The organism is Variovorax pasteuri (assembly GCF_051216435.1).
GTDB lineage: Bacteria > Pseudomonadota > Gammaproteobacteria > Burkholderiales > Burkholderiaceae_C > Variovorax.
The window spans coordinates 223,864-338,037 of sequence record NZ_JBPJZS010000008.1 but is presented as its reverse complement, the minus strand read 5'-3'; the positions used below and the strand labels follow the sequence as shown (position 1 = coordinate 338,037).

The window sequence follows — 114,174 nt, the reverse complement described above, 5'->3', positions numbered from 1 at the left end:
TCTCGGAGCAGCCGAAGCGGCGCGCCACCTCGGGCAGGTACCACACGGGTTCGATGGCGGCCTTGGTCACCATCGCGGCGCCGCCGGCGGTGAGGAAGTGGCCGTCGGCCTTCAGGCGCCCGCTCTGCAGCGCTTCGATCACCTCGGGCAGGATCACGTGGGCCTTGGTGATTGCGATGGTGGGGCGGATGTCGTAGCCGGCCGCCAGCTCGGTGGAGAACACGTCGGCCACCAGCGCGCCCCAGGGGTCGAGCGAGACGATGCGTCCGGGCTCGCTCCACTGCGGGTACGGGCCGATCACGTCGGTGGGCGCGGTGTTGGTGAGGTCGGCCTTGTGCTCGCGCTTGAGCGCCCCGGCCGCCACGGCCAGCGCGCGGTACACGCTGTAGGAGCCGCTGTGCGTGCCGATCACGTTGCGGTGCGCCCGCTTGGTGGTGGTGCCGACCACCGGTCCGCGCTCGGTGGGCGTGGCCGCGCCCCAGCGGATGGGCAGCGCGCCGAAGCCGCCGGCGTGCGAGGTCAGCCGGATGTGCCCGGTCGAGGACGAGGCATGCAGGGGAGGGGCCGAGGGGAGGGAGGTGGCACCGGCCGGTGGCGTGAGCGGCACCGACGGCGTCGTCGAAGGGATCGTTGTGCTGTCTGCAGACATTGGTGGCCCTCAAAAAACACAATGTACCGATGGCGTGTAGTGCTTGCAAGCGGACGGCTTCGGCACAATGGCCCGAAATCTTTTTTCGACGAGGCTGTAACCGGCCGACCGGATGGCACGAAACACCGTAGGCAGCAGGACGAACTTGAGCGACGTGGAAGCGGCGCTGCGCAGCCTGTTCCTTCGCGGCCTCGACGGCGACGCCAAGGCCTACCGCGACTTCCTGCAGCAACTCGCCGCGCACCTGCGCGCCTTTCTGGGCAAGCGCCTCTTTGGCTGGCCCGATGAAGTGGAAGACCTCGTCCAGGAATGTTTGCTCGCCATGCACAACCAGCGCCACACCTACCAGAGCGACCAGCCGCTGACGGCCTGGGTGCACGCGATTGCGCGCTACAAGATGATCGACCTGCTGCGCGCCAAGTCTGTTCGCGACGACCTGCATGACCCGCTGGACGACGATCTCGCGGTGTTCGCCGCGTCGGCCGAGGACGCCAGCGACGCGAAGCGCGACCTGAGCGGACTGCTCGACACCCTGCCCGAGCGCCAGCGCCTGCCGATCGTGCACGTGAAGATCCAGGGGCTGTCGGTGGCCGAGACCGCGAGCCTGACGGGCATGTCCGAGTCGGCGGTGAAGGTGGGCATCCACCGGGGCCTGAAGGCCTTGGCCGCGCGCTTCGGCCACAGCTGGGGAGGCGCCGCATGAAGACCGACGACCTCGTGGCGATGCTCGCCACCGGCGATGTGGCGGTGCCGCGCCGCAGCGCGAGCCGGCGCATCGGCTGGGCCGTGCTGGCGGGGTTGCCGGTCTCGTTGTTCATCCTGTTTGCCGAATACGGAATGCGGCGCGACATCGTCCAAGCCATGTTCTGGCCGATGTTCTGGGTCAAGGTGCTGTTCCCGCTGTGCATTGCCGCCGCCGGCTTCGTGGCGGTGCAGCGGCTCGCGCGGCCGGGCGTCGAGGCCCACCGGGCATGGCTGGGGGCCGCGCTGCCGGTGCTCGGTGTGTGGGCACTGGCGGTGATCGCGTGGTTCACCGTGCCGATGGAAGAGCGCATGCCCTCGCTGATGGGGCAATCATGGCGCATCTGCGCGCTGAGCATCGGGCTGATGGCGCTGCCGGTGTTCGCTGCCACGATGGTGGCGCTCAAGGGGCTGGCACCCACGCGGCCCGCGCTGGCGGGGGCCGCGGCGGGGGCGTTGGCCGGTGGCATGGGGGCCTCGGTCTACGCGCTGCATTGCATGGAGCTCACCGCGCCGTTCCTCGCGGTCTGGTACGTGAGCGGGATTGCCGTGCCGGTGCTGGCGGGGGCCTTGCTGGGACCGCGGTTGCTGCGCTGGTAGCGGTCCGCCGGTTCTTCCTTCAGCGCTTCTTGCTGCCGAAGATCCCGCCCAGCACGCCGCGCAGGATTTCCTTGCCCACCGATGTGCCCATGGTGCGCACCGCCGACTTGGCCATGGTCTGCACCAGTCCGTCGTGCTTCGCGCCGCGCGGCCCGGTGGTGCCGAACAGCATGTCATTGAGCATGCCGCCCATGCCGGAGCCCGACGATTCCGCTGCGGGCTTGCCGCCGGGGAGGGCGGCTGGCGGTGCGTCGGGCGCGCTGTCGGCGCGGCCCTTGAGCTTTTCGTAGGCCGATTCGCGGTCGACCGTCTTTTCGTACACGCCGGCCACCAGCGAATTGGCGATCAGCGCCTTGCGCTGGTCGGGCGTGATGGGGCCGAGCTGGCTCGCCGGCGGCACCACGAACACCCGTTCGGTCACGCTCGGGCGGCCCTTGTCGTCCAAAAAGCTCACCAGCGCCTCGCCCACCGCGAGTTCAGTGATGGCCGTCTCGATGTCTAGGCCCGGCTTCTGCCGCATGGTGCTGGCCGCCGCCTTCACGGCCTTCTGGTCGCGCGGGGTGAAGGCGCGCAGCGCGTGCTGCACGCGGTTGCCCAGCTGGGCCAGCACCGAGTCGGGAATGTCCAGCGGGTTCTGCGTGACGAAATAGACGCCCACGCCCTTGGAGCGCACCAGCCGCACCACGAGCTCGATGCGTTCCACCAGCGCCTTGGGCGCCTCGTTGAACAGCAGGTGGGCCTCGTCGAAGAAGAAAGCCAGCTTGGGCTGCTCGGGGTCGCCGATTTCAGGCAGCTGCTCGAACAGCTCCGACAGCATCCACAGCAGGAAGGTGGCGTACAGGCGCGGCGAGTTCATGAGCTTGTCGGCCGCGAGGATGTTGATGACCCCCTTGCCGCCCACGGTCTGCATGAAATCGGCGATGTTGAGCATCGGCTCGCCGAAGAACTTGTCGCCGCCCTGGGTTTCGATCTGCAGCAGGCCGCGCTGGATGGCGCCCACGCTGGCCGCGCTGATGTTGCCGTACTGGGTGGTGAACTGGCTCGCGTTTTCGCCCACGTACTGCAGCATGGCGCGCAGGTCCTTCAGGTCCAGCAGCAGCAGGCCGTTGTCGTCGGCGATCTTGAACACCAGGTTCAGCACGCCGGCCTGCGTTTCGTTCACGTCGAGCATGCGGCCCAGCAGCAGCGGGCCCATGTCGGAAACCGTCGCCCGGACCGGATGGCCCTGCTCGCCGAACACGTCCCACAGCGTGACGGGGCAGGCCGAAGGCTCGGGCAGTTCGATGCCGCGTTCCTTCAGCGTGGCGGCCAGCTTGGCGCCGATGGCCCCCTTCTGGCTGATGCCGGTGAGGTCTCCCTTGACGTCGGCCATGAACACCGGAACGCCGATGCCGGATAGCTTTTCGGCCATGGTCTGCAGGGTGACGGTCTTGCCCGTGCCAGTGGCGCCCGTGATCAGGCCGTGGCGGTTGGCCAGCGCGGGAAGAAGTGCACACTCGATGCTGTCGTGCCGTGCGATCAGAAGAGGGTCGGCCATGGGGCGCTCCGGGTCGTATCGAAACGGGCAGTCTAATCAAGCCGCACTCCTATAATCCACGCCGCACGGTAGTTCAGGAAAAAGTTTTCAGGAGGTTTTTTTGTCATCGACTGCACAGCCCCCCATTCCCGCCACCGGCGATGCCTCCGAACAGTCGCCCATTGAAAAAGAGCTGGCCGTGTTGCTCGTGAACGCGCTGAACCTCGAAGTTGCACCCGAGGCCATCGTGCCGACCGACCCGCTGTACGGCGAAGGACTGGGACTCGACTCGATCGACATCCTCGAAGTGGCGCTCGAAGTCTCGCGCCGCTACGGCTTCCAGCTGCGTTCGGACGACGAACGCAACCAGCAGATTTTTCAGTCGCTGCGCACGCTCGCGACCCACGTCGCCGAGCACCGCGTCGCCTCCTGAACCCCATGTCGCGATGGCGAATAGCGCTCCTGCTGGTCGCAGGGGTGGCTTATGCCGGCCTCTCTCACTGGATGACGCTGTTCCACCCCACGGCACCGTGGGCGGTGGTGGTGTTGCTCGGCCCGCTCTGGCTGGCCGCCATGGGGTTTGCCGCCAGCTGGTTCGGCCGCTGGGGCTTTGTCGCCGCGGCCGCGCTGGGCGCGGGCGGCTTCACACTCGTTTTCCTGGGTGAGGCCGGTGACCCCAACCGCCTGTATGTGCTGCAGCACGTGGCCATCAACAGCGTGCTGTGCGGCTGGTTCGGCTCCACGCTGCGTGGCCGGGGCCTGCCCCTGATCACCCAGTTCGCGCAGCGCGTGCACCCGCTCAAGGGGCACATGCTGGCCTACACGACGCAGCTCACGCGCATCTGGACCGCGTTCTTCGCGCTGGTGGTGGCTGTGTCTGTCGTGCTTTATCTCACCCGGCCGTTTTCCGACTGGTCGCTGTTCTCGAATGTGTTGTGCCCCTTGATGGTGGGCCTGCTGTTCGTGGGCGAGCATCTGGTGCGCTACCGGCTTCATCCCGAATTCGAACGCACGCGCCTGGTCGATGCCGTGCGCGCGTTCTACGGCAGATCGTCGGTGGACTCCAGCGCCGGCGGCCAATGACACAGGCGTGGCCCGCGTGACGACCGACAACCCCGACAACCCAGATACCGCCGAACCCGGCTTTCTGCCGCTGCTCGCGCCCCGCGACCTCGACGCCCCCCTGGCCTGGCGCGCCGGCGTGCCCGTGAGCGCGCGGCAGTTCCTGGCCGACGTGGCCCGTTTCGCTCCCACGCTCCCCGACGAGGGGCCGGCTGTCAATGTGTGCGGCGACCGCTACGCTTTCGCCGTGAGCCTGTGCGCCGCGCTCGTGCGCGGCCATGCCAGCCTTCTGCCGCCCGACGCACGGCCCGACACGCTCGCGCGGCTGCGCGAATCCGGCGGCCCTCGGCTCTTTGCGCTGGCCGACGACCCCACGCTGCAAACACCCGGCATGCACCGCGTGCTGATCGAAGACCGCTCCAGCCCCGAAGGCGGTGCCGGCGATGCGGTTCCGTCCATCGACGGCGCGATGCATGCGGTCAGCCTGCTCACCTCCGGTTCCACCGGCGTGCCGCAGCCGCATGCCAAGACCTGGCGCACGCTGGTGGGCGACGTCGCCGTGGCCGTCCGGCGCCTGTGCCGCGTGCTCGAGCGGCCCACGCTGGAAGGCGTGACGCTGGTGGCCACGGTGCCGGTGCAACACAGCTACGGGCTGGAATCGTCCGCGCTGCTGGCCCTGCTCGGCGGCGCCGCCTTCGAAAGCGCCCGGCCGTTCTTTCCCGCCGACGTGGCGCAGACATTGGCTTCGGTGCCGCGCCCCCGCGCGCTGGTGACCACGCCGTTCCACCTGAAGACGCTGCTGCTGTCGGGCATCGACCTGCCGCCGGTCGACCTGATCCTGTCGGCCACCGCGCCGCTGTCGCCGCAGCTCGCGCTGCAGGCCGAGCAGGCCATGGGCGGCGTGCTGCTCGAAATCTACGGCAGCACCGAGTCGGGCCAGGTGGCCACCCGTCGCACGACCGACAGCGAAATCTGGGAAACCTTCGGCGAGATCAAGGTGCATGCGGAGCCCTCCGCGGATGGCGGGCCCGAGCGCTTCGTCTTCTCCGGCGATTTCATGCCCGAGCCCACGCCGATTGCGGACGTGCTCGAACTGCTCGACGACCGCCGCTTCCGGCTCTTCGGACGGGCCAACGACCTGATCCATGTGGCCGGCCGCCGCAGCTCGCTGGCGCACCTGAACTTTCACCTCAACAGCATTCCCGGGGTGGACGACGGTGCCTTCTGGCTGCCCGACGAGGTGGCCGACGGCGTGGTGCGACCGGTGGCCTTCGTGGTCGCGCCGACGCTGTCGGCCGGTGAAATCATCGCCGCGCTGCGCCAGCGCCTGGAGGCCGTGTTCGTGCCGCGCCGGGTGGTGCAGGTCAAGTCGTTCCCGCGCGAAGGCACGGGCAAGCTCACGGTGCGGGCACTGCGCGAGTTCGCGCTGGCCCAGCTCGCAGAAGACGACACGCCCGTGCAGATGGCCCTCGCGGTGCCGGCCGACCACCCCGTCTTTGCCGGGCATTTCCCGGGGCAGCCGCTGCTGCCGGGCGCGCTGATCTTGGCCGAGGTGATGGAAGCCGTGCGGCGCGTACCGGCCCTGACGGCGCGGCTGGGCGTCAACCCCACGCTGGCCGCGGCCAAGTTCCTTTCGCCGGTGCGACCCGGCAGCACGCTCTCCATCGAGCTGCATCCGGAAGCCGGCGCCGGTCGCGGGGTGCGCTTCGACGTGCGTTGCGACGGCGTGGTGGCTGTCACCGGCCGATGGACGGCTGTGCAAGGCTGTGCGTGATGAAGCACACCGACGTCGAGTCGCGCGCCGTGAACGAGGCGGCCCGCACGGGGCAGGGCGCACACAAGAACGACAAGCCGGACACCGGCGACTGGGCCCGCGCGCCCGAACGCAGCAACATGGTCGCGCTGCGCTTCATCGTGTTCATGGCGCTGGTGTGCGGGCGCCGCGTCACGCGCCTGCTGCTGCCCCCGATCGCGCTCTATTTCCTGCTGTTCGCGCCCACGCAGCGCCGGCACATCAAGCGCTATCTGTTTCGGGCCATCGGCCCGCACGCCGGCTGGACGGACGGTTTTCGCCTGCTTCACGCCTTCGCCTCGACCGTGCTCGACCGCGTGTACTTCCTGCGCGGACGCATGGACCTGTTCGACCTGACGGTCGAAGGCAACGTGCCGCTCGAGGCCGAAGCCGTGGCGGGGCGGGGCGCCTTCATGCTCGGTGCGCACGTGGGCAGCTTCGAGGTGCTGGGGGCGTGCAAGCAGCAGACGCAGCAGCACCACCTGCGCCTGGCGATGCTGATGTTTCCGGACAACGCGCAGCGCATCACCGCCATCCTCAACGCGATTGCGCTGCCGGAGCTGCGCCCGCACGTCATCGCGCTGGGCCGGCCGCACTCGATGCTCGCGCTGCGCGACTGGCTTGACGGCGGTGGCCTGGGCGGCATGCTGGCCGACCGCACGCTGCCGGGCAGCGAAGACCAGCCCGCCTCGCAGCGCGGCAACAGCATCGTGCTGCCGTTCCTCGGGCAGCCCGCCAGCTTCAACGACGGGCCGTTCCGGCTGGCGGCCCTGCTGCGCCGCAAGGTGTTCTTCATGGCCGGGCTCTACCGCGGAGGCGCGCGCTACGATATTCGGTTCGACCTGCTGGCCGACTTCACGGAGCGGGTGCCGGACGCCGCGGAGCGGGAACGCCGCATCCGTTCGGCGGTCGAAGCCTATGTCGCGCGCCTGGAAGCGATCTGCCGCGCCTACCCCTACAACTGGTTCAACTTTCATGATTTCTGGCTTGAAGATGCGGCTTGAGCGGCTTTGCAAGGCATGCGTGCTGGGGCTGGCCTTGGTCCTGTGCGCCGCGCCGGCCTGGGCGGCCTTCGACCTGCCCGAACTGATGGGCCTGCTGGCCAAGCAGAAGAGCGGGGAGGCCCGCTTCACCGAGCAACGCTTCGTGCACGGCCTGGAAGGCCCGCTGGACGCCAGCGGCACGCTGAGCTTCGACGCGCCCGACAAGCTGGTGCGCCGCACGCTGTCCCCGCGCATCGAGACCATGGCGGTCGAGGGCAACACGCTGACCCTGTCGCGCGGCGGGCGCAACCGCACGCTGGCGCTCGACAGCATGCCCGAGCTGCTCGGCCTGGTCGAAGCCATGCGCGGCACGCTCACCGGTGACGGCGCCACGCTGCAGCGCTACTTCAAGAACACGGTGACGGGTTCGCCTGCCAAGTGGACGCTCGACCTCGTGCCGATGGACAGCCGGCTGGCCGCGCAGGTGCGCAGCATCCGCATCAGCGGCCGCGCGAGCGACGTGCTCGGGCTGGATATGGAATTCGTCGGCGGCGACCGCTCGTCGATGAACATCACGCCGGGCGCCGCACCGGCCGCCGCAGCCCCGTCCGGCGCACCCGGACGCACCACGCCGTGACACCGCTTCGCACCGACGGCCCGCCGAGCTGGTCGCGCCGGGCGGTCGTGCTGCTGGCATGGCTGCTGGTGCTGCTGTGCGGCGCGATGGTCATCGCCCGCACGCACATCGGTGCCGACCTGTCGGCCTTCCTGCCCAAGAGCCCCGACGTGCGCCAGCGCGTGCTCATCGAGCAGCTGCAGAGCGGCGTGGCCTCGCGCACGCTGATGCTGGGCATCGAAGGCGGCAGCGCCGAGCAGCGCGCCGCCGTGTCGCGCGCGGTGGGCAAGGACATGCGCGAGAGCAAGCTGTTCGACCTGGTGCAGAACGGCGACGTGAGCGACTGGAGCGAGGCGGGCGCCTGGGTCCTGCAGCACCGCTACCAGCTGTCGCCCGGCGTCACGCCCGGCCAGTTCACCGCCGAAGGGCTGCGCGACGCGATCAACGAGACCCTGTCGATGCTCGGAACGCCGGCCGGCAACGCGATCAAGCCCTTGCTCGACCGCGATCCGACGGGCGAGACCCAGCGCATTGCCATGGAACTGGTGCCCGCCAGCGCGCCGCGCAGCGAAGACGGGGTGTGGATGTCGCGCACCGCGCCCCGCGCGCTCATGATTTCCACCACGCGCGCGGCCGGCAGCGACCTCGACGCCCAGGCCGTGGCCATCGCGCGCGTGCAGTCGGCGTACCAAGCCGCCACGCGCGAAATGGGCGCTTCAGCGCCCAAGCTGCTGCTGAGCGGGCCGCCCGTGTTCTCGGTGATGAGCCGCGACAAGATCAAGACCGAAGCCATCCACCTCGCCGTGGTGGGCGGCATCGTGATGGGCGGGCTGCTGCTGCTGGCGTTCGCCTCGCCGCGCGCGCTGGTCATCGCCTTCCTGCCGGTGGCCACGGGCGTGGTGATCGGCACCGCCAGCGTGAGCCTGGTGTTCGGCTCGGTGCACGGGCTCACGCTGGGCTTCGGCAGCACGCTGATCGGCGAGACGGTGGACTACGCCATCTACTACCTCATCCAGGCCCGCCAGGTCGGGGCGGGCGCCGTGGCCGGCACCGGCTGGCAGCGCTGGCGCGACCTGAACTGGCCGACCGTGCGGCTCGGCCTGCTGACCTCGGTGTGCGGCTTCGCGGCGCTGGTGTTCTCGGGCTTCCCGGGGCTGGCGCAGCTGGGGGTGTTCTCCATCGCCGGGCTGGTGTCCGCCGCGCTGGCCACCCGCTATGTGCTGCCGGTGCTGGCGCCCGACGGTGCCACCGGCATGGGCATGCGCAAGTACATGGCGCAGATGGCCGGCGCGCTGGTGCGCGGACTGCCGCGCCTGCGCTGGCCGCTGGCCGCGTTGGGCGTGGCCGCGCTGGGGCTGGTGCTGTGGCAGGGCGGTCATTTGTGGCGCGCCGACCTGGGCGCCATGAGCCCGGTGCCCAAGGCCGCCCAGCAGCTCGACGAAACGCTGCGCAACGACATCGGCGCGAGCGACGGCGGCGTGCTGGTGGTGGCCTACGGCGACGACGAGCAGTCCGCGCTGCGCCACACCGAAGCGGCCGCCGCGCGGCTCGACGCGCTGGTCGACAAGGGCGAGCTCATCGGCTACGAAACCGTCACGCGCGTACTGCCGAGCGTGGAAACACAAACGGCGCGCATCGCGAGCCTGCCGAGCAGCGAGATCCTGCGCGCCAACCTGGCCGAAGCGACCAAGGGCATGCCGCTGCCGGCATCGCGCCTGGGGCCGTTCGTGGACGACATCGAGGCGGCGCGCAAGCTGCTGCCGGTGCAGCGCGCCGACCTGTCCAGCGGGCCGCTGGCTTCGGTCGTGAACACGCTGATGTACGAGCGCCCGGGCGGCGGCTGGGGCACGCTGGTGGTGCTGCACCCCGGCAAGACCTTCGACCAGGGCCGGCTCGAGGCCGCGCTGACCGGGCTGCCCGAGGTGCAGGTGGTCGACGTCGGCCGCGAACTGGCGGGGCTGTACCAGCGCTACCTGCACGAGGCTTTCGTGCAAGTGCTGCTGGGCGCGCTGGCGGTGGTGGTGCTGCTGGGCATCTACCTGCGTTCGTGGCGCCGTCTGCTGGCCGTGTGCCAGCCGCTGCTGTTCGCGGTGGTGCTGGTGCTCGGCGGCATGGCCGTGCTGCAGTCGGCGCTCGGCATCCTGCACCTGGTGGGGCTGCTGCTGATCGTGGCGGTCGGCTCCAACTACGCGCTGTTCTTCGACCAGCTGCGCACCACCGGGCGGGCCGACGAGGACACGCTGGCGTCGCTGATGCTGGCCAACCTGACGACCGTGGTGTCGTTCGGGCTGATCGCCATCTCCGACATTCCGGCGCTCTCGTCCATCGGCCGCGTGGTGGCGCCGGGGGCGCTGCTGGCGCTGCTGCTGTCGGCCGCGTTCGCGCGCAGCGTCGCGCCGTCGGCGAAGTCGCCCGACGTGCGTGGCTGATGGGAAAATCCGTGCCCATGCATCCCGCCTCCGCCCCGACCACCGATTCCTGGCCATGGCCGCCCGCCATCCGTGCCAGCGCGGCGTGGCACGTGGCGGCCATCGGTGCGGGTGTGCTGGTGCCGGGCGCGTTGCCGTGGGCGGTCGGCGCCATCGTGCTGAACCATGCGCTGATCACCGGCGCCGGCCTGACGCCGCGCAGCAGCCTGCTGGGGCCCAATGTCACGCGGTTGCCCGAAGCGGCCGCGGCCCGTCGCGAGGTGGCGATCACCATCGACGATGGCCCGGAGCCCGAGGTCACGCCGCGCGTGCTCGACCTGCTGGACGCGCACGGCCAGCGCGCCACCTTCTTCTGCATTGCCGAGCGCGTGCTGGCGCAGCCCGGACTGGCGCGCGAGATCGTGGCGCGCGGCCACAGCATCCAGAACCACACGGCGCGGCACCGGCACAACTTTTCATTTCTCGGGCCGCGCGGTTTCGCCGCCGAGATCGCGCGCGCACAGGACATCCTGAGCGACGTCACCGGCCAGCGCCCGACCTGTTTCCGCGCGCCGGCCGGCCTGCGCAATCCGTTTCTCGAGCCGGTGCTGCACCGCCTGGGCCTGTCGCTCGTGAGCTGGACGCGCCGTGGTTTCGACACGCGCGAAGGCGACGCCGACAAGGTGATGGCGCGCCTCGCCCGCAATCTGCAGGCCCGCGACATCCTGTTGCTGCACGACGGCAATGCCGCCCGCACGGCCGAAGGACAACCCGTTTTGCTGGAGGTACTGCCCTTGTTGCTCGAACGCCTGCGCGCCGATGGACTGCGCGCCGTGACCCTGACAGAGGGAATGAAGCCATGAGTGCCGTGATGCCGTCGTCCACCGACAGCGCCTGGCGTGAGCTGCATGAAGCCGCAACCGTCCCCTACAAGAAGGGCGGCAGCTTCGCCTGGCACTTCGCGCGCGGCAAGCTGGGGCGTGACCCGGTGTTTCGCGGCCTGCTCGAACGCGGCCTGATCGGTGCGCAGCACCGGCGTGTGGTCGACATCGGCTGCGGCCAAGGCCTGTTCGCCAGCCTGCTGGCCTCGATGAGCGCGATGCAGAAGCAGGGCCGCTGGCCGTCGTCCTGGCCCAGGACACCCGCTGCCGCCGACTACACGGGCATCGAGCTGATGCCCAAGGACGTGGCGCGCGCCGAAGCGTCCATCGGCCATCTGCAGCCTCCGCCGCAGCTGCTCTGTGCCGACATGTGCTCCGCCGCGTTGCCGGCGTGCGACCTGGTCGTCATTCTCGATGTGCTGCACTACGTCGACCTCGAGGCTCAGGAAGGCGTGCTTCTGCGCGTGCGCGATGCGCTGCAGCGCGGCGGCAACGCGCAGGCTCGCTTGCTGCTGCGCGTGGGCGATGCGTCGAGCCGCCGTGGCTTCACCGTCAGCCAGTGGGTCGACCGCACGGTCACGCGCGTCCGCGGGCACAAGGTCTCGCCGACCTGGGGCCGTCCGCTGGCCGAATGGACGGCGCTGCTGCAGCGCCTGGGCTTTCATGTGCAGAGCATTCCGATGAGCGCAGGCACGCCGTTTGCCAATGTTCTGCTGGTGGCCGACCTGGCGCCCGCGGCATGACCGCACCGCAGACGCTTGACCGCGCGGGCATCGCGCAGCGCATTCCGCACAGCGGCAGCATGTGCCTGCTGGAGCGGCTCGAAAGCTGGGACGCCGAGGCGATCCACTGCAGCACCACGACGCATGCGCAGGCCGGCAACCCGTTGCGCACCGAGAGCGGCTTGCTCGCGCCCAACGCCATCGAGTACGCGGCGCAAGCCATGGCGCTGCACGGCGGGCTGCTGGCTGCCGAGGGCAGTGCGCCGTCGGCCGGCTTCCTGGCGAGCGCGCGCAACGTCAGGCTCGCGGTGGCGCGGCTCGACGATGTGCCTGGGGCGATGCAGGTGCGCGCGCAGCGCCTGTCGGGCGACGACCGCCAGATTCTTTATGCGTTCACGGTGACGGCTGACGACGGCCGCATGCTGGCCGAAGGCCGCACCGTGGTCGTTCTCAACACGCCGCTGGCCACAGAAAGCACCCCCACGCCATGAGTCTCGAAGGAAAACGCGCACTGATCACCGGCGCGAGCGGTGCGCTCGGTGCCGCCATGGCCGAACGCCTGGCGCGCGACGGCGCCACGGTGCTGCTGCACGCCAATTCGCGGCCGGAGTCGGTCGAGCAACTCGCCGCGTCGATCATTGCGGCGGGCGGCAAGGCGGAATGCCATGTGTTCGACCTGCGCAGCGACGAGGCCTGCGCGGCCGCGTGCGCACGCATCCTCGAAGGCGGGCCGGTGCAGGTGCTCGTGAACAACGCGGGCGTGCACGACGACGCGGTGCTGCCGGGCATGCGCGCCGAGCAATGGCACAAGGTGATCGACGTGTCGCTCAACGGCTTCTTCCGCGTCACGCAACCCTTGCTGCTGCCGATGATGCGCACGCGGTGGGGGCGCATTTTGAACATTTCTTCGGTGGCCGCGATTGCCGGCAACCGGGGGCAGGTGAACTATGCGGCCGCCAAGGGGGCGTTGAACAGCGCAACCAAGGCGCTGTCGCTCGAAGTGGCCTCCCGCGGTGTGACGGTGAATGCGATTGCGCCGGGGATCATCGCGTCGCCGATGGCCGATGCCGTGTTCGATCCGGCGGTCATCAACCAGATGGTGCCGGTGAAGCGGGCAGGGACGCCGCAGGAGGTGGCGGCGCTGGCTGCTTTCCTGGCCAGTGACGAGGCGGCCTACATCACGGGGCAGGTCATTTCCATCAACGGCGGAATGATCTGACTTGCCCCCTCTCCCCTTGGGGAGAGGGTGGGGCTGAGGGCCGACGGCGATGCGTCGGCCTCGAGAACCTACAGCGGCAAGGTATCGAACGCCGCGTAGGCCGTCGCCAGCCACGACTTCACGCGCTGACGTTCCAGCAGCCCCAGGGCATGCACCCCTTCGCGGTCGTTCACAGCCTTCCAGAAGCTCGTGTTCTGCGCATCGATCTTGCGCATGCTCGCGTCGTGCAGCCGGGGCAGCGCAATCACCCGCGCGCCGTTCGCCGTCGCCTTGGAGAGCGATTGCGACGCCAGCAGCATCCCGAAGTCGCTGCCGCGCCCGTAGTTCTGCACCACGATGTAGTTGGGCCGGTTGCCGAAGGTGTCGATCAGCGAGCCGAGCAGGTCGGTGGAGTCCTTGCCGTCGTCCAGCACATGCCAGAAATTGACCGTGACGCCGATGTCGGCGAACACGTCGAACAGGTCCGACTCCTTGATCCAGCGCGACAGCGGCGCCAGCGTTTGCGCGGCCAGATCGACGATCACGCTCTGCTGCGGATTGCTCTCGAAGCCGTTCACCACGGTGTCGAGTCCTTCGAAGCTGTCGACCACCACGGGGGAGGCGAAGCCTTCGTAGAAGCGGGTGAACGAGCTGTGCGAGCGGTCGGTATCGAAGCCCACGAACGGCCGGCTGTGGTCGATGAAGTACTGCGCCAGCACGCGCGCAGTGACCGACTTGCCGACTCCGCCTTTTTCGCCGCCGATAAAGTTGATGGAACTCATGGGTTGTCCGTAAAAGTGTGGAAAAGAGCGGAAAGTTTTGCTTTTGCTGCGACATCGATAACCGGGGTCGATTGTATCTTTGGCGGTTTAGTCGCATGCCGCTGCCCACCCAGTTCACGCACCCCAGCTGTCGCGTGCATCCACCGCAGCGCGTCGGACCTTGGCGAACGCCGAGCGGCTCGGCTGGCTCGCATGCATCGGCGAACCTCACAGATCGAATCTCAGCTCGGCCGTGTAGGTGCGCTGCGGGTACGGGTGGAAGTTCCAGTACTGGTAGTTGTTGGCGTTGTCGATGCCGAAGGCGGCCGACCACTGTTTGTCGATCTGGTAGCGCACGCGGAAGTCGACCGTGAAGTACTTGCTGGCGCCGAAGTAGGCGAAAGCGTTGACGTCGCTGTTGTCCAGGTTCGAGTACTGCTTGCCGCTGTATCGCGCGGCGACCGTGAAGGCCCAGCGTGCGTCGGGCTTGTACGTTGCGTAGGCGGTCGAACGCCAACGCGGCACGCGCGGCTGCCACTTGCCCACGGCGGCCGGGAAGGCGGCGTCGGCGACGGTCTTCGAGTCGGCATAGGTCAGGCTGCCGCCCAGGTCGAGTCCCTTGATGAAGACGTTCTGCCCGGTGTAGGCGACCTCCAGGCCGGTGGTGCGGACCTTGTCGATGTTCTGCACGCGCGAGACGGTGGCGTTGGGAATGAGCTGGTTGTACAGCGCGTTCTTCGTGGTCTCGTGGAACAGCGTGGCGCGCAGCAGGCCGTTGCCCAGGTCCTTCTCGGCCGAGAGTTCGCCGGTCCACGACTTCTCGGGCTTCAGCGTGGGGTCGTTGATGAACGAGAGCGCGCCGCCCGAGGTCGCGCCGTACAGCTCGCCGACCGTGGGGTAGCGCACGGCCCGGCCGACGGAGGCCTTCAGCACGGTGTCGCTCGTGAGCTGGTAGGCCAGCGCGGCCTTGGGCGACACGTCGGATTCGCTGCGCGAGGCGTACCCCTGCGAGCTGGCAGCCGTGGCCGTGAAACCGTCGTTGGCCTGCCAGTGCTCGTAGCGAAGCCCGAGCACGGCCTTCCATTTCGGCGCGAACGACCAGGCGTCCTGCGCCCACGCGCTGTAGGTCTCGGTGCGCCCGCCGACGTTGCTCACCGGCGTGAACGAGGCGCCGTCCTGCCAGTTGCCCAGCACATTGGTCTTCACGATGCCGAGCTTGTAGGCATCGCGCCCCACGCCGAAGTCGACGATGTGCGCGCCGCCCAGGCCCTGCGGGCGCCACGTGCCCTTGGCCGCGAGCGTGTTCCAGCCGGTGCCGCCCTGGTCCTGCAGCGTGCCCGCGCCACCGTAGGCCGCCAGCGGCAGCGCGGTGGTGGGCGCGCGCTGCGTGTCCTTCGAGTAGTCGTACAGGCTGGCCGCCAGCTCCCAGTCGAACACGCCCTGTGTGTTGCTCTTCACCGAGAGGCCGTGCATGTAGTGCGTGGCCCTGTCCTCGGTGAGCGGGAAGGCGGTGGGCGACAGGTTGAAGCTGCGCCCGGCGATGTTGACGAGACCGCTGTACACCGGCTGCCCCTGCGCATTGGTGAGATAGCTGGCGGACTGGCCGCTCGAGGTGTTCTGCCACCAGCCCAGCGTGTAGGTCGCGCGCACCGTCGGCGAGATGTCGTAGGCGAGCTTGAGCTTGGCATGGTCCTGCAGCGTGTGGTACTGCGTGCCCGTGCCCAGGATGTACCAGGGGGTGTTGGTGGTGTTGAGCCCGCCCAGCGCGCCGTAGACCGGCGTGCCCGCGCGGCTGGCCACGCCCGAGGCCAGGGTGGCGGTGGTGAAGGTCAGCGGCTGGCCTTCGCTGTCGGTGCGGTTGATGTCGATCCACCACGACCAGTCGCCGCTCTTGCTGCCCAGCGATGCGCTGGTCTGCCAGCTGTTGAAGGTCTGGCGGGTGCTGTAGAGGTCGTTGGGCTGCGACGAGTAGCCGACCTTCACGTGCGCCTCCAGTTGCGTCGGCATGCGCGTGACGTAGTCGACCACCGCACCGGCGGAGTTGCCGGGGTAGGCGGCAGAGAAGGGGCCGTACATCACGTCGACGCGCTCTATTTCCTCGGGCGTGACCAGGCCCCAGCGTGGCGCGAAGTTGGTGCCGTTGGCAATGCCGTTGCCCAGGTAGTTCGACAGCAGGATGCCGTCGGCATACACCGCCGAGCGCGCGCTGTTGCCGGTGCCCGAGGCACGGGTGGACAGGATGGCGTGGTTGTAGTCGCCGATGTAGCGCTTGCGCACCAACAGGCTGGGCAGGTACTTGAGCGCGTCCTCGCTGTCGGTGGCGTTGATGCGCGTCTCGATTTCCTCGCGCGTCACGCCCTCGATGGTGGTCGGAATCTGCGTGGGCAGAGAAGTCGGCTGGCCGCCGGTGACGGTGACCACGCCGAGCGACTTGGTGCGCTCGGGGGCGCTCTCGGACGTTGCACTGGAGGCCGCGTCGGCAGGTGCGTTGGCTGCGGGCACGGTGCCCTGCGCGAAGGCGGGCACGGCCAGCCAGGGGAATGCCGCGCCGAGCGCGAGCGACAGGAGGGTCTTGTTCATGTGAAAGCTCTCTTCGGCGCCCACAGGGGCGCCGACTCATTGCAGGGAAGCGCGTGGCAGCGTGCGACGGATGGCCATGGCCATGAGCGACGTCAGCTGCGACGAAACCGAAAACGAGTCAGGAGAGCGAGGGAGGTCCGCGCGCAGGCAATGGCGCGGCGGTGGCCGCAGCGATGCGCGCGGCCGGAATCGGCTGGACGGCATGGCCGAGCGGCAGGACGTTCGGGAGATCGACGGGTTGCGCCGCCGGCGGCGGTGCACCGGTCAGCATGCACATCGGGCAGTCCAGATGACTGGCGCCGAGTTCGCGCGCGCCGTCGTCGGTCTGCACGACCACCTTGATGGCGCCGGCCGCCGAGCACACGAGCTGCATCGACTGCGGTTGGACCACCGGCGATGCAATTGCCACCCCCAGCGACAACACGAACCACGCCAGCACGAAGCGGACGAGATGGCGGGCGTGGCGCAGGGCGGGCATGGGGGCGATTATGTGTGAGGCATCTGGCCGATGGCGCCTTGTCGTGAACCAACGTTGTATTCCGGCCTCTAGAATTCGGCCATGCGCGTCGGCCAACGCTTCAGAAAACTCATCTCGTGGATCGCCTGCCTGGCGCTCCTGATGGGCTCTGTCGCGCCGGTGCTGTCGCATGCATTCCAGCCGTCGCAAGGCGGCGCGGGCTGGGTCGAGGTTTGCACGGCCCTGGGCCAGCAACTGGTGCACGTCGATGGCGCTGCGGCCGAGCCTTCGAAGGGCAAGCAGACAGACGATCACGCGCGGGCGCACTGCCCCTGCTGCTCGTCGCATGCGGTGCAGCTCGGCCTGCCACCCGCAACTTCGCCGGTGCTGTTCGTGCCCACCTTGCACTACGGCCTGCCCGAACTCTTTCTCGCAGCCCCGCGCGCCGTGTTCGCGTGGTCGACTGCGCAGCCTCGCGCGCCTCCGCGCATCTCCTGAAGTCCCAAGCCTTCCGCTGCCGGCGTTGACGCCTGCCAGCGGGCCATTTGCATTTTTCCGGACCGGTGCGTCCGGCTTCAGGAGTTCCATGTCCTGGCTTCGGCCCAGGCGTCGGGAGCTCCTTCTTGACACAGAAGAATCGATGACAAAAACAAACCTGGCTGCGGCCATCGCGGTCGTCTTCGCTGCGCCCGTCGCCGCGCAAACCGACAAGAACACAGACAGTTCCGCACTGACGCTGGGCACCGTCAACATCCAGGCCACGGCCAGCGGACCGTTGTCCGCACGGCAGGTGTTCAGTTCGGTCGACATCCTGGGCGCCAGCGTGCTCGAGGACCAGCACGTCGACTACAGCTGGGAGCTGCTGTCGCGCGCGCCGGGCGTGCAGGTCACGCAGTTCAAGCAAGGCACCGATGCAGGACGTTTCTCGTTTCGCGGCTTCAACGGCGAAGGCCGTGTCAATGCGGTCAAGCTGCTGATCGACGGCATCCCGAGCAACGACAACGCGGGCGGCATGCCGTTTCTCGACGCTGTGTTCCCGCAGGACATCGAGGCCATCGAGATCGTGCGCGGCACCAACGACCCGCGCTATGGCCTGAACAACATCGCCGGCAACGCGAACGTCATCACGCGAACCGGCGGCAACCAGGGGCGCGCGAGCCTCACCGTCGGCAGCTTCGGCACCAAGGAGGTCGAGATCGCCAAGGGCATCGAGAGCGGCAACTGGAGCCAGAACTATTCGCTGGCCTACCGCGACTCGGACGGCTACCGCGACCATGCCGATGCGAGGAAGCTGGCCTTCTCGGGCAAGTGGTTCTACACCAGCGACGACGGTCGCTGGCGCGCGGGTGTCATCGCGCGCTCCTACCGCAACAAGGCGCTGGAGTCCGGCTACCTGAGCTACGACCAGGCCATGAGGGCGCCGCGCAACTCGCCCGCATACGCGTCGGCCGACCGCGGCGAGCGCGAGACGGCGCAGCTCAGTGCGCACCTCGACGGTGAACTGACGAACACCCTGTCGTGGTCGACCAAGGTCTATGCCAACCAATACGAGAACCGGCGCTGGGTGCGCTTCTCTGCGGCGAGCGCCCAGCAGGAGCGCTACAACGACGAGAAGCAGCAGGGCGCGATCACCTCGCTGACCTGGCGGCCCCAGGTCAGCTGGGCGCACGAGTTCACGCTGGAAGGCGGGCTCGACGCGCAGTGGCAGCACAACCTCGGCCAACGCTACCGCACCACCGAGCGCGTGCGCACCTCGCAATTTCGCGACTGGGATTTCGATCTCGACACGCAGGGGGCCTATGTGCAGGCGGTGATCCGTCCGGTCGAGGCCTTGAAGATCGTGCCGGCCTTCCGGGTCGACCATGTGGGCGGCCAGTTCACCGACCGGCTCGGCCGCACCACCTCGCCGGTGCATGACTACGGGCTCATCCAGCAGCCCAAGATCAGCGTGGCCTATGCGCTGAATCCGCAGGCGAGCCTCTACGCCAACTGGGGCCGCACCTTCCAGATCAGCACCGGCATCGACGCCTACCGCACGCAGGCGCGCAACCTCCAACCGTCGATCAACGACGGCTGGGAGGCCGGCGTCAAGTTCAATCCGCTGCGATGGCTCGACGGGCGTGTCGCCTACTGGGAGCAGCGCGCCTCCGGCGAAGTCGCGCGCGTGCTGGGCGTCGACGGGCTGCCAGACCCGGGTGGCCTGGGCAATGTCGGCAAGACGCTCAGAAAGGGCTTCGACATCCAGCTCAATGCCAGGCCGAACGCACGCACCACGGCCTGGGTCGCCTATTCGCACCAGGTGGCCCGCATCACGGCGCCGGACCCGAGCGCACCCGCCACCCGCGGCAAGGAGATCGAGAACGTGCCGCACTACCTGGTGTCGGCCGGCGTGGACTACCAGGCGAGCGAGAAGCTCAAGCTGTCCGCCTGGGCCAACGCGCAGGGCGACTACTACGTGGAGCGCACCAACACGCTGGGCCGCTTCGGCCGCTATGCGCTGCTGAACCTGGGCGCCACGTACCGCGTTTCTCCCACGATGGACGTGAGCCTGCAGGTGAAGAACGTGACCAACCGCAAGTACGTCTATGCCTGGTACGACAGCGGCTCCTCCGGCTACTCGCCCGGCGACGGCCGCGGTGTGTACGCCAGCCTGAACCTGAGGTTTTGATGACTGCACAAGCCTTGCCGCGCCAGACGGCGCCCTTCGTTGCCGGCAGCCTCTACCGCGCCGTGTGGCGCTGGCATTTCTATGCCGGCCTGCTCGTGCTGCCGTTCCTGGTCTGGCTGGCGCTGACCGGCGGCCTGTTCGTCTTCAAGCAGCAGATCGACGGGTACTTTCACCACGATCTGAAGTTCGTGCAGGCAGGGCAGGGGCCTGCGTTGGCGCACAGCGAGCTGGTCGCGGCCGCGCTGGCGGTTCACCCCGGCACGCTGCGCAAGTACACGCCGGCGGCCTCGCCGGGTGACTCGGCGGAAGTGGGCGTCTCCAGCGCGAGCGGTGAACAGGTCGTCGTGTTCGTCGACCCGTACCGCGCGAAGGTGCTGGGCACGCTGCCCGAAGGCGGGAGCGTGGCCTGGACCATCCGCAAGCTGCACAGCCTGAAGTACTTCGGCTCGGTGGCGCGCGGCGCCATCGAGATCGCGGCCGGGTGGGCGATCCTGCTGGTGGCCACCGGCATCTACCTTTGGTGGCCGCGCGGGCGGCAGGGCGGCGTGGTCACGGTGCGCGGGCGGCCTCGGCAACGCATGTTCTGGCGCGACCTGCATGCGGTGACGGGCATCTTCGTCGGTGCCGCGCTGGTGTTCCTGGCGTTCACCGGCATGCCGTGGTCGGTGTTCTGGGGCGCCAAGGTCAACCAGTGGGCCAATGGGCAGAACTTCGGATACCCGGCGGGTGTGCGGGTGCAGGTGCCGATGTCGCAGCAGCGCCTGGCAGACGGGGCACCGACCGCGTGGTCGCTAGAACAGGCGAAGGTTCCGCGTTCGAGCAGCGAGGGTCATGAGGGTCATGAGGGTCATGAGGGTCATGAGGGGCACGCAGAGCCGGGCGCGGCCCTTCGACCCGTGGCTGCCGACGGTGGCCTCGGTCTCGATGCCGCGATCGGGATCTTCGAGCGGCTCGGCATCGCCCGGGGCTACACCGTCAACACGCCCAAGGGGCCGAGCGGCGTCTACACGGCATCGGCCTATCCGAGCGACCTGGCGCAGCAACGCGTGATCCACATCGACCAGTACAGCGGCAAGACGCTGATCGACATGCGCTACGCAGACTACGGCCCGCTCGCGCGGTGGCTCGAATGGGGCATCAACGTTCACCTCGGCCAGGAGTTCGGCGTGCCCAACCAGGCCCTGCTGGTCGTGGTCTGCCTCGGCATCGTGCTGCTGTGCGTGAGTGCCGCGGCCATGTGGTGGAAGCGACGGCCCGCAGGTGGGCTCGGCGTGCCGCCGCTGCCCTCGGACCGGCGCACGCTGCGCGCGGTGTTGGCGCTGCTGGCGCTGGGGGGTCTCGCCTTTCCGCTGGTGGGCGCCTCGCTGCTGGTCATGCTGGCGCTGGATGGGTTGATGACCGGTCGCACTGCTCGATGGAGACAGGCCGGCTCAGCGACGTCGACTACCCCAAAGTGACCCCAGGTCGGCCGGAAACCCGAGTGGATGGAGGCGTGGAGGGCTGCTTCGTTCCAGAAGCGCACCCGGCTCACTTCGGCAGCAGCGTAAAGAAGGGCATGACCACGCCCATCACCCAGTTCTGCCCGAAGTCGAGTGCGGCGCGGCGGTACTTTTCGTCGGCCTGTGCGGCCAGCAGGTCGAGCCGCGCCACCACCTTCGACAGTTCGCGGTCGGCCACGAGGTTGCGGCCGCGCTCGCTGATCTCGGTCGCCAGCAGCAGCGGCTGGCCGTCGGGACCGGTCTTGGAGGAAATGAGCCACAGCGAAATCTCGAAGTTGCGTGCGGCCCGGAAGCTGTTCTCGGCATTCACGCCGTCGATCATGGTCTGGTCCCAGGTGTCGCCGTTGGCCTGCTTGAGCATGGTGGCCCAGCCGTACACCAGCGCCGCGACCCGGTCGCCCTGGTAGCCCTGTGGTCCGGTTTCGAAGGCCAGGCGGATCGCGTCGATGCCGCTGGCGCCCTTGAGCTCGGGCAGGGGCGGGCCCTTGAGCACGGCGTCCCAGGCGCGCTGGGCGGCTTCGTCCATGCTGGGCGCCGACTTGCGCCATTCGCGGGGGTTGCGCTTGTACAGCGTGCTTTGCACGCGCCGCACCGACTGCAGGTTGTCGCGCAACGACAGATTGGCGATGCGGTTGGCGCCGGACTGCATCCATTCCTGGTTGGTGTAGGGCTCGGCGCGCTCGGTGTCGCGCGTCGCCGAGCAGCCTGCAAGACCGAGCAGGGCGGCCGCGCCGGCCACCATGCCTGCGAGGATTGCGGGACGGCAGCTTCGTCTTGCGGCCAGGGGGGAAACAAGGGAATCGCTCATGCCCTGACGTTATCATCCACGGCTGGGGCGGCGGCCTGCTGCAAGCTGCAGGCCCGTGCAATTTTCCTTACAAATCAATACCTTGGCGCTACAGCCAAGCCAGGCCGACAAGTCGTGCGTCTTAATTCCATCAAGCTCTCGGGCTTCAAGTCGTTCGCCGAACCCACCAACTTCCTGCTACCGGGCCAACTGGTCGGCGTGGTCGGGCCCAACGGTTGCGGCAAGTCGAACATCATGGATGCGGTGCGCTGGGTGCTCGGCGAGTCGCGCGCATCGGAGCTGCGTGGCGAGTCGATGCAGGACGTGATCTTCAACGGCACGACCACCCGCAAGCAGGCCAGCCGTTCGAGCGTGGAGCTGGTGTTCGACAACGCCGGCCACCGCGCCGGCGGCCAGTGGAACCAGTTCAGCGAAATCGCGGTGCGCCGCGTGCTCACGCGCGACGGCACGAGCAGCTACTACATCAACAACCAGCCGGTGCGCCGCCGCGACGTGCAGGACGTGTTCCTGGGTACCGGCCTGGGCCCGCGCGCCTACGCCATCATCGGCCAGGGCACGATCAGCCGGATCATCGAGTCCAAGCCCGAAGAGTTGCGCCTGTTCCTGGAGGAAGCCGCGGGCGTCTCCAAGTACAAGGAGCGCCGCCGCGAAACCGAGAACCGCCTGGGCGACACGCGCGAGAACCTCGTGCGGGTCGAAGACATTCTTCGCGAACTGAACGCGAACCTCGAGAAGCTCGAGAAGCAGGCCGAGGTGGCCGCGCGCTACAACACGCTGCAGGGCGATGCCACGAAGAAGCAGCACCAGCTGTGGTTCCTGAAGCGCAGCGAAAGCGACGCCGACCAGGCCAAGATCAAAACCGATTCAGAGAAGGCCATCAACGACCTCGAGTCGCGCACGGCCGATCTGCGCCGCATCGAGGCCGAACTCGAAACCGTGCGCCAGGCCCACTACGGCGCGGGCGACAGCGTCAACCAGGCGCAGGGCAAGCTCTACGAGGCCAGCGCCGAAGTCGGCCGGCTCGAGGGCGAGATCCGCTTCGTGGTCGAAGGCCGCCAGCGCGTCGAGCAGCGCCTGGTGCAACTGCGCGAGCAGATGGGCCAATGGGGCCGCCGCCGCGACGAGGCCGAAGCCGAGATCGAGACACTGGCCGGTGCCGGCGTGGACGCCGAAGAGCAGGCCATCCTGCTGGCCGCGCAGCTCGAAGAGCACGACGCCCGCCTGCCCGAGCTCGAAGAGGCCGTGCAGCGTGCCCAGGACCAGGCCAACGCCCAGCGCACGACCGTGTCGCAGGTGCAGCAGCAGATCCAGGTGCTGGCCGCCGACCAGCGCAACATCGAGGAACAAAGCCGCCAGCTCACGCAGCGCAGCGAACGCCTGCGCGCCGACCAGAACGCCCTGGCCGCGCCCGACGAGGCCCGCCTGCTCGACATGCAGGAGCAGCACGCCGCCGCGCAGGAGGCCGCCAGCGAAGCCGACGGACGCCTTCAGGAGCTGCAGGAAACCGTGCCGCAGCTCGACGACGACCGCCGCACGAAGCAGCAGGCCGTCAACACCGAAGGCGCCCGCCATGCCGAGTTCTCGGCCCGCCTGGAAGCGCTGCGCGCATTGCAGGAAAAGGTCAAGACCGACGGCAAGCTGGCGCCCTGGCTTGCCAAGCACGGCCTCGAGGGCCTGCAGGGCCTGTGGAGCCGCATCCACATCGAGCAGGGCTGGGAGAACGCGCTCGAATCCGCGCTGCGCGAACGCCTGGGTGCGCTGGAGGTCAGCCGCCTGGAGATGGTGCGCGCCTTCGGCAACGACGCGCCGCCCGCCAAGCTCGCGTTCTACAGCCCGCCGGCTGCCGGTGCACCGCAGGGCCCGGCCACGCTGCCGCGGCTGTCGAGCCTGCTGCGGCTGAACGACGCGGGCCAGCAGGCGCTGCTGACCGACTGGCTGCACGGCTGCTTCACGGCCGCGAGCTTCGAGGAAGCGCTGGCCCAGCGCGCCACGCTGCAGCCCGGCGAAGTCATCTATGTGCAGAGCGGCCATGCCGTGTCCGCGCACAGCGTCAACTTCTACGCGCCCGATTCGGAGCAGGCCGGCCTGCTGGCCCGCCAGCAGGAAATGGAAAACCTGGAGCGCCAGCTGCGCGCCCAGACGCTCATCAACGAAGAGGCGCGCACTGCGCTGGTCCGCGCCGAAGCCGCCTACGGCGACGCCGCCTCGCGCCTGGTGACCGCGCGGCGCGAAGCCGCTGAAACCCAGTCGCGCGCGCACGAGCTGCAGGTCGAGACGCTGCGCATGACGCAGCTTGCCGAGCAGACCCGCGCGCGCAGCGCACAGCTGGCCAACGACCTCGGCGAGGTCGACGCGCAGCTCGAGGAACTGCAGGAACGGCGCATCGCCGCCGAAGGCCGTTTCGAAGAACTCGACATGCAGCTGGCCGACAGCCAGGAGCGCCATGCCGAGCTGGACGAGCGCGTCATCGAGGCAGGCCGTGCGCTGAACGCCAGCCGCGAGCAGCACCGCAGCCTGGAACGCCAGGCGCAGGAAGCAACCTTCTCGCAGCGCACGCTCGAAGCCCGCCGCGGGGAGCTCAACCGCTCCATCGAAACCGCGGCGCAGCAGGTGGTGTCGCTCACCGACGAAGACGAGCGCGCCCGCGCCGAGCTGGGCCGACTGTCCGACGCCGCCGCGCAAGCCGGCCTGCAGGACGCGCTGTCGCTCAAGCTCGAACGCGAAACCGCGCTGGGTGCCGCGCGCAGCCAATACGACGACCTCACGCTCAAGCTGCGCGCCAGCGACGAGCGCCGCCTGCAGCTCGAACGCGAACTCGATCCGCTGCGCCAGCGCATCACCGAGTTCCAGCTGAAGGAACAGGCCGCGCGCCTGGGTGTAGAGCAGTACCAGCAGCTGCTGGACGATGCCGGCGCCGACCTCGAAGCCGTCGCGCTCTCCATCGAAACCGACAAGGTCCGCCTGACCGGCCTGCAAGGCGAAATCGACCGCCTCAACCGTGAAGTGGTCGCGCTCGGCGCGGTGAACCTGGCCGCGCTCGACGAACTGGCCATTGCCAGCGAGCGCAAGACCTTCCTGGACGCGCAGTCGGCCGACCTGAACGAAGCCATCGGCACGCTCGAAGACGCCATCCGCAAGATCGACGCCGAAACGCGCGACCTGCTCGGCGGCACCTTCAAGATCGTCAACGAGCACTTCAGCCGGATGTTCCCCGAGCTGTTCGGCGGCGGCAACGCGCGCCTCGTGATGACGGGCGACGAAATCCTCGATGCCGGCGTGCAGGTGCTCGCGCAGCCGCCCGGCAAGAAGAACCAGACCATCCACCTGCTCTCGGGCGGCGAGAAGGCGCTCACGGCCATTGCGCTGGTGTTCGCGATCTTCCAGCTCAATCCGGCGCCTTTCTGCCTGCTCGACGAAGTGGACGCGCCGCTGGACGACGCGAACACCGAGCGCTATGCCAAACTCGTGACAGCCATGAGCCGCGAAACCCAGTTCCTCTTCATCAGCCACAACAAGATCGCCATGGAAATGGCCGAGCAACTGATCGGGGTCACGATGCAGGAGCAGGGCGTGTCACGCATCGTGGCGGTCGACATGGAGTCGGCGGTCTCGATGGTCGACGCCGCCTGAGCAGAGCGGCAACCATGAGCAATCTCACTCTCGCCCTGGCCATCCTCGGCGGTCTCGTTCTCGCGGCCGTCGTGGCCTACAACACCCTGATGTCGCGCCGCAATGCGCCGCGCCAGCCCGACGCGGTCGACATCGCGCTGGACGAGGCCGAGCGGGCCGCGTCTGCCTCGGCCGGCGGCATCGAGCCGATGCTGCACGTCGACCCCAGCCAGGTAGCGGGCAGCGACCGCCACGAGCCCTTGTTCGACCCCGACCTGCCCGCGCCCAGCGGCGTGCCCGTGCCCACCGGCGAGCGCCGCGGCGGGCTGGACCCGCTCATCGACGTGATCGCGCCGGTGTCGCTCGAAGGCCTGGCCTCGGGCGACGCCGCCATCGCCGCCATGCCGCCGACGCGGCGCGCGGGCAGCAAGCCGGTGGCCATCGAAGGCCTGAACGAACACAACGGCCAGTGGGAGCCGCCCGTGGCCGGGCAGCGCTACAGCGCCTTCCAGGTCGGCGTGCAACTGGCCAACCGCACCGGTGCGCTCAACGAGATCGAGTACTCCGAGTTCGTGGTCAAGGCGCAGGCCTTTGCCGACGCCGTCAACGGCGCGCCCGAATTTCCCGAGATGCTCGACGAAGTGGCGCGGGCCCGCGAGCTCGACCAGTTCGCCAGCGCGCACGACGCGCAGCTGGGTTTCGTGCTGCGCGCGCTGCATGCGGCCTGGAGCCCCGGCTATGTGCAGCAGAACGCGGCGCGCCTGGGCTTCGTGGCCGGCATCATCCCGGGGCGCATGGTGCTGCCGACCGGCGAGGCCGGCCTGCCGCCCGTGCTCGGCCTGGCGTTCGACACGCAGGCCGCGCTGGCCGACGACCCGGCCCAGTCGGCCATCCGCGAACTCAGCCTGAGCCTGGACGTACCTCAGGTCGACCGCGGCGAGGAGCCGTTTCGCCGCATGCGCGAAGCCGCGGCCACGCTCGCGCGCGAGATGGACGGCGTCGTGACCGACAGCGACGGCCAGCTGCTGCGGGACGAGACCATGGACGTGATCGGCAACGACCTCGAGCAGCTCTACGACACGCTCGATGCGCGCGACCTGGCGGCGGGATCGCCGCTGGCGCGCCGACTCTTCAGCTAACTCCGACCTTCGGGAGACACCCCATGACGACGCGCGACGAAGCGGCACGCGAAGCCGCCGCACTGAGCGAACAGCTTCACCGGCACGGCCATCTCTACTACGTGCTGGACGCGCCCGAGCTGCCGGACGCCGAGTACGACAAGCTGTTCCAGCGGCTGCAGGCCATCGAGGCCGAATACCCCGACCTGCGCACGCCCGATTCGCCGACGCAGCGCGTGGGCGGCAAGGTGCTCGACGGCTTCACAAAGGTGCGCCACCGGGTGCCGATGCTGTCGATCCGCACCGAGACCGACATCACGGCCGGCGGCGCGAGCGCCTTCGATGCGCGTGTGCGCAAGGAACTGGGCCTGGCCGAAGACGGGCCGCAGGTGTCTTACGTCTGCGAGCTGAAGTTCGACGGGCTGGCCATGAACCTGCGCTACGAGCACGGCGTGCTGGTGCAGGCCGCCACGCGCGGTGACGGCGAGGTGGGCGAAGAGGTCACGCAGAACATCCGCACCGTGCGCGAGATCCCGCTGCGCCTGAACGGCAAGGCGCCGCCGGTGGTCGAGGTGCGCGGCGAGGTCTACATGAAGCGCGCCGATTTCGATGCGCTCAACGAGCGCCAGCGCCAGAAGATCGCGGCCGGGCAGAAGAACGAGAAAGTGTTCGTCAATCCGCGCAATGCGGCGGCCGGCGCGGTGCGTCAGCTGGATCCGGCCATCGCCGCGGAAAGGCCCTTGAGCTTCTTCGCCTACGGCCTCGGCGAGGTCACCCCCGCGGCCGAGGGCGGGCCCGACCATCCGACCCAGTTCGACTGGCTCAAGCAGTTCGGGGCATGGGGCTTTCCCGTCGCCACGCAGACCGCACGTGCGAATGGTGCTATTGAATTGATAGCATTCCACGAAAACATCGGCCGCCAGCGCGATGCCTTGCCCTACGACATCGACGGCGTGGTCTACAAGGTCGACAGCATCGAGCTGCAGCGGCAACTGGGCTTCGTTTCGCGCGAGCCGCGCTGGGCCGTGGCCCACAAGTACCCCGCGCAAGAGCAACTGACCGAGGTGCTGGGCATCGAGATCCAGGTCGGGCGCACCGGCAAGCTCACGCCGGTGGCCAAGCTCGCGCCGGTGTTCGTCGGCGGCGTGACCGTGACCAACGCCACGCTGCACAACGAGGACGAGGCACGCCGCAAGGACGTGCGCGTGGGCGACACCGTCATCGTGCGGCGGGCCGGCGACGTGATTCCCGAAGTGGTCGGCGTCGTGCCCGAGAGCCTGGCCAAACCCGATGGCGAGCGCGGCGCGCAGTTCACCATGCCGCACCGGTGCCCCGTGTGCGATTCGGAGGCCGTGCGCGAGGAGGGCGAGGTCGACTACCGCTGCACCGGCGGCCTGTTCTGCGCGGCGCAGCGCAAGGAAGCGATCCTGCATTTCGCGGCGCGGCGCGCGGTCGATGTCGACGGGCTCGGCGACAAGCTCGTCGAGCAACTGGTCGATGCCAACCTGATCCGCACCTTGCCCGACCTGTACAAGCTGGGCTTCACCACGCTGGCCGGTCTGGAGCGCATGGCGGACAAGTCGGCGAAAAACCTGGTCGACGCGCTCGAAGCGTCGAAGAGGACCACGCTGCCGCGCTTTCTGTTCGGCTTGGGCATCCGTCATGTGGGCGAGACGACCGCAAAGGATCTGGCCAAGCACTTCGGCAAGCTCGACGCGATCATGGACGCGACCGAAGAGCAACTGCTGGAGGTGAACGACGTCGGGCCGGTGGTGGCGCAAAGCCTGCGCACCTTCTTCGACCAGCCGCACAACCGCGAGGTGGTCGAGCAGTTGCGCGCCTGCGGCCTGACCTGGGAAGAGGGCGAGCCTGCGGTCCGCGCGCCGAAGCCGTTGGCGGGCCTGACCTTCGTCATCACCGGTACCCTTCCTACGCTGAGCCGCGACGAGGCGAAGGATAAATTGGAGGCGGCTGGCGCGAAGGTGTCCGGCTCCGTCAGCAAGAAAACCCATTACCTCGTGGCCGGTGAAGAGGCCGGGAGCAAGCTGGACAAGGCCCGGGACAACGGGGTCGAGATCATCGACGAGGCGCGTATGCTGGAGATTCTTGCCAACGGATTGCCAGCGGCAGCACCCGAAGGATGAGGCAGCGGCAGGCCCTCTTTACCGGCCGTTACGCCGCTTCATCGCAGCGCAGTCAACAGGGTCTACAACCTGACGTTGAAAGATAACTGAAGGCCACAAGGAGAGTTCCTCATGAAAAAAATCCGAGTTCTTGGTGCCAGCGTTGCACTTGGCGGCGTTGCGCTGCTGAGCGGTTGCGTGGGGGTTCCCGGCGATCCGTATTACGGCGGCGGCTACAACGCGGGCTATGGCGGCGGTTATTCGTCGGGCCCCTATTACAGCGAGCCTGCGCCAGTGGTGGTTGCACCCGCGCCGGTCTACATCAATGGAGGCGGCTACTACGAGCGTGATCGCCGTCCTTATTACGATGGTGGGCGCCCGTACTACGGCCGCCCGGGCTATCCGGCGGTGCGACCGGGTCCTCCGGTGGCGCGCCCGCCGAACTTTGGGGGTGGACGCCCGGGCGTCGCGCCGCAGCCGCGGCCCCCGGTGGCCGGCGCAGTTCCCCAGCAGCCGCGCGGCAACGCGCGCCTGTGGACGTCGCCGGACTCCAAGGGCCAAACCCCTCCCTGATCCGTTGGTTCACGAGGGGTTGAGGCTGTCGCGATAATTCCGCCATGGCCATCCACGACATCCTGAAAATGGGCGATCCCCGGCTGCTGCGCATTGCGCAGCCGGTCACCGCCTTCGACACCGACGAACTGCACCTGCTGGTGCGCGACATGTTCGAAACCATGCATGCAGTCAACGGCGCCGGCCTTGCGGCGCCACAGATCGGCGTGGACCTGCAGCTCGTGATCTTCGGCACCGACATCGTCAACCCCCGCTATCCCGATGCGCCGCCGGTGCCCCGCACCGTGCTGCTGAACCCCGTCATCACCGCGCTGGACGACGAGGAGGAAGAGGGCTGGGAAGGGTGTCTTTCGGTGCCGGGCCTGCGCGGCGTGGTGCCGCGCTTCGCCAACATCCGCTACACCGGGTTCGATCCGTACGGCGACCCGATCGAGCGCATTGCCACGGGCTTCCATGCGCGCGTGGTGCAGCATGAAGTCGACCACCTGCTGGGCAAGCTGTACCCGATGCGGGTGCGCGATTTCTCGCGCTTCGGCTACACCGAGGTCCTGTTTCCAGGCCTCGATGCGGCCGACGACGATTGACGCTGCTCAGTTGTACTTGCTGCTGAGGGCGAAGCGGCCGCCGCCCATGAACGCCAGGGCCAGTGCCGCGAACAGGAACATGCCTTGCAGTTCCAGCGCCCAGCCGCCTTGCTTGCCGAGTGCGGTCAGGTCCTTCGTGTGGACCAGCGCGAACGCCACCAGCATGTTGATGGCCACGATCCAGGCGGCCGGCCGCGTGTAGAGGCCGATGATCAGCAGCACGGGCGCCACGATCTCACCGATGTAGACCAGGTAGGCCAGCGCGCCCGGCAGCCCATGCTGTGCCAGCATGCCGGAGATGAAGCCGACGCCGCCCTGCAGCTTGGCAATGCCATGCAGCAGGATCAGCACGCCTAGCGAAACGCGCAGGATGAACTTGCCGGTGTCGTCGGATTTGACCATTTGAGTAGGTTCCAGTGAGAGTGTTGAGAGGGCCGTATGGTAGTGAACATCCGGCACTTCCAGTCAGCCTCTTGCCGTGCATATGCATCCAACCTTGAGTTCTTTGGCAGAGTCCGGTGTCGGCCCGTACACTGCCTTTCGCTTACTGTTGAGGAGAACACACCAATGAACAATCGATTCCGCCCGGCATTGCTCGCAGCCGCCTGCGTCCTCTCGCTGGCCGCTGCCGCACCGGCCTTCGCAGGCAAGACACTCGACGCCGTCAAGCAGCGCGGCACCGTCAAGTGCGGCGTAACCAACGGCGTGGCGGGCTTCTCCGCACCGGACACGCAGGGCAACTGGTCGGGCCTCGACGTCGACACCTGCCGCGCCATCGCGGCGGCCGTGCTCGGTGATGCGAAGAAGGTCGACTTCGTGCCGCTCAATTCGCAGCAGCGCTTCTCGGCCCTGCAGGCGGGCGAAATCGACATCCTCGCGCGCAACACCACCTGGACGCTCACGCGCGACGCGTCGCTGGGCTTCAACTTCACCACCATCACCTACTACGACGGCCAGGGCTTCCTGGTGCCGAAGAAGCTCAAGGTGACGAGCGCCAAGCAGCTGAAGAACGCGACCATCTGCACGCAGTCGGGCACCACCAACGAGAAGAACGTTTCCGATTACTTTCGCGGCCTGAACATCCCGGTGAAGACCGTCGTGTTCGAGAGCTTCGAGGCCTCGTTCAAGGCCTTCTTCTCGGGCCGCTGCCAGGCCTTCACGACCGACGCGTCGGCGCTGGCCGGCCTGCGCAACAAGGAAGCGCCCAACCCCGACGACTACCTCATCCTGCCCGAGCTGATCTCCAAGGAGCCGCTCGCACCGCTGGTGCGCCGCGGCGACGACGAGTGGTTCGCCATTGCCAAGTGGGTGCCCAACGCATTGATCGAGGCCGAGGAATTCGGCGTCACGCAGGCCAACGCCGATGAACTCAAGGCCAACAGCAAGGACCCCGCGCAGCAGCGCCTGGTCGGCACCGGTGAAGACCTGGGCAAGCTGCTGGGCCTGGACAAGGACTGGTCGTTCCGCGCCATCAAGGCCGTGGGCAACTACGGCGAAATGTTCGAGCGCAACGTCGGACCGAAGTCGGTGCTGAAGCTGCCGCGCGGCTCCAACAACCTGTGGAGCAAGGGCGGCCTCATCTACGCACCCCCGGTTCGATGAGTCCTGAGGCCTCGCGCCGCGGCGCCTGGCTGGCCTGGGTCGTCCAGGCGCTGCTGGTGCTGGCCGTCGTGGCCGGCGCGGTCTGGGTGGTCCACCATGCGCTCGAGGTGCTTCGCGCGCGTGGCGTTCGCTCCGGCTTCGACTTTCTGACCGAGCCTGCGGGCTTTTCCATCAGCGAGGGCTGGCTCGACTTCGATGCGGGCCAGCCGTCCTGGCGCGCCTTCCTGGCGGGCCTGATCAACACCGTGCGCGCGGCGGTGCCCGCAGCCATTTTCTCGGTCGTGCTCGGCACGCTGATCGGCATCGGCCGGCTGGCGCCTCACGTGCTGCTGCGCGGCATCTGCACCGCGTATGTCGAGCTGCTGCGCAACGTGCCGCTGCTGGTGCAGCTGCTGATGCTGGCCTTCGCCATGGCCAACCTGCTGCCCGACCCGACCGAGCCCGTTCGGCTGCTGCCGGGCGTGTGGCTCAGCAAAGGCGGCCTCGCCGTGCCCTGGCCGGTGGCGGGCGAGGGCGGCTGGTGGCCCACGCATTTCGAATGGCCCGAGCGCGGCGACTTCGGCGTGAGCGGCGGCGCGGCGCTGAGCCCGGAGTACGTGACCATCGTTGCCGGCCTGAGCTTCTATTCGGCCGCGTTCGTGGCGGAGATCGTGCGCGCGGGCATCCTGTCGGTGTCGCAGGGGCAGGTGCTGGCGGGGCAGGCGCTGGGGCTGTCGTCGGGGCAGCAGTTGCGCATCGTCGTGCTGCCGCAGGCGCTGCGGGTGATCGTGCCGTCGCTCACCAACCAGTTGCTCAGCCTGACCAAGAATTCGTCGCTGGCGGTGGCCGTGGGCTATCCGGAGCTGGTGTCGGTGACCAACACCACCATCGGCTCCAACGGCCGTGCCTTCGAGTGCATCGCCATCATCATGGCCGTCTACCTGATGCTGTCGCTGCTGATTTCCTTCGGCATGAACCGCTACAACGCGCGCGTCGCCTTGCGAGGCTGGCAATGAGGAACGTCGCGCAAGGGCCGATCGCATGGCGCAGCGAACTGTGGGGTTCGCCGCTGCGTGCGCTGGCCACGGTGCTGCTGCTGGCGGTGCTGGCGTGGGTCGGCTTTCATGTCATTGAATGGGGTGTGGTGCACGCCGTGTTCCGGCCCGACGCCGAGGCCTGCCGCGCGGTGCAGCACGGCGCCTGCTGGGGCGTGGTGGCGGAGAAGTGGCGCCCGATGCTGTTCGGACGCTTTCCCTACGAAGAGCAATGGCGTCCGGCCATCGCGGTGGTCGTGCTGTCGGCGGTGACGGTGCTGAGCGCCTGGCCCCGCAGCTGGCGCTGGTGGCTGCTGCCGCTGTGGGTTGTCGCGCTGCTGCTGTTCGTGGGGCTGATGCGTGGCGGCGTGCTCGGCCTGGCCCCTGTGCCCACCAGTCGCTGGGGTGGCCTGCCGCTGACCATCGGGCTGGCGGTGGTCGGGCTGGCGCTGGCGTTTCCGCTGGCTTTGCTGCTGGCGCTGGGGCGCCGTTCGGGCTGGCCGGTGGTGCGCACCTTGAGCGCGAGCTACATCGAGCTGGTGCGCGGCGTGCCGCTGATCTCGGTGCTGTTCATGGCGTCGTTCCTGCTCCCGCTGCTGTGGCCTGCCGGCTGGCAGCCCGACGTGCTGGTGCGCGTGCTCGCCGGACTCACGCTTTTCGTGGCGGCCTACCTCGCCGAGATCATCCGTGGCGGGCTGCAGGCCGTGCCGCGCGGGCAGACCGACGTGGCGATGGCGCTGGGCTTCGGCCGCTGGCCGGTGCAGCGCGACATCGTGCTGCCGCAGGCGCTGCGCCTCGTGGTACCCGCCTTGACCAACAGCGTGGTCGGCACGCTGAAGGACACCTCGCTCGTCACCGTGGTCGGCTTGTTCGAGCTGACCGGCGCGCTGGGCCTGGCGCTGGGCGGCGACCCCACATGGCGGCCGTTCTACCTCGAGGGCTACGTCTTCGTCGCGGCGGTGTACTGGGTGCTGTGCTTCGGCCTCTCGCGCTACAGCGTGTGGCTCGAAAGGCGGCTGTCGGCCGCGCCCTGAGCCGGGCGGCCCCAAAAGCCTGTTGTACACTCCGGGCCTTCATGACGAGCCACAACTTCAACCCCGCATCTGCCGCAGCCTCCATGGCTCGCATGATGCCGCCTGCCTCTGCGCAGGCGATGGTTGTTGCTCGAATGATTACCACCATTACCTCCGCGGTCACCTGACACGCGCAGGTGGCCGTTCCGGCAGCCACCTGGTGTATCGCTCTCCCCCCGAACGAATGAACCCAGCTCTGGCAGCTGGGTTTTGTTTTTTCGTCTGGAGATGTCCATGTACCGCGATCCCGTTGAATCCCTCGAGCCTCTGCCCGGCAGCCTGAAAACCGATCGGGCGGCCACCCGTGCCCTGCGCGTGGGGATGATCGGCATCGGCACCGTGGGCTCCGGCACGTTTCGCGTGCTGGCGCGCAACCGGGCCGACATCGCGGCCCGCGCCGGCCGGCCGATCGAACTGGTGATCGTCGCGGCGCGCGACCTGGCGCGGGCGACGGGCATCGTGGGCGACAGCGTGGCGCTGACGGCCGACCCGATGCAGGTCGCCACGCACCCCGATGTCGACGTCGTCGTGGAAGTGGCCGGCGGCACCGGTGCCGCACGCGACTGGGTGCTGGCCGCCATTGCGCAAGGCAAGCACGTGGTCACGGCCAACAAGGCGCTGCTGGCTGTCCACGGCACGGAAATATTCGCTGCCGCGCGCGAGCACGGCGTGGTCGTGGCCTACGAAGGCGCCGTGGCGGTGAGCATCCCCATCATCAAGGCGCTGCGCGAAGGACTGGCCGCCAACCGCATCGAGTGGGTGGCCGGCATCATCAACGGCACCACCAACTTCATTCTCAGCAAGATGCGCGACGAAGGACTGGACTTCGCCGCCGCGCTCTCCCAGGCACAGGCGCTGGGCTACGCCGAAGCCGACCCCAGCTTCGACATCGAGGGCATCGACGCCGCCCACAAGCTGACCCTGCTCGCCGCCAATGCCTTCGGCATGCCGCTGCGCTTCGATGACGCACAGGTGGAAGGCATCACGTCCCTGCAGGGCGCGGACGTGGCCTGCGCCGAGCAACTCGGCTACCGCATCAAGCTGCTGGGCGTGGCGCGCCGGCAGGCGAATGGCGTGGAGTTGCGCGTGCAGCCTGCACTGGTGCCGGCCGAGCACCTGATGGCGCATGTGAACGGCTCGATGAACGCCGTCATGGTCAAGAGCGATGCGGCAGGCCTCACGATGTACTACGGCGCGGGCGCAGGCTCGGAGCAGACCGCGTCCGCCGTGATCGCCGACCTGGTCGACGTGGCGCGGCTCGACGGCGTTCACGCCACGCAGCACGTGCCGCACCTGGGTGTTCATGCGCACGCGACGAACGCGCTGGCCGTACTGCCTCGTGCAGCGGTGCACACCTCGCACTACCTGCGCGTGCCGGTCACGGCCGTCAGCCACATCCAGGCGGTGACGGCCTGCCTCGCGGAGCAGCGCGTGCCGGTGCGGCAGGTCGCAGTGGCCACCGAGAAACCGGGCGTGGACCCGCAGGTGCTGGTGCTGACCGGCCCCGTGGCGCAGGGCACGCTCGACCTGGCGGTGCATGCGCTGCAGGCACGGACCGAAGTGGCCGGCCCGGTGGTGACGCTGCGAGTGGAGGCGCTGGAAGGCTGAAAGCCCGAGCGCTTCAGGGTTTGTGGCGCGGCATCAGTTCGGCGTACCCGGTGAGCGGGTCGTGCGTGCGCGCGAACTGCCAGTCGTGCAGCACGGCGACAAGGATTTCGGCCGTGGTGCGTACCACGCACCCTGGCGCCGCATGCCCGCCGAAGACCCGGCCTTCGCCATCCGACACGCTCATGTGAATGTGCGAGCCGTCGGGCGACAGGCTGCCTGCCAGCGTGAGGATTTCCAGGTCGCCCTCGATGCGTGCCGGCGTTTCGGCACCCGCGAAGCGCACGCTGGCCCCGCGCAGGCTGCCGATTCCAGAGACCACGAACGCAGCCTGTGCATTGGCTTGCTTCAAGGCCGCATCGAGCGACGCCCGCAGGTCGTCACCCGGGTTCAGCCGCAGCACCAGCGTGTGCATGGCATCAAGACCCCGAGAGTGCCCCGTCCACCACCTGCTGCGCCTCTTCGAGGATGCGTGCCAGGTGCTCCGTGCCCTTGAAGCTCTCGCCGTAGATCTTGTAGATGTTCTCCGTGCCCGAAGGCCGCGCCGCGAACCAGCCGTTCTCGGTCACCACCTTCACGCCACCGATGGCCGCGCCGTTGCCCGGCGCATGGCTCAGCACGTTCACAATCTTGTCGCCCGCCAGTTCGGTGGAGCGGATCTGTTCCGGCGACAGGCTCGACAGCCGCTTCTTCTGCTCGACGGTGGCGGCCGCGTCCACGCGGTCGGACACCGGCTGGCCCAGGGCCTGCGTCAGCTCGGCGTAGCGCTCGCCCGGGTCGCGCCCGGTGCGCGCGGCGATCTCGGCCGAGAGCAGGGCGGGCACCATGCCGTCCTTGTCGGTGGTCCACACCGAGCCGTCATGGCGCAGGAAGGTCGCGCCGGCGCTTTCTTCGCCGCCGAATGCCAGCGAGGCATCGACCAGCCCGTCGACGAACCACTTGAAGCCCACCGGCACCTCGTACAGCTTGCGCGCGAGCCGCGCGGTGACGCGGTCGATCATCTGGCTGCTCACCACCGTCTTGCCCACGGCCGCATGGGCGGGCCATTGCGGGCGGTGCGTGTAGAGGTAATCGATCATCACGGCGAGGTAGCTGTTGGGCTGCATCAGCCCCGTGCTGCCCGCCACGATGCCGTGGCGGTCGTGGTCGGTGTCGCAGGCGAAGGCGATGCCGAAGCGGTCTTTCAGGGCAATCAGCTTGTGCATGGCGTCGGGCGACGAGGGGTCCATGCGGATGCGGCCGTCCCAGTCGAGCGACATGAAGCGGAAGGTCGGGTCGACCTCCTGGCTCAGCACGCTGAGCCGCGAGAGCTTGTAGCGCGCCGCGATCGCCGGCCAGTAGTGCACGCCGGCACCGCCCAGCGGGTCGACGCCCAGGTCGATGTCCACGCCGCGGATCGCGTCCATGTCCAGCACCTGCTCCAGGTCCTCGACGTAGGTGTTCAGGTAGTCGTGCCGGTGCGTGGTCGAGGCGCGCAGGGCCTGCGCGAGCGGCATGCGCTTCACGCCTTCGAGGTTGTTGGCCAGCATCCTGTTGGCCGCCGCTTCGACGGCCGAGGTGATGTCGGTGCCCGCCGGGCCGCCGTTGGGCGGGTTGTACTTGAAGCCGCCGCTCTCGGGCGGGTTGTGCGAGGGCGTGATGACGATGCCGTCGGCCAGGCCTGTGGTTCGGCCGCGGTTGTAGACCAGGATCGCGTGCGACACGGCCGGCGTGGGCGTGTATTCGTCGTCCTTCGAGATCATCAGCTCGACCCCGTTGGCCACGAGCACCTCCACCGCGCTGTTGAAGGCCGGCGTCGACAGCGCATGCGTGTCGATGCCCAGGAACAGCGGACCGTCGATGCCTTTCTGCTTGCGGTAGTCGCAGATGGCCTGGCTGATGGCCAGCACGTGCCATTCGTTGAAGGCGTCGTCGAACGAAGAGCCGCGGTGCCCCGAGGTGCCGAAGGCCACGCGCTGGCTGGCCACGGACGGGTCGGGCCGCCCGGTGTAGTAGGCCGAGATCAGTCGCGGCACGTTGACCAGCAGGTCGAGCGGGGCGGGCTGGCCCGCGAGTGGGTTGGTGGCTTGGCTCATGTCGATGGAAAGTCGAAGTTGATCAGGTCGCCGATGCGTTCGATGGTGATGTCGGCGGGGGCGTAGGCGGCGATGGCCTGCGCGTCCAGCGCATAGTGCCCTTGCCTCACGAAGACCGTCGTCAGACGCGGCCCCCAGATGGCCTTCATGGCCGACAGGATGCGCAGCTTGTCGTCGATCATCACGTAGTGCTTCGCCGGGTGGCATTGCTCGATGGCATCGAGCATCTGCTCCTTGTGCACGTAGATCAGCACGCGGCCCTCGGTGGCGTCCCACAGGCCAGAGCGCTGCACCTTGCGCGGCTGGAACACCACGTCGCCGTCGGACAGGATCACCGTGGGCCCATGGCGGCGCAGGTGCTTCAGGGCCTCCAGCGCGCCGGGGTAGAGCCGCTCGGCGAAGGGGTAGTCGATGAGAAAGCTCGACATCAGCAGCAGCCGGGAGTCGCTCATGCCGTGGCGGCTTTCCTCGGCGCGGTAGCGCTGCAGGGCGCCCAGGTAGTCGACGTAGCCCAGTTCGCCGCGCAACTGCTCGAAGGCCGTCCAGTAGCGGCTGGCGCTGTCGGCGCCGAAGGCGTCCTCGAGGTGCGCGCGAAGGTCGGCAATGACCCGGTCGTTGTCGAGCAGGGTGTTGTCGACGTCGATCAGGAAAACAGTGGGGGCAGGCTGCTGCTGTGTCATGGAAGGGGCGGCCGGTGGGCCTGGGTGCGGGCGTCGGTTTCAGCATACGCCTCGAACGCGAGACCGGCCTGCGGCGGCGTGAATTAGTTGATGCTTTGCCCGGGCGCGCGCGTCACCTGTGCCGCGGGGCCGTCGCCGGGTCCCCTAAGCTCTCGCCCAGTTTCAAGGAGCAAGAACACATGCGCATGACGACGAATGGTCCAGGCCGGGTCCGGCTTGCACTGAGTACCCTGGGCCTGGCGATGGGAACGGGCTTGCTGCTCGCGGGCTGCCAGTCGCCCCCGAAGGACCGGCCGCTCACCTCCGAGGTGCCCGAGCCGCCGAGCTTCGCCGCGCCGCCCGAGGCCTGCCGGGCCGCTGCCGCGCGTTTCGGGCTGGGCCTGCGTGCGACCCCGCAGCTGCTGGAAGAAATGCGCCAGCGCGCGGGCGCCAGGCTGGCCCGCGTCGTGCTGGCCGCGGACACCGACTATCCGGCCCCGGACATCACGCGGCTCAGCGTGCAGGTCGAATCCACCGGCCGGGTGGTGGGTGCGTTCTGTGGCTAGCCCGGCAGGCGCCGGCCGCGGGATGCATGCATGAGTGTTGTGCGCACACTGCGCGTGTAACATTTCTGGGCGCCTGACCGCAGAATGCCCCGAATTGGGAGAACAATAGTCCGCGACTTTCCGGAGCCACAGTCTTTTGTCGAACACCCAACCTCCCGTCTCATTGCCTTCGTACTACGACGGTTCGGCACGCCTTCCGCCGGATGAGGTGCTGCGCCCGCTGATGGCCGATTGGGCCCGGGCAGGCAAGCGCCTGGCGGCCGTCTGCTACATCGACGTCGACCGCTTTGCCGAGCTGAACGACCGCCTGGGCATGGTCGCGGGCAATGCCGCGCTCGAAGAGGTGGCCCGCCGCGTGCAGGCGCAGTTGCCCCGCGAAAGCGTGATGGCCCGGGTGGGCGGCGACGAGTTCGCGGCCGTGTTCGCCGGCCTGGGCACCTCGCAATGCGCGCAGGTGCTCGAACGCATCCAGACCGCGCTGGCCGAGCCCTGGGCCTGGCGCGACCAGCCCGCCAGCATCGACGCCAGCATCGGCGCCATGATGCTCGACAGCAACGGCCCGCCGCCCGAAACCGCCCTGCGCCAGGCGCAGCACGCGGCCTTCTTCGCCAAGCGCGCGGCCGACGGCAAGGTGCACTACTTCGACGCCCCGCAGGCGCGCGCCGACGAGCAGATCGTGCGCGAACGCCAGCGCATCCAGGAAGGGCTGCTGCAGGGCGAGTTCTTCCTGGTCTACCAGCCCAAGGTCGACATGCAGCGCGGCGTGGTGGTCGGCGTGGAGGCACTGATCCGCTGGCAGCACCCCGAGCGCGGCCTGCTGCCGCCCGTGCAGTTCGTGCCGCTCATCGAAGACGACGCGCTGGTCGAGCAGGTGGGCGACTGGGCCATTGCCACCGCGCTCTGGCAGGCGCACCAGTGGCGCCTGGCGGGCCTGCAGATTTCGGTGAGCGTGAACGTCGCGCCGCGCCACATGATGCGCTGGGACTTCGTCGACCGGCTGGCGCGCCACCTGGCGCAGTTTCCGAAGCTGGGCGCCGGCATGCTCGAGCTGGAAATCCTCGAGACCACGGCCATCAGCCAGTTCGCGAACGTCGCCCTGTTCGTGGAGGCCTGCAAGGCGCTGGGCGTGGGCGTCACCATCGACGACTTCGGCACCGGCTATTCGTCGCTGACCTACCTGCGCCAGTTGCCGGTGTCGGCCGTGAAGATCGACCAGTCCTTCGTGCGCGGCATGGCCGAGAACGAGCAGGACCGCGCCATCGTGCAGGGCATCCTGGCGCTGCTGAATGCGCTCGGCCTCACGGCGGTGGCCGAGGGCGTGGAAACCGCGAAGCTGGGCGAGGCGCTGCTCGCCATGGGCTGCACGCTGGCCCAGGGCTACGGCATTGCCAGGCCGATGGCCGCCAAGGACATCGTGCAATGGGTGGCGCAGTACGAGCAGGCGCCCCTGTGGGGCACCGACGCGCCGACCGGCACGATCGTGCTGCCCGCCGTGGCTCGCAGCTGAAAAGGGCGCCGAACCGGGGCCCGGCGCCCCGGCTTGCGCGTCAGAGCAGCGGCGTGTAGGGCGAGGTCATCGGGTTCAGCGTGGTGCCGCTCCCGCTGCCGTAGCCCGGCGCACCCAGCGTGCTGGAGCCGCCGAACATGTAGCGCAGGTACACGCTGCCGGTGAACTGGCGGTAGTTCTGCGCGTTGTTGAAGCCGAGCGCACCCCCCAGGAACATCTTCGGCGCCAGCTGGTACTCGAGCACCGCGGCCAGGTTGTAGGCCAGGCCGGTCTTCGACGTGCTGGCGTACGTGTTGTTGTAGACCGCACTGCTCAGGCCCAGCGCCAGCGCTTCGCTGGCCGCGCTCGATGCGCCGGCGTTGCGCGTCGGGTCCGTCGGGAAGTAGGGCGACGACTTCTGGGTGAACGACTGCACGCCCAGCGAGGCGTTCACACGCCACGCGAGCCGGTCGGCGCGGCCGGTCCAGTCGACCGGGAACGCCACGCTCACGAAGCTCTGCGGGCTGAAGTAGCCGCCTTGCCCGAAGGTGTAGTAGCTGAGGTTCTTCTCGTAGCCCATCAGCCCGATGTTCATGCCCAGCGTGAGCTTGGAGCTGGCGCTGTTCAGCAGGTGCAGGTAGGCGCCGCCGCCCGTTTCGAAGCGCGAGTTGCTGGCCACGTTCTTGCCCGTGATGCCGTGCGCCGCGAGGTAGCCGTACACACCGTAGGTGCCGTCGTCGTAGCCGATGTCGCCGCGCGCGCCGGTGGCGACCACGCCGCCCCAGCGCTCGTTGGTGCGCTCGTCCTTCGCGCCGGCGAACGACAGCACGCTGTCGGTCACCGCGCGGCGCGAGAGGTCGGCCTTGTAGGTCCACGAGTCGCCGAAGCCACCCTTGAAGGTGACGTTGCCCACCACGTTCGTGGTCGGGAAACCCAATGGCGTGGTGCCGATGCCGGCCTCGAGGTTCTTGCCTTCGTAGCCCACGTTCAGGCCGACGCCGCTGGCGTTCTGCTGGTTGGTCGTCGTGCCGCTGCGCAGCGCATTGAGCGCCGCCGCCGGGCCGCCGCCGAAGCGGCTGCCGGTGGGGTAGTCGCTGGCGGGCGTGCCGGCGTCGAGCACCGTGGGCGTCACGCCCACGACGATCTTGCCTTCGCCGACCGGAAAGCGTGCCTGCACCGGCAGCTGGAAGTCCGACAGCCGGCTCAGGCCCGCTTCGCCCGCACGGTTGCGAAAGACGGTGCCCGCGGTGAGGCTGACGGCACGCTGGGCCTCGAGGTCCTGCAGCTCCGAGGTCAGCGTGTTCGCCGGCGCGGGGCGCAGCGGCGCATTCCAGCTGGGTTCGCTGCGCGGGGCGTTGGCCTGCGCATAGGCCGCATTGGCTTGCGGATACGCCGGATAGCCGCCCGGTTGCGCCTGCGGAATGTAGACGGGCGCCACCTGCTGCGTGCCGGGCACCGGGTACTGCTGCATCGGCTGCATGGACGGTGCCACATAGGCCGAGGCCTGCGGCACGTTGCCGTTGTTCGCGTTGTTGCGCGCGGTGCGCGTCGCGCCCTTGGCGGCGCGGCCCTTGGCCGTCGACGCCGGTGCGGTGGTACCCCAGGGCAGGGCCCCCGGTGGGTAGGCATTTGGCGTCGCCCCGCCCGGGTAGGCAGGGTAGGCCTGCTGCTGCGGGTTCACGGGGTAACCCGCCGCAGGGTAGGCCTGCGCGTAGACCGGCGCCGCGGCCGCCGCACCGGGATAGGACACCGGCTGCATGCGCGCCTGCTGCGCGAACGGGTTGCCGTTGGCCGGCGGATAGCCCGTGGGCACGGCCGCGCCCGGCGCGCCGCTGCCGGTCATGCCGGCGAACGGATTGCCGCCCCCCATCTGCGACGGCACGCCGCCCGGCGCACCGCCCGAGGCGACCTGCCGTTCGGCGTCCACCGCGGCGCGCAGGTACTGCTCGGCCTTGCGGCTTTCGCCCGCATTGCGGTACACGCGGCCGGCGGCAGCCAGCACGCGCGACTGGTCGGGCGCCTGCTTCAGCGCGGCCATGACGTAGTTCTCGGCCTCGCCGTGTTCGCGCTGCGCACTGGCGCTGGCGGCGGCGGCCAGCAGGGTGTCCAGGTCGGTCGGGTTGCGCTGAAGAATGCGCTGGTACAGGGCCAGGGCCTGGCTCTCGTCGCGGGCGGCCGAGTACATGCGCGCCAGCGCGCCCATGGCCTGCGGGTCGTTCGGGCGCTCGGCCAGCACCGGCGCCATCGCGTTGTACGCGGCTTCCAGGTTGCCGGCTTCGCGCAGCGCGTCGGCCTGGCGCAGCGCGAAGGCCACGCGCAGGCTGTCGAAGTCGTTGCGCTGGCTGGCCGTCATGTTCACGCTGGCAAGCTGACGCAGCACGGCGGACAGCTCGATGTCCTGCTTGGTCTTGAGCAGCACCGACGCGTACAGCAGGCGGTCGCCGATGCTCGGGGTGGGCGAGCGCGCGAGCAGCTGGCGGCTCATGGCCAGCGCGCGCGGCGCGTCGCCGATCTCCGCGTAGGCGCCTGCAAGCTGGCCCCACAGTTCGGCCGGCATGTCGGTGCTCAGCGCCGACTCGGCCTGGGCGAGCACGCCGCGGGCCGCGTCGACCTGGCCCTGGCGTGCCAATGCGAGTGCGCGCGCGGCCTGCGACTGCGCCCACAGGCGGCGTTGCAGCCCGGCCATGTCGCGCGTTCGCGACGCGGCAGGAATGCGTTCGAGGTACTGGATGCCGGCGGCCGAGTCGCCCGTTTCGGAGGCGAGCAGGGCGCTGGCGTACAGCGCGTCGGGCATGTCGGGTTGCGACATCAGCAGCCCTTCCATCACGCCGCGCGCCTCGGACACCATGCCTTGCTTGCGGTAGATGTTCGCCAGGTCCAGGCGCACCCACGGGCTGTCGGGCGCCGCGAGCATCGCGTCTTCGAGCGTGCGCTGCGCGCCGGCCGCGTCGCCGGCATCGGCCTGCTGGCGGGCACGGGTGCGCGCCTGCTCGACCTGGATGTCGCGCAGCCCGCCGAGCTGCGTGGCCTGCTCGGGCGTGAGGCGGCGCGCGAGCGCCAGGGCCTCGTCGGGGCGGCCGGTCTGGCCGTACACCGAGATCAGCCCGCGCAGCGCTTGCGTGTTCTGCGGCTTGCTTTCGAGCACGCGCTTGTAGCCCTGTTCGGCCTGCGCGTAGTCGCCGGCGGCGGCGCGCAGGTCGGCCAGCGCGTTCTGGCCCACGGGTTCGCGTGCGTCGATGCGCACGGCGCGTTCATACAGCGACTGCGCACCGCGCAGGTCGTTCTTGCCTTGCGCGGCGCGGGCCTGCCCGACCAGCGTCCAGTAGGTGGCGCTTTGCAGCGCCGAATTCCATTTGCTGCCGCCGCCGCGCACCGCGCGCTCCAGCAGTTCCTGCGCTTCGGCGAAGCGCTCCTGGCGCAACCGCACCAGGCCCAGGCCGCCCAGGGCCTCGGTGTCGTCGGCCTTGGCACGCAGCGCCAGCTGGAAGCGCTGCTCGGCGGTGGCCGCGTCGCCGCGGTCCAGCGCCTTGAAGCCTTCGCCCACGGGCACGTCGGGCGTGTTCGCCGCGGCGGTCTTGGCGGTGGTGAGCGTTTCCAGCCGGGCGGCGACGGCCGCATCGGTCTGGTTGCTGCTCAGGTAGTCCTGGTAGAGCGGCACGTCGGGCTGGCGCGCATCGAGCCAGATCAGCGCCTGGCGCCAGGCCGCGCGCGCGGCGCCGGCCACGGCGGGCTGCTTGCTCAGCTCGACCAGTTCGCGGATGCCGGCGCGGCGCGTCGGTTCGCTGTAGGTCTTCTGCTGCGCCAGCGCGAGCCGGTAGTTGGCGTTGTCGGGATGGTCCTTCACCAGCTGCTCGAGACCCTTGCGGCCTTCGTCGGCGCCTTGGGGCGTGCTGGCGAGCACCTGGTAGTACTCCAGCGCCAGCGCCTCGGGCGGCGCCTGGTTGTCGAACTGGCTGCGGTACAGCTCCACGGCCTCGGCGGCGCGGCCGCTGCGCGCGGCGGCACGGGCGCGCTGCAGCGTGCTGCCGGCCTGGCCGGGCTGCTGGGCCTGCTGCTGCAGGCGTGCAAGGCGCGGGTCGTTCGGGGCGGCGGCGCGCAGCCGGGCGATCCAGCTGCGGGCGGGCTCCGCGTTGTTGCGCGACAGCTCGACCTGCGCCATGCCGTACATCGCGTCGGCCGAGCGCGGGTTGACGGTCAGCAGCTTCTTCCAGCTCTCCTCGGCCAGGTCGGCACGGCCCTGGGCCTGCCAGTAGGTGCCTTGCTCGACGAGCGCCGCGGCGGCGTCGGCCTGCGCGTGGGCAGGGTTGGCGGTGCACAGCGCTGCGAGCATGCCGAGGCAGGCCATCCATTGCTGCGACTGGGACGACAGGCGCCCCGGCGTGCGCGGCGACGCAAGTGGGGCGACGCGAGAGGGACGCTGCGGCTTCAAGCCGGTCGATTGGGACGGCATAGCGTTCTCCATGAGGTTTGCAGCTGGCCGTTTCGGCCGAATTCATAGCGGCCGTCGAGCCAGGCCTGACCGAAAAGCAACAGGCACTGTTCGTAGTAAGGCAAAGGCGCCACCGGCGGGGTGGTGTCGTTCGGCGCACGAGGGGGCACGCGGCCGCCCGGCACGCGCGCGACCTGCACGGCCAGCGCGTCGTTGTCGTTCAGCGCCTTCAGGTAGGGCAGCATCGCGCCCGAGAAACCCAGCGGCGCCATGCCGCGCACGGCACCCGTCACGGTGTCGACGTATTCGGGCACCGGATGGCCGTCGGCCAACTCCTGGCGCGGGCCGCGCAGGTTCAGCAGCAGCATCTTGCGCGCCGGGTCCTTGTCGGACAGCATGCCCGCCCAGAGGTACGTGCGAATGGCGTCGTAGCTGCCGGTGGCACCCTTCACCGGGTCGGGCACGAAGGCGCGATCGCTCTGCGACCAGGCGCACCAGTCGGGCGCGAAACCCTTGGGCGTGACGCCGCCGAACATGCGCAGCGTGTTGTCAGTGACCTCGTTCCACGGCCCTGCCGGGTCGGCCTGCTGGAAGTAGCGCAGCAACTGCAGCGGCATGTAGCTCGGGTTGAGGCGCCACAGCGGCCCGCTGGCCACCGACTTGGGCCAGGGCAGCAGCATGCGGCCGAGTCCGGGCAGCGAGATCACTTCGTCGCGCACCACCATCGCCAGCACGGCGCGCCCGAGGGTGCGGTAGTTGGCTTCGTTCCAGAGCCGGCCGCCTTCCATCAGCGCGTAGGCGATCCACAGGTCCGAGTCGGACGCCGAGTTGGCATCGAGCACGCCCCAGCCGCCTTCGGGCTTGCGGCCCCACTGCCAGGCCGGCAACTGCTTGGCCAGGCTGCCGCCCGCGAGGTTGGCCTCGGTCCAGGACAGCACGCGCGCGAAGGTGGCGCGGTCGTTGTGGACCAGCGCGAAGAACAGGCCGTACGACTGCCCCTCGGAGGTCGACTGCTGCTGTGCCGTGCTGAAGTCGATCACCCGGCCGTCGGGCTGGATGTGGCGCCCCGCGAAGGCCGCCCAGTCGGTGGCCGGATGGCAGGCCGCGGCGACCGGGGCGGGAGCCGGCGCAGCCGCGGACGAAGAAGGAGAAGGAGAAGGCGCGGGCGCGCTGGCCCGTGCAGCTGCGGAAGCCGGCGCCGCCGCAGGGGCGGCAGCGGGTCCGGCGGCGGCAGGCGCAGTGCCCGGCGCTGCGGCCGCCAGCTTCGGCAGCGTCAGCGCAAGGCCGGCCGCCGCCAGCAGGGCGCGTCGGCCTGCGAGCGGTTTTGGGGAGGGCGTGATGATCTGCAAACGTCGCATGAAGAGATTATTTGGCCTTATTGACCGACAGGCGACGGCGCGCCCGCAGTTGGAGGCCCGCATACGACACGGCCGCGCCCAGCAGGGCCAGCACGATCACCAGCGCACCCAGCATCAGCGGGCTGCGCGACAGGTTCCATTGCACCCAGGCGATGGGAGGCAGGCGGCCGACGTAGTAGGTGTCGCCGCCCAGCACGCTGTTGACCTGCGTGTCGCGCACGATGGTCATGCTGCCCTGCACGCTCTTGAGCAGGTCGGGCGTCATGAGCGCGTTGAGCAGCGCTTCCTTCGAGCCCGCCGTGGTGATGGCGGCGATCACGCTGCGCCCGCTGCGCAGCGGCGACTCGAAGCCGGCCAGCACCGCATCGCGGCCGTCGTCGCTCACCGCGATCTGCATCGCGCCGGGCAAGTCCTCGCGGGTGCGCGCGCCGATCACGAAGTCGACGGCGTTGTCGATCCAGCTGTTGAGCTTGAGCTCCGGCGAATTGCCGTTGCGCTTGAGCGGCATCTTGTCCGCCCACTGCGTGAACAGCGGCTGGCTCTGCAGGTTGCCGATGACCAGCAGGTCCTTGTCGGCCCATTGCGCCGCCTCGCCCGAGCGGCCCACTTTCACGCGCAGCGCGGGATAGCCGGTGGAGCGGCCGATCTGGCCGAGCAGGCCCAGGTAGGTCTCGGTGTCGTTGCTGTCGGGCTGGTCCGGCAGGATCACGGCGGTGTCCGACAGGTCGGCCATGCGCGAGAACGGGAAGCCGCCGTTGGCATAGGCCGCCAGCTCGGGCATTGCGATGAAGTGCGGGAAGCCCGACACGTCGATCTTGGAGGTCGGGTCGATCGAGCCGCGCACGTTGTCCAGCTGCGGCACGCAGCGCCCGCCCACCGGTTCGAAGTAGTAGTGCAGGCGCAGCTGGCTGCGCGCGCCCATGGCCAGCGGCGGCAGGATGATTTCCTTGTGCTCTGCCAGCGTGCCGTCGGGCATCAGCTTCACGGCCAGCGGGTTCCACCAGCGGTCGCCGGCCGGGTTGGCCGAGCGCAGCGGCAGTCCGCCGATGAAGTTGTCGTTGACGTTGACGTTCAGGGTCGACTGGTCGGGTCGCACGCGCGGCGTGTAGCGGTATTGCAGGTCGAGCGGAATGCCGCGGCTGCGCCAGGTGAACAGGTCGGGCGGCAACTGCAGGTTGACGCGCACCACGTCGGGGTTGTAGCCGGTCACCGACAGGTCGGCGGCGGTGGTCAGCTCGCCCAGCTGCAACGCGCGGTCGCTCGGGATCCAGCGTGGCGCGTCATAGGGCTTGCGCGCAGCCGGTTCCTGGAACGCGGTGACGGCAGCCTGCGCGCCGGCAAAGGCCTTGCTGTTGAGCGCCAGCGCGGCGGCGGCCGTGCGCAGGTCGGCCGGGTTGCGCCCCATCACCAGCAGCAGCTTGCCCGAGACGTCCTGCGGGTTGTCGACCACGGCCAGCGCCGGGCCCTGGATGGCGGGCAGCGTGAGGCCGGGAATGTTCGACTCCGGCGTGACGAACACCACGGCGTGGCCGTTCGGCAGCTCGCCGTTGGACACCGGAAAGGTCGCGCCGCGGTAATCGGCCAGCGAGCCGAACCACGACGACAGCACGCCGGCCGCTTCGAGCACCGGGCCCGCCGCGGGCGCGCCGAAGACGAAGGGAATGCGCGCGCGTCGCACGTCGCGGCGGTCGAAGAAGGGCTGCGGCAGCGTGGCCAGGTCGTTCGTGAGCTTCAGCGGCGCCACGGTCAGCTTCAGCGTGCTGGTGGCGTCGATGCGCGCCCACAGGCTGGTGTGGGCCGGGTCTTCGCACTCGCGCGTGTAGTGGCCGATCAACTCGACGTTGATGCGGTTGAACTCGGTGATCAGGCGCCGGTCGATCGGAATGTCGGCCGTCTGCGGCTTGCCCGCGTCGGCGCGGTTCACCGCCAGCGTGGCCACCAGCACGTCGTTCACCGTGACCTTCAGGTGCGACAGCTCGGGAATCAGCGAGGGCGAATAGGCGTAGTTCAGCTTGAACGAGGCGGCCGTGACCAGTTCGTCGGCGCGCACGTTGAACGGAATGCCCACCGTGCCGCTGATGCCGCGCAGCTGCACCGCGTAGTCGATGCCCAGCTGCGTGAGGTTGAATTCGCGCACAGCGCCGGCGGCCGGGCTGGCGGCAGGCGCACCGGCGGCGACGGTGGCGGGGGCCGGCGACGCAGCCGATGCGCGCGATGCGGCCGCGGTCGGCGTCACCGGCGCGGCGGCCGCAACGGCCGGGGCCTGCGCACTGGTCGAGGGCGGCGGCGCCAGCGGGCGCGGTTGGGCGCGGGCACTGCCGGAGAAGGCAGCGAACGCCCCGAAAGCACCCAGAAGAGCCACCGTCAGCAGCGTGGCGCCGGCGGGCGATTGCGAAAGCGAGCGGGAAGCCACGCGAGCAGGGGTCACGGCGCGACGGTGCGCGCGCTGGGTGGTCGTCACGTGGATTCCTTGGCTTTGACGGGACGCAGCCGCGAGGCGGCCGCACGGTAGTAATGGCTGAACATGTCGCGAAAACCTGTGCCGCTGATGCTGATGATGTGGCCGAGCACCCGGTGAATGGGCACGCGTGGATGGTTGCCCCAGCGGGCCGCCCAGATGTCGGCGCGCGCGGTCGTGCACTGCACCAGCGCGCGCTCCTGCGCGAAGCTCATCGGTGCGAAGCGCAGGCCCAGGCGCTTGCCGGCGCTGAAGCGCACGGTGGAGTCGAAGCGCGACTCCTGGTCGTTGCGGTAGAGCGCCACCTGCACCGGTGTTTCCAGGTCGAGCTTCAGGTCTTCGGGCAGTTCCACGCCCAGGCCGCCGCTGGAGAAGTCGAAGGTGTTGCAGCGCAGCGAGCGGCCGTCGGCGAAGTACAGCGTGGCCGGCAGCACCAGGTCCACGCGGTGCGCGCCGCGCAGCTGGCGCGACTCGTTGGCCGCGGCCACGCAGGCGCCCAGGATCATCAGGTTGTAGATCGTCCAGGCCAGGTTCAGCCACACGGTGGCGATGTTCTGCGGGTCGACCCAGGTCAGGCGCCACACGCCCAGGCACACGCCCACGAAATTCAGCGCCAGCAGCACCAGGCTCGCCTTGGCGATGGTGCTGTCGAAATACTCTTTCTGAATCAGGCCGCCCTTGGCCGTCACGTTGAAGCTGCCGAGCTTGGGGTTGATCAGCGCCACCAGCGTGGGGCGGAAGATGTACCAGGCCAGCACCGCCTCGTACACCTCGTTCCACAGCAGGTATCTGAAGCGCCCCTGGATGCGGCTGTTGGTCAGGTTGGCGTGCAGGATGTGCGGCAGCGCGAAGGCGAAGATCATCGACGCCGAGGCATGGATCACGCTCGCGCCGAAGTACAGGTAGGCCAGTGGCGCGGTCAGGTAGATGAGCCGCGGCAGGCCGTACAGAAAGTGAAGCATCGCGTTCACGTAGCACAGGCGCTGCGCCCAGTGCAGGCCGCGCCCGAACAGCGGGTTGTCGATGCGGAAGATCTGCGCCATGCCGCGCGCCCAGCGAATCCGCTGGCCCACGTGGCCCGACAGGCTTTCGGTGGCCAGGCCGGCGGCCTGCGGCAGTGCCAGGTAGGCCGTGCTGTAGCCGCGGCGGTGCATCTTCAGCGCGGTGTGGGCGTCCTCGGTCACGGTTTCCACCGCGATGCCGCCCACTTCTTCCACGATGGTGCGGCGCAGCACCGCGCAGGAGCCGCAGAAGAAGGTGGCGTTCCACAGGTCGTTGCCGTCCTGGATCAGGCCGTAGAAAAGCTCGCCTTCGTTGGGGACCGTGCCGAAGGTGTCGAGGTTGCGCTCGAACGGGTCGGCCGAGAAGAAATAGTGGGGCAGCTGGACCATGCCCAGCTTGGGGTCGCGCCCGAACCAGCCCATGGCGATCTGCATGAACGAGCGCGTGGGGATGTGGTCGCAGTCGAAGATCGCGACGAACTCGCCCGTGGTGTTCTTCAGCGCGGCATTGATGTTGCCGGCCTTGGCGTGGCGGTTGTTGTCGCGCGTGACATGGGTCACGCCCACGTCTTCGCAGAACACGCGGAACTCGTCGCGCCGGCCGTCGTCCAGCACGAAGATCTTGATCTTGTCGCGCGGCCAGTCGATCGACTGCGCCGCCAGCACGGTCGAGCGCACCACCGACAGCGCCTCGTTGTAGGTGGGAATGAACAGGTCGATGGTGGGCCACTCGGCCGGGTCTTCCGGCAGCGGCACCGGCTTGCGCTCCAGCGGCCAGGCGGTCTGGATGTAACCCAGCAGCAGCACCACGAACGCGTACACCTCGGCCATCAGCAGGCCCAGGCCGAGCATCAGGTCGACCGGGTTGTCCATGAACATGGTCTCGGTCACGCGCCAGTAGGTGTAGCGCGAGGACACGACCACCGACAGGAAGATCAGCACCAGGCCTGCGAAACGACCGCGAATCCGGTTGGTGATGAGCGCCGCCGCGAAGATGCCCACCGACAGCACGATCTGCTGCTCGAAGGTCATGGGCGCGATGATCAGCGCAGGCAGCAGCACGAGCGCCACGAGCCAGCCGGCGATGCGCACCGGCAGCAGGCGCAGCAAGGCGGGGGCAGGGCGCGGGGCGGGTTGCTCCTGCGGGCCGGACGAGGCGCTTTTCATCGTGTCTGTTCCATGTTCCGCGAAGGAAACGGGTCTTGGGCTTGTTCTTGTTCGTGCGCCAGCCGTTGCCGGTGCCGCCCGGCATCGACGCGCTCGAGCAGCCGCTCGGTGCACGAGGCAATGTCCTGCGTGGCCTGGCTCATGGGCGCGTAGCGCTGCACCGGCACCGCCGAGGCCAGCGCTTCCGGCACGGCCTGGTCCAGGTGCAGCACGCCGAGCAGGTCGGGGCGCAGTTTCTGGCGCAGCATTTCGAAGACGTCGTGGTTCAGGCGCTTGCCGGGGTCGACCTGGTTCACCACGTAGCCGGTGCCGAAGTAGTCGGCGCGCGGGCGGGCGTACTTGTCGAGCATGCGTTCGATGATCGGCAGCGTGGCGAACGAACCGGCATCGGCCAGCACCGCGACCACGCTGAAATGGGCCGCGCGCAGGGCCTGCTGCAGGTAGACCGACGGGCCGGGCGGGGTGTCGAGCACCACCAGCATGTCGGGCGGCAGGCCGAAACGTGCCAGCGTCTCGGCCAGCCAGCCGGGGCTGCGGGCCAGTTGCTGTTCGAACGCGATCTGCCGCTCGTCGTCGACGTCGCCGAAGGGCAGCAGCATGATGCCGCCATGCGCCGGGCGGATGGCGCGGGCCCAGGGCATCAGGCCGGTGGCGGCCTCGACCAGTCCGGTGTCGCAGGCCTGCGGCTCGCTGGCAATGTGAAAGCGCAGGGCGTTCTGCGGATCGAGGTCGATCGCGAGCACCTGGCGGCCGCGCTGCGCGAACTCGGTGCACAGGTTGGCCGTGACCGTGGTCTTGCCTACGCCGCCTTTGGATGAAATGACAGGGATGACGACCATGTCACGTCGGCCTTCGCCAGCGGGACATGGGGCCGGGCGGCGCGGCTGGCGGCTGCGGGGAGACCAGGCGCTCGAACAGCTGTTCGAGCGGAGTGCTTGCAGCGGCGGGCGCGGCGGCCAAGGCAGCGGTGGGTGCGGCGGCGGTTCGGGCCGGCGGCGCGCTCAGCGGCTGCGGTGCGTGCAACGGCGCCAGCACGGGTTCGATGCGGGCCGGCGGTGCGGCGAACAGGGGCGCAGGCGCCGCGACCGGTGCCCGGAGAGGCGCTGCCGCCCAGGCGGGGGGAGCTGCAGGTGCGGGTGCTACGGGTGCCGGTGCCGGTGCAGGCGCGGGGGCAGGCACAGGCGCCGCCGGGAAGGCCGCTTGCACCGGGGGGTGCGAGATCTTCTCGCCCGACAGCAAGGCCCAGGCGCGGGGCGCCTCACCCTCGGCCTCGGGCGGCGCGAATTCCCTGTAGCCATGGGCATCGCCGCCGAACTTGCGGAACAGCCCGGCAATGTCTTCGGGGGTCGGTTCGTCGGGGTTGCTCATGCGACGGCCTTGGACAGTCGCAGGTCGATGCGGGGGCCGGCTTGCACGTCGGGGGGCAGCGCCTGCACCCTCAGCTCGGGAGGCATGTGCTGCGAATCGAACCATGCCTGGTACACGCCTTCGAAGAAGCCGGTGCTCCAGTCGGTGGCGTCGGGCCCGAACGCCACGGCGATGGGGCTGCAGGCGTGGGTGATGGCGACGCCGTCCGCGTCTTCGCTCAGCACGGTGAAGCCCCAGTCGATGCCGTCCCAGCGCGCATTGAAGTGGTCTTGCAGCTCATCGAGCGTGGCGCAATGAGGCACTGGCAGGGCATGCGCCAGACGCTGGCCGATACGGAAGAACAGTTGCCGAAGGTCCTCGGGCGGCAAACCGGCGCTCAGCTCCGCAGCCAGACCGCGGTTGAATTCCAGCCATTGCGCACTGCAGGAGTTCCTCTCGTAATACTGAATAAACGTCGCGCCAGTGTCCATGTCGGTGCATTCTCTGAGATCGATTAACTGTTGGCAACAAATGCGAACTTTTCGTCGCATTTTGAGCGGCGGACTGTCTGAATTGCGGGACGGCTGGACAGGCTACCCCGCTTTTTGTCAACGAATGCACAAATCCTACGCCTCCGATACGGCGTTACACCTCTTGCGGATTCGAATTCAGTCGTCGGCGCCTTTTCCGATGCTGTCCTCGATGGGCTGCGCCGCGACGGGCGCGCGCGGCGCGAGGCCCGCGCGCACCACGCCGCGGCCCGCCGCCTTGGCGGCATAGCAGGCGGCATCGGCCGCCGAGATCCAGTCTTCCACCGAATCGATCTCTGCCGACAGACTGGCCACCCCGATGCTGGCGCCGACGTGCAGGCTGCCCGACATCCACGGCAGCGCAATGGCGGAGATCGAGGCCACGATGTCCTCGGCCACGCGCACCGCCGCCTCGTGCGTGCATTGCTCCAGCAGCAGCGCGAACTCGTCGCCGCCGATGCGCGCGGCCAGGTCGTTCGAGCGCACCCGCGACATGATGGCCGCGGCCGCCGCGCGCAGCATGGCGTCGCCCGAGAGGTGGCCGCCGGTGTCGTTCACCTGCTTGAAGTGGTCCAGGTCGATGAACACCATGGCGGCCGGCAGCGACAGCGGCCGCGCATCGATCAGGCGCTGGGCGTGCTGGTCGAAGCGCTGGCGGTTGGCCAGCCCGGTCAGCCCGTCGTGGGCGGCCGACCATTCGAGCGCCTTGCGGGCGCTGCGCTGCTCGTCGATGTTCAGCACCGTCCAGATCGAGCCGAAGTCGGTGTGCTCCGAATCCACCGGCCGGCTGCGCAGCCGGGCCCAGAACCGGGTGCCGTCGCCGCGCTGCATGCGGCATTCGCCCACGTACGAATTGCTGCTGGCAAACGCCTCTTTCTCTAGCGCCGCCAGCGCGGGCTGGTCGTCTTCCGGCGGCACCACGATCAGGTCGACCGGCTGGCCCAGCAGGTCCTGGTCGGCGTAGGCGAGCAGGCGGCACAACTCGTCGCTCACCAGCTCGAAGCGCCGGTCGCGGATGAATGCGATGCCGATGGGCGCCGAGCGCATCACCGAGCGCAGCTTGCTGATCATTTCGCCGTTCAGGCGCTCCAGCTCGGCGCGCTGCACGCCGACGTCGCGCAGCACCTTGCCGAGATGCCCGATCTCGCCGTCGGCCTTGGGCCAGCCGTCTTCCGGGCGCATGGCGCCGTCGAACATGTGCTGTGCGCGCCGCTCCAGCAGCATCAGCGGCTGCAGCAGCCACCACAGGGTCAGGAACATGCCGGCGGACACCACGGCGACCAGGCTGGCCGCCCATGCCATGGCCTGCTGCCGGGCCGCCTTGACCGGGGCGAGCACCTCGGTTTCGGCGCGCGCGCGCCACACCATCCAGTCGGGGCCGGGCACACCGGCCACGCTGGCGATCTGGTGCGGCTGGGCCAGCAAAAGCCCTTGCGACTCGACCGGGCTGCCCGCCGCCTGCCATTCCTTGAAAGCCTGCGCGAGCCGGGGTTCTTCGGTGATCGGCCGCATGAGCCGCCGCCAGTCGGGGTGCGTCAGCATCTTGCCTTGCGCATCGGTGACGACCATCAGCGCGCCGCTGTCGCTTTCCTGGGCGTCGGTCACGCCGGCGAGCAGGTCGCGGCTGGACAGCCGCAGCGTGCCGGCGAGCACGCCGAAGACACCCTTGCGATTGCGCAACGGCTGGGTGAACACGACGATCGGCTCACCGGTGATCGGGCCCACCAGCGGCTCGCCGACGAGCGGGCGTCCTTCGGCCATCGCGCGGCGGAAGTTGAGGCCGTCGCGCACGTTCAGCTCGGGCCGGTAGACCCCCTTTTCGTCGACCATCACGCGCACCTGGCCGTCCGCGCCGGCAACGTAGATGGTGGCGAAGAAGTTCTGCAGCATCGGCTTGTCGCGCATGAAGGCGTTCAGCGCAGCCTGGTCGTCGAGCATGGTCTCGTCGAGCACCTGCGCCACCGACTGCAGCCCGCGCTGCAGTTGGATCACCTTGTGGCCCAGCAGCGCCGCAGTGCGCACCGCCTCGCCGATCTCGCGCTGGCGCTGTGCCTCCAGCAGGTCGTGCTCGGTACGCTGCACCAGCACGGTGGTGATCACGCCGATGCCCAGCACCAGGGCCATGATCCCGCCCATCGTGATGCGCGCCTTGAGCGAACCCAGGGCGTTTTCGAGGCGTACCAGGCGGGTGTTCATTCAGGCGGACGACGCTTCCCTTGCGCCTGTCGCGGCACGGCGGCTGCGCTTGACGGCGTACATGGCGTCGTCGGCCAGCCGCAAGGCCTCTTCGGCGGACGTGGTGCGCGGGTCGACGGCCACCACACCCACGCTGGCACCGCCGTAGTCGAGCATGGTCTGGTTCAGCCGCAGCTCGCCGATCGAGCCTTCGCCCAGGCGGTCAGCGAGCGCCCGGGCGGCGGTGCGCGGCGATTCGTCGTGCGCAGGACCGGCGCCGACCACCACGAACTCGTCGCCGCCGAAGCGCGCGAGCACGTCGCTCGCCCGCAGCGAGGCCGACAGCCGCCCGGCCATGGCGGACAGGAATTCGTCCCCGATGTCGTGGCCGTGCGTGTCGTTGATCTTCTTGAAACCGTCCATGTCGATGAAGCCGACCAGCACGCTGCGGCCCTCGCGCTCGCCGTGGGCGAGCAGGCGGCGCAGCGTGTCGAGCAGGCTGCGGCGGTTGGGCAGCCCGGTGAGCGCGTCGGTCGAGGCGTGGGCGGCCAGCTCGGCGTTGGCCTTCCTGAGCTCGAGGACGAGCATTTCGCGTTCGACCTGCTGGGCGATCAGCTTGGCAAACAGCCGGAGCACGGCCTCCGCATGGGGCGCCAGCGGCCGCGTTGCCCCGCTGGCGGCACACAGGGTGCCGTAAAGGTCGCTGCCGTCGGTCCGGACCGGGGTGCTCACATAGGTCCGGATGCCCAGTTCGCGTGCCGCATCGGAGTCGCCCCAGCGGGTGGCGACGTCGTCGGTGTAGGTGCGGCCTTCTTCGAGGGCGCGCCGGCACAGCGTGTCGGACCAGGGCACGGACATGCCCTCGGGGATCGTCATGGCCCCGGCGTTGCGGGCGAAGAGAACGCGCTGCAGGCCCTTGTCCAGGTCAATGGTCGTGAGGTAGGTCGACTCCAGGCCCGTGACCGCTTCGAGCATTTCGAGCATCGGGCGCGCCAGGTCTTCGAGCGTCTGGGCCGAAGAGACCGAGTCGGAAAGCCGTTCAATCAGAGATTCCATGCCCTGTATTTTGACGGCGATAGCGCAATGGTTAACCTTTGATTGCACTAAAACCCGGGCGACCGTTGCGCCGACCGGATTCGGGGGGCTCAGGACGCCAGGGCTTCCATCAACTCGGTCTCGATGGCGAGCTGCGTTTTCTGGCCCTGCAGTTCCGGGCCGCTGATGAGGAAGGTGTCTTCCACCCGCTCGCCCAGGGTCGTGACCTTGGCCAGCTGCAGGTTCAGGTGGTGGCGCGCCAGCACCCGGGCCACCGAGTACAGCAGGCCGGCCCGGTCGCTGGCCGAGATGTTGAGCAGCCAGCGCTGCGCCTTGTCGTCCGGCAACAGGCTGATGCGCGGCTTGATCGGAAAGCTGCGCACCCGGCGCGACACGCGCCCCATGCTGGGCGCGGGCAGGGCGCCGGCTTCGGTGAGTGTGTGCCCCAGGCCCGACTCGACCATGCTGATCAGGTCGCGGTAGTGGTCGGGCAGGAAGGTGGTGACCACCTGGAAGGTGTCGAGCGCGTAGCCGTTGCTCGTGGTGTGCACCTTGGCGTCCAGGATGCTGAAGGACGACTGGTCGAAGTAGCCGCAGATGCGCGCGAACAGGTCGGGCTGGTCGGGCGTGTAGACCACCACCTGCAGGCCTTCGCCCACCGGCGACAGGTGCGCGCGCACGATGGGCGGCGCCTTCGGGTCGATCGGCACGTTGCGCGGCGGCACGAAGCGCGAGAGCTGCTTGGCGTGCCAGGCGATCTCGGTGGCGTCGTGGCGCATGAAGTAGCCCACGTCCAGCGTGTCCCACAGCGCCTTGTGCGCCTCGAAGCGCTGGGCGTGCAGGGCGAGCTGTACCAGCGCCTCGCGCTTGCGCGACTCGACCTCGGCGTCCGGGTCGGGCATGCGCCCGCCCAGCGCGCGCAGCGTGTAGCGGTACAGGTCTTCGAGCAACTTGCCTTTCCAGGCATTCCACACGCGCGGCGAGGTGCCCCGGATGTCTGCAATGGTCAGAAGGTAGAGCGCGGTCAGGTAGCGCTCGTTGCCCACGCGCTTGGCGAAGGTGCCGATGACCTCGGGGTCGCTCAGGTCCTGCTTCTGCGCGACCTGGCTCATCACCAGGTGCTCGGCCACCAGGAACTCGATGAGCTTTGCGTCCTCGCGGGCGATGCCGTGCTGCTTGCAGAAGCGCTGCACGTCGCGCGCGCCCAGGGTCGAATGGTCGCCGCCGCGGCCCTTGGCGATGTCGTGGAAGAGGGCGGCCACGTAAAGAATCCAGGGCTTGTCCCATCCGGCCGCCAACTGCGAGCAGAACGGGTACTCGTGCGCATGCTCGGCAATGAAGAAGCGGCGCACGTTGCGCAGCACCATCAGGATGTGCTGGTCCACCGTGTACACGTGGAACAGGTCGTGCTGCATCTGGCCCACGATGCTGCGGAACACCCGCAGGTAGCGCCCCAGCACCGAGGTCTGGTTCATCAGCCGGAACGCATGCGTGATGCCGTAGGGCTGCGTCAGGATCCGCATGAAGGTCGCGTGGTTGACCGGGTCGTTGCGGAACTTGCTGTCCATGACGTGGCGCGCGTTGTACAGCGCGCGCAGCGTGCGCGCCGACAGGCCCTGCACGCCGATGGTCTTCTGGTAGAGCAGGAAGGTCTCGAGCACCGCATGCGGCTCGCGCTCGTAGAGGTCGTCGCTGGCAATCTCGATCAGGCCGGCGCGCTCGTAGAAGCGCTCGTTGATCGACGTGTGCTGCTCCGCGCTGGGCTGCAGGCGCTCGGAAATGTTGAGCAGCAGGATCTGGTTGAGCTGCGACACCGCCTTGGCCGCCCAGTAGTAGCGGCGCATCAGCGCCTCGCTCGACTTGCGCTGCGACTCGCCTTCGTAGCCGAAGCTGGCCGCCACGGCGGTCTGCAGGTCGAACACCAGGCGGTCTTCGCGGCGGTTGGCGATCACGTGAAGGCGCGCGCGAATGAGCGAGAGCAGGGCCTCGTTGCGCTTGATCTGCTGCGCCTCGAACGAGGTGGCCAGGCCGTTCTTGGCCAGGTCGTCCCAGCGGCTGCCGAAGCCGGCGGCCTTGGTCATCCAGAGAATGGTCTGCAGGTCGCGCAGGCCGCCCGGCGACTCCTTGCAGTTGGGCTCCAGCGCGTAGGGCGTGTTGTCGAACTTCTGGTGGCGGTGCCGCATTTCCTGCGACTTGGCCACGAAGAAGGCCTGCGGATCGATGGCGCGGGTGAAGCGGCGGCGGAACGCAGTGAACAGCTTCTTGTCGCCTGCGATCAGGCGGGCCTCGAGCAGCGAGGTCTGGACGGTGACGTCCTTTTCGGCCTCTGACAGGCACTCTTCGACGGTGCGCACGCTGGAGCCGATCTCGAGCCCGGCGTCCCAGCAGTGGCCGATGAAGGCCTCGATGCGGGCGGGGTCGATCTCGCTGACATGGCCTTCGGGCGGCAGCAGCAGCAGCACGTCGACATCGGAGTACGGGAACAGCTCGCCGCGTCCGAAGCCGCCCACGGCAACCAGCGTCAGCGATTCACCGAAATCGGCGTCCCGCCACAGGGAGCACAGCGTCTGGTCGGCCAGCGCCGAGAGCTGGCGCAGCACCGTGTGCACGCTGCGCGTGGGCGCGCGCGCAAAGCGCAGGGTGTCGAAGAGGGCGAGCTTCTTCGCGCGATAGGCTTCGCGCAGCGTCGCCACGTCGATCTTGGCTGCTTCGATCACGACCGGGCCGTGCGCTTGCGCGTCAGGTCTTGGTCGAGGTGACGAACGAGGGCAGCGGCGGGCTGCCTTCGGACAGCGTGAGCACCTCGTAGCCGGTCTCTGTGACCAGCACCGTGTGCTCCCACTGGGCCGACAGCGAATGGTCGCGCGTGACGATGGTCCAGCCGTCGTACTGGCCGCCCTTGAAGTCTTCCTTCACGTCGCGCTTGCCGGCGTTGATCATCGGCTCGATGGTGAAGATCATGCCGGGCTTGAGCTCTTCCATGGTGCCCGGGCGGCCGTAATGCAGCACCTGGGGTTCTTCGTGGAAGCGCTGGCCCACGCCGTGGCCGCAGAACTCGCGCACGATCGAGAAGCCCTGGCCTTCGGCGAACTTCTGGATCGCGTGGCCCACGTCGCCCAGGTGCGCGCCGGGGCGCACCTGCAGGATGCCGTGCCACATGGCCTCGAAGGTGATGGAACACAGGCGCTTGGCGGCAATGGAGGTGTCGCCGATCACGTACATGCGGCTGTTGTCGCCGAACCAGCCGTCCTTGATGACGGTCACGTCGACGTTCATGATGTCGCCCTTTTTCAGGGGCTTGTCATTGGGAATGCCGTGGCAGACCACGTGGTTGACCGAGGTGCACAGCGACTTCGGAAAGGGCACGCTGCTGGCGCCCATGTAGCCCACCGTGGCCGAGGTGGTGCCCTGCTTGACCATGTATTCGGCGGCCAGCCGGTCGACATCGTTGGTCGTGATGCCGGGCTTGATCAGGGGCGTGAGGTAGTCGAGTACCTCGGAGGCCAGGCGGCATGCGACCCGCATGGCTTCGATGCCCGCAGCGTCTTTGTAGTGAATGCTCATCCCCGAATTATCCCATCGACCGATGAACCTGCCCCCAACGCGGGGCACTTCGTGTCCCCGTTGCCCCCCGAGGGGCGCGGCCCTCTCAGGGCGGCCCGGCGATGGCCTAAAATGCCGGGTTAACGCGGATGGCCCCAGTCAGCGGCCATCCGCCTCGATTCCTTGATTCCCAACGCGGCCCCCGAGGCCCCATCGACCGTGACGCAGCCCGCACCTCAAGCCCTTCCTGTCGTAACCATGTTCGAGGGCGGCAGCGCGCTCAGCGACTTCCGCGCGCGGCAACTGCTGCCGAAGCTCCAGGCCATCGAGCCGCGCATCGAGGGCATTTCGGCCCGTTTCGTGCATCTGGTGGTCACCGACGCCGCGCTGGATGCGGCCGGCCGCGAGCGCTTTGCCGCGCTGCTGACCTACGGCGAACCCTTCGAGGCGCCGGCCAAGGCAGGCACTTCGGTGGTGGTCACGCCCCGCCTGGGCACCGTGTCGCCCTGGGCTTCCAAGGCCACCGACATCGCCCACAACTGCGGCCTGGCGCTGCGCCGGGTCGAACGCGTCACGCAATACCACCTGAAGCTCAAGTCGCCGTTGATCGGCAAGGCCCCCGTGCTCGAAGGCGACGCCCTGGCGGCCGTCTCCGGTCCGCTGCACGACCGCATGACCGAATCGGTGCTGGCCACCGTGGAGCAGGCGGCCAGCCTGTTCAGCGAGCTGCCGGCCCAGCCGATGGCGCAGGTCGACGTGCTCGCCGGCGGGCGCACGGCGCTGGTCGCGGCCAACACCGGCTTCGGCCTGGCGCTGGCCGAGGACGAAATCGACTACTTGGTCGACGCCTTCACCCGCCTGGGCCGCAACCCCAGCGACGTCGAACTGATGATGTTCGCGCAGGCCAACAGCGAGCACTGCCGCCACAAGATCTTCAACGCCCAGTTCACCATCGACGGCAAGCCGCAGCCGCAAAGCCTGTTCTCGATGATCCGCCACACCGAGAAGCAGAACCCGCAGCACACGGTCATTGCCTACGCCGACAACGCCTCGGTGATGGAAGGCGGCACCATCGAGCGCTTCGTTCCGGCCTCGGGGTCGCAGAGCTACGGCAAGGAAAGCGCGCTGACCCACGTGCTCATGAAGGTCGAGACGCACAACCACCCGACCGCCATTTCCCCGTTTCCGGGCGCCTCGACCGGCGCGGGCGGCGAAATTCGCGACGAAGGCGCCACCGGCCGCGGCTCCAAGCCCAAGGCTGGGCTGACCGGCTTCACCGTGTCCAAGCTCTGGCCCGAAGATGGCCACTACGGCAAGCCCGAGCACATCGCCAGCCCGCTGCAGATCATGACCGAGGGCCCGCTGGGCGGCGCCGCGTTCAACAACGAATTCGGCCGTCCCAACTTGCTGGGCTACTTCCGCGAGTACGAGCAGACGGTGGCGAGCGACCTCGACACCGTGCAGCGCGGCTATCACAAGCCCATCATGATCGCGGGCGGACTCGGCAGCATCGACGCCACTCAGACCAAGAAGATACTGTTCCCGGCCGGCTCTCTGCTGATCCAGCTCGGCGGCCCCGGCATGCGCATCGGCATGGGCGGCAGCGCCGCCAGCTCGATGGCCACCGGCGCCAACGCGGCCGAGCTCGACTTCGACTCGGTGCAGCGCGGCAACCCCGAGATCGAGCGCCGTGCGCAGGAGGTCATCAACCACTGCTGGCAGCAGGGCGCCGCCAACCCCATCCTGGCGATCCACGACGTGGGCGCGGGCGGCCTGAGCAATGCCTTCCCCGAGCTGACCAACGACGCCGGCCGCGGCGCGCGCTTCGACCTGCGCGCCGTTCCGCTCGAAGAGTCGGGCATGGCGCCCAAGGAAATCTGGTGCAACGAGAGCCAGGAGCGCTATGTGCTGGCCATCGCGCCGGAGTCGCTCGAGCAGTTCAAGGCATTCTGCGAGCGCGAGCGCTGCCCGTTCTCGGTGGTCGGCGTGGCAACCGAAGAGCGCCAGCTGCTGGTGGCCGACGAAGGCGCGAAGGTGCAGCCGGTCGACATGCCCATGGACGTGCTGCTCGGCAAGCCGCCCAAGATGCACCGCGACGTCAAGGCCGTGACCCGCAGCTTCAAGCCGCTGGACCTCACCGGCGTCGACCTGCAGAAGGCCGCCATCGACGTGCTCGCGCACCCGACCGTGGCGTCCAAGCGCTTCCTGATCACCATCGGCGACCGCACCGTGGGCGGCATGAGCCACCGCGACCAGATGGTCGGCCCCTGGCAGGTGCCCGTGGCCGACTGCGCCGTGACGCTGGCCGACTACAAGGGCTTTGCCGGCGAAGCCATGAGCATGGGCGAGCGCACGCCGCTGGCCGCGCTCGACGCGCCGGCCTCGGGCCGCATGGCGGTGGCCGAGGCCATCACCAACCTGCTGGCCGCGCCCATCGAACTCTCGCGCGTCAAGCTGTCGGCCAACTGGATGGCTGCCTGCGGCGAACCCGGCGAAGACGCCGCGCTGTACGAAACCGTCAAGGCCGTGGGCCTGGAACTGTGCCCGGCGCTGGGCGTGTCGATTCCGGTCGGCAAGGATTCGCTGTCGATGCGCACGCAGTGGAAAGAGGGCGACGAGGCCAGGAAGGTCACGTCCCCCGTGAGCCTGATCGTCACCGCCTTCGCCTCGCTGGCCGACGTGCGCGGCACGCTCACGCCGCAGCTCGACGCCGAAGAGGCCGACACCACGCTCGTGCTGATCGACCTCGGCCAGGGCAAGCACCGCATGGCCGGCAGCATCCTGGCGCAAACGCTCAACCAGAGCGGCGACACCGTGCCTGACCTGGACGACCCCGCGCAACTGGTCGCGCTGGTGAACGCCGTGAACGCGCTGCGCGCCGACGGCAAGATCCTCGCCATGCACGACCGCAGCGACGGCGGCCTGTTCGCCACCGCTTGCGAAATGGCCTTTGCCGGCCACGTCGGCGTGGCGCTGAACGTCGACATGCTGGTCACCGAAGGCGACGGCATTTCCGACAGCCGCATGGAAACCGGCGACGCCAAGAACTGGGCGCAGCAGGTCAGCGCGCGGCGCGAGGAGCTCACGCTGAAGGCGCTGTTCAACGAAGAGCTGGGCATGGTGCTGCAGGTGCGCACCGCCGAGCGCAACGACGTGATGCAGCTGCTGCGCGCCCACGGCCTCAGCGCCCACAGCCACTTCGTCGGCAAGACCCGCCCGGTCAGCTCCACCATGGATGCCGGCAAGGGCAAGCTCGAAGTGTGGCGCGACGCCAAGCCGGTGTTCAGCGCGAGCCTGCACGACCTGCACCAAGTGTGGGACTCGGTCAGCTGGAAGATCGCGCGCGAGCGCGACAACCCGGCCTGCGCCGATGCCGAGCACGCCGCTGCAGGCGTGCCGAACGACCCGGGCATGCACGTCTTCCTGCCGAACGCGCCGGTGTCGCCTGCCGCCCCCGCCATCCTCCAGTCGCGCCCCAAGGTCGCCATCCTGCGCGAGCAGGGCGTCAACTCGCACGTCGAGATGGCCTACGCCTTCACCGAGGCCGGCTTCCAGGCCTTCGACGTCCACATGACCGACCTGCAGACGGGCAGGGCGGACCTGGCCAATTTCAAGGGCGTGGTCGCCTGCGGCGGCTTCAGCTACGGCGACACGCTGGGCGCCGGCATCGGCTGGGCCCGCAGCATCACCTTCAACCCCAAGCTGGCCGAACAGTTCAAGACCTTCTTCGGCCGTGAAGACACCTTCGGCCTGGGCGTGTGCAACGGCTGCCAGATGTTCGCCGAGCTGGCCGACATCATTCCGGGCGCGCAAGCCTGGCCGCGTTTCACCACCAACCAGAGCGAGCGCTTCGAGGCTCGCCTGTCGATGGTCGAGGTGCTCGAGTCGCCCAGCATCTTCTTCGCGGGCATGGCAGGCAGCCGCCTGCCGATCGCGGTGGCGCACGGCGAGGGCTACGCCAACTTCAAGCACCGCGGCGACGCCGCCAAGGCCATCGCGGCGATGCGCTTCGTGGACAACCATGGCCAGCCGACCGAGCAGTACCCGTTCAACCCGAACGGCAGCACGGGCGGCCTCACGTCGGTGACCACGCCGGACGGCCGCTTCACCGCGGTGATGCCGCACCCGGAGCGCGTGTTCCGCAACATCCAGATGAGCTGGACGCCGGGCGACCGCGGCGAGCTGAGCCCGTGGATGCAGATCTGGCGCAATGCGCGCAAGTGGGTGGGCTGAGCCACCCGAACGAAGGCTGCTGCGGCAGCCCCCATGAAAAAAACGGCCCGCGGGCCGTTTTTTCATGGGGAAGAAGAAAGCCGAGGCTTACTCGACCTTCGCCTTCGCGCGCAGGTCTTCCTGGTACTTCTGCAGGCGCTGCTGTTGCAGCTGCTGCGTGATCTGCGGCTTCACTTCTTCCAGCTTCGGCAGTTGTGCCTGGCGGATGTCGTCCACGCGGATGATGTGATAGCCGAACTGGGTCTTGATGGGCGCCGGGGTGGTCTCGCCCTTCTTGAGCTTGATCATGGCTTCCGAGAACTCGGGCACGAAGCTGGCGGGGTTGGCCCAGTCGAGGTCGCCGCCGTTGGCGCCCGAACCCGGGTCCTTGCTCTGCTTCTTGGCGATGTCTTCGAACTTGGCGCCCTTCTTCAGGTCGGCCATGATCTTCTTGGCCTGGTCCTCGGTTTCCACCAGGATGTGGCGCGCCTTGTATTCCTTGCCGCCGTTGGCCGCCACGAACTTGTCGTACTCGGCCTTCACGTCGGCGTCCGACACGGGGTTGGTCTTGCGGTAGTTCTCGAACAGCGCGCGGATCAGGATGGCCTGGCGTGCAAGTTCGAGCTGGTTCTTGTAGTCCTCGTTGGCGTCGAGGCCCTGCTTCTGCGCTTCCTGCATGAACACTTCGCGCGCCACGATTTCCTCGCGCAGCTGGCTCTGCATTTCAGGCGTCACCGGGCGGCCTGCGGCTGCCAGTTGCTGCGCCAGAACGTCCATGCGGGCCTTGGGCACCGGCTTGCCGTTCACGATGGCTGCGTTCTGCGCCAGAGCCGACATGGACGTGGCACCGAGCAGCACTGCGGCCGCGACGGCCTGCAAGATTTGTTTTTTCATGGAATGAATATCGAGCTGGGAAGGAAATGCGCGTGTAGGAAAACGCGCGTGAAAGAAAGCGGAGAGGGACGGAAGAGCGGCAAAGAAGGGGAGCCCGGAATCACGGCACATCCGGTGTGCGTTTCCGTGGAAAGACTCAGAGCACCTCGATGGCGATGGCGTGCAGACCCTGTGCGATAAAAACCTGGAGGGCATCATACACAAGCCGATGCCGCGCCACGCGGGGCTTTCCGTCGAACGCCGGGGAGGCGATGCGCACCCGGAAATGCGTGCCGAAGCCCTCCGCATTGGCACCCGAATGGCCCGCGTGCGCGGCGCTTTCGTCTATCACCTCGAGCTGCGTCGGCGCCAGTGCGTCGCGCAGCGCGGCTTCGAGGGCTGCCACCGTCGGCAGGGGGATGGTCATGCTGGTCGTCATGCGGTGGGCTTGTCTTCTTTCAGGTGGGGCGCGATGTACAGGCCCTGCGCCACCAGGAAGACGATGGGAAACGCATAGCCCCAGAGCTTGAAGTTGACCCAGGCCTCGGTCGTGAAGTACGCCGCCACGTAGCCGTTGATGAGCGCCATGAACAGGCAGTAGCCGATCCACGCCACGTTGAGCCGGCCCCAGACGCGCTCGGGCAACTCCAGCTGCTGGCCCAGCAGCATCTTCAGGAAGTTCTTCTTCAGCGCCCAGAGCGCCACCGCCAGCGCGATGGCCATCGCACCGTACAGCACCGTCGGCTTCCACTTGATGAAGCGGTCGTCGTGCAGCACCAGCGTGAGCGTGCCGAACAGCAGGATCAGCACCAGCGTGGCCTTCTGCATGGCCTGCAGCTTGCGCTCCATGGCGTAGATGATGGCCATCTGCGCCACGGTGGCGGCCATCAGCACGCCGGTGGCGGTGTAGATGTCGCCCAGCTTGTAGGCGACGAAGAACAGCAGGATCGGGAAGAAGTCGAGGAGCAGTTTCATTTTTTCTGGAAGTCGAGCGAAGCCGAGTTCATGCAGTAGCGCAGGCCGGTTTCCGTGGGTCCGTCGGGGAACACGTGGCCCAGGTGGGCGCCGCAGTTGGCGCAGACGTTCTCGGTGCGCACCATGCCGTGCGAGCGGTCGACGATGTTCCGGATGGCGCCGGGCACGGCTTCTTCGGAGAAGCTGGGCCAGCCGCAGCCCGCGTCGAACTTGGTGGCCGACTCGAACAGCTTGGCACCGCAGCACACGCAGTGGTAGGTGCCGTCGTCCCAGTGCGCTTCGTATTTGCCGGTGAAGGGGCGTTCGGTGGCGGCGTGGCGCGTCACCTCGAAGGCGGCCGGCTCGGCCCCTTTTTCAGCGAGCAGGGCTTTCCATTCGGCATCGGTCTTTTCAACGGGAGCGGTCATGAGGAGCAGCTGATTTCAATCGTGGAGGCCCAGTCGGGCGGGAAGCCGGCATAGGCGTCGGCGCCGGCATGTTCTTCAAAGGGGGTTTCCAGCAGGGTCAGCAAGGTTGCCACACCCGAGTGGTCCTTTTGCTGACTTGCTTCGATGGCTTGCTGACCCAGGTGGTTCCGCAGCACGAACTTGGGGTTCGACTTGAGCATCGAATCGGCCGCTTGCGCGCGCCCAGTGGTCGTGTGGTGCTCTGAAAACGATAGCATCCACGCGTCGAAGCCCTCGCGGTCCAGGAACAGGTCGCGCACCGGTTCGACGTTGCCGTCGGCCATGTGGTCGGACAGCCGGCGCCAGAAGATCGTGTAGTCGACCTTGCCCGCGGCCAGCAGCTTGAGCACGCCCTCGATGAGCGCGCGGTCGCCTTCGGCCGCATCGGCCAGGCCCAGCTTGGCGCGCATGCGGCCTTCGAATTCGGTGGGAAACACCGTCTTGTAAGACTCCAGCGCGGCCACGGCCACCTCCTGCTCGCCGATCAGCGGCAGCAGCGCCTGCGCCAGGCAGAACAGGTTCCAGTACGCCACGTTGGGCTGCTGGTTGAAGGCGTAGCGCCCGCTGGTGTCGCTGTGGTTGCAGATGTGGCGCGGGTCGAAGCCGTCGAGGAACTGGAACGGGCCGTAGTCGATGGTGAGCCCGAGGATGCTCATGTTGTCGGTGTTCATCACCCCGTGGCAGAAGCCCACGGCCTGCCATTGCGCGAGCAGTGCGGCGGTGCGTTCGCTCACGGCTTCCAGGAACGCGGCGTAGGCGTTGCCGCCGAAGCGTTCGGTGGTGCGGCATGCGGGGTAGTAGCGGTCGATGACATAGTCGACCAGCGCGCGCAACTCGTCTTCTCGCTGGTTGGCCGCAAAGTGCTCGAAATGGCCGAAGCGGATGAAACTGGGCGCCACGCGCGCGACGACCGCCGCGCTTTCGAGCTCTTCGCGCCGCACGCGCGCGTCCGACCCGGTCACGCACAGCGCGCGCGTGGTCGGAATGCCGAGGCCGTGCATGGCCTCGCTGCAGAGGAATTCGCGGATGCTGGAACGCAGCACGGCGCGGCCGTCGCCGCCGCGCGAGTAGGGCGTGCGGCCCGCGCCCTTGAGCTGCAGTTCGAGGCCGGCTTCGGTCTCGCCGATCATGATGGCGCGGCCGTCGCCCAGCTGGCCGGCCCACACGCCGAACTGGTGGCCGCTGTAGACGGTGGAGAAAGGGCGGGTGCCGGCGATGGGCAGGCTGCCGGTCAGGGCCGACAGGGTGCTGGCCGATGAGTGCCAGTCGGCCGGCAGACCCAGATCGCGCGCCACGGCGTCGCTGCGGCACACCCAGTACGGATCGGGCAGGGGCGTGGGCCGCAGTTCGGTGAAAAACGCGGGGCCCAGGGTCGAAAAGCCGGGTTTCCAGCGCAGTCCCAGGTCCGCGACCTCGGTGTCTTCAGCAAGCAAGCTCATGCCCGGATTGTCCGGCAGAGCACGAAACCCCTGGCCGAACGGGCCATCGGGGCCCGCGCCCGGTTCGATCGCTCAGGCGGCCAGCGCCGCCGGGCCGTGCCAGATGCGCGCCCGGTACTGCGCCGGCGGAACGCCGAACCAGCGCTTGCAGGCGCGAAAGAAGTTGCTGCTGTCCACGAAGCCCAGCATGTCGGCCACGTCGGTCAGCGTGTGGCGGTCTTCCGCCAGGTACTGCTGCGCCAGTTCGCGGCGGGTGCGGTCGAGCAGCGACTGGAACGACTCCGACTCTTCCTGCAATCGGCGCTGCAGGGTGCGCTCGGCCAGTCCCAGGCCCGAGGCCACGTCCTGGCGGCGCGGCTCGCCGTGCTGCAGCCGGCGCGCGATCTCGGCGCACACGAGGCTGCTGGTGGTGGTCTGGCCCAGCAGGGTGAGCTGGTCGTCGAGCAGGTGCTCCTGCATCTCGCCGAGCACCGGATGCGCGGTGGGCAGCGGCATGGCCATGTCGGCGGCGGAAACCAGCAGGCGGTTGGCCGCGGCGTTGAAGCGCACGTCGCAGCCGAAGGCCTCGCGGTGCAGCCGGTCGCTGGCGGGCGCGGGATAGACGAACTCCATGGCGAGTGGCTGCACGTCGCGCCGCGTGAGCCAGCGGCACTGCATGAGCGTGGTGAGCAATGCGAACTCCACGCGCTGCCGCGGAATGGGCAGGCTGCCGCCGGTGTGTTCCATGACCAGCCAGCAGCCGCGCGCGTCGGCCTGCAGCGAGAAGGCCGTCGCGTCCGAGATCACCGCCATGTAGCGGGCCAGCCGCGCGAGCGCCGCGCCCAGGTCGGGGCTGCAGGCCATGGCATGGCCGACCGTGCCCAGCTTGCTGTGCGTGGAGGCGAAGTCGCGGTGCAGCCCCAGCGTGGCCTTGCCGGCGCGCGCCACGGCGAGTTGCCACAGCACGGTGATCTCGTCGACCGGGATGCGGGCGTTCTGCCGGTGCAGCGAATCGGGGTCGAAGCCGGCGTCGCGCAGCAGCTGGGGCACGTCCAGCCCCTCGGCCTCGAACATCGACAGCACGCCTTCGAGCCACGCCGCCGAGCTGGTGCGCAGCTCCGGCTGCGTGCAGCCGGGGCGGCGCGACGGCCGGCGCACGGGGCGCGACGTGGAGGCTTCTGAAGTCATTGATTTGGCTCGCTTGCGATAGCGGTGAAAACGGCGCCCGTTTCTAGAATTTTTTGGTGCGCGGCGGCCCGGTCGAATTCCAGTATGGCCGCCGCGCACCGAGCCAGGAATTCCGATTAACCCGGTGTGGAGACAAAACATGAAGACAGCGGCAGCAGCACAGGACCAGGGCGCGGCAGTAAAGGCGGCGGTGGCCAGGGCCCTCGCCATCGTGGCGGCAACGGCAGCCCTCGCGGCCTGCGGCGGCGGATCGTCGGGCTCGACCGGCTTCGCCTTTCTGCCGAGTGCGCCCGCGCCGGCCCCTGCGCCCCCACCCGAGCCCGCGGCCGACGGCCCCATGGTCCGCCAGACCACGGCCGGCAAGATCGAAGGCGTGGACGACAGCGCCGCTTCGGGCACCTGGTTCTGGAAGGGCGTGCCCTTTGCCAAGGCGCCGTCCGGCGAGCTGCGCTGGCGCGCCCCGGTCGAGCCCGAGGCCTGGAGCGGGATTCGCGCGGCGAAGACCTTCGGCGCGGCCTGCCTGCAGATCGGCCGCATCTTCGGCCCCGGCGCCAACAACACCTACGACGCCACCATCGTTTCCACGCTGGGCAAGCCGCTCGGCAGCGAAGACTGCCTGTTCGTCAACGTGTGGCGCCCGGCCACCCCCGACAAGAAGCTGCCGGTGCTGCTGTTCGTGCACGGTGGCAGCAACATCTCCGGCTACACGGCCGATCCGCTGTACGACGGCGCGAAGCTGGCCAAGGCCGCCAACGCGGTGGTCATCACCGCCAGCTACCGGCTCGGCGTGCTGGGCTTTTTGAACGTGCCGCAGCTGCGCCCCGGCGGCACCGCGGGCGACGACTCGGGCAACTTCGCGCTGCTCGACAACATGGCCGCGCTGCGCTTCATCCAGAACAACGTGGCCGCCTTCGGCGGCGACCCGGGCAACGTCACGCTGTCGGGCGAATCGGCAGGCGCCACCAACCTGCTGGCCATCATGACCTCGCCGATGGCCAAGGGCCTGTTCCACAAGGTCATCGAAATGAGCGGCGGCATTTCCATGGCGAGCAACCTCGTGGGCAAGCCCGGCGCGTCGCCGGCGCTGAACCCGGCTTCGGTGTCGCTCGCGCAGGGCGACGGCATTCTGAAGAGCCTGCTCGTGGCCGATGGCACCGCGGCCAATGCCGGGGCCGCCGCCACCTACATCGCCTCGCGCACACCGGCCCAGATTGCCGCCTACCTGCGCGCGAAGGAGGGCGGGGCGCTGCTGACCGCGGTGCTGAACGCCGGGCTGAGCGCAGTGGCGCCCATTCCCGACGGCACGGTGATACCCCTGAACCCGATCGACGCCATCGCCGCCGACCAGTACGTGAAGGTGCCGACCATCGCGGGCAACACGCGCGAGGAGGGCAAGCTGTTCGCATCCTTGCTGCCGCTGTTCGGCGGCAACCCGGGCTGGAAGATCGACGACGCGGCGCGCCTCACGCTGATGATGAACTTCAACCCCGATGCGGCCGCGCAGACGCTCACCTCGGGCGACATCATCGATGCGTCCTACCTGCCGGTAGGTACCGCCGTCACGGGCTACAACGCGAAGACCCGGCTCGTCACCAGCCTGCTGTTCGAAGCCAACCGCGACAACCTGCTCGACACCATGAAGACGCGCCAGTCCAACCTGTGGAGCTACCGGCTCGACTGGGCGCAGGAGGCCTACCCCTGGAACGAGGTGTACGGCGCGGCGCATGCGTTCGACCTGCCGTTCGTGTTCGGCAATTTCGGGCCGTCGGTGCTCTCCAACACCATCGGCGGCAAGGCCAACGAGAAGGGGCGCCTGGCGCTGTCGGGCGCCGTGATGGCCAGCATCGGCGCCTTCATGCGCAAGGGCGACCCGAATACGCCCGAACTTGGTGCAACCTGGGCGCCCTGGCCGTCGAAGCTGCTGTTCGACGCCACGCCCACGGCGCTGCAGAACGGCGTGGAGTGAGCCGCTTCGTTCAATCGTGCAGTGCGGGTTTGTGTCATTGTGGAAGTGGCCGAAGCTTGCGTGAATCCATTGATCGCCAAGTTTTCATGAAGTCATTTCTTTCAGGAGTCCGTAGATGCTGGGTTTGATGCAAGACCAACCGCTTTTGATCTCGTCGCTGATCGAGTTCGTCGAGCGCCACAACGGCGACGGCGAGATCGTCTCGCGCCGTGTCGAGGGCGACATTCACCGCTGCACATGGAGCGACATCGCATCGCGTGCCAGGCAGGTGGCCAACGCGCTGGACGGCGAGCAACTGCTGTTCAGCGACCGCATCGCCACGCTGGCCTGGAACGGCTACCGCCACCTGGAGCTGTACTACGGCGTGAGCGGCAGCGGCCGCGTGCTGCACACCATCAACCCGCGCCTGCACCCCGACCAGATCGCGTGGATCGCCAACCACGCCGAAGACCAGATCCTGTGCTTCGACCTGAGCTTCCTGCCGCTGGTGCAGGCCGTGCACGCCAAGTGCCCGGCCATCCGCAAATGGGTGGCGCTGTGCGACGCCGACAAGCTGCCTGCAGACAGCGGCGTGCCCAACCTCGTGAGCTACGAAAGCTGGATGGGCGCGCAGCCCACCGACTACGAATGGCCCACCTTCGACGAGAACTCGGCCTCGAGCATGTGCTACACGAGCGGCACCACGGGCAACCCCAAGGCCGCGCTCTACAGCCACCGCTCCACGATGCTGCATGCTTACGCGGCCGCGCTGCCCGACGTCATGCGCCTGTCGGCACAGGACTCGGTGCTGCCGGTGGTGCCCATGTTCCATGTCAACGCGTGGGGCATTCCGTACTCGGCCGCGCTGGTCGGCTGCAAGCTCGTGTTCCCCGGCCCGGCGCTGGACGGCAAGTCGGTGTACGAACTGATCGAGGCCGAAGGCGTGACCTTCGCCGCCGGCGTGCCCACCGTGTGGCAGATGCTGCTGGGCCACATGCAGGCGCACGGCCTGAAGTTCAGCAAGCTCAACCGCACCGTCATCGGCGGCTCGGCCTGCCCGCCGGCCATGATCACGGCGTTCCAGGAACTCTTCAACGTCGAGGTGCTGCACGCCTGGGGCATGACCGAGATGAGCCCGCTGGGCACGCTGTGCACGCTGAAGAACAAGCACCTGTCGCTGCCGCCCGACGCGCAGCTGCAGATCCGCATGAAGCAGGGGCGTGCCATCTTCGGCGTGGACATGAAGATCGTCGACAGCGACGGCGCCGAGCTGCCGTGGGACGGCAAGACGCCCGGCGACCTGCTGGTCAAGGGCCCGTGGATCGTGAAGGAATACTTCAAGGGGGAGGGCGGCGACCCGCTCGTTCCCGATGCGCAGGGCCGCGGCTGGTTCCCCACCGGCGACGTGGCCACCATCGACGCCGAGGGCTACCTGCAGATCACCGACCGCAGCAAGGACGTGATCAAGTCCGGCGGCGAGTGGATCAGCTCCATCGACATCGAGAACATCGCCGTGGCGCACCCGGCCGTGGCCATGGCAGCGTGCATCGGCGTGTTCCACCCCAAGTGGGACGAGCGGCCGATCATTGCCGTGGCGAAGAAGCCCGGCGGCGAGGTCAGCCGCGACGAACTGCTGAAGTTCTACGAAGGCAAGACCGCCAAGTGGCAGATTCCCGACGACGTGGTGTTCGTCGAAGCCATTCCGATCGGCGCCACCGGGAAGATTCTGAAGACGCGGCTGCGCGAGCTGCTGAAGGACTACAAGCTTCCCACCCTCTGAACCCGCAGGCCAAGCCCTGCTGCACTGTCGCGCACGCGATAGGAAAGCCGCCCCCGCGGCTTTTCTTCCGGGCAATCCCTGTGCGGTGAAAAAAAGGGCGCTTGTACGCTGGCATCCGCCTAACAAAACTGGAGACTCTTCATGCAAATTGCTATCAAGTCAGTAGCTGCCTGCGCAATGCTGGTGTGCGTTACCGCCACATTCGCTCAAAAGGGCGAGACCGTCAAGATTGCCTGGATCGACCCGCTCTCGGGCCTCATGGCCGCGGTGGGCACCAACCAGCTCAAGACCACGCAATTCCTTGCTGAAGAGTTCAACAAGAAGAACCAGTCGGGCGTGAAGTTCGAGGTCATCGGCATCGACAACAAGCTCAGCCCGCAGGAGACCACCGCGGCGCTGCGTTCCGCGCAGGACCAGGGTGCGCGCTACATCATGCAGGGCAACGGCTCCGGCCCGGCGCTGGCCATCATCGACGCCATCGAGAAGAACAACTCGCGCAACCCCGGCAAGGAGTTGCTGTTCATGAACTACGCGGCGGTCGACCCCGACCTGACCAACAGCAAGTGCAGCTACTGGCACTTCCGCGTGGACGCCGACACCTCCATGAAGATGGAGGCGCTCACCGCCTGGATGAAGGACCAGCCCGACATCAAGAAGGTCTACCTGCTCGGGCAGAACTATGCCCACGGCGTGCAGGTGGCCAAGTACGCCAAGGAAGACCTGAAGGTCAAGCGCCCCGACATCCAGATCGTGGGCGAAGACCTGCACCCGCTTGCGCAGGTGCGCGACTTCTCGCCTTACATCGCCAAGATCAAGGCCTCGGGTGCCGACACCGTCATTACCGGCAACTGGGGCTCCGACCTGTCGCTGCTCATCAAGGCGGCCAACGACTCGGGCCTGAACGTCAAGTTCCTGACCTACTACGCGCCGGGCGCGGGCACGCCCACGGCCATGGGCGCCACGTCCGACGGCAAGGTCTACACCGTGGCCTACGCCCACTACAACATGGGCGGCGAGATCCAGCAGCTGCTCGCCGGCTACAAGAAGCGCATGAACGACGACCTGACGCAGGCCTCGATCTACCACGTGTTCGCGCTGCTCGACGCCGCCTTTGCCAAGACCAAGTCGACCGACCCCGTGAAGGTGGCCGCGGCGCTCGAAGGCATGAAGATCAAGAGCTTCAACGGCGAGGTCGAGATGCGCAAGACCGACCACCAGCTGCAGCAGGGCCTGTACATCTCGCGTTGGGAAAAGGCCAGCGCCAAGTACCCGTACGACGCGGAGAACACCGGCTACACCAATGTGCCGGTGAAGTACTACGAGTCGTACGTGGCCAGCACGCCCACCACGTGCCAGATGAAGCGCCCCTGAGCCCCGTTGTTCAAGGTCGTCGAGCAAATTCCTACCCGTTGGTAGCAAGGAGCTACCAACGGGTAGCAAATTGGGTGAACGCGGTGTCGCCTGCGCGATAGAAACGGGCCTTCGAGGCCACCCTCTTACGGGCATTCCCTGAGGGGAGGGGCTGGGAACGCTTGTACGCTCGTGTTGCGTTTTGATTCGGTTCTGATTCGGTTTGACCAGGAGATATAGATTGAAGTTCGCTCTGAAAATCGCTGCCGCTGCCGTCATTGCGGCCACCGCCACCGGTGCCCTCGCCCAGAAGGGTGAAACCGTCAAGATCGCATGGCTCGACCCTCTGTCCGGCCTGATGGCCGCGGTGGGCACCAACCAGCTCAAGACCTTCCAGTTCTTCGCCGAAGAGTTCAACAAGAAGAACGCGGCGGGCGTGAAGTTCGAGATCATCGGCATCGACAACAAGCTCAGCCCGCAGGAGACCACCAGCGCGCTGCGCTCGGCGCTCGACCAGGGCGCGCGCTACATCGTGCAGGGCAACGGCTCCGGCCCGGCGCTGGCCATCATCGATGCGCTCGAGAAGAACAACGCGCGCAACCCCGGCAAGGAAGCGCTGTACCTGAACTACGCCGCGGTCGACCCCGAGCTGACCAACGCCAAGTGCAGCTACTGGCAGTTCCGCTTCGACGCCGACACGTCGATGAAGATGGAAGCGCTGACCACCTGGATGAAGGACCAGCCGGAGATCAAGAAGGTCTACGTCATCGGCCAGAACTACTCGCACGGCCAGCAGGTCTCCAAGTTCGCCAAGGAAGACCTGAAGGTCAAGCGCCCCGACATCCAGATCGTGGGCGACGACCTGCACCCGCTCGCGCAGGTGCGCGACTTCTCGCCCTACATCGCCAAGATCAAGGCCTCGGGCGCCGACACCGTCATCACCGGCAACTGGGGCTCCGACCTGGCACTGCTCATCAAGGCGGCCAACGACTCGGGCCTGAACGTCAAGTTCCTGACCTACTACGCCGTGACCACCGGCACGCCCACCGCCATGGGCGCGGCGTCCGACGGCAAGGTGTACCAGGTCGGCTACGCGCACTACAACATGGGCGGCGACATGCAGAAGTACGCCGACGACTTCAAGAAGAAGTTCAACGACGACCTCTACACCACCGACGTGTACACCGTGTTCCAGGCACTGACCGAAGCCTTCGTGAAGACCAAGTCGACCGACCCCGTCAAGGTGGCCGCCGCCATGGAAGGGCTGAAGTTCAAGAGCTTCAACGGCGACGTCGAGCTGCGCAAGACCGACCACCAGCTGCAGCAAGGCCTGTACATCACCAAGTGGGAGAAGGCCAGCGCCAAGTACCCGTACAGCCCCGAGAACACCGGCTACACGCTGGCGCCTGTGAAGTACTACGACGCCTACGTGGCGAGCACGCCCACGTCGTGCCAGATGAAGCGTCCTTCCTGACCTCCCGAGTCCTGACTCACTGAGCTCCGGAAAGCGCCAACGCGGTCGAGGCCCGACTTCAACACTCGGGCCTTTTTCTTTTTTCACCTGACACGAAAGACCGATGAACGTCGAATTCTTCGTCATCTCGCTGCTCAACGGCGTGAGCTACGGCTTGCTGTTGTTCATGCTGAGCTCCGGCCTCACGCTGATCTTCAGCATGATGGGTGTGCTCAACTTCGCACACGCCAGCTTCTACATGCTGGGCGCCTACTTCGCCTACACGATCTCGGGCGTGCTGGGCTTCTGGCCGGCGCTGTTCATCGCACCGCTGCTGGTGTTCGCGCTGGGCGCGGCCTTCGAGCGCTACTGCCTGCGCCGCGTTCACAAGTTCGGCCACGTGCCCGAGCTGCTGGTGACCTTCGGCCTTTCGTACCTCATTCTCGAACTGGTGCAGCTGGTGTGGGGCCGCTCCACGGTGCCCTACGGCCTGCCGCAGGCGCTGCAGGGTCCGCTCTTCACGCTCTACGGCACGCAGTTCCCCAAGTCGCGTTCGTTCATCATGCTGGTGGCCGTGCTGATGCTGGTGTCTGTGTGGCTGCTGCTCACGCGCACGCGCATCGGCCTGGTGATCCAGGCGGCGCTCAAGCACCCCGACATGGTCGAGGCGCTGGGCCACAACGTGCCGCGCGTGTTCATGATGGTGTTCGGCGGCGGTGCCGCGCTGGCGGGCCTGGCCGGCGTGGTCGGCGGCAACACCTACGTCACCGAGCCGGCCATGGCGGGCTCGGTCGGCTCCATCATCTTCGTGGTGGTGGTGGTCGGCGGCATGGGGTCGCTGGCGGGCGCCTTCCTGGCCTCGCTGATCATCGGCGTGGTGCAGACCTTCGCCGTGGCCATGGACCAGTCGCTCGCGGGCGCGCTGCAGTGGTTCGGCATGGCGGTGACGGACCAGACCTTCGGCTACGAGCTGCTCAAGCTCACGATCTCGCAGGTCGCGCCCATCCTGCCGTACCTGTTCCTGGTGCTGATCCTCATCTTCCGCCCCAAGGGCCTCCTTGGCACCCGGGAGGACTGACGCCATGACCACCGCAACCACAACCACCCCCGCGACCACCGGCACCGGCACCTCGCAGAAGAAGTACTACCGCTTCAAGCCGCTGAACATCGGCCGCATCCTGATCTGGTCGCTGTTCGCGCTGCTGCTGATCGTGGCGCCGATGCTCTTCAAGAGCAGCCTGGCGCTCACCATGCTGTCGCAGATCGGCTACCTGATCATCATCTGCCTGAGCTACAACATCCTGCTGGGGCAGGGCGGCATGCTCAGCTTCGGGCATGCGGTGTACGTGGGCCTGGGCTCGTTCATCGCCATCCACACCATGAACTTGGCCAGCGCCGGCAAGCTGCCGATTCCGCTGGTGCTCATTCCGCTCGTGGGCGGCTTGGGCGGCATGTTCTTCGCCATGGTGTTCGGCTATGTGTCGACCAAGAAGTCGGGCACCACCTTCGCGATGATCACGCTCGGCCTCGGCGAGCTGGTCGCCGCCATGGCGCTGATGTTCCCCAGCTTCTTCGGCGGCGAGGGCGGCATCACCACCAACCGCGTGTACGGCGCTTCGTTCTTCGGCATCACCTTCGGGCCGCAGAACCAGGTGTACTACCTGATCGCGGTGTACTGCTTCATCTGCACCGCGCTGATGTTCGCCTTCACCGGCACGCCGCTCGGACGCATGCTGAACGCGGTGCGCGACAACCCGGAGCGCGTGGAGTTCATCGGCTACAACACGCAGCGCGTGCGCTACTTCGCCTTCATCATCGCGGGCTTCTTCGCGGGCATCGGCGGCGGGCTGGCGGCCATCAACTTCGAGATCGTGAACGCGGCCGACAGCCTGAACGGGCTGCGCTCGGGCAGCTACCTGCTGTTCACCTTCCTGGGCGGTGCGACCTTCTTCTTCGGGCCGATCATCGGCGCGGCGCTGCTGGTGTTCGCGCTGGTGCTGCTGTCGGAGCTGAGCAAGGCCTGGCTGCTGTACGTGGGCCTGGTGTTCCTGCTGATGGTGATGTTCGCGCCCGGCGGCGTGGCCAGCCTGATCATGATGAACATGCGCGTGGCGCTGTTCGGCAAGATCAAGCGCTTCTACCTGCTGTACGTGGGCCTGTTCATCGGCGCGGCCGTCATGCTGGCGGGCGCCGCGGCCATCGTCGAGATGATCTATCACATGCAGCTCAACGCAGCGCTCGGGCCCATGGTGCCGTTCGCGGGTCTGCAGCTCGACACGTCGTCGGCCACCAGCTGGGTCGTCGCGGCGGCCTTGCTGGCGGTGGGCCTGGGCATCTTCGAGGTGGTGCGCAGGCGCTTCGCGAAGGCATGGGGCCAGGCGCAGGAAGAAATCGAAGCCGAGATCAAGCGCCGGGAGGTTGCATAGGCATGACTTACTCACTCGAACTCAAGGGTCTGCGCAAGAGCTTCGGCAAGACCGACATCATCCGCGGGGTCGACCTGGCGGTGAACGCGGGCGAGCGCATCGCGATCATCGGGCCGAACGGCGCGGGCAAGTCCACGCTGTTCAACCTGATCAGCGGGCGCCTGGCGCCCACCAGCGGCGAGGTGCTGCTGAACGGCCAGCGCATCGACGGCAAGCAGCCCTACGAAATCAACCGCATGGGGCTGTCGCGCAGTTTCCAGATCACCAACATCTTTCCGAAGCTGAGCGTGTTCGAGAACCTGCGCTGCGGCGTGCTGTGGAGCCTGGGCTACAAGTACACCTTCCTGCGCTTTCTGTCGAACCTGGACGACGCCAACGAGCGCACCGAGGAACTCATCAAGCAGATCGGGCTGGAGAAGAAGCGCGACGTGCATGCGGTGAACCTCACGTACGCCGAGCAGCGCGCGCTGGAAATCGGCGTGACGATCGCGGGCGGTGCGAACGTCATCCTGCTGGACGAGCCCACGGCCGGCATGAGCAAGACGGAAACCTCGCACTTCATCTCGCTGATCAAGCACGTCACGGTCGGCAAGACGCTGCTGACGGTGGAGCACGACATGGGCGTGGTGTTCGGGCTGGCCGACAAGATCGCGGTGGTGGTGTACGGCGAGATCATCGCCTTCGATTCGCCTGCGGCCGTGCGTGCCAATGCGCGCGTGCAGGAGGCGTATCTGGGCTCATCCGTAGCCGATGCGCAAGGGGCAGGACACTGACAACATGCTGAAGCTTCAAGACATCCACGCCTACTACGGCAAGAGCCATGTGCTGCATGGCGTTTCCTTCGAGGTGAACCCCGGCGAGATCGTCGCGCTGCTGGGCCGCAATGGTTCGGGCCGCTCGACCACCGCCAAGGCCATCATGGGCCTGGTGCATGCCGAGGGCGGACTGCACTGGAAGGGGCAGGACATCCTGCGCCGCAAGGCCTACGAAATTGCACATTTCGGCATCGGCTACGTGCCCGAGAACCGCGACATCTTTCCCAAGCTCACGGTGCACCAGAACCTGCTGCTGGGGCAGAAGGGCACGGGCAAGGGCAGCCGCTGGCAGTTCGACGACATGTACGGCATGTTCCCGCGCCTGAAGGAGCGCCAGCACACCGAAGCCGGCGTGCTGTCGGGCGGCGAGCAGCAGATGCTCACGCTGTGCCGCACGCTCATGGGCGATCCCGACCTGATCATCATCGACGAGCCGACCGAAGGCCTCGCGCCCAAGATCGTCGAGCTGGTGGGGCAGTATTTGCGCACGCTGAAGGACAAGGGCATCTCGGTGCTGCTGATCGAGCAGAAGCTCACCATTGCGATGCAGATCTCGGACCGCGCGCTCGTCATGGGCCACGGCAGCATCGTGTTCGACGGCACGCCCGACAGCCTGCGCGCAGACGCCACAACGCGCAAGGAGTGGCTGGAGGTTTAGGGCTAACCCCCAGGCTTCGCGCACTTCGTGTCGCTACGCCTTCCCCCTTGCAGGGGGCAACACCTGCGGCCCGGCAAAGCCGGTTCCGCGGTGTTCCCCGAAAGCCCCGCCCTCCTCAGGGAGGGCCTTGTCTCTCCAGCGACTGCATGCCATTGTTGCGTCGCGACAAAAGCCTAGAATCCCCCGAAAAAGAACACTCGTGCTTTTTCTTCTTTTTCTTCACACACCAAGGAACGCAGCATGACGGCTGAATACAAAGTGCTCGGCGATGTCGCCGTGATCACCATGACCAACCCGCCGGTCAACGGTCTCGGCTTCTCGACGCGCATCGGCATCACCGACGGCCTCGCCAAGGCCAATGCCGACGACGCCGTCAAGGCCATCGTCATCACCGGCGCCGGCAAGGCGTTCTCGGGCGGTGCGGACATCAAGGAATTCGGCACGCCCAAGGCGCTGCAAGAGCCCAACCTGCTGAGCGTGATCCTCGCGCTCGAAGCGTCTTCCAAACCCATCGTCGCGGCCATCCACTCGGTGTGCATGGGCGGCGGCCTCGAGCTGGCCCTGGGTTGCCACTACCGCGTGGCCGCTCCCGGCACCAGCGTCGCGCTGCCAGAAGTCAAGCTGGGCCTCATTCCCGGCGCCGGCGGCACGCAGCGCCTGCCGCGCGTGATCGGTGTCGAGACCGCGTTGAACATGATCGTCAGCGGCGAGCCCGTGAAGAGCGAACTGCTCGCTAGCCTGCCCGGCCAGAAACTGTTCGACCGGCTGGCTGCATCGACCGAATCGGTGTTCGAAGAGGCCGTGGCCTTCGCCAAGAGCGTGGCCGGCAAGACCGGTGAAGCGCATCCGCTGGTGCGCAACCTGCCGTGCAAGCACCCGCAAGGCGACGCCTACTTCCAGTTCGCCAAGAACATGGTCGGCGGCATGTCGAAGAACTACCCCGCGCCGCTGCAATGCGTGGACGCGGTGCAGGCCGCCACCAAGCTGAAGTTCGACGCCGGCATGGCCGAAGAGCGCCGCATCTTCACCTCGCTGATGTTCACGCCCGAATCGCTGGCACTGCGCCACCTGTTCATGGCCGAGCGCGCCGCCAGCAAGATTCCCGACGTGGCCGAAGACACGCCCAAGCGCGACATCAAGGCCGTGGGCGTCATCGGCGCCGGCACCATGGGCGGCGGCATCTCGATGAACTTCCTGAACGCGGGCATCCCCGTCAAGATCCTCGAGATGAAGCAGGAGGCGCTCGACCGTGGCGTCGCCACCATCAAGAAGAACTACGAAGCCCAGGTCAAGAAGGGCAAGCTCAAGCAGGACAAGTACGAGCAGCGCATGGCGCTCCTGAGCACCACGCTGAGCTACGACGACCTGAAGGACGCCGACCTGATCATCGAGGCCGTGTTCGAAGAGCTGGGCGTGAAAGAGAAGGTGTTCAAGGAGCTCGACCGCGTCGCCAAGAAGGGCGCGATCCTGGCGTCGAACACATCCACGCTCGACGTCGACAAGATCGCCGCCTTCACCGACCGTCCGCAGGACGTGGTCGGCATGCACTTCTTCAGCCCCGCCAACGTGATGAAGCTGCTCGAAGTGGTGCGCGGCAAGGCCACGGGCAAGGACGTGCTGGCCACGGTCATGGCCATTGGCAAGAAGATCAAGAAGACCGCGGTGGTCTCCGGCGTGTGCGACGGCTTCATCGGCAACCGCATGATCGAGCAGTACTCGCGCCAGGCGGGCTTTCTGCTGGACGAAGGCGCGCTGCCGCAGCAGGTCGACAAGGCCATCGAGAAGTTCGGCTTTGCCATGGGCCCGTTCCGCATGGGCGACCTGGCCGGCAACGACATCGGCTGGGCCATTCGCAAGCGCCGCGCCACCGAGCGCGCCGACATGAAGTACAGCCGCACGGCCGACAAGCTCTGCGAACTGGGCCGCTTCGGCCAGAAGACCGGGGCAGGGTGGTACGACTACCAGGCCGGCAAGCGCGACGCGATTCCGTCGGAGCTCGTCAACAAGATGATCGAGGACCACCGCAAGGAACTGGGCATCACGCCGCGCAAGATTTCCGATGAGGAGATCGTGCAACGCCTGGTGTACGCGCTGGTCAACGAAGGCGCGCAGATCCTCGAAGACGGCATCGCCTCGAAGTCCGGCGACATCGACATGGTGTACCTCACGGGCTACGGCTTCCCGATCTGGCGCGGCGGCCCGATGCACTACGCATCGCAAGTCGGCCTGTACAACGTGGCCGAGACGATGAAGCGCTTTGCGAAGAACCCGCTCGACGACGCCGAGTTCTGGCAGCCTGCACCGCTGATCCAGAAGCTGGTGGCCGAAGGCAAGTCCTTCAGCTGAGACTGAACCGCGCTGGGTCAAACCGCCAATGTTGAAACGCATCTTCCTCGGGCTGCTGCTGGCCATCGTGTTGCTGGTGGCCGCCGTGGCGGTCAAGACCTGGACCACGCCGTCGCAGCAGCTGGCGGTGGCGCCAGCCCCCAAGCTGGACATCGACCTGCAGGCGGCCGCCAAGCGGCTGTCTACCGCGATCACGTTCCGCACCGTTTCCAGCCTTGACGACTCGGCCGCCAACCTGGCCGAGTTCGACAAGCTGCACGCCTACCTCGAGCAGCAATTCCCCAAGGTCCACGCCACCCTGAAGAAGGAAGTCGTGGGCAGCAAGGCGCTGCTCTACACATGGACCGGCACCGATCCGCAAGCCAAGCCCATCGCGCTGATGGCGCACCAGGACATGGTGCCCATCGCTCCGGGCACCGAGAAGGCCTGGACGGTCGACCCCTTCGCGGGCGAGATCAAGGACGGCTTCATCTGGGGCCGCGGCACGCTCGACAACAAGAGCAATCTTTTCGCGCAGATGGAAGCCATCGAGCTGCTCATCGGCGCAGGCTTCAAGCCGAAGCAAACCGTCTACCTCGTGATGGGTGACGACGAAGAGGTGAGCGGTCTGCGCGGCGCGCTGCCCATTGCCGAGCTGCTCAAGTCGCGCAACGTGCGCCTGGACTGGGTGCTCGACGAAGGCCTGCTGGTGCTCGACGGCGTGCTGCCGGGCCTGAGCAAGCCCGCGGCACTCATCGGCCTGGCGGAGAAGGGCTACGGCACCTTCTTCCTGTCGCTCGATACGGCCCCCGGCCATTCGTCGATGCCGCCGCAGCACAGCGCCATCGGCAGCATGAGCGCGGCGCTCGCACGGCTCGAAGCCAACCCGATGCCCGGCAACATCCAGGGCGTGGCCGGCCAGATGTTCGGCGCGCTGGCGCCCGAGATGAGCGGCGTCAACCGCGTGATGCTGTCCAACCTGTGGCTCACCGAGCCGCTGGTGCGTGGCCAGCTCGAGAAAAGCCCGAGCAGCAACGCGATGCTGCGCACGACCACCGCGCTGACCATCGTGCGCGCCGGCAACAAGGACAACGTGCTGCCCGGCCGCGCCGAGGCCGCCGTCAATTTCCGCATCCTGCCGGGCGACTCGCTCGCCAGCGTCGAGGCGCACCTGCGCAAGACACTGGGCAACGACGACATCAAGATCAAGCAGTACCCCGGCAACGCCGAGCCGTCGCCCGTGTCGTCGACCGAGAGCACCGGCTACCGCGCCATCCGGCAGGCGGTGCGCCAGAGCTTTCCAGACGCGGTGGTGGCCCCCGGCCTCATGACCGCCGCGACCGACTCGCGCCACTTCAGCCTCGTGAGCGACGCCGTCTTCCGCTTCTCGCCGTTCCGCGTGAAGGCCGAAGACCTGGCGCGCTTCCACGGCAACAACGAACGCCTGGCCATCTCCAACTACGGCGAGATGATCGGCTTCTATCACCAGCTCCTGAGCAACACCCTCGCTGCTCCGGCGCCATGACGACAAGCTCTTTTCCCTTCCATCTTCAAAGGACCTCACCATGACCAGCGCCGTCATCGTTTCCACCGCCCGCACGCCGCTCGCGAAGAGCTGGAAGGGTGCCTTCAACATGACGCACGGCGCCACGCTCGGCGGCCATGCGGTGCAGCATGCGGTGCAGCGCGCCGGCATCGACCCCGCCTCGGTGGACGACGTGATCATGGGCTGCGCCACGCCCGAAGGCGCGACCGGCTCCAACATCGCGCGCCAGATCGCGCTGCGCGCCGGCCTGCCCATCACCACCTCGGGCATGACCATCAACCGCTTCTGCTCCTCGGGCCTGCAGACCATCGCCACCGCCGCGCAACGCATCATCGCGGGCGAAGGCGATGTGTACGTGGCCGGCGGCGTCGAGAGCATCTCGTGCGTGCAGAACGAAGCCAACAAGCACATGCTGGCCGACCCCTGGCTCGTGAAGCACAAGCCCGAGATCTACTGGAACATGCTGCAGACGGCCGAGCAGGTCGCCAAGCGCTACAACATCGGCCGCGACGCCATGGACGAATACGGCGCCGCCAGCCAGCAGAAGGCCACGGCCGCGCTGGAAGCCGGCCGCTTCAAGGAAGAAATCGCCCCCATCACCGTGCTGGCCGGCGTGGCCGACCCCGTGCTGGGCCTGCGCACCAAGGAAGTCACCGTCGAGAACGACGAAGGCATTCGTGCGGGCACCACCAAGGAAGGCATCAGCGGCATCCGCCCGGCCATGCCCGGCGGCCTGATCTCGGCCGGCAATGCCAGCCAGTTCTCCGATGGCGGCGGCGCCTGCGTGGTGGTCGACGAAAAGTACGCCGAGCAGAAGGGCCTGAAGCCCCTGGGCCGCTTCCTCGGCTTCGCCGTGGCCGGCTGCGAGCCCGACGAAATGGGCATCGGCCCGGTCTTCGCCATCCCGAAGGTGCTCAAGCGCCTGGGCCTCACGGTCAACGACATCGACCTGTGGGAGCTGAACGAAGCTTTCGCGGTGCAGGTCATCTACTGCCGCGACAAGCTGGGCATTCCGGCCGATCGCCTGAACGTGGACGGCGGCGCCATCGCGGTGGGCCACCCCTACGGCGTGAGCGGCCAGCGCCTGACGGGCCATGCGCTCATCGAGGGCAAGCGCCGCGGCGCGAAGAAGGTCGTGGTCACGATGTGCATCGGCGGCGGCATGGGCGCCGCGGGCGTGTTCGAGGTCCTGTAAGCATGTCCGGCTTGGGCCACGACCAGCAGGTCTCGCCCGAAGCCGTTCTGGCCTACGGGCGCCGCGTGCTTGCATCGCAGCCGTTCAGCGTGCTGATCGGCGCGCAGCTGCACGCGCTCGCGCCCGGCCATGCCGAGATCCAGCTGCCGCTCGGCGCGCAGCTCAAGCAGCAGAACGGCTTCGCCCACGGCGGCATCGTGAGCTACATGGCCGACAACGCGCTGACCTTTGCCGGCGGCACGGCGCTGCGCGTGCCGGTGGTGACCTCCGAATTCAAGATCAACTACGTACGGCCCGCCCTCGGCGACCGGCTGGTCGCGCGTGCCAGGGCCGTGCACACCGGCAGTTCGCAGGCGGTCTGCACCTGCGAGGTCTTTGTGCTGGCCGACGGCGTGGAGAAGCTCTGCGCGCTGGCGCAGGGCACCATCGCGAAGTTGCCCGATTCCCCGAAGAAGCAAGACGACCGAAGAGACACACCATGAGCCTGCGTTCCACCCTCGACTTTCTGCTCTACGACTGGCTCGACGCCGAGTCGCTCAACCAGCGCGAACGCTTTGCCGATCACTCGCGCGAAACCTTCGACGCGGTGCTCGACACCTGCGAGCGCATCGCGCGCGAGAAATACGCGCCGTTCAACCGCACGGTGGACACGCAGGAGCCGCACTTCGACGGCGAGAAGGTCGTTCTTCCGAAGGCCACGCACGACGCGCACAAGGCCTTCGTCGAGTCGGGAATGATGAGCGCCGCGCAGGACTACGACATCGGCGGCATGCAGCTGCCCTACACGCTGTCGGCCGCGGCCAACAGCTTCTTCGCGATGGCCTCGGTGAGCATCGGCTCCAACATGCTCACGAGCGGCAACGCCAACCTGCTGATGGTGCACGGCACCGAGATGCAGAAAGAGGTGTTCGCCAAGAACGAGTTCTCGGGCCGCTGGGCCGGCACCATGTGCCTGTCGGAGCCGCAGGCCGGCTCGTCGCTGAGCGACGTGGCCACGCGCGCCGTCCCCGACGGCGCCGACTTCCAGGGCGACCCGCTGGGCCCGCGCTACCGCCTCACGGGCAACAAGATGTGGATCTCGTCGGGCGACCACGAGCTGACCGAGAACATCGTGCACATCGTGCTGGCCAAGATTCCCGACGAGAACGGCAAGCTGGTGCCGGGCACGCGCGGCATTTCGCTGTTCATCGTGCCCAAGCGCATGGTCGACACGCAGGGCGCGCTGACCGGCGAGCGCAACGACGTGGCGCTGGCGGGCCTGAACCACAAGCTGGGCTGGCGCGGCACCACCAACACGCTGCTGAACTTCGGCGAGGGCAAGTACCCGGTCGACGGCAAGGCCGGTGCGGTGGGTTACCTGGTCGGCGAGCCCGGCAAGGGCCTGCACTGCATGTTCCACATGATGAACGAGGCGCGCATCGGCGTCGGCACGGCCGCCACCATGCTGGGCATGGCGGGGTACCACGCCTCGCTCGAATACGCGAAGAGCCGCCCGCAGGGACGGCTGGTGAAGAAGCCGGACGTCGCCGGGGCAGCGGTGGCCAAGGACTCGGCCGCGCCGCAGGTGCGCATCATCGAACACGCCGACGTGCGCCGCATGCTGCTGGCGCAGAAGTCGTACTGCGAGGGCGCGCTGGCGCTGGAGCTGTACTGCGCACGCCTGGTCGACGAGCAGAAGACCGGCGACGCGCAAGCCACCGACGACGCCCGCCTGCTGCTGGAGGTGCTCACGCCCATCGCCAAGAGCTGGCCCAGCGAGTGGTGCCTGGAGGCGAATTCGCTGGCCATCCAGGTGCACGGCGGCTACGGCTACACGCGCGATTTTCCGGTGGAGCAGTACTGGCGCGACAACCGGCTGAACATGATCCACGAGGGCACGCACGGCATCCAGGCGGCCGACCTGCTGGGCCGCAAGGTGCTGATGGAAAAGGGCCGCGGCCTGCAGCTGCTGGCCGGGCGCATGACCGGCACCATCGGCCGCGCGACCAAGGTGCCGTCGCTGGCGGCCCACGCCAAGGCGCTGGGCGCCGCGCTGCAGCGCATCGGCAGCGCGACCGAGGCCGCCTGGTCCACCGGCGACCCGGCCGATGCACTGGCCAATGCGGTGCCCTACATGCAGGCCTTCGGCCACACGGTGCTGGCCTGGATCTGGCTCGACGTGGCGCAAAGGGCCCTGGACATCGACGGTGAAAAGGCGAGGGCGGTAACAGCTGGCAAGATTGGCGCCACGGACTATTTCTTCCACTACGAGCTGCCCAAAATCGGTGCCTGGCTCCAGGTGGTCGAAACCCGCGACCCGACCTGTACCGCTTTGCCCGAGGACGCCTTTTGATGGCCATCAACAATTCGCCGAACGCCAACCCCACCCCGAACACCACGCCCCCCGCCGCCAAGCCGCCGAAGCCGCATGCGCGGCTCGAAAAGTGGATCTGGATCCTGATCTACGGCGGCCTGTTCGTCATGATCCTCGGCATTGCCACCGGCCGCACCGATGCGGCGCTGGGCTGGACCATCGCCGTGCCCGGTGCCGTCGTGGCCGCCGTCGGCTTCGTGCTGATCTACGTGCGTTCGCGCCTGCCGAACGACGTCACCCCCGACACCAAAAAGTAAGAACAGAAGGACAAGGCCCCGCCATGCTCAAGCACATCGTGATGTGGAAGTTCAAGGAACACGCCGAGGGCGCCGACAAGGCGACCAACCTGCTGAAAGCCAAGGCGCTGCTCGACGCCTGCGCCAAGCTGTCGCCCGGCACGCACCGCTTCGAGGTCGCCATTGCCCAGCCCGGACTGGAAGCCACTTACGACCTGGTCCTGTACGCCGAATTCACCGACGCCGCCGCGCTCGCGGCCTATGCGGACCATCCGCAGCACGTGGCGCTCAAGCCTTTCATCGGCGCGGTTCGCGAAGCCCGCCAGTGCATGGACTACGAGACCTGAACCCGACCCTTCCACAAGCAACGGAGACACCCCATGACGCCCCGCAACATCAAACAGCTGTTCGACCTCACCGGCAAGACCGCACTCATCACCGGCGGCTCGCGCGGCCTGGGCCTGCAGATGGCCCACGCGCTGGGCGAAGCCGGCGCCAGGATCATGCTGAGTTCGCGCAAGGCCGACGACCTGGAACAAGCCGCCGCCGAGCTGCAGGCCGCCGGCATCGACGCGCGCTGGATCGCCGCCGACTGCTCGAAGGAAGAAGACACCCGCCGCCTGGCCGACGAGACGCTGGAGCGCATGGGCGCCGTCGACATCCTCATCAACAACGCCGGCGCCAGCTGGGGCGCGCCGGCGGAGAGCCATCCGGTCGAGGCCTGGGACAAGGTGATGAACCTCAACGTGCGCGGCTACTTCATCCTGTCGCAGCAGATCGCCAACGGCTACATGATTCCGAAGAAGACGGGGCGCATCATCAACATCGCCTCGATCGCCGGCCTCAACGGCAACGGCCCGGGCATGCAGACGCTGGCGTACAACACCTCGAAGACAGCGGTCATCGGTTTCACCAAGACACTGGCCGCCGAGTGGGGGCGGTACGGCATCAACGTGAACGCCATCTGCCCGGGTTTCTTCATGACGAAGATGGCTGCGGGGCTGATCAAGTCGCTCGGCGAGGACAACATGGCAGCCGCCGCACCGCTCGGGCGCCTCGGCGACGAGGAAGACCTGAAGGGCATCACGCTGCTGTACGCGAGCGATGCCGGCAAGCACATCACCGGCCAGTGGATGGCGGTGGACGGCGGCGTCAGCGTGGTGCTCGGGGCCTGAGATGTCTGCCTCCGATTCCAGCGACATCAACATCCGCTCCTACACGAGCCAGATTCCGTTCGCCCGCCATCTCGGCTTCGAGCTGACGAAGTTCGAGGGCGGCGAGTCCGAGATCCTGTACACCGCCAAGCCCGAACACCTGAACACCTTCGACGTGACCCACGGCGGCGCCTGCATGACGCTGCTCGACATCACCATGGCAGCCGCCGCGCGCAGCGTGTCGCCCGAATCCGGCGTGGTCACCATCGAGATGAAGACCAGCTTCATGCAGCCCTCCGTCGGCCCGCTGCATGCGCGCGGCACGCTCATCCACCGGACCGCCACGCTGGCCTTCACCGAAGCCAAGATCTACGACGAGCAGGAGCGCGTGTGCGCCCATGCCACCGGCACCTTCAAGTATGTGAAGCGGCGCCTCCCCACGGGCCCGACGAGCGTCAACGAGATGCGCCCGCCTTCCACCGATTAATTGCATTTCCCCGCAGGAGCCATTCATGCCCACCAACAAGCAGATCCACCTCGACAACCGCCCCGAAGGCGAAGCCACCGCGTCCAACTTCAAGCTCGTCACGAGCGAGACGCCCGCGCTCAATGACAACCAGGTGCTGGTGCGCCACCACTACATGAGCCTCGACCCGTACATGCGCGGGCGCATGAACGACTCGAAGAGCTACACCGCCAACCAGCCCGTGGGCCAGGTGTTCCAGGGCGGCACCGTCGGCGAAGTGGTCGAGAGCAAGCACCCCAAGTACGCCGTGGGCGACAAGGTGGTCGGCTTCGGCGGCTGGCAGCAATACAGCGTGGTCGATGCCTCGCAGCCCGGCGCGCTGAAGAAGGTCGACACCACGCACGTGCCGCTGTCGCACTACCTGGGCGCGGTCGGCATGCCCGGCGTCACCGCCTGGTACGGCCTGGTGAAGATCATTGCGCCCAAGGCCGGCGAAACCGTGGTCATCACGGCGGCCAGCGGCGCGGTCGGCAGCGCCTTCGGCGCGCTGGCCAAGGCACGCGGCCTGCGCGTGGTCGGCATCGCGGGCGGACCCGACAAGTGCAAGTACGTGACCGACGAGCTCGGCTTCGACGCCTGCATCGACTACAAGCAGCACCCCGACGTCAAGAGCATGAGCGCCGCGCTGAAGGAAGCCTGCCCGAACGGCATCGACGGCTATTTCGAGAACGTGGGCGGCTACATCTTCGACGCCGTGCTGCTGCGCTGCAACGCCTTCGCCCGCGTGGCGCTGTGCGGAATGATCGCCGGCTACGACGGTGCGCCGCTGCCGCTCGCGAACCCGGCGCTGATCCTCATCAACCGCCTGAAGATCGAAGGCTTCATCGTCAGCGAGCACATGGAGGTGTGGCCCGAGGCGCTGGCCGAACTGGGCGCGCTGGTGGGCAGCGGCAAGCTCAAGCCGCGCGAGTCGGTTGCACAGGGCATCGAGGCCGCGCCCGAAGCCTTCCTGGGGCTGCTGAAGGGCAAGAACTTCGGCAAGCAACTGGTCAAGCTGATCTGAGCCGATTCTTTCAAAACCACCGCACGGGAACGACCATGGCAGACCTCATCCTTCACCACTACCTGACATCGCCGTTCTCGGAGAAGGTGCGGCTCATCCTCGGTGCCAAGAAGCTGCCGTGGAAGTCGGTCTTCATCCCGCCGATCATGCCCAAGCCCGACGTGGAAGCGCTCACAGGCGGCTATCGCAAGACACCGTTCCTGCAGATCGGCGCCGACATGTACTGCGACAGCGCGCTCATCGCCGACGTGCTGGAGCACCTGGCGCCCGAACCCACGCTCTACCCGGAGCCGGAGAAGGGCATGTCGCGCATCCTCGCGCAGTGGGCCGACACCACGCTGTTTTGGGCCGCCATGGCCTGGAACCTGCAGCCCAAGGGTGCGGCCGAAGTGTTCGCCAAGGCCCCGCCCGAGGCGCTGAAGGCCTTCGGCGAAGACCGCGGAAAGATGAGCGCGGGCAACATGACCCGCCTGCGCCCGGCCGATGCCACCAGCGCCTACAAGTCGTACCTGCGCCGCCTGTCGGACATGCTCGACGACAAGCCCTTCCTCCTGGGCGAAGTGCCCACCATCGCCGACTTCTCGACCTACCACCCGCTCTGGTACACGCGCCGCATCGAGTCGGTGCGCACCATCCTCGACCTCACGCCCGCGGTGGTCGACTGGATGGACCGCATGGCCGCCATCGGCCACGGCGTGCCCGAGAAGTTCACCAGCGACGAGGCCATTGCCGTGGCCAAGGCTGCCACGCCGCACTCGCTGCTGACCGACAGCACCTTCCAGGACGACCACGGCATTCCGCTCGGTACGGCCGTCACCATTCGCGCCGAGAGCTTCGGCCTCGAGGAAACGCCAGGCACGCTGGTCGCGGCCACGCGCACCCACTACACGCTGGAGCGCAGCGACGAGCGCGTGGGCACGGTGCACGTGCACTTCCCGCGCATCGGCTACGTGCTGAAGAAAGCGGACGCCTGACATCGCGATCGCCCGGCCGGAGCACCTTCGTGACTGCGCCCGCGCGCGTTCCGTATTTCAATGGCAGCTCCAACGTCAGAGACATTCAACAGAAGGACACCGGCAAATGATTCAGGACTTCAAGGGCAAGACGGCCGTACTCACCGGCGCGGGCTCGGGCTTCGGCATCGAATGCGCGCGCATCGGCGCGGCACGCGGCATGAACCTCGTGCTGGTCGACGTGCAGCAGGACGCACTCGACAAGGCCCAGGCCGAAATGGAAGCCGCCGGTGCGCAGGTGCTGGCACGCAAGGTCGACGTGTCCGATGCCGCGCAGATGGAAGCACTGGCCGCCGCCGTGAAGGAACGCTTCGGCGCGCCGCACTTCGTGTTCAACAACGCGGGCGTGGGCGCCGGCGGCCTCGTGTGGGAAAACACCGTGGCCGACTGGGAGTGGGTGCTGGGCGTGGACCTGTGGGGCGTGATTCACGGCGTGCGCCTGTTCACGCCGATGATGCTCGAGGCCGCCGCCAAGGACCCCGCCTACCGCGGCCACATCACCAACACCGCCAGCATGGCCGGGCTGCTCACGCCGCCGAACATGGGCATCTACAACGCGGCCAAGGCGGCCGTGGTGAGCCTGACCGAAACGATGTACCAGGACCTGAACCTCGTCACCGACCAGATCGGCGCGAGCCTGCTGTGCCCGTACTTCGTGCCCACCGGCATCACCAGCAGCGAGCGCAACCGCCCGAACGCGCCCAAGGACAGCGAACTCACCAAGAGCCAGCTCATCGGCCAGGGCATGAGCAACAAGGCGGTGAGCAGCGGCAAGATCACGGCGGCCGAAGTGGCGGCCAAGGTGTTCGACGCCATCACCGCCAACCAGTTCTACGTGTACAGCCACCCGAAGGCGCTGGGCAACGTGCGCAGCCGCATGGAGAACATCGTGTCGGGCAGCAACCCGGCCGACCCGTTCCTGGAGCGGCCCGAAATCGGGCAGAAGCTGCGCGAGCAATTGCGCTCGGCTTGAACCGCTTCTTCCTCAGGAGCCCTGCAACTCGCCCACCAGCGTCTGGACGCGGGTGAGCGCGGCGGCCATCGACTGTTGGAACAGGTCGCCGGGGTCCTCGGCATGCTCGATAGTCACGCTGTGCATTTCCGTGAGCCCCAGCAGCGCCAACGGGCTCGCGATGCCGGGCGTCAGCAGGTCCATGCTGGCCTGGAAGCCGCCCGGCCCGTAGCCGCTGCTGCCGCATGACGCGAGCAGCACCGTGAGGCGATGGCGCTCGGCCAGCAGCGGCACATAGGGGTTCTCGCAACCTCGGTCGAAGTCGAATGTCGCGCCGATGCGCACGATGTTGTCGATCCATGCCTTCAGCGGCGCCGGCATGCCGAAGTTGTACATCGGCACCCCGATCACCAGCACGTCCGCACGGCGCAGTTCTGCAATCAGGGCATCGCTTTCTTCGAGCACGGCATGCATCCACGGTTCGCGCCGGGCGGCCGGCGTGTAGCCTGCCGCGATCCATTCACCGGTGATGTGGCCCGGCGGCGTGGCGCCGATGTCGCGGTAGATCACTTCATCGTCGGGCCGCGCGGCGCGCCAGGTCGACACGAAATGGTGGCTGAGCCGGCGCGAATGCGAGCCGTGCAAGTGCGTGCCCGAACGGCCGGGGCGGGCGCTGGCGTCGATGTGGAGCAGGGTGGTCATGGTGCGGTCCTCTTTGACGGAGTCGATGGATGAAGTGGATTCAGCTGTCTGCTTGACACGGTTCTCAATCTATCCAAGCATCCGGAGCGCGACAAACGACGATTTCTTTGCGCTGCTAAAAATTCAATTCATTCATGAACAACCCGCGTCAACTCCCGCCGCTGGCGTCGCTGCGCGCTTTCGAGGCCGCTGCGCGGCACTGCAGCGCCAAGCTCGCCGCGAGCGAGCTTTCGGTGACACCCACGGCCATCAGCCACCAGGTGCGGCAGCTCGAAGAATCGCTCGGCGTGGCGCTCTTCATCCGCCAGCCGAGGCAACTGGTGCTCACGCCGCAGGGCCGCGAGCTGCAGGCGGTGCTGGGCGAATCGTTCGATGCCATGGCGAATGCGGTGGCGCGGCTGCGCGCGCCGCCCCGTCGCCAGGCGATCACGCTGTCGGCCACACCCGCCGTGGCTGCGCGCTGGCTGTTGCCGCGCGTGAGCAGCCTGCGCGAGAAGCATCCACGGCTGGACCTGCGCATTCATGCGTCGCACGAGGCGGTCGCGCTCGACGGCGTCACCGCCGACATCGCCATCCGCTATGGCAAGGGGCAATGGCCGGGCATGGTCGCGGAGAAGCTGTTCGACAACGTCTTTGCGCCGGCCTGCAGCCCCGCGCTGAAGCTGCGCCGGCGCGGCGACCTGACGCGGCATGCGCTGTTGCACTTCTCGCTGCCCCGCAGCAGGAGCCAGCCCGGCACCTGGCGCGAGTGGCAACACGAGGCGCAGGTGCCGGGCCTCGACGTGTCGGCGGGGCCCGTGTTCTCCGACGAGACGCACACCGTGTCGGCCGCGCTGCAGGGGCAGGGCGTGGCGCTGATGAGCCTTGCGCTGATCGCCGATGAACTGCGCGCGGGCAACCTCGTGCAGCCGTTCGGGCCGCAGTTGCCGGGGCTGCCGTTCTTCCTCGTGTGTCCGCAGGCGCGGCGTTCGGAGCCCGCCGTGGCGGCGGTGTTCGAGTGGGTGAAGGGGCTGGCGCCGCTGGATGCGATCGCTTCAGTCGAAGAAAAGCCCGCCAAGGCGGATGCAACAGGAGGCGCACGCAAGCCATGACGCAGGAAGACGAGCGCGAGTTTCTAGCCGCAAGAAAATCCTTGACCGAGCGAGGCATGGAGGTTTCCGTGCTCATTCCGAACGAGCGGCTGAGGGTCTGGAAAGAGGAGGGTGACACGCTTGAAATGAATCGCCTGGCAACTCGCTGGACCGTGGTCCGATGGGACTGTGTGCCCGGACCCGGACCGGATGATTTCCACGCCGAGTACGCGACGCTCGATGAGGCGCTTCTGAGCATCTGGAATTTCTTTTTCGGCCAGCCGATCGTCATCGGCGATTGGGTTGTGCCGATTCATCGTCGTCCGTTCTGGACGCTGGGCAGGCTTCAGTACCGTCTTGCCAACCTTGTGCACGTCAGCCAGAGCGCATTCGATGCGATCGCTGAACAGCGGCGACTGCGCGCGCGAACGTCGCCGAAAAAAGAGCATGGTTTCGCGTATCAGGCGGAAGTCTCTCAGTTTCTGCGTTGCGACCACGTCTCCGGGTCGGTATTGCGGTTGATGGTGCGTCGCGATCTGGAGGAGGCGTATGTGGTCGACGCTGGAAGCGTGGCCGATTGCGAGGAAAGAGATGAGACCCATGAGTGAAGACTTTTCGCCCCGCGAGATTGAAATCCTGACCAGTGCCGAAGCGGTGCGCCGGCGCACGCACATGTACTTCGACGCGGAGGATCCTGACATCGCCGCAACGCTGACGATGCAGTCGTTGTGCCATGCCATCGACGATGCAATGGACGGCCGCTGTACCGCCGTCCTGCTGCGCGTGGAGGGACCGCGCTTCGAGGTCCGGTACGACAGCGGGATGCCGCTGGAGCCCGACTCGGAACATCCGCAGTGGACTGTCGCCGAGGTCTTTCTCAGGGTGCATGCGGCCTGCCATTCGCGCAAGCGTCACCTCGAGGTGGGCTCCGAGTTCTGCCGGATCGGGCTTGCCGTTCTCAATGCGGTGTGCAGTGAATTGACCGCGGAGATCGACGACGCAGGCATGTCCACGTCGCTGCGTTTCGAGCGCGGCGAGTTGGTCGATTCGTCTGCGCTTCGGCCAACCGAGCGCCGAGACGGAACGCGGCTGTGCTTCACGCTCGACGCAAGCATTCTTCGGGACGTCGTTCCTCGGGAGGCGGCGCTGCGCCATGCCATCGATGCGCTGCACGCTCGCTTCCAGGGCCTTGCGATTTCAATGGAATATGGGAGCGCAGCGTTTGACCAGCCCACCATCGAGCGCTAGCATCGCCTTCATGTTCACCCCCGCATCCTTGTCCTCTCGCCTCGTGCGCGCATGCTGTCTCAGCGTGCCATGGAGTGCTTGCGGCTAGCGAATCTGTTCACGTCCGCATCCTCGATGGCCACCCGTTGCAAGACCGGTGGCCTTTTTGTTGTCTGCGTTTCTTCCGGCATCACGAAAGCCTGCATGTCCCTAGCCCTGTACGACACCTGGTCGCGCGCCGTGCGTCCATTCGCCCCCTTGCAGCCCAGCCACGTGGGACTGTATTGCTGCGGACCGACGGTGTACGACCACGCGCACATCGGCAACCTGCGAACCTACGTGTTCGAGGACGTGTTGCGCCGTGTGCTCGAGCTGAACGGGTACGCCGTGCGGCATGTGGTGAACATCACCGACGTCGGCCACCTCGTGTCCGACGCCGACGAGGGCGAAGACAAGATGGAGAAGGGAAGCCGGCGCGCCGGAGAGTCCGCATGGGCCATCGCGCAGCGCTACACCGCTGCCTTCCAGGCCGATTGGCGGGCGCTGAATCTGCTGGAGCCCACGGCCTGGCCGCGTGCCACGGACTACATTCCCGAGCAGGTGGCGTTCATCGGCGAGCTGGAGCGCAAGGGCTACACCTACCAGACCGCCGACGGGCTCTACTTCGACACCACGCGACAGGACGACTATGGCCACCTGGCCCGGCTGGACCGCGAAGGCCTGCGGGCCGGAACACGCGTTGCGATGGGTGAGAAGCGCAGCATCTCGGACTTCGCGCTCTGGAAGTTCAGTCCGGCGGGCGCCCATCGGCAAATGGAATGGGACAGCCCCTGGGGGCGCGGCTTTCCCGGCTGGCACATCGAATGCTCCGCCATGTCGGCCGCGCTGCTGGGGCCGTGGTTCGACATTCATTGCGGTGGCGAAGACCACGTCGCGGTGCACCACAGCAATGAGATTGCGCAGACGCAGGCCTGCCATGGCACCCGGGTTGCCAATTTCTGGATGCACGGGCACTTTCTCACGCTGGACGACAAGAAGATGGCCAAGGCGGACGGCGGCTTCCTGCGCCTTCAGACATTGATCGACCAGGGCATCGACCCGATGGCCTATCGCTACCTGTGCCTGACCGCGCACTACCGAAGCACCTTGCGTTTCACAGAAGAGGCGATGAACGCGGCGCAGTCGGCACTGGACCGGCTGCGCAGAAGCTATGCAAGCTGGCCACCCGGCGGCGTTGCCGACCATGACTTCGTCGCTCGCTTCGACACTGAGGTCAACCAGGACTTGAACCTGCCGCGCGCGTTGGCCGTCCTGTGGGAGCTGGTCAGGGGCAATTTGCCGCCGGAGGTCCGACGCGCCACGGTCGACCATTTCGATACCGTGCTCGGGTTGCGCGTGGGGCAGTGGACGCCGCACCCGCACCGTATTCCCGCAGAGGTTGCCACCTTGCTTGCCCAGCGCCAGGTCGCGCGTGCCGACAAAGACTGGGTGCAGGCCGATCGTCTTCGTGATGCGTTGAGGGCCCTGGGCTGGCAAGTGGAGGATGGAGCTAGCGGACAGCGGCCGAATCCGCTCTGACACGGTGAAGGGAGGATGGCGCCTTTGCGCGAAGCTGTCTGTCAAGTCGCGCCAGGGCAACGCGCCCATCCATTCCGCCCATGCCGACCACAAGGCACAAAAATGAGGGCTTCCAGTTTGGCGTCGTGGCCAACTTGAAACAAATTCTGTAAGAGTTTCGATTGCCTGAAGGCTACTATTCAAGGCATAAAACAGACAAGGAGCCCCATGGAGACGTACCCCACCCTTCGCCAGGCCACAGGTGTAGCCCGCACCCTCAGCAAGCGCTCGTCATGCACCATCGTGGTCTACCGCGTGGGCGAGGAAAAGTTCGTGGCAGCGCATGCCACCGACCCCGTGGAAGGCGGAACCATCGAAGGCGTGTACCGCGACGGGTACGTCGTGAAGACGCTGCTGACAAAGAAGGACTGACCGGTCCGGTTCCTTCGCTTCAAGAGCCTCCTTCGGGAGGCTTTTTTGCGGGGTCGATCAAGCCAAGACCCTGCCGCCAAAGCAGTCGCTGTCACACGGGCGTTGCAACCGGCCCACTAGAATCGCCGCTCCCTTGGGGAGTAGCCGGCTTCCGGACTTCGGAAGCGCTCACGTCAACATACTCGGTTCGCACCATGCGACCGTGGCGTGAGCAGCCGAAAGGTTGGCGAGACCAGCGGTGCACGAACGCGGCCTTGGCCGGCGGGTTCGTGTGCCGCGGCGTCTTGAACCGGCCTTGCCTGCTACTTCCAAAATGAACCTTGCTTCCACGATCCTCCTTGCATTCGCCATGTCGACGGATGCTTTCGCCGCCGCTGTCGGCAAAGGCGCAGCACTGCGCAAACCTTCCTGGCGCGAAGCCCTGCGCACGGGACTCATCTTCGGCGTCATCGAGGCGATCACGCCGGTCATCGGCTGGGCGGCGGGCCTTGCCGCCGCGAGCTACGTCGCGAAATGGGACCACTGGATCGCGGTCACGCTGCTCAGCGTGCTGGGCCTGCGCATGATCTGGGCGGGCTTCGGCGCACCCGACGCCGTCGACGACAAGCCGAGCCGCAACTCCTTCTGGACGCTCGCGATCACCGGCTTCGCCACGAGCATCGACGCCATGGCGGTGGGTGTCGGGCTGGCCTTCATCAACGTCAACATCGCGTGGACCGCGCTGGCCATCGGGCTGGCGACGATGACGATGGTGACCCTCGGCGTGATGGTGGGGCGCGTGCTGGGCGCGGTGGTCGGCAAGCGCGCCGAGATCCTGGGCGGCGTGGTGCTGATCGGGATCGGGTTCTTCATTCTTTACGAGCACCTGAACGGCATGGCTTGAGCCCAGGCTGAACGGGTTCGCCGGGCTGCACGCGCTTGCGCGCGCGTGCAGCATCGTCAGCCGGCAACGGCCTGCGCCGCGACCCAGTCCCACACCGCGCGAATCGCCGGTTCGTTCTGCCGCCCGTGGGCCGCCGCAAGAAAGTAGCTGCCGGTAGCCAGCGCGGGCCCGAAGGGCTGCACCAGCGCCCCGCTGCGCAGTTCTTCCGCGGACAGCGTGAGGCTCAGCAGCGCCACGCCATGCCCCGCGAGCGCCGCCAGCGTGGCGTGCGTCTCGTCGGAAAACGACAGGCCCGCGGCTTTGATCCCACGCCCCCTCGGTGGCGCGATGCCGGCTTCACGAAACCAGCGCGGCCACACGGCCGGCGCAAGGGCCTGCGGCTGCCAGTCGCAATGAATGAGCTGGTGCTTCGGCAGGTCGGCCACGCGCTTCAACCCCAGCATCGGGCTGCACAGCGGCGCATAGCGCTCGGGCATGAGTTCGCGCGACACCAGCCCCGGCCAGTTGCCGCTGCCGGAGCGCACCGCGATGTCGGCGTCGCCGCGTGCAAGGTCGACCAGCGTGTCGCTCGTGTGCAAGCGCAGTTCGACGTGGGGGCATGACTTGCGGAACGCCTCCATGCGCGGCAGCACCCAGCGCGCGGCGAAGGCGGTGTTGGTCGTCAGCGTCACGGCCTGCGATGCGGCGGGTCGGCGCAGCTTGTCGACACCGGCTTGCAGCACGTCGAAGCCCGTGCGCAGATCGTCGAAGAGCCGGCGGCCAGCGGGCGTCAGCGCGAGCTGCCGCGTGAGCCTGCGAAACAACGGCTGGCCCAGCGTGTCTTCGAGCGCGCGCACCTGGTGGCTGATGGCCGACGGCGTCACCGAGAGCTCGAGCGCCGCGCGCTGAAAGCTCAGGTGGGCAGCGGCGGCCTCGAAGGCGCGCAGGGACAGCAGCGGCGGCAGCCGGCGGGGAGGGCGAACAGATGAGCCAATCTCGTCCATGGGCAGAGAAATGATCGTTTGTGGAGACGGGCCTGCATGCCTAGATTCAGGGCCTGCAACGCCATTGTGGCAGCGCAAGGCACATCAACCCAGCTCACCCATGAAGACCCAGACCCTGAACCTTCTTCACATCGACGCCAGCGCCCGCGCGGGCCGCTCCGGCACCGACCCGCACGGCTCGCACACGCGCCGCCTTTCTGCGCGCTTCGTCGAGCGATGGCGCCAGGCACGCCCCGGCGACCGCATCGACCACCTCGACGTGGGCCAGCACCCGCCCGCGCCCGTCGACGGCCGATGGATCCACGCGGCTTTCACGCCACCGGCCGCACGCGAACCCTGGATGTCCGAGGCGCTGGCGGAAAGCGACCGCCTGGTCGACCAGCTCATCGCCGCAGACCTCGTGGTCATCGGCCTGCCCATGTACAACTTCAGCGTGCCCGCGCAGTTCAAGGCCTGGATCGACAACATCGTGCGCGTGGGCCGGACCTTCGGCTTCGACCGTGCGCGCGGCGCGGTGCCGTACTGGCCGCTGCTGGCGGATGCGGGCAAGCGCGCGGTGCTGCTGGGCGCGCGCGGGGACCACGGCTACGGCTACGGCGACGGCGAGGGTGGGGGCGGACGCGTGGCGCACCTCAACCACACCGAGAGCAGCGTGCGCGCGGCGCTGGGCTACATCGGCATCACCGAGGTGTTCGAGGCGGCGGTGGAGTCCGACGAGTTCGGCGGCGAGCAGTTGGCGCAGTCGCTGCGGCGCACCGAGTCGCGCGTGGACGATCTGGCCGACTTCCTGCTGCGCTCGATCACGCGCAGCCAGGCCGCCACGGGCAGTGCGCCGCCAGCGGATGCGCACGCAAGCGGATCAGGCGGCCCGCATCAACGCGGCGTGTTCGACGCGACCGCTCCCGCCGGCGCATCGTCCCATCCGCCCCCGAGCGCCTTGTAGAGGTTCACGGTGTTCACCGCCTGCTTGAGCTGCAGCTCGATGGCCTGGCGCTGCTCGATGTACAGCTCGCGCTGCGAATCGGCGCCGGCGAAGTAGTCCTCCAGCCCGTTGCGAAAGCGCGTGCGCGAAATGGACGCCACCTTGTCCAGCGCCTGCACGCGCGCCTGCTGCGCCGCGATCTGCGGCCGCAGGTGGCTGTCGGCGATGAGCGCGTTGGCCGTTTCGCGCAGCGCCTGCTGCACCGCGTACTCGTAGCTGGCCATGGCGGCGGCCAGCCGCTCTTCGTTGGCGCTCAGGTTGGCCGAGCGGCGGCCCCAGTCGAAGATGGGCAGCGACACGCCGAGCACGGTGGCCCAGCTGCGGTTGCCCGAGCCCAGCAGGCTGGAGAACTCGGTGCTCAGCCCACCCGCCACCGCCGTCAATGAAAAGCTCGGGTAGAACGCCGCCTTGGCCGCGCCCACGCCCGAGTTCGCGGCCTCGACGCGGGCGTAGGCTGCCAGCAGGTCGGGGCGGCGCTGCAGCAGGCTGGCGGGCAGCCCGACCGGCACGTCGGCCACCGAACGCTCGGGCCACGGGCGCTGCATGCCGATGGTCGGTGGCACGGGCTGGCCGACCAGCACGGCCAGCCACTGCAGGTCTTGCCCCACGCGCATGCGGAACTCTTCGCGCTGCACGTTGGCGCGCTCCACCAGCGACTGCGAGCGCAGCACGTTCAGGTCCGACGTGCCGCCCACGGTGCGGGCGCGCTGCATCACGCGGGTGCTGTCGGACTGGTTGGCGAGGTCACCCTCGGCGAGCGCCAGCAGGGCGCGGTCGGCGCGCAGCGTGAGGTAGGCGTTCGACACCTCGCCCACCAGGTTCATGCGCGCGGCCGCCAGGTCGCGCTCGCTGGCCAGGGCCTGTGAGCCGGCCTGCTTCACGCCGGCATCGACATGGCCGAAGAAGTCGAGCTCGTACGCCGTGACGCCGGCCTGCACGGCGTAGGTGGTGGCCACGCGGCCCACCGCCTGGTTGTTGGTGACGATGCCGTCGGGGCCGAGCGAGGTGGTCACGTTGCCGCGCCCGACCGAGCCGGCCAGGCCGATTTCGGGAAAGAGGCTGGCGCGCGTGCCGCCGTACACGGCGCGCGCCTCGCGGGCCTTGGCTGCGTACACGCGCAGGTCGCGGTTCTGCAGCAGGGCGGTGGCAATGAGGCCGCGCAGCTCGTCGTCGCGCACGAACGCGTGCCAGGCCATCGGCGTGGCGGCGGCGTTGCCCGTGCCCTCGGCCCACTGGGTGGGCACCACGACGTCGGCTTCCTTGAGCGGCGGCGTGAGGTTGCAGCCCGACAGCACCAGCACGCCGAGCATCAGCACCATGACCATCGGCAGCGGTGCAGCCATGACGCGCGCAAAGGCCGCCGGAAAGCGCGGCCAGTGCCAACCGGCGCTTCCCATGAACGCGAGCGCCGCGCGCCCCGGGTTCACCTGCACGGCGACATGGCTGGGCGGCAGGCTGAACACATGGCGGACCAGGTGGTCGTGGAGCACCTCGTCGTGCACGAAGGACAGCGCCACGCCCGCGGCGGAGCGCCCCGTCACCAGCGCCGACACCCAGCCCACGTGGTCGACGTGCACGTCCAGCGGTTCGCCCACAGGCATGCGCCGCAGCAGGGCGCTTTCGCGCAGCACGGCGCCGTCGACCGCAATCTCCACGAAGCGCGTCGCGCCCACGCCCGCGGCGCTGCGCAGCGTGGTGTCGGCCAGATACGGAAAGCGTTCGTCGTGCTCGGGCCGCGGGCGGTCGATGCAGGCGATGAGCGCGGCCAGGCAGTACAGCGTGGTGACGATGGTCCACAGCACGTTGAGCATGTCGCCGGTGGTCATGGCGTTGCCGATGGAGCCGATGGCCGCCGCCTCCATGGCCGCGATGAGCCCGCCGAAGACCAGAACCAGGTTCCAGTGCACCACCGTCTTGGAGCGGTCCTGCCCCTTGGCCGTGACCTTGAAGGGGCGCCCGAACGGCCGGACCAGCGAGGTGACGATGGTGCGCGTGACCGCCATGGCGGCCACGATCTGCGTGACCTCGGTGAACACCGGCAGGCAGCGGCGCTGGCTGATCCAGTAGGTGTAGCCCCAGAACATGACCAGCGGCGGCAGGCCGTACAGGGCAAAGGCGCGCGGCGTGGCGTGGAAGGCCGACACGCCCGTGTACCAGTACAGCGCAGGGGCCGCCAGCATCATCAGGATGAAGGGCTTGGTCAGCCAGTGCAGCAGGCCGTGCACGTAGTGCACGCGCGCCGCAAAGCTGTAGCCGCGGCCGCGCAGCGGGCCGTCCCGCAGCAGCGCCACCTGGATGGTGCCCAGGCACCAGCGGCTGCGCTGGTTGATGTAGTCGACGATGCTGTCCGCCGAGAGCCCGTTCGACAGCCGCTCGTTCAGCCAGCGCGTGACCCAGCCGAAGCGCATCAGCGTGTAGGTGGTGTAGATGTCCTCGCACACGCTGCCGGTGGGGAAGCCGCCCGCCTCGGTGATGGCGTCGCGCCGGATCACGAACGAGGTGCCGACGCAGAAGGCCACGTCGGCCGCGTCCTTGGCGGGCTGCAGCACGTCGAAGAACACCCGCTGCTCGTCGACCCAGCTGTCGGTGGCGCGCAGGTTGTGCTGGATGGGGTCGGCGTTGTAATAGAACTGCGGCGTCTGCACCAGGCCCACCTTCGGCTCGTCGAACAGGCCCAGCGTGCGGTACACGATGTTGCGGTGCGGCGTGAAGTCGGCGTCCAGCACCAGGATGTACGGCGCATTGGTGGCCGCGGCCGACTGGCGCAGGCCGTTGTTCAGGTTGCCGGCCTTGGCGTGCGCGTTGTCGGGCCGCCGCGCGTAGTGCACGCCCTTGCGCTCGCAGTAGTCGCGCAGCCAGTCGCGCCGCGTGTCGTCGAGCACCCACACGTTCACATGCGGATAGTCGATGGCCTGGGCCGCAAGAATCGTCTTCTCGAGCACGCCCAGTTCTTCGTTGTAGGTGCAGATGAAGACATCGACCGCCGGCACGTTGCCGCCGCGCGCGCGCAGCCCGGCTTCGCCGAGGTCGGCCTGGGCGTGGTTGTCGCGCCGGCGCGTGAGCATCTGGATCGACAGCAGCGTGTAGACGATGGCGATCATCTCGAACACCAGGAACACCCACGACACCAGCGTGCCGAAGCCCAGGTCGGCCGGCGGCAGCGTCTCGGCCAGCCGCCACGCCACGTAGCGCACCAGCACCAGCGCGGTGAGAAAGCCGAACAGCACGCGGTGCGAGCCGCGGTCGGCGCGGGCGTGGAAGATCATGATCAGGGCAAGCGCCGCGACCATCAGATTGACCCTGAACTCGGGCGTATCGATCAGTTCGGACATGGCTTTTCTCCTGGGGAAGCGGTGACGACGTTGCCGGTGAAGGGGTTCCAGCCCGTGGCCGCGAGCGCGATCCAGGCGGTGGCGCCCAGGTGGGGCCAGCGGTAGTAGAAGAAGTCGGCACCCACCGAGTCGGGGCCGATGGCCAGGCCGGTGGAAATGCGCGGGCTCGGCGTGGCGTAGTAAAGGCCGTTGGCGGCGCGTTGCGAGGCCAGCAGTTGCCACAGCGCTTCGGGCGCGGAGCCCTTGACCGCTACCAGCGTGGCCGCGGCTTGCGCGCTGCCTTCGGTCCAGATGCCGTCGGGCTGCTGCGAAAAACCGTAGCCGTCACCGAAGCGGTGGTTGCGCTCGACCCAGGCCAGGCCGGCCCGCCAGGCGCACTGGCCGGGCGGCGCCGCGAGCAGCGGCCACAGCTGCGCGTCCAGGCCCGAGCCGGTGGTGGCGATGGTGGCGCCATCTTCCTTCGTGCCGATGTAGAAGCGTTGCTCGGTGGCGCTCCACATGCGCGAGACGAAGGCCAGGGCAACGCCCGCCTGGCGCGCCTGCTCGGGCCGGGCACTGCCTCGCGCGGCCCAGGCTGCCGTCATGGCGATGTCGATGTTGTGCTCGGTCGATTTCCAGGTCTGGGCCTTCTGGGCGCTGTCCCAACCGTACCAGCCGCCCTGGTAGCCGTCGGGGGCGACGGTGGCGCGCGTGCGTTGCTCGGTCCACGCGAGCAGCCTGGCCGTGGCATCGGTGTAGCGCGGGGAGGGTGCCACGCGGTTGACGTTCAGCAGCAGCAACGCGGCCCACGCCACGTTGCCCGTTGCGGTGCTGACCTGGTAGGCATCGGCGATCCACTGGTTCCTGCCCGCGTCCCAGTAGCCGGACAGCACCGGCTTGCCGTCGGCCAGCGGGCCGGCGCGGTAGGCGTTGCGCACGCGGCCGTCGGGGTACTGCGCATCGCGCTCCACCGCGAGGACCACGGCGTCGGCGATGCGCCTGGCGGAGGCCGTGTCGCCGCACGCGAGCAGCGCGATGCCCGCCAGCGCGTTGTCGTACACGAAGGCCACGTTCGCCAGGCTGGGCGCGAGCTCGGGCACGCCGGCGATGGGCTGGTCGGTGCGGTAACTCGACAGGAGCAGCGGCGAAGTGGCATCGCCGTGTGCATCGGTGACAACCGCGCGCCGCAGGCCGTCGCAGCTTTGCCGTGCCAGCGCTGCCTGGACGTCGCCCGCAGCCATCGCGGCATGAGTGACAAGACCGAATGCCGCCACCGCCAGCAACGCGCATCTGCGAAAGAGGAGCGAGGCGTGATCCATCGTGGGCCTCGATCGGCTTGGTGGACAGCAGGCCACGCTATGACGCCAGCCGCGCCGATACCACCTTGCCGGGCGCGCACAGCCCGCGCTGCGCCGGCCATTCCGGAGAGTTCGATTCGACATGTGCAACCGCGTACACCGAGCCCTGTTCCGCGAAAGGGAAGGGCACGGCGTAGCGGCTCTGGAAGTCTTCGGGCGCCACGGGCAGTATCTGCGTGACGCGCGCCGAGACTTCGGGGCGCGCGTCGTCCGTCTTCACCGCGATGGTCGAGCCCATGTTGAGCCGCTTGGCCACGCGCGGCGGAAACACCGCCACCACCTCGACGCGGCTGCAGTCGATCATGCGCACCAGCGTGGCGCCCTGCGGCACGTAGCTGCCTTGAGGCATGAGCACCGTGTGGACCTGTCCGGCCTGCAGCGCGCGGATCTCGAACGCCGCCATCTTCTCGATGCGGCGGCGCTCGTCGGTTTCCAGCGCGCTCACCTCGCGCAGTTGCTGCTGCAGGGCCTCGCTGTCGTGCCGCGCGCGCTCGATGTCGCCGGTGAGCGTTTCGCGCCGGTTCGCCATGGTCTGGTAGACGGTGGCGCCGCTGCCGCCCACGAACACGCCCCGGCTCGCGCTGGCCACGCTCTGGCCCAGCCCGGCAGAGGCCTGCTCGGCCACCGCCGCGCTGGCGCGCGAGATGCTCAGCTGCGCCTGCGCGGCGTCCATCGCCTGCGGGCTGACGGCGCCTTCGTCCAGCATGGCGGAGGTGTGGCGCACCTTCAGTTCCTGCTCGGCCACGTTGCTCAGGGCCACCTCGCGCTGGCGCTGCGCAATCTGCCAGGCGTCGCGCGTCTGCGCCATCGAGGCCGAGCGGTACAGCTTGCCCTGCTGCTCGACAAACTGCAGCTCCTCGCTCGACGCGTTGAGCTGGTTGGCCAGCTGCGCCACCTGGCTTTGCAGCGCCAGGCGTTGGGTGGTGAGCGTGGTGAGGATGTCGCGGTTGATGGTCGGGTTCTGCACCGTGGCCACCACCGTGCCCGCGTCGACCTTGTCGAGCGCGCGCACCGTCATCTGCGTGACCACGCCGCTGATGGGCGAGGTGACCAGCAGCACCGGCGCCTGCAGCACCGTGCGCGTGGCCTGGCGCGAGACCAGCGGCTGGATCAGCGTGGTCACGACGAGCCACAGCACGAACGCCAGCAAGGCGTAGCCCGCAAGCCGCGGCACGATCGATTCCGAACTCGACGGCGGCCCGCCGCCGCCGCCTTTGCGCCTGAGGCGGCGAAACCAGCCCGCGGCTTCGGCATCCGCAATCTCTGCGGATTCCCGGACAGTGCTTGCGTTCATGTGCGCCTCGCAATCGATGACGTGGTGACCTGTGGAAGAAACCGTCGTCTCCGCTGTCGCGGCACGTCTTTGGGGCGCGCCATCTGCTATTGCTGCAACGCAGCAATAGACATGCCAAAAGTTAACAATTTATGCTTACATGAGCAACAGGATGTACGGGCTTGCGTGGGTACGCTCTCGTTCCCGGCAACAGCAGTTGCGCTATCGAAGCGCCGCGGTGCGTGAACATCCAGGACACTTCCGCGCTCCGTGGAACACACCGATACTCACCCGGCAACTCCCGCCGGCAACGCACCGGCCCCGACAAGATCAATGAACCCACCCGGCCTCTCGAAATTCCGCTTCGGCATGCACACGCGCCTCAGCCTGGGCGTGGCCGCACTGGTCCTGGCGGCAACCTTCGCCATTGCCACCTACGCACTTCACCTGGTCAAGAGCAGCATGCAGGCGTCGATCGCGGCCGAGCAGATGGCCCGCGTGAGCGGCATCTCCGACGCCATCGACCAGAAGCTCGGCAGCCGCCGCATCCTGCTGAAGACCTTTGCCGAGAGCGTGGAGTCGCAGGCCTTCGACAGCGCCGAACCGCTGCAGGCCTTCCTGGAAAAGCACGCGTCGCTGCGCGAGGCTTTCGACAACGTCGCATTCATGGGCGCCGACGGCACCCTGGTGGCCAACCTGAACGGCGCGCAGAGAAACGGCAGCGTGAACATCCGCGACCGCGACTACTTCCAGAAGACAGTGGCCACCAAGACCGGCCTGGTGTCGCAGCCGTACCGCAACCGGCTGAACGGGTTGCCGCAGGTGGCCATCACGCAGCCGGTGCTCGACAGCGCGGGGCACGTCAGGTTCGTGATTTCAGGCGCCATCAACCTGAAGGACCGCAACATCCTGGGCGCCCTGGGCGACGTCAAGTTCGGCAAGAACGGCTATCTGTTCATCGTCACGCCGGACGGCGTGATGGTCGATTCCCCTGACACCGCACGCATCCTGAGCGTGGTCCAGGCGAACGGCGGCAATGCGGCCATCCTGCGCGCCATGGCCGGCTTCGAGTGCACGGGCGAGGGTGTCGACGAAGCCGGCGTGCCCAGCCTCTACGCCTTCGACCGCACCGAACAGACCCCCTGGATCGTCGGGGCCATGTACCCGCGCGCCGAGGCCTTTGCCCGCATCGACGCCATCGAGCACAACGCATGGCTGGGCGCGCTGGCGCTCTCGCTGTCCGCGGGGGCGCTGGCCCTGGTGGTGGTGCGCCGGCGCCTGAAGCCGCTGGACGCGCTGCACAGCCACATGCAGTCGAGGCTCGAAAAGCCCGCCGACGCACAGGCCCCGCGCCCGGCGAGCAGCTACACCCGCGACGAGATCGGCGACCTGTCGCGCACCTTCGACGACCTGATGGCCCAGCGGCGTGCCAGCGAACTCAGCCTGGCGCGCAGCGAGGCGACGGTGCGCACCATTGCCGACAACATTCCGGCGATGGTCTCGCACGTGGACGCCTCGCTGCGCTACACCTTCGTCAACGAGCGCATCCGCGCGCTGCACAAGCATGTGCCGCTGGTTGGGCGCCTGATGCCCGAAGTGCGGGGCGCCGACTTCGCCGTCGTGGAGCCCTATTTCCTGCGCGCGCTCGCGGGCGAGACCGTCATTCTCGAGAAGACCGGCGACTCGGCGCTGGGCATCGGCCACCGCACCTTCCAGGCCCACTACATTCCCGACCTCGACGCCGACGGGGCGGTGCGCGGCGTGTTCGCGATGACCTTCGACATCACGGACGAAGTCAATATCCGCAAAGCCGTGGCCGAGCAGGAGAAGCGGCTGCGCGACGTGACCGACAGCATTCCGGCGCTGGTCGGTTACTTCGACCGCAACCAGGTCTGCCTGTTCGGCAACATCCGGGCGCGGCAGATGGCGGGCCTGGGCGTGGGCGACAAGCCGATCGAGGGCGCCACGCTGCAGGCCGTGCTCGGCGATGCCATCTACGAGCAGCACAAGCCTTACCTGCCGGTGATGCTCTCGGGCAAGAAGGTGCGCTTTCCGGTTCGCGCGCCGCTGCACGGCAAGCAGGGCTACTTCCAGGTCAACCTGATTCCCGACACCAGCCCGCGCGGCGAGGTGGTCGGCTTCTACCTGATGAGCTTCAACATCACGGCGCTGAAAGAAGCCGAGCTGCGCCAGGCCGAGAGCGAACTGCGCCTGCGCACCATCACCGACAACCTGCCGGTGCTCATCACCTACATCGACCGCGACGAGAAGATCACCTTCGCCAACGCCACCAGCCGCCAATGGCTCGGGCTCGACCCGATGCAGGTGGTGGGGCGCCACCTGCAGGACGTGGCCGGCCGCGACGTATACCTTTCGCGCCGGCCCATGCTGTCGCGCGCGCTGGCCGGCGAGCGGGTCGAGTTCGAGGCGCGCACCCAGCGAACGGGGTTCGAGCGCATCACGCAGGTCATCTACGTGCCCGACATCCGTGACGACGGGCTCACGCACGGCATCTTCTCGCTGGCGCTGGACATCACCGCGCTGAAGCTGGTGGAGCACCAGCTCATCGAGCTGGCGCGGCTGGACACGCTCACCGGCCTGCCCAACCGGCTGGCCTTCAACGAGCACCTGCCCGACGCGGTGCTGCGCGTGCGGCTCACGGGCAACGCCATGGCGCTGATGTTCCTGGACATCGACCACTTCAAGACCATCAACGACACCTTCGGCCATGCGGTGGGCGACGCGGTGCTGGTGGAGTACGCGCGGCGGCTGCTGGCCAGCGTGCGGGGCACCGACAAGGTGGCCCGGCTGGCAGGGGACGAGTTCGTGCTGGTGATCGAGAACCTGAGCGGGCCGCAGGCTGCGGCCACCGTGGCCGAGAAGATCGTGCAGCGCATCGGCCAGCAGCCCTTCGTGGTGGAAGGCCAGACCATCTCGGTCACCACCAGCATCGGCATCGCATTCCACTGGGCCGCCGATTCCTCGGCCACGGCCGAGGAGCTGCTGGCACGCGCCGATGCCGCGCTCTACAACGCCAAGGCGGCGGGGCGCAACCGGTTCGAGTTCTTCCTGTCGGCCGGGGTGCCCAAGGACCCGCTGAGGCTGGGCGGTGTGCTGGCCGGCCCGGCGTCCGAAGACCAGCCGTAGCGGCAGCTGCGCCCGCTGCGCCGTTGCACTCAGGGACGTCCGAGGACGTTGTTTTCGTGACGGCCTTCGCCGAGGACGAACCAGGCCTGGCCCTTGACGACGAAGCCCTGCCTTTCGTAGAAGCGGCAGGCGCGCCGGTTCCTCGCGTTGACCGACAGCCAGAGCGCGTCGCTGCCAGTGCGCTCGCGGGCCGCGGCGCGAGCGGCTTGCAGCAGCGCCGCGCCGACACCGGCTCCCGTGAATGCCTCCTGCACATACAGGGTGCCCAGCTCGGTGTCGCACGTGGGCACCAGCGGCTGTGGCGCGCCGAAACGCACGAGCGCATAGCCCACGAGGTGCGCGTCGGCTTCTGCAACGAGCAGCGCCGAGCCGGCGGCATCGGCCAGGGCCGCAAATTTGGGCGGCGTGAATTCGTCGAGAACGTACCGTGCGAGCAGGTCGTTCACGCCCTCGGTTGCATAGGTGGGGAGCCACACCTGGATGGAGAGCGCGGCCAGCGCGTGCGCGTCTGCCGCGACGGCGGGGCGGATCGCACGGGCCGTCTCAGGCCGCATGGCCGGTAGGGAAGCCCTCGGCCGCTCCATGGCGAGCGTCGACGCAACGAACCCCAGCCTGGCGAAGAACGCAGGCGCATCGTCCCGGCCCGCCCTCAGCACCCAGGTGATGTTCGGGTCGGCACCGACGATCGCATCGACCAGGGCCTGGCCGATGCCTTGCCACCGGAACGGTTGCGCAACCGCGACCATCGAGAGATAGCCGTTCGACAGGCCGTCGGTGATCGCACGGGCGAACCCGACCAGCTCGCCGTGCCGCAGCGCCACCATCGCGCGCGGCGATGCGGCGATCAGCCGGCCCAGCGCGTCCACGCTGCCGATGCGATGGGACCAGCCACTGGTCATGAGCAGACTATGCACCGCAGGCAGGTCGGCCGTGTCGAAGTGTCGGACTTCCATGTTTTTCTCGCGCTCCTCGCAGGGTTCTGGACACATCGCCGATGTTGCCTCAGCGCCCTGCGCCGCGGCCTCCGGGCGGGGCTGACCCGGCCGGAGGCCACCACGATGCCTGGATGGAATCAGGCCTGTGCCGAGGCGCACTCCCCGAGCGTGCCGCGCGGCGCGCGCCGGTCCAGCGATCGGCTCCACAGCGCGATCGCCAGCCCCACCAGCGTGAGCAGCGCCGCCACCCAGCCCAGTGCGCGCAGCCCCGGGCCATGGTCGATCACCACGCCGCCGACCCATGCGCCGAGCGCGTTGCCCAGGTTGAAGGCCGCGATGTTCAGGCTGGACGCCAGGTTCTGGCCCGCGCCCGAGGCCTTCTCGAGCACCCGCAGCTGCATCGGCGCCACGGTGGCGAAAGAGGCCACGCCCAGCAGGCCCACGAACACCACCGCGGTGAACGGCGTGCCGATGGCGAACTGCATCGCGCCCAGCACCACGGCCAGCACCACCAGCGTGCCCAGAATGGCGGCCATCGGCGCGCGGTCGGCCAGCTTGCCGCCGAGGATGTTGCCCACCGCCAGGCCGCCGCCGAACACCAGCAGGATGGGCGACACGGCCGACTCCGACAGCCCCGTGAGCTGCGTGAGCAGCGGCTGGATGTACGTGAATACCACGAACACACCGGCAAAGCCCAGCACCGTCATCGCCAGGCCCAGCAGCACCTGCGGGCGCGCCAGCACGGCCAGTTCCTCGCGCAAAGGGGCGGGCGCGGCCTCGCCTTTCACGCGGGGCACGAATGCAGCCAGCACCGCGAGCGCCAGCAGGCCGATGAGCGTCACCGCCCAGAAGGCCGAGCGCCAGCCGAAATGCAGGCCCAGCCAGGCGCCGAACGGCACGCCCAGCAGGGTGGCGGCCGTGAGCCCGGTGAACATGATGGCGATGGCCGAGGCACGCCGCTCCGGCGCCACCAGGCCGGTGGCCACCACCGAGCCGACGCCGAAGAAGGTGCCGTGCGCCAGCGAGGTGACGACGCGCGCTGCCATGAGCATCTCGTAGTTGGGCGCCAGCGCACAGGCCAGGTTGCCGAGCGTGAAGATCGCCATCAGCGCGAGCAGCACAGTCTTGCGCGGCAGCTTGCGTGTGGCGATGGTGAGCACGGGCGCGCCGACCGCGACCCCGAGCGCATAGCCCGAGATCAGCAGGCCGGCGGCCGTGATGGAGACTTGAAGATCCGTCGAGACCTGCATCAGCAGGCCCATGATGACGAACTCGGTGGTGCCTATTCCGAAGGCACCGGCGGTGAGGGCGAGTAGAGCGATTGGCATGATGCCCTGTACTGTGAAGACATCGGCCATCGATGACTAGAATGCCGCCGGTACAGGGACTTGTGAATTGAAATCACAAACCAGCAAGCAAGCAGGAAAGAAAACCATGCCGCGCATCGACGTCAACCGCTCTGGCGAAATGGAAGCCTTCGTGCAGGTGATCGAGGCCGGCGGGTTCTCCTCGGCGGCGCGCCTGCTGGGCATGACGCCGTCGGCGGTGAGCAAGCTGGTGGCGCGGCTGGAGCTGCGCCTGGGCGTGCAGCTGGTGCACCGCTCCACGCGCAAGCTGCAGCTCACGCCCGAAGGCACCGCGTTCTACGAGCGCAGCACGCGCGTGCTGGCCGACATGGACGAGGCCGAGCGCTGTGCCGCGGCCGGTGCCGCGCCGCGCGGGCGCGTGAGCATCAACGCCAGCGTGTCCTTCGGCCACCACAAGTTGGTGCCGCTGGTGCCGCGCCTGCTCGAGCAGCATCCGCAGATCACGCTGGACATTGCGCTGACCGACCGCATCGTCGACCTGATGGACGAGCGCGCCGACATCGCGATCCGCTGGGGCGAGCTGCCGTCGTCCGACCTGGTGGCGCGCCGCCTCGGCGAGACCAGCCAGGCGATCGTGGCCGCGCCTTCATACCTGGGCAAGTACGGCACGCCGCGCACGCCGCAGGAACTGGAGGCGCACAACCGGCTGGGCTGGACGTACCGGCGCAGTTCGCCCGACTGGCCGCTGCGTGTGGACGGGCGCATGGTGTGGTTGCCGGTGGCCGGCCCGGTGCGCGCGGGCGACGGCGAAACGCTGCGCCAGCTGGCGATTGCAGGGGCGGGCGTGGCGCGGCTGTCGCTGTACCACATCCAGCACGACATCGATGCGGGCCGGCTGGTGCCGTTGCTCGAGGAGTTCAACCCGTGCGACGTGGAACCCATTCACGCGGTGTACATCGGCAAGGCCGGCACGCTGCCCGCGCGGGTGCGGGCGGTGCTGGACTTTCTGGTGGCCTGCTCGGGCGTGGGCGGCGGGCGCTACACGCTCAAGCGAACGCTGCCGATGCCGGGGAATGCCGCGGTCACCTGATCGCCGCGGCGGCACGGCAGCACACCGACCCAGGAGCCGGTGGTGACGACGGTGCCCTTGGGCGCGGTCTGGCCGTGGCGCGTGATGTGGCGCAGCCAGATCGGCAGCAGCCAGGCGGGGTCGGCCAGCGGATGCGTGCCTTCGCGCACCACGGTCTCGGCGTTGCCGACCTTGGTTTCGCAGCGCTGCGCGGCCCAGTCGACGGCGGCACAGGGAATCCATTCGCCGAGCACCAGCGCGCCATGCACCTGCGAATCGGCCAGGCGAAGCAGGGCGGGCGTGGCGGCCAGGTCTTGCCAGCGCGCATCGACGATTTCGACCGACACGGCCATGGCGTCGATCAGCGATGCGGCGTTCTGGTGGTCGAGCGTTGCGGCCTGCGCGGGCGTGACGTCCTGGCCCAGGCGCAGGGCAATCTCGGCTTCGATGCCCGGCGAGTGGAGCACGAGGTCGCTGAAGTTGGCCGAGTCGGGCCGCACGCCGGCGGGCGGCAGCGGGGCATGCGTGAGGGTCGCGCTGCGCGAGCCACCGCCGGATTTCCAGGTGCCGGGCACGGGCTGTGCGTCGAACCAGCCGAGCGCGGCGGCCACGGCGTCCTGCACTTCGTACGCTTGCTCGGCGGTGGCGAGCGCGTCGGTCCAGCGCGAGGCATCGAGGGTCCGGTTGCCGCGGCGCGCGGCGACGAGGGCGTCTGTGAGGGCGGTCTGGGAAGGGTTCATCCGCAGGATCTTCTCAGCTTTCGACGTGAACGTTGCCGTCTTTCACGACCTTCGCCCATTTGGCGATCTCGGTGCTGATGAACTGCTTGAACTTGTCCTGCGAGCCGCCACCGTCTTCCGCGCCGTAGGTGTCCATCCGCTCCTGCACATCGGGCATGGCGAGCACCGTGTTCACGTCGCGGTTCACCTTCTGCGCAATGGACGCCGGCAGTTTGCCCGGCCCGGCAAGCCCGTACCACGTGGTCGCCTCGAAGCCCTGAAAGCCTTGCTCCTGCATCGTCGGCACGTTGGGGTGCCCCTTGGCGCGCTTGGTGCGGGTCTGGGCGACGGCGATCACGCGGCCGTTCTTCACATGCGGCGTGGCGGCCGTCATGGTCTCGAAGCTGTACTGGATCTGCCCGCCCATCAGGTCGGCCAGCAACGGGCCGCTGCCCTTGTACGGCACATGCAGCGCGTCGACGCCGCCCTGCAGCTTGAACATCTCCAGCGCCAGGTGCTGCGCCGAGCCGGCACCCGCCGAGCCGAAGCTCACCGTGCCCGGCGCGGCCTTGCAGGCGGCCACGATGTCCTTCACGCTGAGCGCTTTCTGGCCGGGGTTGGCGATCAGCAGGTTGGGCGTGACGCCCACCAGCACGATCGGCACGAAGTCGCGCTCCACGTTGTAGCGCAGCTTGGGCTGCAGGCTGGGCGCGAGCGCGTGGCTGTTGATGTGGGCCATCAGCAGCACGCTGCCGTCGCTGGGCTGCTGCGCCACGTAGTCGGCCGCGAGCACCCCGGCCACGCCGCCCTTGTTGTCGACGATGACCTGCTCGCCCCACATGATCGTGAGCTTCTGCGCGACCACGCGCGCCAGCGCATCGGTGCCGCCGCCCGGCGGAAAGCCCACCACGATGCGCACCGGCCCCGAAGGCCACTCCTGCGCGAAGAGCCGGGGCACGCCCAGCGTGGCGGCCGCGCCGGCGGCGGCTTGAATGAGGGAGCGTCTTTGCATCATCTGTGTCTCCGTGGTGTTGGGGTCCGATGCGTGCCGGGCGCGATGTCTAGCGACCCGGCAAGGCGGCCGCCGCATCGTTCGAGCGATGCGCTGCGGCCTGTGTGCTGTCTTTGGAGGTGAGGGCGCTAGGCCGCCTTCTGCAGCGCGGCAGGCGCGGCATGGCTCGCGAAATGGTCCATCGCCGCGTGCACGCCGCTGCCGGCCAGCTTGATGCCCGTGAGCTTCATGCCCATCTCGACGCCCGCGACCATGGCCACCAGCGTCAGGTCGTTGCTGTCGCCCAGGTGGCCCATGCGGAACATGCGGCCCTTGAGCTTGCCCAGGCCCGTGCCCAGCGACAGGTCGAAGCGCTGGTGGATCAGCCGGCGCAGCGCATCGGCGTCGACCCCCTCGGGCGTGATGACGCCGGTGAGCACCGGCGAGTACACGGCCGGGTCCGCGCACTGAATGGGCAGGCCCCAGGCATTGACCGCGGCCCGCACGCCCGCGGCCCAGCGCTGGTGCCGCGCGAAAACGTTGTCCAGCCCTTCGCCCAGCAGCATGTCGAGCGATTCCGAAAGGCCATAGAGCAGGTTGGTGTTGGGCGTGTAGGGCCAGTAGCCGTCCTTGTTCATCTCGACGATTTCGCTCCAGTCCCAGAAGGCGCGCGGCAGCCTGGCGTGCTTGGCGGCGTCGAGTGCGCGCGGCGAGAGCGCGTTGAAGCTGATGCCCGGCGGCAGCATCAGGCCCTTCTGCGAGCCGCTGACGGTCACGTCCACGCCCCATTCGTCGTGCCGGAAATCGGCGCTCGCCAGGCCCGAGATGCTGTCGACCAGCAGCAGGGCGGGGTGGCCCGCCGCGTCGATGGCCTTGCGCACCGAGGCGATGTCGGAGGTGACGCCGGTGGAGGTCTCGTTGTGCACCACGCACACGGCCTTGATCTTCTTCTCGGTGTCCTTGCGCAGGCGCGCCTCGATGAGTTCGGCCTGCACGCCACGGCGCCAGCCGGGCGCATTCGGCAGTTGCGCGTCGGTGCCGGCGAACGAGAGGAATTCGGTCGACAGGCCCAGGCGCGTGGCCATCTTCTGCCACAGCGAGGCGAAGTGGCCGGTCTCGTACATGAGCACGTGGTCGCCGGGGCTCAGCGTGTTGGCGAGCGCGGCCTCCCACGCGCCGGTGCCAGAGGCGGGGTAGATCGCGACCGGGTGCCTGGTCTTGAACACCTGCTGGATGCCGCCCAGCACCTTCAGCCCCAGCGTGCCGAACTCGGGCCCGCGGTGGTCGATGGTGGGCAGGCTCATGGCCCGCAGGAT

The 114,174-nt window shown here is 68.2% G+C and carries 93 protein-coding genes and 1 riboswitch (2 of these 94 cut by a window edge); of the genes, 56 read left to right on the top strand and 37 right to left on the bottom strand.

Annotation, left to right across the window (positions count from 1 at the left end):
* Positions 1–649: the 5' end (the start) of a GTP cyclohydrolase II gene (locus ACSFBM_RS26470; protein WP_435487063.1), read on the bottom strand. The gene continues 695 nt to the left of window position 1, outside the view; only the first 649 of its 1,344 coding nucleotides appear in the window; it begins with the start codon at positions 647–649; its stop codon lies beyond the left edge, outside the window.
* A 112-nt stretch (positions 650–761) separates the two neighbouring features.
* Between ACSFBM_RS26470 and ACSFBM_RS26465 the strand changes: the two genes are divergently transcribed.
* Together ACSFBM_RS26465 and ACSFBM_RS26460 are read left to right on the top strand one after the other, a co-directional pair.
* Positions 762–1,352 carry a sigma-70 family RNA polymerase sigma factor gene (locus tag ACSFBM_RS26465; protein WP_435487062.1) on the top strand — a complete coding sequence of 197 codons (591 nt, stop codon included), beginning with the start codon at positions 762–764 and terminating at the stop codon, positions 1,350–1,352.
* Complete coding sequence (locus ACSFBM_RS26460) at positions 1,349–1,990, top strand: DUF1109 domain-containing protein (protein ID WP_435487061.1); 642 nt, start codon at positions 1,349–1,351, stop codon at positions 1,988–1,990. Before ACSFBM_RS26465 ends, ACSFBM_RS26460 begins: the two co-directional genes overlap by 4 nt.
* 19 nt (positions 1,991–2,009) lie before the next feature.
* Here ACSFBM_RS26460 and ACSFBM_RS26455 read toward each other — a convergent pair whose 3' ends face one another.
* Positions 2,010–3,527 carry a helicase HerA-like domain-containing protein gene (locus ACSFBM_RS26455; protein WP_435487060.1) on the bottom strand — a complete coding sequence of 506 codons (1,518 nt, stop codon included), beginning with the start codon at positions 3,525–3,527 and terminating at the stop codon, positions 2,010–2,012.
* A 100-nt stretch (positions 3,528–3,627) separates the two neighbouring features.
* On the opposite strand from ACSFBM_RS26455, the gene ACSFBM_RS26450 reads away from it, so the two are divergent.
* The 10 genes from ACSFBM_RS26450 to fabG are packed head-to-tail and all read left to right on the top strand — an operon-like array spanning position 3,628 to position 13,189.
* Positions 3,628–3,939, top strand: coding sequence for a phosphopantetheine-binding protein (locus ACSFBM_RS26450; protein ID WP_435440357.1), 312 nt, complete (start codon positions 3,628–3,630; stop codon positions 3,937–3,939).
* Between the two features lie 5 nt (positions 3,940–3,944).
* On the top strand, positions 3,945–4,589 hold the full coding sequence (locus tag ACSFBM_RS26445; protein WP_435440356.1) for a COG4648 family protein: 645 nt from the start codon (positions 3,945–3,947) through the stop codon (positions 4,587–4,589).
* A 16-nt stretch (positions 4,590–4,605) separates the two neighbouring features.
* Positions 4,606–6,342, top strand: coding sequence for an ApeI family dehydratase (locus ACSFBM_RS26440; protein WP_435487059.1), 1,737 nt, complete (start codon positions 4,606–4,608; stop codon positions 6,340–6,342).
* Positions 6,342–7,364 carry an acyl-CoA synthetase gene (locus tag ACSFBM_RS26435; RefSeq protein WP_435487058.1) on the top strand — a complete coding sequence of 341 codons (1,023 nt, stop codon included), beginning with the start codon at positions 6,342–6,344 and terminating at the stop codon, positions 7,362–7,364. The genes ACSFBM_RS26440 and ACSFBM_RS26435 overlap by 1 nt, the downstream gene beginning before the upstream one ends.
* A complete protein-coding gene (locus ACSFBM_RS26430) occupies positions 7,354–7,980 on the top strand; it encodes a LolA-related protein (protein ID WP_435440386.1) in 627 nt (208 codons plus the stop codon). The genes ACSFBM_RS26435 and ACSFBM_RS26430 overlap by 11 nt, the downstream gene beginning before the upstream one ends.
* On the top strand, positions 7,977–10,388 hold the full coding sequence (locus ACSFBM_RS26425; protein WP_435487057.1) for an MMPL family transporter: 2,412 nt from the start codon (positions 7,977–7,979) through the stop codon (positions 10,386–10,388). The genes ACSFBM_RS26430 and ACSFBM_RS26425 overlap by 4 nt, the downstream gene beginning before the upstream one ends.
* Positions 10,388–11,230, top strand: coding sequence for a polysaccharide deacetylase family protein (locus ACSFBM_RS26420; RefSeq protein WP_435487056.1), 843 nt, complete (start codon positions 10,388–10,390; stop codon positions 11,228–11,230). The genes ACSFBM_RS26425 and ACSFBM_RS26420 overlap by 1 nt, the downstream gene beginning before the upstream one ends.
* Entirely contained in the window at positions 11,227–11,991 is a 765-nt protein-coding gene (locus ACSFBM_RS26415; RefSeq protein WP_435487055.1) for a class I SAM-dependent methyltransferase, read from the top strand. The genes ACSFBM_RS26420 and ACSFBM_RS26415 overlap by 4 nt, the downstream gene beginning before the upstream one ends.
* Complete coding sequence (locus ACSFBM_RS26410) at positions 11,988–12,461, top strand: ApeP family dehydratase (protein ID WP_435487054.1); 474 nt, start codon at positions 11,988–11,990, stop codon at positions 12,459–12,461. The genes ACSFBM_RS26415 and ACSFBM_RS26410 overlap by 4 nt, the downstream gene beginning before the upstream one ends.
* Entirely contained in the window at positions 12,458–13,189 is a 732-nt protein-coding gene (gene fabG / locus ACSFBM_RS26405) for a 3-oxoacyl-ACP reductase FabG (protein ID WP_435487053.1), read from the top strand. The genes ACSFBM_RS26410 and fabG overlap by 4 nt, the downstream gene beginning before the upstream one ends.
* Positions 13,190–13,257: 68 nt before the next feature.
* On the opposite strand, the gene ACSFBM_RS26400 is transcribed toward fabG, so the two are convergent.
* From ACSFBM_RS26400 to ACSFBM_RS26390, 3 genes are all read right to left on the bottom strand, one after another.
* Positions 13,258–13,950 carry a P-loop NTPase family protein gene (locus tag ACSFBM_RS26400; protein ID WP_435440348.1) on the bottom strand — a complete coding sequence of 231 codons (693 nt, stop codon included), beginning with the start codon at positions 13,948–13,950 and terminating at the stop codon, positions 13,258–13,260.
* 207 nt (positions 13,951–14,157) lie between these two features.
* Positions 14,158–16,509: a TonB-dependent receptor gene (locus ACSFBM_RS26395; RefSeq protein WP_435487052.1), complete on the bottom strand. Its 2,352-nt coding sequence runs from the start codon at positions 16,507–16,509 to the stop codon at positions 14,158–14,160.
* A gap of 118 nt (positions 16,510–16,627) precedes the next feature.
* Positions 16,628–16,987 (bottom strand): hypothetical protein, encoded by a 360-nt coding sequence (locus ACSFBM_RS26390; RefSeq protein ID WP_435487051.1) that lies wholly within the window; start codon positions 16,985–16,987, stop codon positions 16,628–16,630.
* A gap of 81 nt (positions 16,988–17,068) precedes the next feature.
* On the opposite strand from ACSFBM_RS26390, the gene ACSFBM_RS26385 reads away from it, so the two are divergent.
* The 3 genes from ACSFBM_RS26385 (at position 17,069) to ACSFBM_RS26375 (ending at position 21,091) form a co-directional block, all read left to right on the top strand.
* Complete coding sequence (locus tag ACSFBM_RS26385) at positions 17,069–17,464, top strand: DUF2946 domain-containing protein (RefSeq protein WP_435487050.1); 396 nt, start codon at positions 17,069–17,071, stop codon at positions 17,462–17,464.
* 142 nt (positions 17,465–17,606) lie between these two features.
* The gene (locus ACSFBM_RS26380; RefSeq protein WP_435487049.1) at positions 17,607–19,634 is read left to right on the top strand and encodes a TonB-dependent receptor; all 2,028 of its coding nucleotides are present in this window, start codon (positions 17,607–17,609) and stop codon (positions 19,632–19,634) included.
* A complete protein-coding gene (locus ACSFBM_RS26375; RefSeq protein ID WP_435487048.1) occupies positions 19,634–21,091 on the top strand; it encodes a PepSY-associated TM helix domain-containing protein in 1,458 nt (485 codons plus the stop codon). The genes ACSFBM_RS26380 and ACSFBM_RS26375 overlap by 1 nt, the downstream gene beginning before the upstream one ends.
* Before the next feature lie 70 nt (positions 21,092–21,161).
* On the opposite strand, the gene ACSFBM_RS26370 is transcribed toward ACSFBM_RS26375, so the two are convergent.
* Entirely contained in the window at positions 21,162–21,941 is a 780-nt protein-coding gene (locus ACSFBM_RS26370) for a hypothetical protein (protein WP_435487047.1), read from the bottom strand.
* Between the two features lie 114 nt (positions 21,942–22,055).
* Between ACSFBM_RS26370 and smc the strand changes: the two genes are divergently transcribed.
* From smc to def, 5 genes are all read left to right on the top strand, one after another.
* Positions 22,056–25,571 carry a chromosome segregation protein SMC gene (gene smc / locus ACSFBM_RS26365; RefSeq protein WP_435487046.1) on the top strand — a complete coding sequence of 1,172 codons (3,516 nt, stop codon included), beginning with the start codon at positions 22,056–22,058 and terminating at the stop codon, positions 25,569–25,571.
* 14 nt (positions 25,572–25,585) lie between these two features.
* Positions 25,586–26,689 (top strand): cell division protein ZipA C-terminal FtsZ-binding domain-containing protein, encoded by a 1,104-nt coding sequence (locus tag ACSFBM_RS26360; protein WP_435440340.1) that lies wholly within the window; start codon positions 25,586–25,588, stop codon positions 26,687–26,689.
* 23 nt (positions 26,690–26,712) lie between these two features.
* Positions 26,713–28,812, top strand: coding sequence for an NAD-dependent DNA ligase LigA (ligA, locus tag ACSFBM_RS26355; RefSeq protein WP_435487045.1), 2,100 nt, complete (start codon positions 26,713–26,715; stop codon positions 28,810–28,812).
* A 111-nt stretch (positions 28,813–28,923) separates the two neighbouring features.
* Positions 28,924–29,364 (top strand): hypothetical protein, encoded by a 441-nt coding sequence (locus ACSFBM_RS26350; protein ID WP_435487044.1) that lies wholly within the window; start codon positions 28,924–28,926, stop codon positions 29,362–29,364.
* Positions 29,365–29,408: 44 nt separating this feature from the next.
* Positions 29,409–29,948 carry a peptide deformylase gene (gene def, locus ACSFBM_RS26345; RefSeq protein ID WP_435487043.1) on the top strand — a complete coding sequence of 180 codons (540 nt, stop codon included), beginning with the start codon at positions 29,409–29,411 and terminating at the stop codon, positions 29,946–29,948.
* A 6-nt stretch (positions 29,949–29,954) separates the two neighbouring features.
* On the opposite strand, the gene ACSFBM_RS26340 is transcribed toward def, so the two are convergent.
* Entirely contained in the window at positions 29,955–30,350 is a 396-nt protein-coding gene (locus tag ACSFBM_RS26340) for a DoxX family protein (RefSeq protein ID WP_435440336.1), read from the bottom strand.
* Between the two features lie 165 nt (positions 30,351–30,515).
* Between ACSFBM_RS26340 and ACSFBM_RS26335 the strand changes: the two genes are divergently transcribed.
* The 4 genes from ACSFBM_RS26335 to ACSFBM_RS26320 all read left to right on the top strand — a co-directional run bounded on the left by ACSFBM_RS26335 (position 30,516) and on the right by ACSFBM_RS26320 (position 35,244).
* Positions 30,516–31,550: an amino acid ABC transporter substrate-binding protein gene (locus ACSFBM_RS26335; RefSeq protein WP_435487042.1), complete on the top strand. Its 1,035-nt coding sequence runs from the start codon at positions 30,516–30,518 to the stop codon at positions 31,548–31,550.
* Positions 31,547–32,545, top strand: a complete 999-nt coding sequence (locus ACSFBM_RS26330; protein WP_435487041.1) for an amino acid ABC transporter permease — start codon at positions 31,547–31,549, stop codon at positions 32,543–32,545. Before ACSFBM_RS26335 ends, ACSFBM_RS26330 begins: the two co-directional genes overlap by 4 nt.
* Positions 32,542–33,597, top strand: coding sequence for an amino acid ABC transporter permease (locus ACSFBM_RS26325; protein ID WP_435487040.1), 1,056 nt, complete (start codon positions 32,542–32,544; stop codon positions 33,595–33,597). Before ACSFBM_RS26330 ends, ACSFBM_RS26325 begins: the two co-directional genes overlap by 4 nt.
* Before the next feature lie 273 nt (positions 33,598–33,870).
* Positions 33,871–35,244 carry a homoserine dehydrogenase gene (locus ACSFBM_RS26320; protein ID WP_435487039.1) on the top strand — a complete coding sequence of 458 codons (1,374 nt, stop codon included), beginning with the start codon at positions 33,871–33,873 and terminating at the stop codon, positions 35,242–35,244.
* Between the two features lie 13 nt (positions 35,245–35,257).
* On the opposite strand, the gene ACSFBM_RS26315 is transcribed toward ACSFBM_RS26320, so the two are convergent.
* From ACSFBM_RS26315 to ACSFBM_RS26305, 3 genes are read right to left on the bottom strand one after another with little or no spacing between them, the layout of a single operon-like run.
* A complete protein-coding gene (locus ACSFBM_RS26315) occupies positions 35,258–35,656 on the bottom strand; it encodes a PPC domain-containing DNA-binding protein (protein WP_435487038.1) in 399 nt (132 codons plus the stop codon).
* 4 nt (positions 35,657–35,660) lie between these two features.
* Positions 35,661–37,316, bottom strand: coding sequence for a phosphoglucomutase (alpha-D-glucose-1,6-bisphosphate-dependent) (gene pgm, locus ACSFBM_RS26310; protein ID WP_435487037.1), 1,656 nt, complete (start codon positions 37,314–37,316; stop codon positions 35,661–35,663).
* Positions 37,313–37,996, bottom strand: coding sequence for an HAD family hydrolase (locus tag ACSFBM_RS26305; protein WP_435487036.1), 684 nt, complete (start codon positions 37,994–37,996; stop codon positions 37,313–37,315). Before ACSFBM_RS26305 ends, pgm begins: the two co-directional genes overlap by 4 nt.
* Positions 37,997–38,181: 185 nt before the next feature.
* On the opposite strand from ACSFBM_RS26305, the gene ACSFBM_RS26300 reads away from it, so the two are divergent.
* Positions 38,182–38,541, top strand: coding sequence for a hypothetical protein (locus ACSFBM_RS26300; protein ID WP_435487035.1), 360 nt, complete (start codon positions 38,182–38,184; stop codon positions 38,539–38,541).
* A 163-nt stretch (positions 38,542–38,704) separates the two neighbouring features.
* Positions 38,705–40,048, top strand: coding sequence for a putative bifunctional diguanylate cyclase/phosphodiesterase (locus ACSFBM_RS26295; protein ID WP_435487034.1), 1,344 nt, complete (start codon positions 38,705–38,707; stop codon positions 40,046–40,048).
* Between the two features lie 40 nt (positions 40,049–40,088).
* On the opposite strand, the gene ACSFBM_RS26290 is transcribed toward ACSFBM_RS26295, so the two are convergent.
* The 11 genes from ACSFBM_RS26290 to map all read right to left on the bottom strand — a co-directional run bounded on the left by ACSFBM_RS26290 (position 40,089) and on the right by map (position 59,091).
* Complete coding sequence (locus tag ACSFBM_RS26290; protein WP_435487033.1) at positions 40,089–44,477, bottom strand: cellulose biosynthesis protein BcsC; 4,389 nt, start codon at positions 44,475–44,477, stop codon at positions 40,089–40,091.
* The gene (gene bcsZ, locus ACSFBM_RS26285; RefSeq protein ID WP_435487032.1) at positions 44,453–45,814 is read right to left on the bottom strand and encodes a cellulose synthase complex periplasmic endoglucanase BcsZ; all 1,362 of its coding nucleotides are present in this window, start codon (positions 45,812–45,814) and stop codon (positions 44,453–44,455) included. Before bcsZ ends, ACSFBM_RS26290 begins: the two co-directional genes overlap by 25 nt.
* Positions 45,815–45,821: 7 nt before the next feature.
* Entirely contained in the window at positions 45,822–48,275 is a 2,454-nt protein-coding gene (bcsB, locus tag ACSFBM_RS26280; RefSeq protein WP_435487031.1) for a cellulose biosynthesis cyclic di-GMP-binding regulatory protein BcsB, read from the bottom strand.
* Positions 48,272–50,440 carry a UDP-forming cellulose synthase catalytic subunit gene (gene bcsA, locus ACSFBM_RS26275; RefSeq protein WP_435487030.1) on the bottom strand — a complete coding sequence of 723 codons (2,169 nt, stop codon included), beginning with the start codon at positions 50,438–50,440 and terminating at the stop codon, positions 48,272–48,274. The genes bcsB and bcsA overlap by 4 nt, the downstream gene beginning before the upstream one ends.
* Positions 50,437–51,279, bottom strand: coding sequence for a cellulose biosynthesis protein BcsQ (bcsQ, locus tag ACSFBM_RS26270; protein WP_435487029.1), 843 nt, complete (start codon positions 51,277–51,279; stop codon positions 50,437–50,439). Before bcsQ ends, bcsA begins: the two co-directional genes overlap by 4 nt.
* A gap of 1 nt (position 51,280) precedes the next feature.
* The gene (locus tag ACSFBM_RS26265; RefSeq protein ID WP_435487028.1) at positions 51,281–51,808 is read right to left on the bottom strand and encodes a BcsR/BcsP family cellulose biosynthesis protein; all 528 of its coding nucleotides are present in this window, start codon (positions 51,806–51,808) and stop codon (positions 51,281–51,283) included.
* Positions 51,805–52,278: a cellulose biosynthesis protein BcsD gene (gene bcsD, locus ACSFBM_RS26260; RefSeq protein WP_435440320.1), complete on the bottom strand. Its 474-nt coding sequence runs from the start codon at positions 52,276–52,278 to the stop codon at positions 51,805–51,807. Before bcsD ends, ACSFBM_RS26265 begins: the two co-directional genes overlap by 4 nt.
* Positions 52,279–52,455: 177 nt before the next feature.
* Positions 52,456–54,513 (bottom strand): sensor domain-containing diguanylate cyclase, encoded by a 2,058-nt coding sequence (locus ACSFBM_RS26255; protein ID WP_435487027.1) that lies wholly within the window; start codon positions 54,511–54,513, stop codon positions 52,456–52,458.
* Positions 54,514–55,548, bottom strand: a complete 1,035-nt coding sequence (locus ACSFBM_RS26250) for a sensor domain-containing diguanylate cyclase (protein ID WP_435487026.1) — start codon at positions 55,546–55,548, stop codon at positions 54,514–54,516.
* Positions 55,549–55,637: 89 nt separating this feature from the next.
* Complete coding sequence (locus tag ACSFBM_RS26245; protein ID WP_435487025.1) at positions 55,638–58,244, bottom strand: [protein-PII] uridylyltransferase; 2,607 nt, start codon at positions 58,242–58,244, stop codon at positions 55,638–55,640.
* Between the two features lie 22 nt (positions 58,245–58,266).
* A complete protein-coding gene (map, locus tag ACSFBM_RS26240; protein WP_435440316.1) occupies positions 58,267–59,091 on the bottom strand; it encodes a type I methionyl aminopeptidase in 825 nt (274 codons plus the stop codon).
* 237 nt (positions 59,092–59,328) lie between these two features.
* On the opposite strand from map, the gene purL reads away from it, so the two are divergent.
* A complete protein-coding gene (gene purL / locus ACSFBM_RS26235; RefSeq protein WP_435487095.1) occupies positions 59,329–63,303 on the top strand; it encodes a phosphoribosylformylglycinamidine synthase in 3,975 nt (1,324 codons plus the stop codon).
* Positions 63,304–63,390: 87 nt separating this feature from the next.
* On the opposite strand, the gene ACSFBM_RS26230 is transcribed toward purL, so the two are convergent.
* The 6 genes from ACSFBM_RS26230 to ACSFBM_RS26205 form a co-directional block, all read right to left on the bottom strand.
* Positions 63,391–64,176, bottom strand: coding sequence for a peptidylprolyl isomerase (locus ACSFBM_RS26230; protein ID WP_435440315.1), 786 nt, complete (start codon positions 64,174–64,176; stop codon positions 63,391–63,393).
* A gap of 136 nt (positions 64,177–64,312) precedes the next feature.
* The gene (locus ACSFBM_RS26225) at positions 64,313–64,594 is read right to left on the bottom strand and encodes a BolA family protein (RefSeq protein ID WP_435487024.1); all 282 of its coding nucleotides are present in this window, start codon (positions 64,592–64,594) and stop codon (positions 64,313–64,315) included.
* A complete protein-coding gene (locus ACSFBM_RS26220; RefSeq protein WP_435440313.1) occupies positions 64,591–65,130 on the bottom strand; it encodes a septation protein A in 540 nt (179 codons plus the stop codon). The genes ACSFBM_RS26225 and ACSFBM_RS26220 overlap by 4 nt, the downstream gene beginning before the upstream one ends.
* Positions 65,127–65,537, bottom strand: coding sequence for a peptide-methionine (R)-S-oxide reductase MsrB (msrB, locus tag ACSFBM_RS26215; RefSeq protein ID WP_435440312.1), 411 nt, complete (start codon positions 65,535–65,537; stop codon positions 65,127–65,129). The genes ACSFBM_RS26220 and msrB overlap by 4 nt, the downstream gene beginning before the upstream one ends.
* A complete protein-coding gene (locus tag ACSFBM_RS26210) occupies positions 65,534–67,015 on the bottom strand; it encodes a protein adenylyltransferase SelO (RefSeq protein WP_435487023.1) in 1,482 nt (493 codons plus the stop codon). The genes msrB and ACSFBM_RS26210 overlap by 4 nt, the downstream gene beginning before the upstream one ends.
* 72 nt (positions 67,016–67,087) lie before the next feature.
* Positions 67,088–68,182 carry an AraC family transcriptional regulator gene (locus tag ACSFBM_RS26205; protein ID WP_435487022.1) on the bottom strand — a complete coding sequence of 365 codons (1,095 nt, stop codon included), beginning with the start codon at positions 68,180–68,182 and terminating at the stop codon, positions 67,088–67,090.
* 139 nt (positions 68,183–68,321) lie between these two features.
* Between ACSFBM_RS26205 and ACSFBM_RS26200 the strand changes: the two genes are divergently transcribed.
* The 20 genes from ACSFBM_RS26200 (at position 68,322) to ACSFBM_RS26105 (ending at position 90,933) form a co-directional block, all read left to right on the top strand.
* Positions 68,322–70,148, top strand: a complete 1,827-nt coding sequence (locus ACSFBM_RS26200; RefSeq protein WP_435487021.1) for a carboxylesterase/lipase family protein — start codon at positions 68,322–68,324, stop codon at positions 70,146–70,148.
* 115 nt (positions 70,149–70,263) lie between these two features.
* On the top strand, positions 70,264–71,907 hold the full coding sequence (locus tag ACSFBM_RS26195; RefSeq protein WP_435487020.1) for a 3-(methylthio)propionyl-CoA ligase: 1,644 nt from the start codon (positions 70,264–70,266) through the stop codon (positions 71,905–71,907).
* A gap of 141 nt (positions 71,908–72,048) precedes the next feature.
* Positions 72,049–73,278, top strand: coding sequence for a branched-chain amino acid ABC transporter substrate-binding protein (locus ACSFBM_RS26190; RefSeq protein ID WP_435440307.1), 1,230 nt, complete (start codon positions 72,049–72,051; stop codon positions 73,276–73,278).
* 220 nt (positions 73,279–73,498) lie between these two features.
* Positions 73,499–74,731 carry a branched-chain amino acid ABC transporter substrate-binding protein gene (locus ACSFBM_RS26185; RefSeq protein WP_435487019.1) on the top strand — a complete coding sequence of 411 codons (1,233 nt, stop codon included), beginning with the start codon at positions 73,499–73,501 and terminating at the stop codon, positions 74,729–74,731.
* Between the two features lie 103 nt (positions 74,732–74,834).
* Complete coding sequence (locus ACSFBM_RS26180; RefSeq protein ID WP_435487018.1) at positions 74,835–75,788, top strand: branched-chain amino acid ABC transporter permease; 954 nt, start codon at positions 74,835–74,837, stop codon at positions 75,786–75,788.
* Positions 75,789–75,792: 4 nt separating this feature from the next.
* The gene (locus ACSFBM_RS26175) at positions 75,793–77,136 is read left to right on the top strand and encodes a branched-chain amino acid ABC transporter permease (protein WP_435487017.1); all 1,344 of its coding nucleotides are present in this window, start codon (positions 75,793–75,795) and stop codon (positions 77,134–77,136) included.
* Positions 77,137–77,138: 2 nt separating this feature from the next.
* Complete coding sequence (locus ACSFBM_RS26170; RefSeq protein WP_435440303.1) at positions 77,139–77,909, top strand: ABC transporter ATP-binding protein; 771 nt, start codon at positions 77,139–77,141, stop codon at positions 77,907–77,909.
* Positions 77,910–77,913: 4 nt separating this feature from the next.
* Positions 77,914–78,609, top strand: coding sequence for an ABC transporter ATP-binding protein (locus ACSFBM_RS26165; protein ID WP_435487016.1), 696 nt, complete (start codon positions 77,914–77,916; stop codon positions 78,607–78,609).
* 240 nt (positions 78,610–78,849) lie between these two features.
* Positions 78,850–80,955: a 3-hydroxyacyl-CoA dehydrogenase NAD-binding domain-containing protein gene (locus tag ACSFBM_RS26160; RefSeq protein ID WP_435487015.1), complete on the top strand. Its 2,106-nt coding sequence runs from the start codon at positions 78,850–78,852 to the stop codon at positions 80,953–80,955.
* A gap of 28 nt (positions 80,956–80,983) precedes the next feature.
* Entirely contained in the window at positions 80,984–82,459 is a 1,476-nt protein-coding gene (locus ACSFBM_RS26155; protein ID WP_435487014.1) for a M20 family peptidase, read from the top strand.
* A gap of 40 nt (positions 82,460–82,499) precedes the next feature.
* Positions 82,500–83,675: an acetyl-CoA C-acyltransferase gene (locus ACSFBM_RS26150; RefSeq protein ID WP_435487013.1), complete on the top strand. Its 1,176-nt coding sequence runs from the start codon at positions 82,500–82,502 to the stop codon at positions 83,673–83,675.
* A gap of 2 nt (positions 83,676–83,677) precedes the next feature.
* Positions 83,678–84,157, top strand: coding sequence for a PaaI family thioesterase (locus tag ACSFBM_RS26145; protein ID WP_435487012.1), 480 nt, complete (start codon positions 83,678–83,680; stop codon positions 84,155–84,157).
* The gene (locus ACSFBM_RS26140) at positions 84,154–86,007 is read left to right on the top strand and encodes an acyl-CoA dehydrogenase (RefSeq protein ID WP_435487011.1); all 1,854 of its coding nucleotides are present in this window, start codon (positions 84,154–84,156) and stop codon (positions 86,005–86,007) included. Before ACSFBM_RS26145 ends, ACSFBM_RS26140 begins: the two co-directional genes overlap by 4 nt.
* Positions 86,007–86,285 (top strand): hypothetical protein, encoded by a 279-nt coding sequence (locus ACSFBM_RS26135; RefSeq protein ID WP_435487010.1) that lies wholly within the window; start codon positions 86,007–86,009, stop codon positions 86,283–86,285. The genes ACSFBM_RS26140 and ACSFBM_RS26135 overlap by 1 nt, the downstream gene beginning before the upstream one ends.
* Positions 86,286–86,308: 23 nt before the next feature.
* Positions 86,309–86,611: a Dabb family protein gene (locus ACSFBM_RS26130; RefSeq protein ID WP_435487009.1), complete on the top strand. Its 303-nt coding sequence runs from the start codon at positions 86,309–86,311 to the stop codon at positions 86,609–86,611.
* Positions 86,612–86,644: 33 nt separating this feature from the next.
* Positions 86,645–87,439, top strand: coding sequence for an SDR family oxidoreductase (locus tag ACSFBM_RS26125; protein WP_435440295.1), 795 nt, complete (start codon positions 86,645–86,647; stop codon positions 87,437–87,439).
* Between the two features lies 1 nt (position 87,440).
* Entirely contained in the window at positions 87,441–87,905 is a 465-nt protein-coding gene (locus ACSFBM_RS26120; protein WP_435487008.1) for a PaaI family thioesterase, read from the top strand.
* Positions 87,906–87,930: 25 nt separating this feature from the next.
* Entirely contained in the window at positions 87,931–88,947 is a 1,017-nt protein-coding gene (locus tag ACSFBM_RS26115) for an NADP-dependent oxidoreductase (protein WP_435487007.1), read from the top strand.
* A gap of 35 nt (positions 88,948–88,982) precedes the next feature.
* Positions 88,983–89,921 carry a glutathione S-transferase family protein gene (locus ACSFBM_RS26110; RefSeq protein ID WP_435487006.1) on the top strand — a complete coding sequence of 313 codons (939 nt, stop codon included), beginning with the start codon at positions 88,983–88,985 and terminating at the stop codon, positions 89,919–89,921.
* A gap of 106 nt (positions 89,922–90,027) precedes the next feature.
* The gene (locus ACSFBM_RS26105; RefSeq protein WP_435487005.1) at positions 90,028–90,933 is read left to right on the top strand and encodes an SDR family oxidoreductase; all 906 of its coding nucleotides are present in this window, start codon (positions 90,028–90,030) and stop codon (positions 90,931–90,933) included.
* A 12-nt stretch (positions 90,934–90,945) separates the two neighbouring features.
* Here the strand turns inward: ACSFBM_RS26105 and ACSFBM_RS26100 are convergent, their stop codons facing one another.
* A complete protein-coding gene (locus ACSFBM_RS26100; RefSeq protein WP_435487004.1) occupies positions 90,946–91,614 on the bottom strand; it encodes an FMN-dependent NADH-azoreductase in 669 nt (222 codons plus the stop codon).
* 134 nt (positions 91,615–91,748) lie between these two features.
* Here ACSFBM_RS26100 and ACSFBM_RS26095 point away from each other — a divergent pair, with 134 nt between their 5' ends.
* The 6 genes from ACSFBM_RS26095 to mntP all read left to right on the top strand — a co-directional run bounded on the left by ACSFBM_RS26095 (position 91,749) and on the right by mntP (position 96,783).
* Positions 91,749–92,705, top strand: a complete 957-nt coding sequence (locus tag ACSFBM_RS26095; RefSeq protein ID WP_435487003.1) for a LysR substrate-binding domain-containing protein — start codon at positions 91,749–91,751, stop codon at positions 92,703–92,705.
* Positions 92,702–93,292: a hypothetical protein gene (locus tag ACSFBM_RS26090; RefSeq protein WP_435487002.1), complete on the top strand. Its 591-nt coding sequence runs from the start codon at positions 92,702–92,704 to the stop codon at positions 93,290–93,292. The genes ACSFBM_RS26095 and ACSFBM_RS26090 overlap by 4 nt, the downstream gene beginning before the upstream one ends.
* A complete protein-coding gene (locus ACSFBM_RS26085) occupies positions 93,285–93,932 on the top strand; it encodes an ATP-binding protein (RefSeq protein ID WP_435487001.1) in 648 nt (215 codons plus the stop codon). Before ACSFBM_RS26090 ends, ACSFBM_RS26085 begins: the two co-directional genes overlap by 8 nt.
* Before the next feature lie 183 nt (positions 93,933–94,115).
* The gene (gene cysS, locus ACSFBM_RS26080; RefSeq protein WP_435487000.1) at positions 94,116–95,489 is read left to right on the top strand and encodes a cysteine--tRNA ligase; all 1,374 of its coding nucleotides are present in this window, start codon (positions 94,116–94,118) and stop codon (positions 95,487–95,489) included.
* A 207-nt stretch (positions 95,490–95,696) separates the two neighbouring features.
* A complete protein-coding gene (locus tag ACSFBM_RS26075) occupies positions 95,697–95,900 on the top strand; it encodes a hypothetical protein (RefSeq protein ID WP_435486999.1) in 204 nt (67 codons plus the stop codon).
* Positions 95,901–96,028: 128 nt separating this feature from the next.
* Positions 96,029–96,199: riboswitch (yybP-ykoY riboswitch) on the top strand.
* Between the two features lie 14 nt (positions 96,200–96,213).
* Complete coding sequence (gene mntP / locus ACSFBM_RS26070) at positions 96,214–96,783, top strand: manganese efflux pump MntP (RefSeq protein ID WP_435486998.1); 570 nt, start codon at positions 96,214–96,216, stop codon at positions 96,781–96,783.
* Between the two features lie 56 nt (positions 96,784–96,839).
* Here mntP and ACSFBM_RS26065 read toward each other — a convergent pair whose 3' ends face one another.
* Positions 96,840–97,766, bottom strand: a complete 927-nt coding sequence (locus tag ACSFBM_RS26065) for a LysR substrate-binding domain-containing protein (RefSeq protein WP_435486997.1) — start codon at positions 97,764–97,766, stop codon at positions 96,840–96,842.
* Between the two features lie 100 nt (positions 97,767–97,866).
* Between ACSFBM_RS26065 and ACSFBM_RS26060 the strand changes: the two genes are divergently transcribed.
* On the top strand, positions 97,867–98,709 hold the full coding sequence (locus ACSFBM_RS26060; RefSeq protein WP_435486996.1) for an FMN-dependent NADH-azoreductase: 843 nt from the start codon (positions 97,867–97,869) through the stop codon (positions 98,707–98,709).
* On the opposite strand, the gene ACSFBM_RS26055 is transcribed toward ACSFBM_RS26060, so the two are convergent.
* Genes ACSFBM_RS26055 through ACSFBM_RS26045 form a run of 3 tightly spaced genes read right to left on the bottom strand, consistent with a single transcriptional unit; the run spans position 98,640 to position 104,711 of the window.
* Positions 98,640–102,080: an efflux transporter outer membrane subunit gene (locus ACSFBM_RS26055; protein WP_435486995.1), complete on the bottom strand. Its 3,441-nt coding sequence runs from the start codon at positions 102,078–102,080 to the stop codon at positions 98,640–98,642. The genes ACSFBM_RS26060 and ACSFBM_RS26055 overlap by 70 nt on opposite strands.
* Positions 102,068–103,378, bottom strand: coding sequence for a hypothetical protein (locus ACSFBM_RS26050; protein ID WP_435486994.1), 1,311 nt, complete (start codon positions 103,376–103,378; stop codon positions 102,068–102,070). The genes ACSFBM_RS26055 and ACSFBM_RS26050 overlap by 13 nt, the downstream gene beginning before the upstream one ends.
* Before the next feature lie 37 nt (positions 103,379–103,415).
* A complete protein-coding gene (locus ACSFBM_RS26045; protein WP_435486993.1) occupies positions 103,416–104,711 on the bottom strand; it encodes an HlyD family secretion protein in 1,296 nt (431 codons plus the stop codon).
* A 312-nt stretch (positions 104,712–105,023) separates the two neighbouring features.
* Between ACSFBM_RS26045 and ACSFBM_RS26040 the strand changes: the two genes are divergently transcribed.
* Complete coding sequence (locus ACSFBM_RS26040; protein ID WP_435486992.1) at positions 105,024–107,837, top strand: sensor domain-containing diguanylate cyclase; 2,814 nt, start codon at positions 105,024–105,026, stop codon at positions 107,835–107,837.
* A gap of 29 nt (positions 107,838–107,866) precedes the next feature.
* On the opposite strand, the gene ACSFBM_RS26035 is transcribed toward ACSFBM_RS26040, so the two are convergent.
* Both ACSFBM_RS26035 and ACSFBM_RS26030 read right to left on the bottom strand, forming a co-directional pair.
* Positions 107,867–108,790, bottom strand: a complete 924-nt coding sequence (locus ACSFBM_RS26035; RefSeq protein WP_435486991.1) for a GNAT family N-acetyltransferase — start codon at positions 108,788–108,790, stop codon at positions 107,867–107,869.
* Positions 108,791–108,909: 119 nt separating this feature from the next.
* Complete coding sequence (locus ACSFBM_RS26030; protein WP_435486990.1) at positions 108,910–110,100, bottom strand: MFS transporter; 1,191 nt, start codon at positions 110,098–110,100, stop codon at positions 108,910–108,912.
* 106 nt (positions 110,101–110,206) lie between these two features.
* On the opposite strand from ACSFBM_RS26030, the gene ACSFBM_RS26025 reads away from it, so the two are divergent.
* On the top strand, positions 110,207–111,169 hold the full coding sequence (locus ACSFBM_RS26025) for a LysR family transcriptional regulator (RefSeq protein ID WP_435486989.1): 963 nt from the start codon (positions 110,207–110,209) through the stop codon (positions 111,167–111,169).
* Here ACSFBM_RS26025 and ACSFBM_RS26020 read toward each other — a convergent pair.
* The 3 genes from ACSFBM_RS26020 to ACSFBM_RS26010 form a co-directional block, all read right to left on the bottom strand.
* Entirely contained in the window at positions 111,118–111,888 is a 771-nt protein-coding gene (locus ACSFBM_RS26020; protein ID WP_435486988.1) for a fumarylacetoacetate hydrolase family protein, read from the bottom strand. The two genes, ACSFBM_RS26025 and ACSFBM_RS26020, sit on opposite strands and share 52 nt — an antisense overlap.
* 13 nt (positions 111,889–111,901) lie before the next feature.
* Positions 111,902–112,879, bottom strand: coding sequence for a Bug family tripartite tricarboxylate transporter substrate binding protein (locus ACSFBM_RS26015; RefSeq protein WP_435486987.1), 978 nt, complete (start codon positions 112,877–112,879; stop codon positions 111,902–111,904).
* 128 nt (positions 112,880–113,007) lie between these two features.
* Positions 113,008–114,174 carry the 3' portion of a pyridoxal-phosphate-dependent aminotransferase family protein gene (locus ACSFBM_RS26010; protein ID WP_435486986.1) on the bottom strand. It continues 75 nt past the right edge of the window, so only the last 1,167 of its 1,242 coding nucleotides appear in the window; its start codon lies off the right edge, out of view; the stop codon is at positions 113,008–113,010.

Coding starts and splice junctions, on each gene's coding strand:
- ACSFBM_RS26465 (WP_435487062.1), top strand. CDS start 762: ATGGCACGAAACACCGTAGGCAGCAGGACGAACTTGAGCGACGTGGAA.
- ACSFBM_RS26460 (WP_435487061.1), top strand. CDS start 1,349: ATGAAGACCGACGACCTCGTGGCGATGCTCGCCACCGGCGATGTGGCG.
- ACSFBM_RS26455 (WP_435487060.1), bottom strand. CDS start 3,527: ATGGCCGACCCTCTTCTGATCGCACGGCACGACAGCATCGAGTGTGCA.
- ACSFBM_RS26445 (WP_435440356.1), top strand. CDS start 3,945: ATGTCGCGATGGCGAATAGCGCTCCTGCTGGTCGCAGGGGTGGCTTAT.
- ACSFBM_RS26435 (WP_435487058.1), top strand. CDS start 6,342: ATGAAGCACACCGACGTCGAGTCGCGCGCCGTGAACGAGGCGGCCCGC.
- ACSFBM_RS26430 (WP_435440386.1), top strand. CDS start 7,354: ATGCGGCTTGAGCGGCTTTGCAAGGCATGCGTGCTGGGGCTGGCCTTG.
- ACSFBM_RS26420 (WP_435487056.1), top strand. CDS start 10,388: ATGGGAAAATCCGTGCCCATGCATCCCGCCTCCGCCCCGACCACCGAT.
- ACSFBM_RS26415 (WP_435487055.1), top strand. CDS start 11,227: ATGAGTGCCGTGATGCCGTCGTCCACCGACAGCGCCTGGCGTGAGCTG.
- ACSFBM_RS26410 (WP_435487054.1), top strand. CDS start 11,988: ATGACCGCACCGCAGACGCTTGACCGCGCGGGCATCGCGCAGCGCATT.
- fabG (WP_435487053.1), top strand. CDS start 12,458: ATGAGTCTCGAAGGAAAACGCGCACTGATCACCGGCGCGAGCGGTGCG.
- ACSFBM_RS26400 (WP_435440348.1), bottom strand. CDS start 13,950: ATGAGTTCCATCAACTTTATCGGCGGCGAAAAAGGCGGAGTCGGCAAG.
- ACSFBM_RS26395 (WP_435487052.1), bottom strand. CDS start 16,509: ATGAACAAGACCCTCCTGTCGCTCGCGCTCGGCGCGGCATTCCCCTGG.
- ACSFBM_RS26390 (WP_435487051.1), bottom strand. CDS start 16,987: ATGCCCGCCCTGCGCCACGCCCGCCATCTCGTCCGCTTCGTGCTGGCG.
- ACSFBM_RS26385 (WP_435487050.1), top strand. CDS start 17,069: ATGCGCGTCGGCCAACGCTTCAGAAAACTCATCTCGTGGATCGCCTGC.
- ACSFBM_RS26380 (WP_435487049.1), top strand. CDS start 17,607: ATGACAAAAACAAACCTGGCTGCGGCCATCGCGGTCGTCTTCGCTGCG.
- ACSFBM_RS26375 (WP_435487048.1), top strand. CDS start 19,634: ATGACTGCACAAGCCTTGCCGCGCCAGACGGCGCCCTTCGTTGCCGGC.
- ACSFBM_RS26370 (WP_435487047.1), bottom strand. CDS start 21,941: ATGAGCGATTCCCTTGTTTCCCCCCTGGCCGCAAGACGAAGCTGCCGT.
- ACSFBM_RS26360 (WP_435440340.1), top strand. CDS start 25,586: ATGAGCAATCTCACTCTCGCCCTGGCCATCCTCGGCGGTCTCGTTCTC.
- ligA (WP_435487045.1), top strand. CDS start 26,713: ATGACGACGCGCGACGAAGCGGCACGCGAAGCCGCCGCACTGAGCGAA.
- ACSFBM_RS26350 (WP_435487044.1), top strand. CDS start 28,924: ATGAAAAAAATCCGAGTTCTTGGTGCCAGCGTTGCACTTGGCGGCGTT.
- def (WP_435487043.1), top strand. CDS start 29,409: ATGGCCATCCACGACATCCTGAAAATGGGCGATCCCCGGCTGCTGCGC.
- ACSFBM_RS26340 (WP_435440336.1), bottom strand. CDS start 30,350: ATGGTCAAATCCGACGACACCGGCAAGTTCATCCTGCGCGTTTCGCTA.
- ACSFBM_RS26335 (WP_435487042.1), top strand. CDS start 30,516: ATGAACAATCGATTCCGCCCGGCATTGCTCGCAGCCGCCTGCGTCCTC.
- ACSFBM_RS26330 (WP_435487041.1), top strand. CDS start 31,547: ATGAGTCCTGAGGCCTCGCGCCGCGGCGCCTGGCTGGCCTGGGTCGTC.
- ACSFBM_RS26325 (WP_435487040.1), top strand. CDS start 32,542: ATGAGGAACGTCGCGCAAGGGCCGATCGCATGGCGCAGCGAACTGTGG.
- ACSFBM_RS26320 (WP_435487039.1), top strand. CDS start 33,871: ATGTACCGCGATCCCGTTGAATCCCTCGAGCCTCTGCCCGGCAGCCTG.
- ACSFBM_RS26315 (WP_435487038.1), bottom strand. CDS start 35,656: ATGCACACGCTGGTGCTGCGGCTGAACCCGGGTGACGACCTGCGGGCG.
- pgm (WP_435487037.1), bottom strand. CDS start 37,316: ATGAGCCAAGCCACCAACCCACTCGCGGGCCAGCCCGCCCCGCTCGAC.
- ACSFBM_RS26305 (WP_435487036.1), bottom strand. CDS start 37,996: ATGACACAGCAGCAGCCTGCCCCCACTGTTTTCCTGATCGACGTCGAC.
- ACSFBM_RS26300 (WP_435487035.1), top strand. CDS start 38,182: ATGACGACGAATGGTCCAGGCCGGGTCCGGCTTGCACTGAGTACCCTG.
- ACSFBM_RS26290 (WP_435487033.1), bottom strand. CDS start 44,477: ATGCCGTCCCAATCGACCGGCTTGAAGCCGCAGCGTCCCTCTCGCGTC.
- bcsZ (WP_435487032.1), bottom strand. CDS start 45,814: ATGCGACGTTTGCAGATCATCACGCCCTCCCCAAAACCGCTCGCAGGC.
- bcsA (WP_435487030.1), bottom strand. CDS start 50,440: ATGAAAAGCGCCTCGTCCGGCCCGCAGGAGCAACCCGCCCCGCGCCCT.
- bcsQ (WP_435487029.1), bottom strand. CDS start 51,279: ATGGTCGTCATCCCTGTCATTTCATCCAAAGGCGGCGTAGGCAAGACC.
- ACSFBM_RS26265 (WP_435487028.1), bottom strand. CDS start 51,808: ATGAGCAACCCCGACGAACCGACCCCCGAAGACATTGCCGGGCTGTTC.
- bcsD (WP_435440320.1), bottom strand. CDS start 52,278: ATGGACACTGGCGCGACGTTTATTCAGTATTACGAGAGGAACTCCTGC.
- ACSFBM_RS26255 (WP_435487027.1), bottom strand. CDS start 54,513: ATGAACACCCGCCTGGTACGCCTCGAAAACGCCCTGGGTTCGCTCAAG.
- ACSFBM_RS26250 (WP_435487026.1), bottom strand. CDS start 55,548: ATGGAATCTCTGATTGAACGGCTTTCCGACTCGGTCTCTTCGGCCCAG.
- map (WP_435440316.1), bottom strand. CDS start 59,091: ATGAGCATTCACTACAAAGACGCTGCGGGCATCGAAGCCATGCGGGTC.
- purL (WP_435487095.1), top strand. CDS start 59,329: ATGTTCGAGGGCGGCAGCGCGCTCAGCGACTTCCGCGCGCGGCAACTG.
- ACSFBM_RS26230 (WP_435440315.1), bottom strand. CDS start 64,176: ATGAAAAAACAAATCTTGCAGGCCGTCGCGGCCGCAGTGCTGCTCGGT.
- ACSFBM_RS26225 (WP_435487024.1), bottom strand. CDS start 64,594: ATGACGACCAGCATGACCATCCCCCTGCCGACGGTGGCAGCCCTCGAA.
- ACSFBM_RS26220 (WP_435440313.1), bottom strand. CDS start 65,130: ATGAAACTGCTCCTCGACTTCTTCCCGATCCTGCTGTTCTTCGTCGCC.
- msrB (WP_435440312.1), bottom strand. CDS start 65,537: ATGACCGCTCCCGTTGAAAAGACCGATGCCGAATGGAAAGCCCTGCTC.
- ACSFBM_RS26210 (WP_435487023.1), bottom strand. CDS start 67,015: ATGAGCTTGCTTGCTGAAGACACCGAGGTCGCGGACCTGGGACTGCGC.
- ACSFBM_RS26205 (WP_435487022.1), bottom strand. CDS start 68,182: ATGACTTCAGAAGCCTCCACGTCGCGCCCCGTGCGCCGGCCGTCGCGC.
- ACSFBM_RS26200 (WP_435487021.1), top strand. CDS start 68,322: ATGAAGACAGCGGCAGCAGCACAGGACCAGGGCGCGGCAGTAAAGGCG.
- ACSFBM_RS26195 (WP_435487020.1), top strand. CDS start 70,264: ATGCTGGGTTTGATGCAAGACCAACCGCTTTTGATCTCGTCGCTGATC.
- ACSFBM_RS26190 (WP_435440307.1), top strand. CDS start 72,049: ATGCAAATTGCTATCAAGTCAGTAGCTGCCTGCGCAATGCTGGTGTGC.
- ACSFBM_RS26180 (WP_435487018.1), top strand. CDS start 74,835: ATGAACGTCGAATTCTTCGTCATCTCGCTGCTCAACGGCGTGAGCTAC.
- ACSFBM_RS26175 (WP_435487017.1), top strand. CDS start 75,793: ATGACCACCGCAACCACAACCACCCCCGCGACCACCGGCACCGGCACC.
- ACSFBM_RS26170 (WP_435440303.1), top strand. CDS start 77,139: ATGACTTACTCACTCGAACTCAAGGGTCTGCGCAAGAGCTTCGGCAAG.
- ACSFBM_RS26165 (WP_435487016.1), top strand. CDS start 77,914: ATGCTGAAGCTTCAAGACATCCACGCCTACTACGGCAAGAGCCATGTG.
- ACSFBM_RS26160 (WP_435487015.1), top strand. CDS start 78,850: ATGACGGCTGAATACAAAGTGCTCGGCGATGTCGCCGTGATCACCATG.
- ACSFBM_RS26155 (WP_435487014.1), top strand. CDS start 80,984: ATGTTGAAACGCATCTTCCTCGGGCTGCTGCTGGCCATCGTGTTGCTG.
- ACSFBM_RS26150 (WP_435487013.1), top strand. CDS start 82,500: ATGACCAGCGCCGTCATCGTTTCCACCGCCCGCACGCCGCTCGCGAAG.
- ACSFBM_RS26145 (WP_435487012.1), top strand. CDS start 83,678: ATGTCCGGCTTGGGCCACGACCAGCAGGTCTCGCCCGAAGCCGTTCTG.
- ACSFBM_RS26140 (WP_435487011.1), top strand. CDS start 84,154: ATGAGCCTGCGTTCCACCCTCGACTTTCTGCTCTACGACTGGCTCGAC.
- ACSFBM_RS26135 (WP_435487010.1), top strand. CDS start 86,007: ATGGCCATCAACAATTCGCCGAACGCCAACCCCACCCCGAACACCACG.
- ACSFBM_RS26130 (WP_435487009.1), top strand. CDS start 86,309: ATGCTCAAGCACATCGTGATGTGGAAGTTCAAGGAACACGCCGAGGGC.
- ACSFBM_RS26125 (WP_435440295.1), top strand. CDS start 86,645: ATGACGCCCCGCAACATCAAACAGCTGTTCGACCTCACCGGCAAGACC.
- ACSFBM_RS26120 (WP_435487008.1), top strand. CDS start 87,441: ATGTCTGCCTCCGATTCCAGCGACATCAACATCCGCTCCTACACGAGC.
- ACSFBM_RS26115 (WP_435487007.1), top strand. CDS start 87,931: ATGCCCACCAACAAGCAGATCCACCTCGACAACCGCCCCGAAGGCGAA.
- ACSFBM_RS26110 (WP_435487006.1), top strand. CDS start 88,983: ATGGCAGACCTCATCCTTCACCACTACCTGACATCGCCGTTCTCGGAG.
- ACSFBM_RS26105 (WP_435487005.1), top strand. CDS start 90,028: ATGATTCAGGACTTCAAGGGCAAGACGGCCGTACTCACCGGCGCGGGC.
- ACSFBM_RS26100 (WP_435487004.1), bottom strand. CDS start 91,614: ATGACCACCCTGCTCCACATCGACGCCAGCGCCCGCCCCGGCCGTTCG.
- ACSFBM_RS26095 (WP_435487003.1), top strand. CDS start 91,749: ATGAACAACCCGCGTCAACTCCCGCCGCTGGCGTCGCTGCGCGCTTTC.
- ACSFBM_RS26090 (WP_435487002.1), top strand. CDS start 92,702: ATGACGCAGGAAGACGAGCGCGAGTTTCTAGCCGCAAGAAAATCCTTG.
- ACSFBM_RS26085 (WP_435487001.1), top strand. CDS start 93,285: ATGAGTGAAGACTTTTCGCCCCGCGAGATTGAAATCCTGACCAGTGCC.
- cysS (WP_435487000.1), top strand. CDS start 94,116: ATGTCCCTAGCCCTGTACGACACCTGGTCGCGCGCCGTGCGTCCATTC.
- ACSFBM_RS26075 (WP_435486999.1), top strand. CDS start 95,697: ATGGAGACGTACCCCACCCTTCGCCAGGCCACAGGTGTAGCCCGCACC.
- mntP (WP_435486998.1), top strand. CDS start 96,214: ATGAACCTTGCTTCCACGATCCTCCTTGCATTCGCCATGTCGACGGAT.
- ACSFBM_RS26065 (WP_435486997.1), bottom strand. CDS start 97,766: ATGGACGAGATTGGCTCATCTGTTCGCCCTCCCCGCCGGCTGCCGCCG.
- ACSFBM_RS26060 (WP_435486996.1), top strand. CDS start 97,867: ATGAAGACCCAGACCCTGAACCTTCTTCACATCGACGCCAGCGCCCGC.
- ACSFBM_RS26055 (WP_435486995.1), bottom strand. CDS start 102,080: ATGTCCGAACTGATCGATACGCCCGAGTTCAGGGTCAATCTGATGGTC.
- ACSFBM_RS26050 (WP_435486994.1), bottom strand. CDS start 103,378: ATGGATCACGCCTCGCTCCTCTTTCGCAGATGCGCGTTGCTGGCGGTG.
- ACSFBM_RS26045 (WP_435486993.1), bottom strand. CDS start 104,711: ATGAACGCAAGCACTGTCCGGGAATCCGCAGAGATTGCGGATGCCGAA.
- ACSFBM_RS26040 (WP_435486992.1), top strand. CDS start 105,024: ATGAACCCACCCGGCCTCTCGAAATTCCGCTTCGGCATGCACACGCGC.
- ACSFBM_RS26035 (WP_435486991.1), bottom strand. CDS start 108,790: ATGGAAGTCCGACACTTCGACACGGCCGACCTGCCTGCGGTGCATAGT.
- ACSFBM_RS26030 (WP_435486990.1), bottom strand. CDS start 110,100: ATGCCAATCGCTCTACTCGCCCTCACCGCCGGTGCCTTCGGAATAGGC.
- ACSFBM_RS26025 (WP_435486989.1), top strand. CDS start 110,207: ATGCCGCGCATCGACGTCAACCGCTCTGGCGAAATGGAAGCCTTCGTG.
- ACSFBM_RS26020 (WP_435486988.1), bottom strand. CDS start 111,888: ATGAACCCTTCCCAGACCGCCCTCACAGACGCCCTCGTCGCCGCGCGC.
- ACSFBM_RS26015 (WP_435486987.1), bottom strand. CDS start 112,879: ATGCAAAGACGCTCCCTCATTCAAGCCGCCGCCGGCGCGGCCGCCACG.